The sequence below is a fragment of the Pseudoalteromonas sp. A41-2 genome (genome assembly GCF_015767615.1).
In the GTDB taxonomy this organism is placed as follows: Bacteria; Pseudomonadota; Gammaproteobacteria; order Enterobacterales; family Alteromonadaceae; genus Pseudoalteromonas; species Pseudoalteromonas lipolytica.
This window is the reverse complement of sequence record NZ_CP065231.1, coordinates 2471060-2586402: the sequence shown is the minus strand read 5'-3', so window position 1 is coordinate 2586402 and position 115343 is coordinate 2471060. Positions and strand designations below refer to the sequence as shown.

The 115343-nt window shown below is 41.7% G+C and carries 103 protein-coding genes (2 of these 103 running past the window's edge); 60 read left to right on the top strand and 43 right to left on the bottom strand.

The genetic code is table 11. The features are described from left to right. From IT970_RS11695 to IT970_RS11670, 6 genes are all read left to right on the top strand, one after another. On the top strand, positions 1 to 411 hold the 3' portion of the coding sequence (locus IT970_RS11695; protein WP_075594438.1) for a nuclear transport factor 2 family protein. It extends 57 nt beyond the left edge of the window; only the last 411 of its 468 coding nucleotides appear in the window; the start codon falls outside the window, past its left edge; the stop codon is at positions 409 to 411. Between the two features lie 292 nt (positions 412 to 703). Then, a complete protein-coding gene (betI, locus tag IT970_RS11690) occupies positions 704 to 1294 on the top strand; it encodes a transcriptional regulator BetI (RefSeq protein ID WP_196857359.1) in 591 nt (196 codons plus the stop codon). A 1-nt stretch (position 1295) separates the two neighbouring features. Continuing rightward, positions 1296 to 2759, top strand: coding sequence for a betaine-aldehyde dehydrogenase (gene betB / locus IT970_RS11685; RefSeq protein WP_196857358.1), 1464 nt, complete (start codon positions 1296 to 1298; stop codon positions 2757 to 2759). Continuing rightward, entirely contained in the window at positions 2759 to 4429 is a 1671-nt protein-coding gene (gene betA, locus IT970_RS11680) for a choline dehydrogenase (protein WP_036966546.1), read from the top strand. The genes betB and betA overlap by 1 nt, the downstream gene beginning before the upstream one ends. 130 nt (positions 4430 to 4559) lie before the next feature. Continuing rightward, positions 4560 to 5777, top strand: a complete 1218-nt coding sequence (locus IT970_RS11675; protein WP_036966549.1) for a choline transporter — start codon at positions 4560 to 4562, stop codon at positions 5775 to 5777. Between the two features lie 11 nt (positions 5778 to 5788). Beyond that, positions 5789 to 6496 carry a TorF family putative porin gene (locus IT970_RS11670; RefSeq protein ID WP_036966552.1) on the top strand — a complete coding sequence of 236 codons (708 nt, stop codon included), beginning with the start codon at positions 5789 to 5791 and terminating at the stop codon, positions 6494 to 6496. Between the two features lie 61 nt (positions 6497 to 6557). Here IT970_RS11670 and IT970_RS11665 read toward each other — a convergent pair whose 3' ends face one another. The 3 genes from IT970_RS11665 to IT970_RS11655 are packed head-to-tail and all read right to left on the bottom strand — an operon-like array spanning position 6558 to position 8913. Then, positions 6558 to 6773: a hypothetical protein gene (locus IT970_RS11665; protein ID WP_036966555.1), complete on the bottom strand. Its 216-nt coding sequence runs from the start codon at positions 6771 to 6773 to the stop codon at positions 6558 to 6560. Between the two features lie 49 nt (positions 6774 to 6822). Beyond that, complete coding sequence (locus IT970_RS11660; RefSeq protein ID WP_036966557.1) at positions 6823 to 7713, bottom strand: dienelactone hydrolase family protein; 891 nt, start codon at positions 7711 to 7713, stop codon at positions 6823 to 6825. Between the two features lie 48 nt (positions 7714 to 7761). Continuing rightward, a complete protein-coding gene (locus IT970_RS11655; RefSeq protein WP_051501726.1) occupies positions 7762 to 8913 on the bottom strand; it encodes a hypothetical protein in 1152 nt (383 codons plus the stop codon). A 126-nt stretch (positions 8914 to 9039) separates the two neighbouring features. Between IT970_RS11655 and IT970_RS11650 the strand changes: the two genes are divergently transcribed. Beyond that, complete coding sequence (locus tag IT970_RS11650; RefSeq protein ID WP_036966560.1) at positions 9040 to 9504, top strand: MarR family winged helix-turn-helix transcriptional regulator; 465 nt, start codon at positions 9040 to 9042, stop codon at positions 9502 to 9504. Between the two features lie 86 nt (positions 9505 to 9590). Beyond that, positions 9591 to 10340, top strand: a complete 750-nt coding sequence (locus IT970_RS11645; protein ID WP_036966563.1) for an RIO1 family regulatory kinase/ATPase domain-containing protein — start codon at positions 9591 to 9593, stop codon at positions 10338 to 10340. A gap of 33 nt (positions 10341 to 10373) precedes the next feature. Here the strand turns inward: IT970_RS11645 and IT970_RS11640 are convergent, their stop codons facing one another. The 7 genes from IT970_RS11640 to IT970_RS11610 all read right to left on the bottom strand — a co-directional run bounded on the left by IT970_RS11640 (position 10374) and on the right by IT970_RS11610 (position 16500). Then, complete coding sequence (locus IT970_RS11640; RefSeq protein ID WP_036966567.1) at positions 10374 to 11786, bottom strand: family 43 glycosylhydrolase; 1413 nt, start codon at positions 11784 to 11786, stop codon at positions 10374 to 10376. A 202-nt stretch (positions 11787 to 11988) separates the two neighbouring features. Then, positions 11989 to 12459 (bottom strand): hypothetical protein, encoded by a 471-nt coding sequence (locus IT970_RS11635; protein ID WP_036966570.1) that lies wholly within the window; start codon positions 12457 to 12459, stop codon positions 11989 to 11991. After that, positions 12459 to 13601, bottom strand: coding sequence for a PepSY-associated TM helix domain-containing protein (locus IT970_RS11630; RefSeq protein WP_036966573.1), 1143 nt, complete (start codon positions 13599 to 13601; stop codon positions 12459 to 12461). The genes IT970_RS11635 and IT970_RS11630 overlap by 1 nt, the downstream gene beginning before the upstream one ends. 106 nt (positions 13602 to 13707) lie before the next feature. Next, positions 13708 to 14550: a mechanosensitive ion channel family protein gene (locus IT970_RS11625; protein WP_075593798.1), complete on the bottom strand. Its 843-nt coding sequence runs from the start codon at positions 14548 to 14550 to the stop codon at positions 13708 to 13710. A gap of 33 nt (positions 14551 to 14583) precedes the next feature. Next, positions 14584 to 15294, bottom strand: coding sequence for an LrgB family protein (locus tag IT970_RS11620; protein WP_036966578.1), 711 nt, complete (start codon positions 15292 to 15294; stop codon positions 14584 to 14586). Beyond that, positions 15284 to 15637, bottom strand: a complete 354-nt coding sequence (locus IT970_RS11615; protein ID WP_036966581.1) for a CidA/LrgA family protein — start codon at positions 15635 to 15637, stop codon at positions 15284 to 15286. The genes IT970_RS11620 and IT970_RS11615 overlap by 11 nt, the downstream gene beginning before the upstream one ends. A 71-nt stretch (positions 15638 to 15708) precedes the next feature. Further along, a complete protein-coding gene (locus IT970_RS11610) occupies positions 15709 to 16500 on the bottom strand; it encodes a crotonase/enoyl-CoA hydratase family protein (RefSeq protein ID WP_036966584.1) in 792 nt (263 codons plus the stop codon). Between the two features lie 268 nt (positions 16501 to 16768). On the opposite strand from IT970_RS11610, the gene IT970_RS11605 reads away from it, so the two are divergent. The 5 genes from IT970_RS11605 (at position 16769) to IT970_RS11585 (ending at position 22882) form a co-directional block, all read left to right on the top strand. Further along, a complete protein-coding gene (locus IT970_RS11605) occupies positions 16769 to 17968 on the top strand; it encodes an efflux RND transporter periplasmic adaptor subunit (RefSeq protein WP_230235559.1) in 1200 nt (399 codons plus the stop codon). Between the two features lie 9 nt (positions 17969 to 17977). Beyond that, positions 17978 to 21091, top strand: a complete 3114-nt coding sequence (locus IT970_RS11600; protein ID WP_036966587.1) for an efflux RND transporter permease subunit — start codon at positions 17978 to 17980, stop codon at positions 21089 to 21091. 119 nt (positions 21092 to 21210) lie between these two features. Further along, a complete protein-coding gene (locus IT970_RS11595; RefSeq protein WP_036966590.1) occupies positions 21211 to 21531 on the top strand; it encodes an HI1450 family dsDNA-mimic protein in 321 nt (106 codons plus the stop codon). Between the two features lie 11 nt (positions 21532 to 21542). After that, complete coding sequence (locus IT970_RS11590; RefSeq protein ID WP_118844560.1) at positions 21543 to 22385, top strand: DUF481 domain-containing protein; 843 nt, start codon at positions 21543 to 21545, stop codon at positions 22383 to 22385. A 14-nt stretch (positions 22386 to 22399) separates the two neighbouring features. After that, positions 22400 to 22882 (top strand): hypothetical protein, encoded by a 483-nt coding sequence (locus IT970_RS11585; protein WP_074989039.1) that lies wholly within the window; start codon positions 22400 to 22402, stop codon positions 22880 to 22882. 53 nt (positions 22883 to 22935) lie between these two features. Here the strand turns inward: IT970_RS11585 and IT970_RS11580 are convergent, their stop codons facing one another. Together IT970_RS11580 and ygfZ are read right to left on the bottom strand one after the other, a co-directional pair. Next, entirely contained in the window at positions 22936 to 23421 is a 486-nt protein-coding gene (locus tag IT970_RS11580) for an FKBP-type peptidyl-prolyl cis-trans isomerase (protein ID WP_036966596.1), read from the bottom strand. Between the two features lie 12 nt (positions 23422 to 23433). Further along, positions 23434 to 24345: a tRNA-modifying protein YgfZ gene (gene ygfZ, locus IT970_RS11575; RefSeq protein WP_036966598.1), complete on the bottom strand. Its 912-nt coding sequence runs from the start codon at positions 24343 to 24345 to the stop codon at positions 23434 to 23436. A gap of 120 nt (positions 24346 to 24465) precedes the next feature. Here ygfZ and IT970_RS11570 point away from each other — a divergent pair, with 120 nt between their 5' ends. Then, on the top strand, positions 24466 to 24717 hold the full coding sequence (locus IT970_RS11570; protein ID WP_036966599.1) for an FAD assembly factor SdhE: 252 nt from the start codon (positions 24466 to 24468) through the stop codon (positions 24715 to 24717). Beyond that, positions 24710 to 25123, top strand: coding sequence for a hypothetical protein (locus tag IT970_RS11565; protein ID WP_118844559.1), 414 nt, complete (start codon positions 24710 to 24712; stop codon positions 25121 to 25123). Before IT970_RS11570 ends, IT970_RS11565 begins: the two co-directional genes overlap by 8 nt. Here IT970_RS11565 and nadB read toward each other — a convergent pair. Next, complete coding sequence (nadB, locus tag IT970_RS11560; protein WP_036966601.1) at positions 25092 to 26714, bottom strand: L-aspartate oxidase; 1623 nt, start codon at positions 26712 to 26714, stop codon at positions 25092 to 25094. The two genes, IT970_RS11565 and nadB, sit on opposite strands and share 32 nt — an antisense overlap. A 404-nt stretch (positions 26715 to 27118) precedes the next feature. On the opposite strand from nadB, the gene rpoE reads away from it, so the two are divergent. The 10 genes from rpoE to pdxJ all read left to right on the top strand — a co-directional run bounded on the left by rpoE (position 27119) and on the right by pdxJ (position 35643). Further along, positions 27119 to 27700 (top strand): RNA polymerase sigma factor RpoE, encoded by a 582-nt coding sequence (rpoE, locus tag IT970_RS11555; RefSeq protein ID WP_036969086.1) that lies wholly within the window; start codon positions 27119 to 27121, stop codon positions 27698 to 27700. Position 27701: 1 nt separating this feature from the next. Then, positions 27702 to 28328, top strand: a complete 627-nt coding sequence (locus tag IT970_RS11550) for a sigma-E factor negative regulatory protein (protein WP_036966603.1) — start codon at positions 27702 to 27704, stop codon at positions 28326 to 28328. Positions 28329 to 28332: 4 nt separating this feature from the next. Next, positions 28333 to 29289: a MucB/RseB C-terminal domain-containing protein gene (locus IT970_RS11545; RefSeq protein ID WP_036966604.1), complete on the top strand. Its 957-nt coding sequence runs from the start codon at positions 28333 to 28335 to the stop codon at positions 29287 to 29289. A gap of 3 nt (positions 29290 to 29292) precedes the next feature. Then, positions 29293 to 29742 carry a SoxR reducing system RseC family protein gene (locus tag IT970_RS11540; RefSeq protein WP_036966606.1) on the top strand — a complete coding sequence of 150 codons (450 nt, stop codon included), beginning with the start codon at positions 29293 to 29295 and terminating at the stop codon, positions 29740 to 29742. 70 nt (positions 29743 to 29812) lie between these two features. Beyond that, positions 29813 to 31600: a translation elongation factor 4 gene (lepA, locus tag IT970_RS11535; protein ID WP_036966608.1), complete on the top strand. Its 1788-nt coding sequence runs from the start codon at positions 29813 to 29815 to the stop codon at positions 31598 to 31600. A 26-nt stretch (positions 31601 to 31626) separates the two neighbouring features. Continuing rightward, complete coding sequence (gene lepB / locus IT970_RS11530) at positions 31627 to 32562, top strand: signal peptidase I (RefSeq protein ID WP_036966610.1); 936 nt, start codon at positions 31627 to 31629, stop codon at positions 32560 to 32562. Between the two features lie 2 nt (positions 32563 to 32564). Continuing rightward, complete coding sequence (gene rnc, locus IT970_RS11525) at positions 32565 to 33242, top strand: ribonuclease III (protein WP_036966612.1); 678 nt, start codon at positions 32565 to 32567, stop codon at positions 33240 to 33242. Next, positions 33232 to 34164: a GTPase Era gene (gene era, locus IT970_RS11520; protein ID WP_196857357.1), complete on the top strand. Its 933-nt coding sequence runs from the start codon at positions 33232 to 33234 to the stop codon at positions 34162 to 34164. Before rnc ends, era begins: the two co-directional genes overlap by 11 nt. Before the next feature lie 17 nt (positions 34165 to 34181). Continuing rightward, entirely contained in the window at positions 34182 to 34868 is a 687-nt protein-coding gene (recO, locus tag IT970_RS11515) for a DNA repair protein RecO (RefSeq protein ID WP_036966616.1), read from the top strand. Between the two features lie 43 nt (positions 34869 to 34911). Next, a complete protein-coding gene (gene pdxJ / locus IT970_RS11510; protein WP_036966619.1) occupies positions 34912 to 35643 on the top strand; it encodes a pyridoxine 5'-phosphate synthase in 732 nt (243 codons plus the stop codon). A gap of 71 nt (positions 35644 to 35714) precedes the next feature. Here pdxJ and IT970_RS11505 read toward each other — a convergent pair whose 3' ends face one another. Genes IT970_RS11505 through barA form a run of 3 tightly spaced genes read right to left on the bottom strand, consistent with a single transcriptional unit; the run spans position 35715 to position 39335 of the window. Further along, positions 35715 to 36041: a hypothetical protein gene (locus tag IT970_RS11505; protein ID WP_074989036.1), complete on the bottom strand. Its 327-nt coding sequence runs from the start codon at positions 36039 to 36041 to the stop codon at positions 35715 to 35717. 12 nt (positions 36042 to 36053) lie between these two features. Continuing rightward, positions 36054 to 36530: an energy transducer TonB gene (locus IT970_RS11500; RefSeq protein WP_075593794.1), complete on the bottom strand. Its 477-nt coding sequence runs from the start codon at positions 36528 to 36530 to the stop codon at positions 36054 to 36056. Between the two features lie 36 nt (positions 36531 to 36566). Next, positions 36567 to 39335: a two-component sensor histidine kinase BarA gene (barA, locus tag IT970_RS11495; RefSeq protein WP_036969088.1), complete on the bottom strand. Its 2769-nt coding sequence runs from the start codon at positions 39333 to 39335 to the stop codon at positions 36567 to 36569. 80 nt (positions 39336 to 39415) lie between these two features. Between barA and rlmD the strand changes: the two genes are divergently transcribed. The 5 genes from rlmD (at position 39416) to eno (ending at position 46891) form a co-directional block, all read left to right on the top strand. Next, entirely contained in the window at positions 39416 to 40741 is a 1326-nt protein-coding gene (gene rlmD, locus IT970_RS11490) for a 23S rRNA (uracil(1939)-C(5))-methyltransferase RlmD (RefSeq protein ID WP_118844558.1), read from the top strand. An 8-nt stretch (positions 40742 to 40749) separates the two neighbouring features. Next, complete coding sequence (relA, locus tag IT970_RS11485) at positions 40750 to 42909, top strand: GTP diphosphokinase (RefSeq protein WP_036966631.1); 2160 nt, start codon at positions 40750 to 40752, stop codon at positions 42907 to 42909. Further along, the gene (gene mazG / locus IT970_RS11480; RefSeq protein WP_036966634.1) at positions 42909 to 43709 is read left to right on the top strand and encodes a nucleoside triphosphate pyrophosphohydrolase; all 801 of its coding nucleotides are present in this window, start codon (positions 42909 to 42911) and stop codon (positions 43707 to 43709) included. The genes relA and mazG overlap by 1 nt, the downstream gene beginning before the upstream one ends. Before the next feature lie 146 nt (positions 43710 to 43855). Further along, on the top strand, positions 43856 to 45490 hold the full coding sequence (locus tag IT970_RS11475; protein ID WP_036966637.1) for a CTP synthase: 1635 nt from the start codon (positions 43856 to 43858) through the stop codon (positions 45488 to 45490). Positions 45491 to 45592: 102 nt separating this feature from the next. Beyond that, positions 45593 to 46891: a phosphopyruvate hydratase gene (gene eno, locus IT970_RS11470; RefSeq protein WP_036966640.1), complete on the top strand. Its 1299-nt coding sequence runs from the start codon at positions 45593 to 45595 to the stop codon at positions 46889 to 46891. A gap of 137 nt (positions 46892 to 47028) precedes the next feature. Here eno and IT970_RS11465 read toward each other — a convergent pair whose 3' ends face one another. Continuing rightward, entirely contained in the window at positions 47029 to 49179 is a 2151-nt protein-coding gene (locus IT970_RS11465) for a TonB-dependent receptor family protein (protein WP_118844557.1), read from the bottom strand. A 459-nt stretch (positions 49180 to 49638) separates the two neighbouring features. Further along, a complete protein-coding gene (locus IT970_RS11460; protein WP_065978637.1) occupies positions 49639 to 50484 on the bottom strand; it encodes a LysR family transcriptional regulator in 846 nt (281 codons plus the stop codon). A gap of 124 nt (positions 50485 to 50608) precedes the next feature. On the opposite strand from IT970_RS11460, the gene IT970_RS11455 reads away from it, so the two are divergent. The 4 genes from IT970_RS11455 (at position 50609) to gcvP (ending at position 55999) form a co-directional block, all read left to right on the top strand. After that, positions 50609 to 51208, top strand: a complete 600-nt coding sequence (locus IT970_RS11455; RefSeq protein ID WP_036966649.1) for a hypothetical protein — start codon at positions 50609 to 50611, stop codon at positions 51206 to 51208. 177 nt (positions 51209 to 51385) lie between these two features. Beyond that, positions 51386 to 52468, top strand: coding sequence for a glycine cleavage system aminomethyltransferase GcvT (gene gcvT, locus IT970_RS11450; protein WP_036966652.1), 1083 nt, complete (start codon positions 51386 to 51388; stop codon positions 52466 to 52468). 53 nt (positions 52469 to 52521) lie between these two features. Then, entirely contained in the window at positions 52522 to 52911 is a 390-nt protein-coding gene (gene gcvH / locus IT970_RS11445) for a glycine cleavage system protein GcvH (RefSeq protein ID WP_036966655.1), read from the top strand. Between the two features lie 199 nt (positions 52912 to 53110). Continuing rightward, positions 53111 to 55999 (top strand): aminomethyl-transferring glycine dehydrogenase, encoded by a 2889-nt coding sequence (gene gcvP, locus IT970_RS11440; protein WP_036966657.1) that lies wholly within the window; start codon positions 53111 to 53113, stop codon positions 55997 to 55999. A 461-nt stretch (positions 56000 to 56460) separates the two neighbouring features. Here the strand turns inward: gcvP and IT970_RS11435 are convergent, their stop codons facing one another. After that, positions 56461 to 59214 (bottom strand): ankyrin repeat domain-containing protein, encoded by a 2754-nt coding sequence (locus tag IT970_RS11435; protein WP_196857356.1) that lies wholly within the window; start codon positions 59212 to 59214, stop codon positions 56461 to 56463. Between the two features lie 127 nt (positions 59215 to 59341). Here IT970_RS11435 and IT970_RS11430 point away from each other — a divergent pair, with 127 nt between their 5' ends. The 4 genes from IT970_RS11430 (at position 59342) to IT970_RS11415 (ending at position 64289) form a co-directional block, all read left to right on the top strand. Next, on the top strand, positions 59342 to 60262 hold the full coding sequence (locus tag IT970_RS11430) for a viperin family antiviral radical SAM protein (protein WP_196857355.1): 921 nt from the start codon (positions 59342 to 59344) through the stop codon (positions 60260 to 60262). 9 nt (positions 60263 to 60271) lie between these two features. Continuing rightward, positions 60272 to 60625: a hypothetical protein gene (locus IT970_RS11425; protein WP_196857354.1), complete on the top strand. Its 354-nt coding sequence runs from the start codon at positions 60272 to 60274 to the stop codon at positions 60623 to 60625. Between the two features lie 667 nt (positions 60626 to 61292). Beyond that, the gene (arsB, locus tag IT970_RS11420; protein WP_196857353.1) at positions 61293 to 62315 is read left to right on the top strand and encodes an ACR3 family arsenite efflux transporter; all 1023 of its coding nucleotides are present in this window, start codon (positions 61293 to 61295) and stop codon (positions 62313 to 62315) included. A 384-nt stretch (positions 62316 to 62699) separates the two neighbouring features. Next, entirely contained in the window at positions 62700 to 64289 is a 1590-nt protein-coding gene (locus IT970_RS11415) for a Na/Pi cotransporter family protein (protein WP_196857352.1), read from the top strand. Positions 64290 to 64437: 148 nt separating this feature from the next. On the opposite strand, the gene IT970_RS11410 is transcribed toward IT970_RS11415, so the two are convergent. Beyond that, a complete protein-coding gene (locus IT970_RS11410; RefSeq protein ID WP_196857351.1) occupies positions 64438 to 65127 on the bottom strand; it encodes an alpha/beta fold hydrolase in 690 nt (229 codons plus the stop codon). Between the two features lie 410 nt (positions 65128 to 65537). On the opposite strand from IT970_RS11410, the gene IT970_RS11405 reads away from it, so the two are divergent. The 5 genes from IT970_RS11405 (at position 65538) to IT970_RS11385 (ending at position 71818) form a co-directional block, all read left to right on the top strand. After that, entirely contained in the window at positions 65538 to 66404 is an 867-nt protein-coding gene (locus IT970_RS11405) for a hypothetical protein (RefSeq protein ID WP_036966690.1), read from the top strand. A gap of 10 nt (positions 66405 to 66414) precedes the next feature. Then, a complete protein-coding gene (locus IT970_RS11400) occupies positions 66415 to 67500 on the top strand; it encodes a DUF4785 domain-containing protein (RefSeq protein ID WP_196857350.1) in 1086 nt (361 codons plus the stop codon). 272 nt (positions 67501 to 67772) lie between these two features. Continuing rightward, positions 67773 to 68519, top strand: a complete 747-nt coding sequence (locus IT970_RS11395; protein ID WP_196857349.1) for a CPBP family glutamic-type intramembrane protease — start codon at positions 67773 to 67775, stop codon at positions 68517 to 68519. Between the two features lie 231 nt (positions 68520 to 68750). Next, positions 68751 to 69338: an acyl carrier protein phosphodiesterase gene (locus IT970_RS11390; protein WP_196857348.1), complete on the top strand. Its 588-nt coding sequence runs from the start codon at positions 68751 to 68753 to the stop codon at positions 69336 to 69338. A gap of 371 nt (positions 69339 to 69709) precedes the next feature. Further along, complete coding sequence (locus IT970_RS11385) at positions 69710 to 71818, top strand: TonB-dependent siderophore receptor (protein WP_196857347.1); 2109 nt, start codon at positions 69710 to 69712, stop codon at positions 71816 to 71818. Between the two features lie 147 nt (positions 71819 to 71965). Here IT970_RS11385 and IT970_RS11380 read toward each other — a convergent pair whose 3' ends face one another. Further along, positions 71966 to 72274 carry a hypothetical protein gene (locus tag IT970_RS11380; protein ID WP_036966705.1) on the bottom strand — a complete coding sequence of 103 codons (309 nt, stop codon included), beginning with the start codon at positions 72272 to 72274 and terminating at the stop codon, positions 71966 to 71968. A gap of 313 nt (positions 72275 to 72587) precedes the next feature. On the opposite strand from IT970_RS11380, the gene IT970_RS11375 reads away from it, so the two are divergent. After that, positions 72588 to 73589 (top strand): family 43 glycosylhydrolase, encoded by a 1002-nt coding sequence (locus IT970_RS11375; RefSeq protein ID WP_036966707.1) that lies wholly within the window; start codon positions 72588 to 72590, stop codon positions 73587 to 73589. Positions 73590 to 73644: 55 nt separating this feature from the next. Here the strand turns inward: IT970_RS11375 and IT970_RS11370 are convergent, their stop codons facing one another. Further along, positions 73645 to 74457 (bottom strand): DUF2306 domain-containing protein, encoded by an 813-nt coding sequence (locus IT970_RS11370; RefSeq protein ID WP_196857346.1) that lies wholly within the window; start codon positions 74455 to 74457, stop codon positions 73645 to 73647. Between the two features lie 230 nt (positions 74458 to 74687). Here IT970_RS11370 and IT970_RS11365 point away from each other — a divergent pair, with 230 nt between their 5' ends. The 3 genes from IT970_RS11365 to IT970_RS11355 all read left to right on the top strand — a co-directional run bounded on the left by IT970_RS11365 (position 74688) and on the right by IT970_RS11355 (position 78371). Continuing rightward, positions 74688 to 75818, top strand: a complete 1131-nt coding sequence (locus IT970_RS11365; protein WP_231387278.1) for a helix-turn-helix domain-containing protein — start codon at positions 74688 to 74690, stop codon at positions 75816 to 75818. 487 nt (positions 75819 to 76305) lie between these two features. After that, the gene (locus tag IT970_RS11360; protein ID WP_118844513.1) at positions 76306 to 77913 is read left to right on the top strand and encodes a sensor domain-containing diguanylate cyclase; all 1608 of its coding nucleotides are present in this window, start codon (positions 76306 to 76308) and stop codon (positions 77911 to 77913) included. 92 nt (positions 77914 to 78005) lie between these two features. Then, on the top strand, positions 78006 to 78371 hold the full coding sequence (locus IT970_RS11355) for a pectate lyase family protein (protein WP_075593780.1): 366 nt from the start codon (positions 78006 to 78008) through the stop codon (positions 78369 to 78371). A 57-nt stretch (positions 78372 to 78428) separates the two neighbouring features. Here the strand turns inward: IT970_RS11355 and IT970_RS11350 are convergent, their stop codons facing one another. The 3 genes from IT970_RS11350 to IT970_RS11340 all read right to left on the bottom strand — a co-directional run bounded on the left by IT970_RS11350 (position 78429) and on the right by IT970_RS11340 (position 80913). Then, positions 78429 to 79577 (bottom strand): hypothetical protein, encoded by a 1149-nt coding sequence (locus tag IT970_RS11350; protein ID WP_075593779.1) that lies wholly within the window; start codon positions 79575 to 79577, stop codon positions 78429 to 78431. 126 nt (positions 79578 to 79703) lie between these two features. Continuing rightward, the gene (locus IT970_RS11345; protein WP_196857345.1) at positions 79704 to 80474 is read right to left on the bottom strand and encodes an AraC family transcriptional regulator; all 771 of its coding nucleotides are present in this window, start codon (positions 80472 to 80474) and stop codon (positions 79704 to 79706) included. Further along, positions 80467 to 80913, bottom strand: a complete 447-nt coding sequence (locus IT970_RS11340) for a carboxymuconolactone decarboxylase family protein (RefSeq protein WP_036966718.1) — start codon at positions 80911 to 80913, stop codon at positions 80467 to 80469. The genes IT970_RS11345 and IT970_RS11340 overlap by 8 nt, the downstream gene beginning before the upstream one ends. A gap of 159 nt (positions 80914 to 81072) precedes the next feature. On the opposite strand from IT970_RS11340, the gene IT970_RS11335 reads away from it, so the two are divergent. Both IT970_RS11335 and IT970_RS11330 read left to right on the top strand, forming a co-directional pair. After that, the gene (locus IT970_RS11335) at positions 81073 to 81321 is read left to right on the top strand and encodes a hypothetical protein (RefSeq protein ID WP_036966721.1); all 249 of its coding nucleotides are present in this window, start codon (positions 81073 to 81075) and stop codon (positions 81319 to 81321) included. Positions 81322 to 81416: 95 nt separating this feature from the next. Then, positions 81417 to 81647, top strand: coding sequence for a hypothetical protein (locus IT970_RS11330; protein WP_036966724.1), 231 nt, complete (start codon positions 81417 to 81419; stop codon positions 81645 to 81647). Positions 81648 to 81713: 66 nt separating this feature from the next. On the opposite strand, the gene IT970_RS11325 is transcribed toward IT970_RS11330, so the two are convergent. Then, the gene (locus IT970_RS11325) at positions 81714 to 83984 is read right to left on the bottom strand and encodes a TonB-dependent receptor (protein ID WP_196857344.1); all 2271 of its coding nucleotides are present in this window, start codon (positions 83982 to 83984) and stop codon (positions 81714 to 81716) included. Between the two features lie 380 nt (positions 83985 to 84364). Between IT970_RS11325 and IT970_RS11320 the strand changes: the two genes are divergently transcribed. Beyond that, positions 84365 to 84751: a hypothetical protein gene (locus tag IT970_RS11320; RefSeq protein ID WP_051501730.1), complete on the top strand. Its 387-nt coding sequence runs from the start codon at positions 84365 to 84367 to the stop codon at positions 84749 to 84751. Between the two features lie 293 nt (positions 84752 to 85044). Beyond that, on the top strand, positions 85045 to 86001 hold the full coding sequence (gene corA / locus IT970_RS11315) for a magnesium/cobalt transporter CorA (protein WP_065978620.1): 957 nt from the start codon (positions 85045 to 85047) through the stop codon (positions 85999 to 86001). Between the two features lie 67 nt (positions 86002 to 86068). Here the strand turns inward: corA and dps are convergent, their stop codons facing one another. Further along, entirely contained in the window at positions 86069 to 86587 is a 519-nt protein-coding gene (gene dps, locus IT970_RS11310) for a DNA starvation/stationary phase protection protein Dps (protein ID WP_036966733.1), read from the bottom strand. Positions 86588 to 86835: 248 nt separating this feature from the next. Continuing rightward, positions 86836 to 87255 (bottom strand): CBS domain-containing protein, encoded by a 420-nt coding sequence (locus tag IT970_RS11305; RefSeq protein ID WP_036966736.1) that lies wholly within the window; start codon positions 87253 to 87255, stop codon positions 86836 to 86838. Positions 87256 to 87473: 218 nt separating this feature from the next. Between IT970_RS11305 and IT970_RS11300 the strand changes: the two genes are divergently transcribed. Beyond that, positions 87474 to 88289: a LytR/AlgR family response regulator transcription factor gene (locus IT970_RS11300; protein ID WP_065978619.1), complete on the top strand. Its 816-nt coding sequence runs from the start codon at positions 87474 to 87476 to the stop codon at positions 88287 to 88289. 84 nt (positions 88290 to 88373) lie between these two features. Continuing rightward, positions 88374 to 88895 carry a cytochrome b gene (locus IT970_RS11295; protein WP_196857343.1) on the top strand — a complete coding sequence of 174 codons (522 nt, stop codon included), beginning with the start codon at positions 88374 to 88376 and terminating at the stop codon, positions 88893 to 88895. Here the strand turns inward: IT970_RS11295 and IT970_RS11290 are convergent. The 4 genes from IT970_RS11290 to IT970_RS11275 form a co-directional block, all read right to left on the bottom strand. After that, complete coding sequence (locus IT970_RS11290; RefSeq protein ID WP_065978617.1) at positions 88892 to 90031, bottom strand: GGDEF domain-containing protein; 1140 nt, start codon at positions 90029 to 90031, stop codon at positions 88892 to 88894. The genes IT970_RS11295 and IT970_RS11290 overlap by 4 nt on opposite strands. A gap of 76 nt (positions 90032 to 90107) precedes the next feature. Continuing rightward, the gene (locus IT970_RS11285; protein ID WP_065978616.1) at positions 90108 to 90584 is read right to left on the bottom strand and encodes a CC0125/CC1285 family lipoprotein; all 477 of its coding nucleotides are present in this window, start codon (positions 90582 to 90584) and stop codon (positions 90108 to 90110) included. A gap of 11 nt (positions 90585 to 90595) precedes the next feature. After that, a complete protein-coding gene (locus tag IT970_RS11280) occupies positions 90596 to 91291 on the bottom strand; it encodes a hypothetical protein (RefSeq protein WP_065978615.1) in 696 nt (231 codons plus the stop codon). Then, complete coding sequence (locus IT970_RS11275) at positions 91291 to 91782, bottom strand: RNA polymerase sigma factor (RefSeq protein ID WP_196857342.1); 492 nt, start codon at positions 91780 to 91782, stop codon at positions 91291 to 91293. Before IT970_RS11275 ends, IT970_RS11280 begins: the two co-directional genes overlap by 1 nt. A gap of 174 nt (positions 91783 to 91956) precedes the next feature. Here IT970_RS11275 and IT970_RS11270 point away from each other — a divergent pair, with 174 nt between their 5' ends. Beyond that, complete coding sequence (locus tag IT970_RS11270) at positions 91957 to 93246, top strand: S8 family serine peptidase (protein WP_196857341.1); 1290 nt, start codon at positions 91957 to 91959, stop codon at positions 93244 to 93246. A gap of 3 nt (positions 93247 to 93249) precedes the next feature. On the opposite strand, the gene IT970_RS11265 is transcribed toward IT970_RS11270, so the two are convergent. The 7 genes from IT970_RS11265 to IT970_RS11235 form a co-directional block, all read right to left on the bottom strand. Beyond that, a complete protein-coding gene (locus IT970_RS11265; protein WP_180311015.1) occupies positions 93250 to 94164 on the bottom strand; it encodes a hypothetical protein in 915 nt (304 codons plus the stop codon). A gap of 49 nt (positions 94165 to 94213) precedes the next feature. Then, positions 94214 to 94975 carry a hypothetical protein gene (locus IT970_RS11260; RefSeq protein WP_196857340.1) on the bottom strand — a complete coding sequence of 254 codons (762 nt, stop codon included), beginning with the start codon at positions 94973 to 94975 and terminating at the stop codon, positions 94214 to 94216. A 236-nt stretch (positions 94976 to 95211) separates the two neighbouring features. Then, a complete protein-coding gene (locus IT970_RS11255; RefSeq protein WP_196857339.1) occupies positions 95212 to 97788 on the bottom strand; it encodes a TonB-dependent receptor in 2577 nt (858 codons plus the stop codon). A gap of 109 nt (positions 97789 to 97897) precedes the next feature. After that, entirely contained in the window at positions 97898 to 99496 is a 1599-nt protein-coding gene (locus IT970_RS11250) for a glycoside hydrolase family 3 protein (RefSeq protein WP_196857338.1), read from the bottom strand. A gap of 12 nt (positions 99497 to 99508) precedes the next feature. Next, entirely contained in the window at positions 99509 to 100282 is a 774-nt protein-coding gene (locus tag IT970_RS11245) for an ATP-binding cassette domain-containing protein (RefSeq protein ID WP_074989010.1), read from the bottom strand. Continuing rightward, positions 100275 to 101243, bottom strand: a complete 969-nt coding sequence (locus tag IT970_RS11240; RefSeq protein ID WP_074989009.1) for an ABC transporter permease — start codon at positions 101241 to 101243, stop codon at positions 100275 to 100277. The genes IT970_RS11245 and IT970_RS11240 overlap by 8 nt, the downstream gene beginning before the upstream one ends. Positions 101244 to 101251: 8 nt before the next feature. Next, a complete protein-coding gene (locus IT970_RS11235; protein WP_074989008.1) occupies positions 101252 to 102352 on the bottom strand; it encodes a substrate-binding domain-containing protein in 1101 nt (366 codons plus the stop codon). Between the two features lie 269 nt (positions 102353 to 102621). Here IT970_RS11235 and IT970_RS11230 point away from each other — a divergent pair, with 269 nt between their 5' ends. Together IT970_RS11230 and IT970_RS11225 are read left to right on the top strand one after the other, a co-directional pair. Beyond that, positions 102622 to 103812, top strand: coding sequence for an ROK family transcriptional regulator (locus IT970_RS11230; RefSeq protein ID WP_074989007.1), 1191 nt, complete (start codon positions 102622 to 102624; stop codon positions 103810 to 103812). 33 nt (positions 103813 to 103845) lie between these two features. Then, positions 103846 to 105027: a hypothetical protein gene (locus tag IT970_RS11225; protein WP_196857337.1), complete on the top strand. Its 1182-nt coding sequence runs from the start codon at positions 103846 to 103848 to the stop codon at positions 105025 to 105027. Positions 105028 to 105058: 31 nt separating this feature from the next. Here IT970_RS11225 and IT970_RS11220 read toward each other — a convergent pair whose 3' ends face one another. Further along, the gene (locus IT970_RS11220; protein ID WP_074989061.1) at positions 105059 to 105649 is read right to left on the bottom strand and encodes a LysE family translocator; all 591 of its coding nucleotides are present in this window, start codon (positions 105647 to 105649) and stop codon (positions 105059 to 105061) included. A 99-nt stretch (positions 105650 to 105748) separates the two neighbouring features. Here IT970_RS11220 and IT970_RS11215 point away from each other — a divergent pair, with 99 nt between their 5' ends. The 3 genes from IT970_RS11215 (at position 105749) to IT970_RS11205 (ending at position 109514) form a co-directional block, all read left to right on the top strand. Next, complete coding sequence (locus tag IT970_RS11215) at positions 105749 to 106198, top strand: Lrp/AsnC family transcriptional regulator (protein ID WP_196857336.1); 450 nt, start codon at positions 105749 to 105751, stop codon at positions 106196 to 106198. Positions 106199 to 106702: 504 nt separating this feature from the next. Further along, a complete protein-coding gene (locus IT970_RS11210) occupies positions 106703 to 107821 on the top strand; it encodes a GGDEF domain-containing protein (RefSeq protein ID WP_196857335.1) in 1119 nt (372 codons plus the stop codon). A gap of 325 nt (positions 107822 to 108146) precedes the next feature. Further along, positions 108147 to 109514 carry an alkaline phosphatase PhoX gene (locus IT970_RS11205; RefSeq protein ID WP_065978608.1) on the top strand — a complete coding sequence of 456 codons (1368 nt, stop codon included), beginning with the start codon at positions 108147 to 108149 and terminating at the stop codon, positions 109512 to 109514. Positions 109515 to 109562: 48 nt separating this feature from the next. Here IT970_RS11205 and IT970_RS11200 read toward each other — a convergent pair whose 3' ends face one another. From IT970_RS11200 to IT970_RS11190, 3 genes are all read right to left on the bottom strand, one after another. After that, entirely contained in the window at positions 109563 to 110471 is a 909-nt protein-coding gene (locus IT970_RS11200) for an alpha/beta fold hydrolase (protein ID WP_065978607.1), read from the bottom strand. A 131-nt stretch (positions 110472 to 110602) separates the two neighbouring features. After that, positions 110603 to 112972, bottom strand: coding sequence for a TonB-dependent receptor domain-containing protein (locus tag IT970_RS11195; RefSeq protein WP_118844497.1), 2370 nt, complete (start codon positions 112970 to 112972; stop codon positions 110603 to 110605). A gap of 473 nt (positions 112973 to 113445) precedes the next feature. Beyond that, on the bottom strand, positions 113446 to 114270 hold the full coding sequence (locus IT970_RS11190) for an alpha/beta hydrolase (protein WP_118844496.1): 825 nt from the start codon (positions 114268 to 114270) through the stop codon (positions 113446 to 113448). Between the two features lie 223 nt (positions 114271 to 114493). Between IT970_RS11190 and IT970_RS11185 the strand changes: the two genes are divergently transcribed. Beyond that, positions 114494 to 115343, top strand: the 5' portion of a protein-coding gene (locus IT970_RS11185) for an ImpA family metalloprotease (RefSeq protein WP_162898043.1). 2711 nt of this gene lie beyond the right edge of the window; the window shows 850 of its 3561 coding nt (coding positions 1-850); it begins with the start codon at positions 114494 to 114496; the stop codon falls past the right edge of the window.

Here is a 115343-nt window from a genome sequence, read left to right as displayed (position 1 = left end):
AAGCAAGCTAACCCGGAGCTCGCAGCGCTGGCACAGCAATACTTTAATACCATGGTCGCAACGCAAGCGCCTAACGCCACTAAAAAAGAATTAGAGGCCTTTTTAGCTTTATTAACAGACGATGTAGCAAACCAACATTTACCTTATCAAACTGATGATTCAAGAGAGCCAGATGGTAAAGCGATGATGCGCAAAGGGATGACTTTTTACCTTGGTGCACACACTGAATATCAAGCCAACTTACTAGATACCTTCATTTTTAATGACTCAGCCATTGCGTTGCGTTACACCCATCACGCAAAAGGTATCCACCCGCAAAATCAGCAAGCCATTGAGTACACGCAAACCATCATGGATGTACTCGAAATAGAAAATGGCAAGGTAGCCGTTATTCGAAAATACCATGAATGATCTTAGCTGTACTTTTAACGTATCGTGAGCGCTTGAATAAGCGCTTTTTTAATAAAAACAACCCGCAAAAAATAACCTCCGCTTCCTACTTATTTGCCTAAATTCATACTTTTTAGACTTTATTTTGCATAAATTTAAAACTTTTTTATATCTCGAATAATAAACTGAATAACAGAGGCTTAGCTAAACTTTAGTGGGTCGGTTTTCGGGTGTTTACAATTTGTCAACCTTGAATTGGCAAATTGATTACCTTACCATTTATTTTAATTGAACGTTCAATCAATAAAAAATTATGCCGAAAGTTGGAATGGAACCTGTTCGCCGTCAGCAGTTAATTGACGCCACAATTGAGTCGGTTGCAGAGCTTGGTTTGCAAGGCACCACCATAAATAGCATTAGTAAAAAGGCCGGCTTATCGTCGGGCATTATCAGTCATTATTTTGGTGGTAAGCAGGGCTTGATTGAAGCCACTGTGCGTTATTTATTGTCGAGCTTAAAGAGTGCTTTATTGAATCGAGTAACGCAACAAACCAGCCCTGAGCAACGACTGATGTTTATCGTTGAAGCAAACTTTTCGCGTACTCAGCAGCAAAGCAATAACACCAAAACCTGGTTGAGCTTTTGGGCGCATTCAATGCACGACGCTCAATTGCATCGCTTACAAAACGTTAATAGTAAACGTTTGTTTAGTAATTTATTGAGCTCATTCAAACAGTTAATGAGCGATAGCGATGCTAATTTAGCTGCTGAGTTAAGTGCAGCCATGATCGATGGTTTATGGTTAAGAGCCGTATTAAGTAAGTCAGACCAAGATCAATTTGAACATTGTGAGCAATTAGTAAAAGACTACATTCGTTCACTAATAAAACAGTTTGGAGCCTAAAATGACCACACCTGTTTACGAAAATTTTATAAATGGCCACTTTTTGAAGAATCAAAGTGGCGATACCTTTGCGGTAAAGAACCCAGCGACAGACGAGGTGATTTATCACGTTGAAGTGGCCGATGAGTTTATTCAAAACGCCGCTATTGAAAGTGCGAAGCTAGGCTTTGCTGCTTGGTCTGCAATGACCCCGATTGAGCGTAGTCGCATTTTATTAAAAGCGGTGTCTATTTTGCGTGAACGTAATGATGAACTAGCAAAAGTTGAAGTGCTTGATACGGGCAAACCATGGCAAGAAGCTGAGTGTGTTGATGTAGAAACTGGCGCAGACGTGATTGAGTATTTTGCTGGTCTTGCGCCTGCTCAAGTAGGTCAGCAGCAAATGGTCGGTAATGACTTTTATTACACGCGTAAAGAACCTTTAGGTATTTGTGCGGGCATTGGCGCATGGAACTACCCACTGCAAATTGCGTGTTGGAAATCAGGCCCCGCACTCGCTGCAGGTAATGCGGTGATTTTTAAACCATCAGAAGAAACCCCACTGGGTGCCATTAAACTTGCTGAAATATTTATCGAAGCAGGTGTACCAGCAGGTGTATTCAATGTTGTACAAGGGGCTGGTGAAGTAGGTCAATGGCTAACAGCAAACCCAGACATCGAAAAAGTGTCGTTTACGGGTGAAGTAGGCACAGGTAAAAAAGTGATGGCAAGTGCTGCGGGTTCACTAAAAGACGTGACCATGGAGCTTGGCGGTAAGTCACCGCTGTTAGTGTTTGATGATGCCGATGTTTCACAAGCGGTAAGTGCCGCAATGCTAGGTAACTTTTATACTCAAGGCGAAGTTTGTACTAACTGTACACGAATTTATGTGCACAAAAATGTGTATCAGCAGTTTATTGATGAGCTGAAAACACGCACTGAGCAAAATATTATTGCTGGCGACCCAATGGATCCTGAGGTGAATTTAGGGGCGCTGATCTCTAAAAAACACCAAGAGTTGGTGCTTAGCTATATCGATAAAGGTATTTCAGAAGGGGCGACGTTATTAACCGGTGGTAAGGCTTTATCACCTGCCTCAGCACCGAACGGCTATTTTGTAGAACCGACCATTTTCGTTGATTGTAAAGACGACATGACCATTGTTAAAGAAGAAATCTTTGGTCCGGTAATGAGCGTATTAGTCTTTGATGACGAAGACGATGTGATTCGCCGTGCGAACGATACTCACCTCGGTTTAGCTGCGGGCGTGTTTACGAAAGATATCCAACGTGCCCACCGTGTTATTCACCAATTACAAGCGGGTATTTGTTGGATTAATAGCTATGGTAACTCACCAGCAGAAATGCCTGTAGGCGGTTATAAGCAATCGGGAATTGGTCGCGAAAACGGCATTGAAACACTTGATCACTACACCCAAACAAAATCGATTTACGTGGGTATGAGCAATATAGAGAGTCCATTTTAATGAGTACACAGAACTATGATTACATCATAGTCGGTGCAGGCTCAGCAGGCTGCGTGTTGGCTAACCGACTATCAGCAGACCCTTCAAACAAGGTGTTATTACTTGAAACGGGTGGTAGCGATAAAAGCATCTTTATTAAGATGCCTACAGCGCTGTCAATTCCAATGAATACTGATAAATATGCATGGCAGTTTCACACTGAGCCAGAGCCTTATTTAGATAACCGCCAAATGCACTGTCCTCGCGGGAAAGTACTAGGTGGTTCGTCATCTATTAACGGCATGGTGTATGTCCGAGGCCATGCAAAAGATTTTGATGAGTGGCAGCAGCATGGCGCTGAAGGTTGGGATTACCAAGCCTGTTTGCCTTACTTTAAACGCGCTGAATCGTTTTATTTAGGGGGAGATAGTTACCGTGGTGATAACGGCCCATTAGGGGTTAATAACGGTAATGAAATGGCGAACCCTTTATACAAAGCGTTTATCAAAGCGGGCCAACAAGCAGGGTATGCTCACACCGATGATTATAACGGTGCACAGCAAGAAGGTTTTGGGCCAATGCACATGACTGTGAAAAATGGTGTGCGCAGTTCGGCAAGTCGTGAGTATTTAGACCCCGTTAAGTCACGTAAAAACTTAACCGTGGTAACCGGCGCATTAGCTGAAAAAGTATTGCTTGAAGGTAAAAAAGCAACCGGTGTTGAATTTTCTTTATCGGGTACTAAACAGCAAGCGTTTGCCACAAAAGACGTTATTTTAAGTGCCGGTCCAATTGGCTCGCCGCATATTCTTCAGTTGTCTGGCATTGGCGATAAAGAGGCACTCGCTAAAGCGGGTGTAGAGGTTAAACACCACTTACCAGGTGTGGGCAAAAACTTACAAGATCATTTGGAGTTTTACTTTCAATATAAGTGTAAGCAGCCAATTACTTTAAATGGCAAGTTAGGGCTTATTTCGAAAGGACTCATTGGTGCGCGTTGGTTATTAAACCGCTCAGGTTTAGGGGCGACGAACCACTTTGAATCGTGTGCGTTTATTCGCTCAAAACCCGGTGTCGAATGGCCAGATATTCAATATCACTTTTTACCAGCAGCGATTCGCTACGATGGTAAAAGTGCCTTTGATGGGCATGGCTTCCAAGTGCATGTTGGTCATAACAAACCTAAAAGCCGTGGTGAGGTGACGATTAAGTCGGCTGATCCTAGGGTTGCACCTAAAATACAATTTAATTATTTACAACACAAAGATGACATTGAAGGCTTTAGAGCTTGTGTTCGATTAACCCGTGAAATCATTGAACAAAACGCTTTTGATGCGTATCGCGATGATGAAATTCAACCGGGTAAAAATGTGCAAAGCGACGAAGAAATCGATGCATTTGTCCGTCAAGCGGTCGAAAGTGCTTATCATCCTTCGTGTTCGTGCAAGATGGGTGAAGACGAGATGGCAGTCGTTAACTCGCAAACTCAAGTACACGGCATTGAAGGTTTAAGGGTTGTAGATTCGTCTATCTTCCCAACCGTTCCAAACGGAAATTTAAATGCGCCTACCATTATGGTGGCAGAAAAAGCGGCAGATCTAATTTTAGGTAAGCCTTTATTAACGGCATCAAGCGCAGATGTTGCTATGGAAAAACAATGGCAATCAACGCAGCGTAGTTCGGAGATTTAATAAGGCCACCCGCAGTGTCGGCTGTGGGGCTTGCAGTGGCGCGCATCATAAGTTGTTTGTGATGCGTTAATGCGAGGGAAAAAAATGGGAGAAACAATGAAGTATTATTACTTATTTTGGGGGGGTAACTATGACCTTATGGCTTAGTGCTGGCATCATTTTTACCCTATTAGCAATTGCGGTTATTTTATTTAAATGGGGTACTGTAAGGTGTGTAGGTGTCACACCGGTGAGAACATTTACGTTCATAGCAATTTTATTTACATCAGGCCTAGACGTTGGCTTGATTATGTTTCCACTGACAGAGTTTGCAGGTTATGCAGACATAAAAGCAAGCCCAGAGTATGCGTTTGCCAATCCATTAGCCATTGAGTTTGGTTTTTGGGGCTTCTTGATCTGGGGATTTTATTTCCTTACGTGCTTTTATTTCTGTGTAATAGAACCCAAAGTGAAGTTTTTTGAAATCGCTTGGGTAAAACTAATTAATAACATCGTTATTATTGGTACATGCGCATTTACTGCATTTTTACTACTGTCGAACTTACCGTGGTATTTACCTTCATTAGGTGATGGTGAGTCAATTATTCCGACTTTCTACTTACTGGTGTTTGCAGCAATCTGTTTTGCGGTGTACTCAAGTACTGACATTAAATATGTCCGCTTTTTAAGTATTTCTACAACGTGGTTATTTATCGCATTAATTGCGTTTATGTGGGTCGGTGCATTTGTTGGCTCAGAAGCGCAAACATCTGCGTTTGTCGATAACTTAACCCTCATAGGTGGCTATTTTGGCAACATCGATGAGTTTGTATTACCTCTGAACGATTACCATGCTTTTTATCTATTTTGGTGGTTTGCGTGGAGCATAATGATTGGTCAATTTACGTCGCGTTTTGTGGGCGGGTTAAAAACTTATCACGTGCTGGCAGCCATGTTAATTTTTCCGTCTATTCCTATTGCTATTTGGTTTAGTGTTTTATACCAGTACCACGAAGCGGGTATTGCCACTGCGGGCCTTAAAAACATAGCGATGGTATTTGTTGGTGTGGTGTTTGTGATTAACTCACTCGATTCTTTGATCCGTTTATACACAGATAATCTAAACTTAACGGTGAAGCGATTAGGCAAACTTAATTATATTGCCTTAAATGTGGTTGCGCTTTCATTACTGACTCTGCTGTTTAAGTTCGACTTTTTACAGATCCAATGGGTTGGTGCGTTAGTTATCGCGTTATTTTTCGGCTGCGCCGTGTTTATTGGCTATAGCAAATATAAAACCGTGAAAAACATCGAAGGCTCGCCAAAAGACAACAAATTAGATTTTACAAAAATAGAAACAGTTAGCTAAGGGAAACCAACATGACAACAAGACAAACAGTATTAGCAACAGCGTTGCCATTGGCACTACTTTCGACATCAGCGATGGCTGACTTATCTACCACCGTTACACTTGCATCTGACTATACCTTCAACGGTGTTAGTCAAACGATGAACGACCCTGCCATTCAGGGCAGCCTAGATTATGCCTTTGCAGATTCAGGCATGTATGTCGGTACGTGGGCCTCAAATGTTGATTTTGGTGAAGGCACCGACATTGAATGGGATGCTTACTTAGGTCATTTTGTTGAGCTCAATGAGGCCCTCAGTGTTGATTATGGTATTGCATATTACTCGTACCACGGTGAAGATTATTCTAGCGATGGTAACTACTTTGAAACCTACGCTAAATTTGGTTATACCAACAGCTTAGGTTTCACAGAGTTGAACTTTTGGTATGCATGGGATTATTTTGGTACCGATGCAGGCCATGTGATTTCTATGATTGCCCACACGGTTGAAATTGCGCCGAATCATGCGATACGCGCAAGCTTTGATATTTCTAACTCGTTAGATGGTAATAAATTTGCGTGGGATGGCAACGATAAATCTTATAACCATTATCGTTTGGCGTACCAAACTAGTTTTGCAGGTTTTGACTTTGAGCTTGCAGGTGAAAACACCAGTCTAGACTGGGATACTGCCGATGAGCGTATCGTCGCGTCTATTTCGCGCAGTTTTGATCTGTAAAAAGAAACCCTCTATTTATCAAAACGGCTAACCTAGGTTAGCCGTTTTTTAATGCTGAAAATTAAAACTCTATGCCTTCGTGTTGCATGGCCAAGTCATCAAGCTCGGCTAAGGTATAATCAAACCCTGAGTTATCCGCTTCATAGCGAATCTTCACGCCAAAACCGCCTTGGCATAGGCTGGCTTTAACATTAGCCACAGACCAGTGTCTGAGTTTATTTAAAAAGCGGTTAGCGGTTTGTTGAGAGTCAAAGCGATAACGAACCTCTGATTCCATGTACTTATTAGCCTTTAAATTTTTTCGAGAGTGTATGTAATTGCTCCGCTTAAATCAATTGCTCGTTAAAAAATGCGAGTGTGCGTTGCCAAGAAAGCTCTGCCTGCTTTTCATCATAGCGTGATGTTGAATCGTTATGAAAACCATGGTTTGCCTTCTCGTACATATGCATCGTGTAGGGGACTTGGTGAGCTTTTAAATCAGCCTCATAATCTGGCCAAGTCTCATTCACACGTGTATCGAATTCAGCTAAATGTACCAATAACGGTGCTTTGATGTTTTTTCTAAGCTCTTTAACCGCGGGAGTACCATAGTAAGGCACGCCTGCATTAATTAACGTGCTATCGACGGCGGCTAAGTAATTCACCATATAACCCCCAAAGCAAAAGCCCACAGCGCCAAGTTTGCCATTGCTGTTTGGGTGTTGTTTTAAGTACTCTGCTGCGGCGACAAAGTCTTGCTGAATTTTTTCTTTATCCATTGAACGCTGCATTGCGCGGCCTTCATCATCGTTACCAGGGTAGCCACCTAACGGGTGCAACGCATCTGGGGCAAACGCAATAAATCCTGCTTTGGCAAGGCGGCGAGCGACATCTTTAATATAAGGATTAAGCCCACGATTTTCGTGAATAACGAGTACAATAGGGCGCTTAGAGGTTAAATTTGTCGGTTCGACTAAATAGCCTTTACCCTCGCCATGCCCTTTAAAGGAGTCGAAGGTTTTATAGCTGGCTTTTATGTCTGGGTCGTTAAAGGATACTTGCTCTGCTAAGGCGTAATTAGGCAGTAGAGCACTACTTAATACTGCCATCGAATAACCAAGAGCAACAAGACCACCGAGTTTTTTCATAAAAGTACGACGGTCTATCAAGCCATGGGCATATTCGTCGTACCAATCGAAGGCTTCTTGGGGAATGTGGTTGTGGCGTTGCTCAGTCATAGTTATATCCTTTAAAAATGAATTCAGTTTATAACTTTAGACTAATTATCAGTGATTAAAAGCCTGTTCTTTTGTTTGCTTTATGACATCGATAAAACGGCGCTGCCAAATAGCGTTGAATGCTTTATTGAACAAGTATAAGAATATTAAAGGCATTAATAGCAGCTTTAAAATAAGCAACGACAAAATATTTAAAAAGTCGATAAACAAGTCTTCAACGGTGGCCACCATATTACTAATGCCCGAGGTGACGGTGTCGATAATTTTACTCACTTGTGATGATGAATCGTGGTTAAGCGACGCATTCAGGGTATCAAGTTGCTCGTTTAAGGCGTCTTTTTCTTGATTAAGCGCCATTTGTTGTTCAAGCACAGCATTAAACTTGCCGGTGAGTTGCTGCTTTTGATCGAGTAATGGTTTTGCTTTGGCTAGTTCTTTAAAAGTGATTACCTCAGATAAACTGCGAGTGGCTTGAATCGCTTCTATTTTTTTGTCGAGTTCAGCCATTTGTAGTTTGAGCTCGGTCGCTTGCTGGTGGTTTTTAATTTGTTGATCATTAAGTAACGATAGCTTGTCGAAAAGGGTCTGTTTTTGACTGTCTACTTCGGCTTTTAGCTTTGCTGACAGTGCCGACGTTGTGCTGGCATTATTATTTACGGTAGCCACTTTTTCGCTGACTTGTTCACTTTGTTGGTTTATTTGCTCGTCTAAAAATACTTGGCTTACCAACCCCGTCGTTAGCACCACCGCAGGAACTAAAAAGCGAATAAGGATCAGGCTCGCCATTAATTTATGGCGAAGCGTTGGGTAAAAATCACGCCACTCACAAATAAGGTATGCAATTACTGATACTGTAAAAACACTGCTAAATATGACGCCGGATGAAATCGTGTATAAAATTCGCTGTAAAAATAGTGAGCCAATGGCAAGACGCATCGCATCCGACATGTACTCCGCTAAATCGTTGACGGGGTCAAGTAGCTGAGCTGGTTGAATACTGGCTATACCAATACCGACTTCGGCGGATTGTAATAAAGAAATTGCTGCATTGACGGTACGTGAAGACGCATACACAAGAGTCGATTGCAGCAGGGCGCTGTCAATAAAGCTCATAATATACTGTTGAAACTGTTCTAACCAACACAGTAGTAACAGTACTATGAGGCTTAAATACTTGATAATATGTTGTTTACTTAGCATAACGCCCTCTGAAATTTGTACGCTTACCTACGCTACACTAATCATAGGCGTTGAAGCAATGAACTCAGATTGAATTATTTTAGTGGTTAACGGTCTATGAATGACGATTAACTGCGGTGAGGAACTATGAAAGAACCTGTATCTATTGGGCAATGCCGTATTGAAGACTTAGATCCCGTTCAAGATCTCGGGCGATTGGTGTCGTATTTGCGCTCTAATTTAGTGACTCACCTAGACTGTGCTCTAAAAAGTAAAGAACTGACTTCGGCACAATACATTGTGGTGGTACTGCTTGCTCGAGGAAAAGTAACAACGTTGGCTGAACTGTGCGAGCACATGGTGTATGACCGTGGTGCCATGAGTCGCCTATTAAGCCGTTTAGAAGATAAAGGGTTAGTAGCTAAACAGCAGTCAATAGAAGATCGCCGTTCAACCATTTTATGCCTTACAGAAAAGGGCAAACAGCTTTATCCTGAGATACTGCCCACCGTTAATGATATTTACCGTGAGGCACTAGCGGGCTTTTCTGAGGATGAGAAAAACCAACTTGCCAGCTTACTCTTTAGAGCGATTCATAATTTAAAAGCATAAATTTCTCTAAGCGGTACATTGTCGCTGCCGTGTCGTTTTGATAATATAGTTGCCTAGGCATTTAATTTAATAAATACTGGGTTGTTATGTTTGAATCATCGTTACTCGCTCAGCTTCAAGCTCAGTTTCCATCACATCAATTTAGTCGTGAAGGCTTGTCTGTATTGCACACAGGGCGCTTTGCCAATGCAATTGTGTATCGTTATAAAGACGCACAACACGATTTAATCATTAAAGATTTTCAGCATAGCCCGTGGTGGGTTAGAAAAACCATTGCTCCACTGTTTATAAATCAAGAGTACAAGGGATTGTCACGGCTTAAAGGTGTTGACGGTGTGGTAGACCACTTTTGTCGTTTATCGCCTATTGCCATTGCCTATGATTTTATTGAAGGTACACCACTAAGGGAGCTTGCATTGCAACAGCAGCAATTACCGCGCGACTTTTTTAAAGAGTTTGAGCGTTTAGTCGCAAAAATGCATCGCCACGGTGTGGTGCACTTAGACCTGCGTAATCTGGGTAATGTGATTTGTTCACAAGATGGTAAGCCTTATATCATTGATTTTCAGTCGGCAATTCGGTTTGCTCGTTTTCCGCGTTGGTTGCAGCGCTTTATGCGAGGGGCTGATATGAGTGGGGTTTATAAAGCATGGCAAAAACTAGCAAACGACTCATTACCGCAAGCAAAAGCGGCGTATTTGCATGACTTTAATCATGTTCGTAAACGCTGGATTTTTAAAGGATACCCGCTACAGCGAGCATATGTGTGGGGCAGTGGCGTTGTCACACAAATTTTAAACTCTGACTTTATTCGCAGTATTTTTGAAAGGTTCTAAAAAGCGCGTTTGCACGCGCTTCATGAAAGAAAACTAGTATTTAGGCCACCCATTCGCATCCCAATTAAGTGTGCTAATAAGCAGCTTTGGTCTGCCATTGTCACCCGCATCATATGCATGGCGCACAATCACATCGGTATTAAGGATATCTTGTCCACCTGGACCGACCCACTGGCTGTTACCTGCATCAAGGATACTACCGCCCCCTGATAGCATGTTGTTGCCATTTTTATCAAGGTAAGGGCCACGGATATCAGTTGAACGACCGTATGCAATTCGATAGGTACTGTTAGTGCCTTCACAACACTTACCCATAGAAACGAATAAGTAGTAGTAACCTTGGCGATAGATAATAGTAGGGGCTTCAATACCACCAGAGCGACTCGCTAATGAGTAAATTTCGCCAAAGGGTTTCATGGTCATTGGGTTAATGCGCGTAAGCTTGATCCCTGAATTCCATGAGCCAAATGTAAGCCAAGGCGCACCATCTTTAGCCACGATTAAATCGGGATCAATCGCGTTGTAATTATTGCTATTTGTGGTGTTGATCACTAAGCCATCATCACGCCAATTGCCTGCGGCCACGCTACTGGCTGATGCTAAACCGATGGCACTGACTCGTGAACCAAATGTCGAAATAGCGTAGTATAACCAGCTGCGATTATTGTAACGTTTTAATTCAGGCGCCCACACATCTATTCCATCATGATCAGGTACATAGTTGCCCCACCAAGCAAGTCCGTTTGGAAAAACAGGTAAAGCATCATTCCAATCTACGCCATCACTTGAGTATTTGCCGTAAATACCGGGACCTGTTTGAAAAATCCACCATGTGCCATTTTCGTAACCAATCGTCGGATCATGGGTCACTAAACTGCCTGTTAATGGCCAGTGATTGGCTGCACCATTGGTGGTCGATGGGTCAAAAGGAGTGGATTCTACATTGGCGAGTTTAGTAAGCTGCCATTGCTGAGCATCACTGCCGTTGTAACTCCACTGACTAATATTCGCGCCATCATTCCCATTAAATTCATATAAGTCGAGTGCTTTACCGCTGTGATCATTGATAAAGCTATAATAGCCACTGCCTTCTTCATTGATTTGCCAGTGCTGACTGGCAATGTTTGCATACTCATATTGTACAACGTTGCCTCCATCGTCAGTCGAGAAATCAAATACTTCGAGAGCTTTACCACTGTTCAAGTTAATGACCGAATAATTACTGCCGCCAATGTTGGTAATTAGCCAGCGCTGTGTATCGTGGTTCGTATTCCCCCATTGACTCACGTTTGCGCCATCATTGGTTTGGGCGTTAGCAACTTCGACAAGTTTTTCACTGTATTTCGATTTAATCGTATAAACGCCGTTATCAATGGCATAGGCACTCGGTAACAGCAAACTGGCGGCTAATCCGATAACGCCGACTGTATTTTTAGAAAGTATCATTGTGTCTCCAAATCATTGTTTTTGAGCTTTCCTTGGTGTGTTCTGATCCTTGGATTAGTTTGAAGAAATCAAACTATTTATAATACTTTATTATATTATTATTTTTGTAAAGGTTTTGGTGAAGTAAATTAACAAATAATTTACTTGGTGGCGGTTAGAGAGAGAAGTTATAAAAAAGCCACTCAGTGAGTGGCTTTAAAAATTATTGACTAATAAACTGATTAGGAATGTCCCATTGCAGGGTGTGTAATTGACCCTGCCATGTCTGAATTGTGACCCACAATTTGTCATCGGCCGAAATAGCTTTCGGGGCTATTGCATGTGCGTGTTGACCATGTGCCGTTCCATGCATAAGGCCTTCTTCATCTTTTGCAAATTCAGTGAGTGGCAGCGGCGCTTCACCTATATTTAAATAGGCTTGACGTATATTGCTAATATCACCTTGATTAAAGGCGATAAAGAAATCTTTTACATACTCGTTATGATGCGAATAGGGGGCATCTTCATTAAGTGGCATTGGTGCAATTTTAAACTCACCAGCTTGTTGCTCTTGCCAAAGAGCAGGGAATTGTGGGTTGAGCGATTGGTAAATAAACCACACCGGTAAGGCGAGCACAATTGCATGTAACAGGTACTTTTTACGTTGCCACCACGTTGCGTTTAAACGTGCCATTAGTTTGCCTCCTGAATGTTATTAACGGGCGCAGCTTGGCGTGCTTTTTCAGGTTTATTTTTTACCAATTTAGAGGTGTACATCATAAACCCTGTGACCGACATACCACTTAAAATTAAGCCAAAGATAAACCAGATAACTTTGGTCCAAAGGCCACCAATATTACCGTAATGAAGGGGGTCGGTAATGTGCGATAGAGTTTGTAATCCTGTCATTGTTTCTGGACTTTTGCTGGCTGCTATCTCACCGGTCCATGGATTAACAGAGGTTGAGTACGCATAGTTATCATAAAAAATCGTATCACCACTGCCCATAATGTTGAACATACCGCGATTATGCTCAGGTAGCATCACATAGCTCGGTTTAAAGTCGGGATACTTTGCTTTTGTAGCTGCTAATGCGGCTTTTAAATCAGTTGGTGGTGTTTGTTTTGTGGCGGGCAATGTCGACACCGCCACTAACGGGGCGTGCTCTTCAATATCAATTTCGTTGTGCCACATAAAGGCTTGTACAAAATACCATAAGCCAGTCAACGCCATGATTGCCATAAACCAAATTGACCATACTCCGCTGAGTGTATGTAAGTCCTTGAGGAAGGTTTTACGGCCTTGATTAAAGCGCAATTTTGGTTGCGTGAATGCACGCCAGAAATTCTTATAAATTACTAAGCCAGTGATTAGAGCACCCAGAATAACAAATGCCATTGCGCTTACTAAGTAATAACCAATGCTGTAGCCTTCTTGCCAAGGGAAAAATAACCAACCATGCAGGGTACGCATAAACTCAATAAACGAAATGGTGCTGTTTACAGCTTGCACTTCGCCAGTGTATTGATTGACGTAAGCAACAGCATAAGGTTTGTCTGTGTCGGTAAAAATGACTGCGTTTACAAGGTAAGGCTCATAAGTAAGTACACTCATAACATCGGCACTTGGGTAAGCACTTTCTACGCTTTCAATAACCTGATCAACAGGCATCGCCGGTAAATTGTTTGGGTTAGTTGCGCGTGCTTCGCTGTTGGTTAACCACGTCAGTTCATGGCTTATTACTGAAATTGTGCCCGTAACACAGATAAAGCAGAATAACACCCAGATAGGCAGCGAAAACCAACCGTGTAGCTGGAACCAAAGACGTTTACTCATGAAAAATAGCCCGACATTTAATTGATGATAGTAATTGTTATCATTCAAATTGTACTACAAAGCTTTAATGAAACACAATCTCTGTCGTTGCGAGGTAAAAAAGGTGCTATTCAGCACCTTTCTCATGTGTATGATTAAGTGTAACGATCCGCTGTGGGAAGGGAATGTCGATATCTGCACCCTGAATAGCGCTGAATACTTTGCGGTTAACCGAGAGCTTGGTTTCAATAATTTTGGTCGTCGGCACCCAATAACGATAACTTAATGTCACGCCGCTGTCTGCAAAGCGCTCAATACCGACTTGTGAATGAGGCTCGTCGGCAACTAATTCGTGCTCTTTTAATACTGTTTCGATGAGTTCAATTGCTAAGTCTGCGTTGGCATCGTAGGCAATATCAATTTCACCTTTTACCAGTGAATAACTAAACGAATTATGTAAAATTTCACCAACAATGTGTTTGTTTGGGATAGTGATTTCGACTTTTTCTTCGTTAATCAAAATAGTATACCCAAGTTCAATAGTTTTAACTTGTCCGCTAACGCCCTTTACTTCAATCGTGTCGCCAACAACAAAAGGGCGCGTGGCAATGATTGCAAGACCAGCCCCATAATTTGACAGCATACCTTGCAGTGCTAAACCAGCCCCTAACGATGCAGCACCGATTGCTGCAACAAATGGTGTAACACTGATGCCTATTTTACCCAGTGCGATAACCAAAAACATAATAATAAGCAGTACTTTAACAACGTTACTGACAAAGTTAGTTAAGGTTATGTCAATGTTGTGCCGTTGCATTAATCCAGCAATCATTTTTGATACTTTTTGTGCGACCCATAAACCAAAGAACAGGATTAAGATGGCACCAAAAATTTGCATGCTGTAGGTAACGAGGTATTCGGTAATCAAGTGGTAGTATTTTTCAACTTGTTGTAATTCAGAATCGATCATGTGTTTTCCTAACAAGGTTACTGCTTGCCCTGACTATACCAGAGCATGTTGTAAAACAGGATAGAGTAAGGGCACTATTATAGCGCTTAAAAGCGCACTCAGTGCCATTGCGACCGATGCAAATGCGCCGGCTTTTGCCTCTTCAGTAATAAGTGAGGCGGTGCCAATAGCATGACACGCGGTGCCGATGGCAACACCTTTAGCTTGTGCATTACGGATGTTTAATAGCGAAAAAATTAAATTGCCAAAAATCCCACCCAGTACACCAATAAAAATAACCATTGCAGCAGCAAGAGAAGGAATACCGCCCAGTGCATCCGTGACAATTAACGTGATGGGCGTTGTAACAGAAAGGCTGGCAAGCGATGCACTAAGCTCAGCGGGGGCAGCAAAAAAATAGCAAATGAGTGAGGCAACAACTGTGGCGTTAATCACCCCTAAGCTACAGCTAATCACGATGAGTAATAGGTTTCTTCTTACGTGCACAAACTGCTGATACAGCGGCAAAGCGAGGGCGACTATCGCCGGTTCTAATAACCAGCTGAGTATTTTGCTGTGCTCAGCAAACGGCGCATAAGGTAAGTCGAGTGTTACAAGTAACGCGGCAATAATCAAAATAGCCCAGCAAACAGGGTTGCTAAGTGCTTTTGAAACACCGTGAGTTGTTTTGTTGTTGAGGACTCTTAGTAACAAAAAAAGGCAAATAATGACTGGAACGCTTAACCACCATAAATTAGTCGTCATTTTCACGCCCCTTAAAATAGGCGATAACGCCACCAATGAGCAATACGCTGCTCAAAGGCACAATAATAAATACAGTGAGCAGAAGCGACCAATGTTGACCAATTAAACCAAGGTGCTCAACGATGCCAACGCCCGCTGGAATAAAAAATAATGGCATGTAATTTAACAGAGGGCTGGCTGTCGGTTTTAGCTGATGCTCTTTAACAACCCCCGTTAATAGCAGTAAAAGTAACATGACCATAGCGAGCAATGGCGCAGGAAAAGAGCTGTTAAGTAACAGGCTTAAATACTTAGCGACCGCTAAGCACGCAAGAATAATGGCACTACTGAACAGGTATTTCATGATAGATGGAAAATGGCTTGTGAAAGTTCAACTACATCATACCCTTGTCAGTAGTACTATGCGACTTTAGCTTACCATGACTTGGCGTTGTTAAACTCAATATCATCTGCTCCTTTTGCTTTAGCAATGGCTTTTTTGGTATTTGGGTTCATTAATAAGCGAATTTGGCTCCAGGTTTCTTTTGCTAAGATTTTACGTTGCTGCGAGCGATAGCTCTGTTGAGTAAGCCGCTTAATTGCTGCCAATGTATCTGGTGAACGCGCCATGAGGGTTTCGAGCATTGCCGCGGTGTGTTTATCAACATCATCTGTAAGCTGGGTAACAAGCCCATAGTCTTTAGCGTCCTCAGCAGATACGGGACCGGCATGACTTGCCAGCCAGAGTGCTTGGTCACGTTTCATTAATCCTGCAAGCACCACATTTGCTCCCATATCGGGGCATAACCCCCAGCGTGCTTCCATAATGGCCAGTTTGGCGTGTTTATCTACAATTCGGTAATCGGCACCGAGTGCTATTTGCATTCCTCCGCCAAAGCAATGCCCCGAAATTTTTGCGATTACAGGAATACTTAAATCTTGCCAGCCTAAGACCACTTTTTGCGCAAGGTTCTGATTGCCCGGCAGCCACTTAAAAAGCAGTTTCATGATGTTACTGGGCTTTTTCATAACGGCTGCGACATCGAGCCCAGAACAAAAATGTTCACCTTCACCACTAATCACCACAGCGCGTAAGCGAGGGTCACGTTTAATTTTTTTGATGACGCGTGACAGCTCGACAAACATATCAAAACTAAGCGCATTTTGCTTTTCTGGACGAGCAAGGTAAACCCAAGCGACGTGTTGTTTTATTTCTAGCTTTATCATGGCAACTCCTCTGACCTGTGTGTTAGAGCTTACGAGCTAATGACAAGTATGTAAAGAAATGCTGATGTGTCGCAAAGAAACGTTAATTTTTTCAAAAAACGGTAACTCTGTCATATGCTTGATTACAAATTGATGTATATTTTTAAAACAAAGAAGCAGGTTTTCAACTAGCTCAATTTTGCTATCGGTAAGATACTGGCTCAAACTTTCGCAAAATACCACGACACGACTAGACTTAGCGTTAAGTCGCGCTACAAGGAGTATACATATGCTGATGCGCAAAACAGCTCGCATAAAGAATCAATCATCATCTTTTATAACAACCGCCTTATTTACCGTGGCTTTTAGCTCGGCTTTAGTAGGCTGTTCCGATGATAAATCAACGAAACAGGCTACGCCGCCACCGGCGGTATCTGTTTTTAATGTTGTTACCCAAGAAGTCGGAGATTATCGAGAGTTTGTCGCCCGCACTGAAGCGTTTCAAGAAGTTAAAATTAGAGCCCGTGTTGAGGGGGAGCTCATTGAGCGTCACTTTGACGAAGGATCTGCGGTTGAAAAAGATCAGTTATTATTGCGCATAGACCCGTCTGAATACCGCTCCACGGTGGCCGAGGTTGAAGCCGATCTTAAAAGTAAAAAGGCTGCTGCAAGTGCTGCTCAAAGAGACTTAAAACGGGGTCGAGATGTTGCCTCTCAAGGGTTTATTTCGCAGTCCGATTTAGACAAGTTATTAACTAACTTTGAACAAGCGACAGCCGCGGTGAAAGCGGCCGAAGCTGAGCTTGAAAAGGCAAAGTTGAATTTAAGCTACACTGAAATTCGAGCCCCATTCGCGGGTCGTATAGGTAAAGTGAACTACGATGTGGGCAACATTATTGGGCCCTCATCGAATGAACTGGCAGAGCTGACTGATGTAGACCCCATTTATGTGAGCTTTCAAGTTGAAGAGGCTGACTACATAAGCTACCGACAGCAACATCAAACCCCAGATCGCGACCCACGTGATGTACCTATTGATTTAAGTTTACGATTACCAAATAACTCCGTTTTTCCAGGCAAGGGAGTCCTTGATTTTGCGGATACTAAAATAAATCGAAACACGGGGACCGTTGAATTAAGGGCTTCGTTCGACAACCCCGACGGCATGGTTATGCCTGGCTTGTTTGTTACATTAATAGTCGAGAGCACCAACAAAAAAGAATTAGCCTTGATTCCACAAGTTGCAGTACAAGAAAATCAACAAGGTAAGTTTGTACTTGTTGTTAATGATGAAAACACAGTATCGATGCGCGTTGTGAAACTTGGTCGTCGTATTAACGCGATGTGGGTGGTTGAATCAGGCCTTGAAGCAGGCGAAAAGGTGATTATTGAAGGCTTACAAAAAGTCCGCCAAGGTGCAGAAGTCAAAGCCGTTGAAAAAAATGTTGATGCAACAACGGGCACTATTACTAGCAAAGCCAACTCTTAGGGGGCAGAGATGATTAGTAAAACGTTTATATCTCGCCCTAAATTTGCGCTGGTAATATCGATAGTCATTACGATTGCGGGTTTAATCTCAATGACATTATTGCCGGTGAATATGTACCCGCAGATCACGCCACCGCAAGTACAAATTTCGACAAGTTACCCCGGAGCCAGTGCTCAAATAGTGGAAGAGTCGGTGATCAGGCCCATTGAAGAGCAAGTCAATGGGGTTGAAGACATGATGTACATAGAATCGACTTCGACAAATAACGGCACGGCAAATATTACTGTTTATTTTAAGGTTGGTACTGACACAGACATAGCACAAGTGAACGTGCAAAACCGTGTTGCGCTCGCTGAAGCGGGATTACCTGAGGAAGTAAAGCGTCAAGGGGTATCGGTTAAGAAAAAGTCGAGCTCTATGTTGTTAGGGATTAACCTTTACTCGAGTAAAGATAATATCGACGCTATTTTTCTAAGTAACTATGCAACAAACTATTTAACGGAGCCACTTGGTCGTATAAATGGGGTTGCCTCTGCGGAGGTGATGGGTGAGCAAACCTATTCGATGCGTTTATGGCTTCGCCCAGATCGAATGGCATCATTAGGCTTAACGGTGGCCGATGTTCGAAGCGCATTGCAAGAGCAAAATACCATTGTTGCAGCAGGTAAGTTAGGCGCGGCTCCTACGGGGCCCAGTCAGCAATTTGAATATTCGATTCAAGCAAAAGGGCGCTTAAAAACCCCAGAGGAATTTGGCCAAACCATTATTCGTTCGAGTAAAGACGGTAACTTTGTTCGTTTACATGATATTGCCCGTATCGAAATGGGGGCGGCAAGCTACAGCACCTCCGCTAAATTGAATCAGCAAGATACAGCATTTATCGTTATTTATCAGTTAACAGAAGCCAATGCCACGCAGGTTGCAGAGGATGTTAAAGCCCGTATGGCTGAGCTGGCAAAGCAGTTACCCGATGGCATCGAGTATTCTATTCCTTACGATACAACCGAATTCATTAACCGTTCTATTGAAGAAGTCGTGGTAACCCTTTTACAAGCGGTTGGTTTGGTTATTTTAGTGGTATTTTTGTTTTTACAAAATTGGCGCGCAACCCTGATTCCCACCGTTGCTATTCCGGTGTCTTTAGTGGGGACGTTTGCTTTTATGATGATGATGGATTACTCCATTAACTTAATCACTTTATTTGGTTTAGTACTGGCAATCGGTATTGTGGTGGATGATGCGATTATCGTTATAGAAAATGTTGAGCGTATTTTAAAAGAAGAGAAACTACCAATAAAAGAAGCCGTTACTAAAGCAATGGAACAAGTGTCTGGGCCTATTGTTGCAACCACACTGGTGTTGCTAGCGGTGTTTGTACCGGTTGGATTTATGCCTGGCATTACCGGAGAGTTATATAAACAGTTCTCGGTGACAATTTCATTTGCAGTGCTAATTTCTTCGGTGAATGCATTAACCTTGAGTCCGGCGCTTTGTACGCTATTACTCAATGAAAAAGCGATGAAACCGATTAAGTGGCTAGCCCCATTTGAAAATATTATTACGCGCTCGACCAGTGGCTACAGTAAAGTCGTTAACTTTATTCTAAAGCGTAGCGCACGAATGGCGCTGTTTGCGGTTATCATTTTTGCGGCCGCGGGATGGTTAGTTAAAGCTGTCCCCACCGGATTCGTGCCAGCCGAAGACCAAGGTTTTCTATTTGTTGATGTGCAACTGCCAGATGCTGCGGCAAGTAACCGCACCAAAGAAGTCATGCATAAATTGGGTGATATTATTAAAAATGAACCCGCAGCAACTGATTTTATCGCCGTTTCAGGTTTTTCATTATTAGGCGGTGCAGGTTCAAATAATGCCTTGGGTATTGTGGTACTAAAAGATTGGGAAGAGCGCACAGACGCTAATTTAGGTCTGCGAGCGGTGTTAGGTCGTTTGATGGGGCAGTTTTGGGCGATGCCAGACGCACAGATAATGGCATTTAACCCGCCATCAATACCGGGGCTTGGCACCAGTGCCGGTTTTGAATTTAGACTGCAAGACAGTGAAGGGCGTGAACCCGCTGCGCTTTCTCAGGTGCTTAACGGCTTAGTATACGAGGCTAATCAACGGCCTGAACTGTCAAATGTGTACAGTACATTCAGAGCAAATGTTCCGCAGTACTTTTTAGAAATTGACCGTAATAAAGCCAAAGCACAAGGTGTGGCGTTGAGTGATATCTTCTTAACGCTGCAAGCACAGCTAGGTTCTTTGTACGTTAATGACTTTAATCAATTTAGCCGAACGTATCGGGTCATAATGCAAGCCGAAAGTCAGTATCGTCAAAACCCCGCAGACTTACAGTACTATTACGTGCGTAACGACGAAGGGGTAATGGTTCCTTTAACAACACTGGCCAAACTTGAACCGATTCTTGGCCCGACAAGTTTAACGCACTTTAATTTGTACCGAAGTGCCAGTATCAGTGGCCAGCCAGCGCAAGGGTATTCAAGTGGGGATGCGATTGCTGTTATGCAAGAATTGGCCGCTAAGCTACCCTCTGGGTACGTGTATGAGTGGGCAGGGCAATCTAAGCAAGAAATTGAAGCGGGCAACGTCGCGCCAATTTTATTTGGTTTAGCGGTCGTATTTGTTTATTTGTTCTTAGTTGCGCAGTACGAAAGCTGGACGATTCCATTTTCAGTTATTGCAGCTGTTCCTTTAGCTTTGTTTGGTGCCATGCTTGCACTGTACGTGATTGGGATGGAAAACAATATTTATGCGCAAGTTGGTTTAGTGTTGCTGATAGGTCTGTCGACGAAAACGGCCATATTAATTGTTGAATTTGCGATGGAAGAGCGTGCCGCCGGAAAAGGCATCGTTGAGGCAGCACTCAACGCAGCAAAATTGCGTTTTAGAGCGGTATTAATGACGGCCTTGTCATTTGTGCTTGGCGTATTACCGCTTGTGTTTGCGAGTGGGGCAGGGGCAGGCAGCCGAATATCATTAGGTGTGACTGTGCTCTTTGGTATGCTAGCGGCCACTATTTTTGGCACGTTGCTTGTTCCGCTATTTTATACATTAGTGCAAGCTATGCGTGAAAAAGTGAAAGGCCAAAGGGTCGAAAACTAAAAAAGAGACACTAACGATAAAAAAGTCAGGGTAACCTGGCTTTTTTTTTGGCAAAACAGAAAAGAGGTTTGTTATCATACCTAAAATAACGCAGTTTGCATGTGCAGAGGGTTTAAGGAATGGCTGGTCCACGCTTATATAGTGAAGAAGAAGTAACACATCAGGCGTATGATATCTTTTTAGAGTTAGCACCCGATAACTTAAGCGAACAAGATATTAATGATTTTAACGAGCACAGAGAAGAGTTAGGTTTTATCGAAGAAAGTGAGCCTGACGATCAATGGCAAGATTTTGTTGCATTAGAAATTGAACCTGAGCTGTTTGTACAAGTCTTAGTAGGGCTTGAGTTTGATAACCAAGATATTTTATTTGCCAAGATTTTAATTAGCCGAGATAAAGATGCACCGTTTTGCCACATTCTCTGGAAAGATAGCGAATAACTCTCCAGCCGATGTTTGACTCTACTTTTTGTTGTCTTAGTACAATTAAACGTGTTTTTTTAGCCGCCTTACTGCTTAGCAGTTGGCAGGCTATTGCTGTTGATCCATTTGAAGATTTTCATGAATACGGGCAGTTGTCAGAAGAAGAAATCCATAAAATCCATAAAGGCGAAATGCTGTATGGTGATATGGAGTTCGGTTTTATGGTAAGTAGAGGCAATACCAATTCAACGAGTTTCAAGTTCAAAGGTAACCTTTATCAAGACTTTGAAAAGTGGCGTAATCAATTCAAAATAGACACGCTTTACAAACGCGATCGCAATGAAGAAACCGGCGATGAAGAAGTATCAGCAGATCGTATTTTTGTCTCGGGGCAAGGAAACTATAAGCTGAACGTGAAAAATGAGTCTTTTTTCATTTACGGAGATTACGAAGAAGATAAATTTAGTGGTCTTGAGTTTAAGAGTACGGTTGCAACAGGGTATGGCAATCGTATTTATCAAGGCAGTAAAAATAAAGTCGATATAGACGTTGGACCGGGCCTTTATCGTTCAGTTGCCGATCAAGAAATTGCAACGGAAGAAGACGAAACAAAAACCGGTTATCTGCTTCGTTTAGCGTTGCAATGGGAGCGCACCGTTTCTGAGCGCACACGCTTTAATCAAGATGTGAGTTACGAGCAATCTTTGTCAGGTCTTAACTCGCGATTAAAGTCAGAAACATCATTGATCAGTAAGATTATGGGCGATGTGTCACTTAAATTTACCTATATGTATCGCTACAACTCAAAACCAGAGGAAGACAAGCTTAAGTATGACTCAGAGCTAAGTGCGACCTTTGTTTATAGCTTCTAATTAGAGAATTCTTTATGTATCAACATAAGCAATACGCAGTGTTTATTTTTGTTGTTTTGGGCTGGATAGGTGGTTTTCTTGCCTTGGCGTGGAACTTAATCGGCGCAGATGTGCCATTAATGGGGTTTTGCGCTATTTTAGTGTTAGTGGCTTTTTTATTTCATAGCTTAACTATTAAAGTAACCGATAAAACAGTGAGCTGGGCATTTGGGCCGGGTGTATTTGGTAAAACGGTGAGCTTTGACGACATTGAATCAGTCAGAGCGGTCAGTAATTCATTTCGCCATGGAATTGGTTTACGAATAACTCACGATGGCTGGGTTTACAGTGTATCAGGGTTTAAAGCTGTAGAATTAGCAATGAAAGATGGCACTCACTATCGTTTAGGCACCAACGACCAAGAAGGCTTGCTAGCGGCATTGCAGGCACACATAACTGAACCTGAATCTAAGCCAGAGCCGGAACATAAACCAGAACCAGAGCAAGTGGATGATTAATTAAGCGAATTGGTATAAAAAAAGCGCCTCAGGCGCTTTTTTATACTGCGAGTTTAGTGGCTGTGACCACAACCGCCTTCACCGTGCACATGACCATGTGCTAACTCTTCTTCTGTTGCATCACGTACTTCAAGTACTTCAACATCAAAGTGTAAAGTAATCCCTGATAATGGGTGATTACCATCAACAATCACTTCTTCATCTTGGATATCGATGATCATCACTGATTGATCGCCTGCATCGGTTGTTGCACGAAACTGCATACCCACTTCAATGTCCATCCCTTCAAACATTGACTTAGGTACAGCTTGCATTAAGTCGTCGTGACGCTCGCCATAGCCTTGGTCTGGTTCAACGGTAACACTGAAAGTATCGCCAGCTTCTTTACCTAGTAGTGCGTTTTCTAGGCCTGGGATCAAGTAACCTGTGCCAACGATAAACACCAGTGGTTCACCATCAAACGAGTTGTCGATGGTGTTTTTGTTATTATCCAATACTGAATAATGCATTTTTACCACTTTGTTTTCTGCTGCGATCATAGTCATTCCTATTTATTCATCTTCGAGAGAGTAAGGCAGAGCTTGAATCGATAGCTCAACCTGAGGGAGGTGTTTAGCACGTAATAATTGGCCTGTTTCATTGTCATTCGGTAACACAACGAGTCCCATTAAAGTGCGCGTTTCTTGATTATAACTTTGACTGATAAGCTTGCCAGCGCGACGCCAGTTTTCACCCATTTGTGTTTCGAGTTCAAGCTCATCGAGTAAACCATCTGCTTCACCCGCAACGATATACATGGCGCGCTTGTTTTTGCCAAGATACTTCATACGGGCAACGGTTTCTTGGCCTGTGTAACAGCCTTTTCTAAAGCTGATACCACCAATCGCGTGTAGGTTAACCATTTGTGGCACATATTCGCCAATGGCCTCACTGTTAAGTGAAGGCTCACCCGCGGCAATCGCTGCTTGTTGCCATTGGGCATCGTTATCGAGTGCAATAACGTTTTCGGGTAAACTAAAGTCACTATTGACCATGAGTAACACGCGGTTTTCTGCAAGCTTAAGGGCTTTACCGTCGGCAAAATCGACAGCCGTTTGCTCATCATTAAATTGAATATTAAGTGCCTCTAGCACCTCTGAGAGGTCATCACCCATCAAACCAATTAATGGCTTTTCACAGGGGTCTATTTCAACAGCAGAAAAGACCGCATATTTTTTTAACTCAACCAGAGACTGCTCAACTTCGGCTTTAGAACCAACAAGGTAGTAACTGTCTTGGTAGGTAAACAAGCGAAAAACGCCCCAAAGCTTACCTTTGGCATTACAGTGGCCCGCCCACAAGAACGTATCATTAGTGAGCTTATTGATATCCTGTGTAATTTGTCCGTGAAGGTAAGACAACTTATCTTTACCTGTTAGGCTGATAAGCGTATGAGATAATGGACTTGCGTAAACAGTCGACATAAAAACCTTCTTTACGATATAAATGAGTGCTAATGATAACTTAGTTAGGGTGGCAATTTAAATAGCTGTTTATTCGATAGCAATTTGTTAAACTGCTGACAAATAAGTACGAGGTTTAAAATGACTGAAATTCACAGTAAAGAACGTATTCGTTGGGCATGCCGTCGTGGCATGTTAGAACTTGATGTTTTATTTATGCCATTCGTTGAAGAAGCGTTTGACTCGTTAAGCAAAGAGCAACATGCCACATTTCAACGCTTACTAGAATGCGATGATCCAGACTTGTTTGCATGGTTCATGGGTCACGAAACGTGTAAAGATCCCGAGCTTAATAGCATGGTCTCATTAATTTTAGACCGAGTTCGTGTATAGATTTAGCGTTAAACAGAACACACCAGACCACAAACCCTTTGTGGTCTTTTTTTGCTTTGTAGCCATCATACTTAGCTTTGCGTATCAGCAACTCTTTTCTCAATGTCTTGTTTTCGTCTCAAGCTTTATTATTGGGGTGATTAGCTATAAAAAAGTAACGCAATTACAGCCAGCACATGGCGCTATTATTTTAGAACAGTCACAGCTTCGTTTTTTAAATAATCGTGTGCAAATGCAAGGTGCGATAAGCCCCAAGAGTAAGATCTTTTCGAATTTTGTGGTTATAAAACTAGCGGGATTTTATAAATCACACTGGCTGATTATAACGGCAGCCAGTGTTGATGAGGTAAGCTTTTCACGCTTAAAACGGGCAATTATTGCTGTGCAGCAACCGACTTCGGTGTAAGTACCGTAGGCGTTGGGTTTTCATTTTGCGCTGGGTAATCAATGGTGTAATGCAAGCCTCGGCTTTCTTTACGTTCCAGCGCACTGCGGATAATCAGTTCAGCGACTTGCACTAAGTTACGTAGCTCTAATAAGTTGTTAGAAACTCTAAAGTTAGCGTAGTAGTCGTGAATTTCCTGTTGCAGTAATTCAACACGATGCAATGCACGTTCTAAACGTTTAGTTGAACGCACGATGCCAACGTAATCCCACATAAATAACCGTAGTTCATGCCAGTTATGCGTGATAACAATTTCTTCGTCAGAGTTCGTAACGCGGCTTTCATCCCACAGCGGTAGTGTTTCAAGTGCAGGACTTGCATCAATTTTACTCAGAATATCCTGTGCTGCTGCGTGGGCAAAAACAATGCATTCGAGCAATGAGTTGCTTGCCATTCGGTTTGCACCATGCAGACCTGTATAAGCAACTTCACCAACCGCATACAAGTTATCTAAATCAGTACGTCCATTAAAGTCAGTCATGACACCCCCACAGGTATAATGGGCTGCAGGGACGACAGGAATAGCTTCTTTGGTGATATCTAAACCAACACTTAAGCATTTTGCGTAAATTGTCGGGAAATGCTCAATAATAAAATCTTTATCTTTGTGGCTAATATCTAAATAAACACAATTAGCGCCTAAGCGTTTCATTTCAAAATCAATCGCGCGTGCAACAATATCGCGGGGAGCCAGTTCTTCACGTTCATCAAAGTCTTTCATAAAGCGTGTGCCATCGGGGCGTTTTAAGTACGCACCTTCACCACGCATTGCTTCGGTAATTAAAAAGTTTTGCAGCTCAGGGTGGTACAAGCTCGTAGGGTGGAATTGGTTAAATTCCATATTGGCAACACGGCAGCCCGCTCGCCATGCCATGGCAATACCATCGCCACTCGATACATCGGGGTTAGAGGTATATAAATACACTTTACTCGCACCGCCTGTCGCCAGCGCAACAAACTTGGCTGCAATTGTTTCTACTTTTTTGTCTTCACAATTCCACACATACAGACCGTGGATGTGTTTACCTTTTCGACCTAAGCTTTTATCACCAATTAAATCAATGGCATTGTAGTTTTCTAATAAAGTGATATTTGGGTGGGCTTGCACTTGGCTGATAAGCGTAGTTTGAACGGCGCGACCTGTCGCATCGGCAGCATGCAAAATGCGGCGATGACTGTGACCACCTTCGCGCGTTAAATGAAAACGTTCTTTACCTTTTGAATCAAACTCCATATCAAAAGGCACACCTTGCTCAATTAACCATTTTAAACATTTTTTGGCATTACTGGCAGTGTAGTGCACAGCGTCGCGGTCACATAAACCACCGCCAGCATCGAGCGTATCTTGAACATGTGACTCAATACTGTCATTTTTTTTATCAAAAACCGCGGCAATACCACCTTGTGCATATAAAGTAGAGCCTTCAGTTAATGCGCCTTTGCTAAGCACGGTGACGTTACAGTGATTAGCAAGTGATAAAGCAAGCGAGAGGCCAGCGGCGCCGCTGCCGATAATAGCGACATCAGTAATGTGATGTTTATTTTGGTTCATGTCTGTGGTCTTTGCAGTTACAATGCTCTGGAAATAGTGCTAAAAGTATGAGCAAAAAAAATTGTATATGATATACGTATATGTACCATATTTGCCGTAACACTATTAGTCATTTTAATACGTTATACCAATATTATTAGGTTTATCGTCACTTAAACAGCGAATTTTTAACTGTTTAGCATTGTGAATCAAACTGACTATGAATAGAGATAACCGTTGAATTATCAGCAGTTACTAGGATTGTCGAGTAATAAGATTGGTATAACTCACATTATTTGCGTGCTATTTTATAAAAAAATTATTTTAAACTGAACTTTTATATTCATGGTGCAGTCATAGTTTGTGTAAACAATGGCGAGTATATGAATAGCAAGCAAGAATCAAACAGAGGAGTACCGGCTCGAATGAGCGAGCAGGATTTGGATTTAGCGCTAGTAAAAAGGGTCCAGCAAGGAGATAAAAACGCCTTCAACCTATTAGTTAGAAAATATCAGAATAAAATTGCAGGTTTGATCTCACGTTATGTTTCAAACCAAGGTGATGTTGCTGATGTCGCACAAGAAGCCTTTATTAAAGCTTATCGTGCTTTGCCTAACTTTAGAGGTGATAGCGCCTTTTATACTTGGTTGTACCGTATCGCCGTAAATTGTGCTAAAAATTACTTAGTTGCTCAGGGGCGTAAGCCGCCAGCTAACGATGTTGATGCCGAAGAAGCAGAATTTTATGACAGTGCAGACGCAATGCGTTCAAACGCATCGCCAGAAAACCTGTTATTAAGTGACGAAGTACGTGCTGTAATTTTTAATACGATTGATAGTTTGCCTGAAGATCTTAAAACTGCGATTACCCTTCGTGAAATCGAAGGTATGAGCTATGAAGAAATAGCCGTGGTTATGGATTGCCCCGTGGGGACGGTACGTTCGCGTATTTTCCGTGCCCGTGAAGCGATTGACAATAAATTAAATCCATTAATAGGTGAGTCTTAGTATGACAAAAGCAGACGTTAACAAGTTGGATAATGAGCAGTTATCCGCATTACTTGACGGCGAGCAGCAGTTAACTGATGAAGCGATTACAAACGACGATGTAACAACATTTGGTCGTTATGCAATGATCGGTGACGTAATGCGTGCTGAGGCAAATAACAGCGCCTTCAATTTTGACATTGCTGATGCAGTGGCAGATGCACTCGAACATGAACCTGTGTACGCAGATTTCGCGAATAAAACAACGGCACCAAAAAGCGAAGAAATCGTGGCGGCAACAGGCACCGACAATGTCGTTGCATTTAATTGGCGTCGACCCTTTGCCCAAGTAGCGATTGCTGCAAGTGTGGCTATGTTTGCGATTGTTGGTGTACAAACACTGCCGCAAAACAGCGAATCACCGCAGAGCGAAATTCCTTTATTACAAACAACACCACTAACCGGTGTGGCATCACCTGTCAGTTACTCATCTGAGCAACCTGCACTTGAAAATGCCCAACAAGGTTTACGCGAATTACAACAGCAACGTATTGGTGCGCTTGTACTTGAACACCAACGTCAAGCACGTGTTGCATATTCGCTTGAAAAGTCACAAACTGCGGCTAACGCAGATGAGGAAAAAAACTAATTAAATGAAAGTGTTTACTTTTATTTTGTCGCTGGTGTTAATAGCTCCCGCTTTTGCCAGCGACGAAAACCCCGCCAAAGCATTATTACTCGATATGGCTGAAGCCGTTCATACCCGCAATTTCGACGCATCGTTTGTCGTCGTTAAAGGCCAAGCAATGGAACCTTATCGCTGGCTGCATGCCAAGCAAGGTAATGTAGAGCTTGAACATTTAAGTTTACTGAATGGCGCAGGGCTTGAAATGGCTCGCGTAAACGATCAAGTGACTTATTTTGAGCCCCATTCAGAGCCATATTCTGTGCAAACTGATTCAATTGCAGGGCCTATTCCTGAAGTACTTTTTAAAGATATAGAGCGTTTAAGTGCGCAGTACGATTTTGTACTAGGCGGAAAAGGTCGTATAGCAGGGCGCTCAGCGCAGCTTGTGCGTATTGAGTCAAAAGATGAGTACAAATTCAATTATTGGATATGGTTAGATTTAGAATCATCACTGTTATTGAAATCAGCGTATGTGAACCACAAAGGTGAAATGCTTGAGCAATTACAGTTGACCCACATTAGTGTAACAGAGCAACCTGCACAGATGCTGTTAGAAATGCAAAATCGTGATTTTCCTCCTCCGCTTCCGGTCAGTGAAATTGATAACGAAAGCACAGGCAGTGCGGTTAATAATTGGAAAATTGGCTGGTTGCCAGCAGGCTTTAAATTATTAAAGTCAGACCGTCACAAGTTAGATTTAAATAACGAACTAACCGATTACTACTTGTACTCTGATGGTTTTGTTGAGGTTTCTGTGTTCGTACAAAGACCACTGCCTGGTAAACGACCCAGTGGGGCGCTGTCATCGGGTGCGACAACCGTGTATGTTCACAATGGTGGTAGCTTTGACGTGTCGGTTGTTGGTAATATCCCCGCTATGACAGCCAAAGCCATTGCAGAGTCGGTAGCGCGACCTCTTTAAATAATGATAGAACAAACACTCACTGTCGTGTCGGTAAAAGGCACGACAGCCGATTTAGAAGCCGAGCAAAAACAAGCCTGCGCAGGATGCAATGGCCGTTGTGGCTCGCAAATCTTTGCCAAGTTATTTGGTACTGCCAAAAAAACATTCCCATACACTTTCGACAGTGAGCTAAAAGTCGGACAAAAAGTCACCTTAGCACTAGACGATAGCCACCTTGTAAAACACGCAATGGCCGTGTACATGTTGCCGTTATTATTTAGTTTAGGGTTTGCTTTGGCTGCTTTTTCAGTGTTTTCGCTTGCTGAAGGCTGGCAAATTTTAGCTGCTGTATTAGGGGGCTTAACTGGCTATGCGATAGCTAAATCAAGGGTTAAGAGCCTAAAACATGATATTAAAGTAATAAAAATTCACCCAATTACTATTCCTTTCACTCAAATAGATGGTGATTAAAGCCAATTAAATGTAAAATTGCCGCTTTATACACTTAGTCCATTTTATATAGAAGTTTAGAATCCAGTTTATGAAGCATATCCGTAATTTTTCGATCATCGCCCATATCGACCATGGTAAATCGACTCTCTCTGACCGTCTTATCCAAGTTTGTGGTGGTTTAACAGACCGTGAAATGCAGCAGCAGGTGTTAGACTCAATGGACATCGAGCGTGAGCGTGGTATTACCATCAAAGCGCAAAGTGTAACACTTAATTATACAGCCAAAGATGGCGAGACCTACCAATTAAACTTTATCGACACACCAGGACACGTTGACTTCACTTACGAAGTATCACGTTCGCTTGCTGCCTGTGAAGGTGCGCTTTTAGTTGTTGATGCTGGTCAAGGTGTAGAAGCGCAAACACTTGCTAACTGCTACACAGCAATTGAAATGGATTTAGAAGTTATTCCAGTACTGAATAAAATCGACTTACCGCAAGCGGACCCACTTCGTGTTGCAGAAGAAATCGAAGACATTATTGGTATTGATGCGCTTGAAGCCGTGCGTTGTAGTGCAAAAACAGGCGTGGGTATTGAAGACGTACTCGAAGTTATTGTTAAAGATATTCCGCCACCAGTTGGCGACAAAGATAAGCCATTACAAGCGCTTATTATTGATTCATGGTTTGACCCATACCAAGGCGTTGTGTCACTTGTGCGTATTAAACACGGTGAATTACGCGCGGGCGATAAAATTAAGATCATGTCGAACGAACAAGTTCATATTGCAGATAAAGTGGGTATTTTTACTCCAAAACAAACTAACACAGGTTTATTAAAAACCGGTGAAGTAGGCTTTGTTATTGCTGGTATTAAAGAGATTCATGGTGCACCTGTTGGCGATACAATTACGTTACAGCGCAACTCTGCACCAGAGCGTCTACCGGGTTTCCAACGCATTAAACCACAGGTTTACGCGGGTATGTTCCCAATTTCATCGGATGATTATGAATCATTCCGTGATGCGCTAGATAAACTTAGCTTGAACGATGCATCGTTATTCTTCGAACCAGAAAACTCAACTGCACTTGGTTTTGGTTTCCGTTGTGGCTTCTTAGGTATGCTACACATGGAGATTATTCAAGAGCGTCTTGAGCGTGAATACGACATTGATCTTATTACTACGGCACCTACGGTAATCTACGAAGTAGAAACCAAAGAGGGCGTTAAACAGATTGATAATCCATCTGATCTTCCGCCGGTAAACAACATTCTTGAAATCCGTGAGCCAATTGTTGAAGCTAACATATTAGTTCCGCAAGAGTTTTTAGGTAACGTTATTACGCTTTGTGTTGAAAAGCGTGGTGTACAAACTAAAATGAACTATCACGGCAAGCAAGTTGCGGTAACGTATGAATTACCGATGGCTGAAGTGGTTATGGATTTCTTTGATAAGTTAAAATCAACAAGCCGCGGTTTTGCTTCGCTTGATTATAACTTTAAGCATTTCCAAGCATCAGACATGGTACGTGTTGACGTACTTATTAATGGTGAACGTGTAGATGCATTAGCTATTATTGTACACCGTGATATTGCACAATCGCGTGGTCGTCAGTTAGCTGAAGCGCTTAGAGAGCTAATTCCGCGTCAACAATTTGATATTGCAATTCAAGCGGCAATTGGTCAGCATGTTATAGCGCGTACAACGGTTAAACAATTACGTAAAAACGTAATTGCAAAATGTTACGGTGGTGACGTGAGCCGTAAGAAAAAGCTTCTTCAGAAGCAAAAAGAAGGTAAAAAGCGAATGAAGCAACTAGGTAACGTTGAAGTACCGCAAGATGCATTCTTAGCTATCCTCAAAGTTGGTAAATAATTAGAAGTAAATAAAGGAATTAATGCATGGCGGGTTACTTTTCGATTTTTTTAGTGTTGTTAACACTAGGCTCAGGCTTAATTTGGTTAATTGACCACTTTATGTTTGCGCCTAAACGTCAACAGCGTATCGCCCTTGCTCAAAACGCGGCGGGTGGTGAATTAGACGAAGAAACCGCTGCATTAATTGCACCAGAGCCAAGTATTACTGAAACGGCTAAATCAATCTTTCCGATGATTGCGGCTATTACTATTTTCCGTTCATTTATTTTTGAACCGTTTCAAATTCCATCAGGCTCAATGATGCCAACATTACTTGTTGGTGACTTTATTTTGGTACAAAAGTACTCATACGGCATTAAAGACCCAATTTGGCGCACCCAACTAGTGGATGTGGATGAGCCAGAACGCGGTGATATTGTGGTATTTAAATACCCATTAGATGAGCGTATTGATTACATTAAACGTGCCATTGGTTTACCTGGCGATAAAATTGTTTATCGCAATAAACACCTTTATATTCAGCCAAAATGTGAAGAAGGTGTCGAACAGCAAGGTGATTTGCTGTGTAATGAATACAATAAAATAGATATGGAAATTCTCAATAGTGACGAGTTCAAGCAAGGGTCAATGAATTTAGTGCGTTTAGAAGAAAACCTAAGCCCATTGAATCACAACATTTTGATTAACCCAGAGGCGCTTGAAATGAAAGGCCGTTATTATCAACAACCGGGTACACGCTCTGACGAGTGGGTTGTTCCTGCCGATCATTATTTTATGATGGGTGATAACCGTGATAACAGCCAAGACAGTCGCTTTTGGGGCTTTGTGCCAAAAGAAAACTTGGTAGGTAAAGCCGTCTTTATATGGATGAGTTTTGAATTTGAAAATGGCCCAGATGACTTTTTACCAGGCTGGGTTCCAACTGGTGTTCGTTTTGAACGCCTAGGTAATATTCAGTAACGATGAAAAAAAACGTAACAGAGTTATACAACAAAATAGGTTATACATTTACTGATCAAGCTTTGCTTGAACAGGCAATGACGCACCGCAGCCACAAAGGTCAACATAACGAGCGTTTAGAGTTTTTAGGCGATTCGATTTTGAGCTTCGTGATTGCGAATGCGCTTTATACTAAATTTCCAAAAGCACGTGAAGGCGACTTAAGCCGCATGCGCTCAACCTTAGTACGTGGTCAAACACTGGCTGAGTTTGGCCTTGAATTTGGTCTGGGCGATTACTTACGCTTAGGGCCTGGCGAGCTGAAAAGTGGTGGCTTCCGTCGTGAATCGACTCTTGCCGATGCAGTAGAAGCCATTATTGGTGCCGTGTTCCTAGACTCAAGCATTGAACAATGTGGTGAGTTAATCTTAAATTGGTATGAATCACGCCTTGATGCAATTTCTCCTGGCTTAAACCAAAAAGATCCAAAAACATTACTTCAAGAGTACTTACAAGCGCGCAAATTATCGTTACCGGGCTACACTGTCATTGATACAAAAGGCCAAGCGCACAATCAAACATTCACGGTTGAATGTATTGTTGAAGGGATGGATAGCATTATCTCAGTAGGGAGCTCGCGTCGTAAAGCCGAGCAAAAAGCTGCTGAAAAAGCCTTAAAGATACTTAAAAATGAATCTTGATGATTTAATTAGCAAAGAACCTGCAGAGCTTGATACGCACTGTGGGATGGTGGCCATTGTTGGTCGTCCAAATGTGGGTAAATCGACCTTACTTAACTACATTGTTGAGCAAAAGGTGAGTATTACCTCGCGCAAACCACAGACCACGCGTCACCGTATTATGGGTATTCATACTGAAGGTAAATACCAAGCAGTCTACGTTGATACACCGGGTCTACATGTTGAAGAAAAGCGTGCCATTAACCGTTTAATGAACCGTGCTGCATCCAGTTCGATTGGTGATGTAGAGCTGATTATTTTTGTGGTTGAAGGCACTCACTGGAATGAAGATGACGAGATGGTACTGAATAAAGTCCGTCAAAGTGGTCGTCCAGTGTTATTGGTTATGAATAAAATTGACCAAGTAAAAGACCGCGACTTAGTGCTTCCGCACATGCAGTTTTTAGGCAATAAATTTGATTTTGTTGGCATTATTCCTGTCTCAGCAAAACAGGGTAAAAACATTGAGCTTATAAAAGCAGAAGTAACCAAGCGTCTTCCGCTGTGTGAGTTTTACTTCCCTGAAGATTATGTGACAGACCGTTCGATGCGTTTTTTGTCGGCAGAGGTTATCCGTGAAAAGCTAATGCGTTTTATGGGTGATGAATTACCGTATTCTGTTACCGTTGAAATAGAGCAGTTTAAATGGCTCGATAACGGCGTGTGGCAAATTAATGGCCTGATCTTAGTTGAGCGTGAAACGCAAAAACGCATGGTTATTGGCAATAAAGGCGAAAAGCTAAAAGTTATTGGCCGTGAAGCACGTAAAGACCTTGAAGAGATGCTTGATAACAAAGTATTTTTAGAACTTTGGGTTAAAGTGAAGTCTGGCTGGGCTGATGATGAGCGTGCGCTACGCAGCTTAGGCTATGGTGAAGATTAAGCTTAGCTTGAGACGCCATGGATAGCGATTTCTACACAGCATACTTGTTGCACCGACGTCCATTTAGTGACTCACAAGTAATGCTTGATATGCTGGTAGAAGGCGTGGGTCAGCTTAGAATGCTGGCCCGAATTAGTGGTCGCCAGGCCACTAAACATAAAGCACAACTGCAACCTTTCCAATCACTGCTGGTACAATACAGCGGTAAATCAGATTTAAAATACATTAATCGTTTTGAACCCCATGGCACGCAAACCATGCTCACGGGGAATGAGTTGTATTGTGGATTTTATTTAAACGAATTAACCAATCGTATCGTACCTATCAATGAACCCATGGAAAGTGTTTACCATTTGTATAAACAGCACTTGAGTGATTTATCGGGTACTCAACACTTGCAAGCAGTGTTACGTTCGTATGAATTTCAGTTACTCGAATTGCTCGGTTATGGGGTTGATTTTAGTGTCGACGCGCACGGTGATGAGATCATTGGCAGTGCCAGTTACCAGTACTTTGCTGAATATGGCTTTTTGCTGCATGACGACCCGCACAGTGGTTTTTCAGGTGCGCAATTAAATGCCATTGCTGCCCATGACTTCAGCGCGCCTGATGTGTTATATATGGCAAAGCAGTTAAGTCGTTACTTACTCAAGCCTTTACTCGGTAAAAAGCCATTAAAAAGTCGTGAGTTATTTATTAAGTAGGCTGAATAGCAGCCGTTAATCGTTGTTTTAAACAGGTAAAAAAATGAAAGATATTCTTCTTGGTGTAAACGTTGATCATATTGCCACTTTACGCCAAGCGCGTGGCACAAGTTACCCAGATCCTGCTCATGCAGCCAGTGTTGCAGAGCATGCCGGTGCAGATGGTATCACCATTCATTTGCGTGAAGACCGTCGTCATATTCAAGACCGTGACGTGTATGTAATGGCTAAAACCATTCAAACGCGTATGAATCTTGAGGTTGCCGTGACTGATGAAATGATTGATATTGCGCTTGAAGTAAAACCCGCTTATGTGTGTTTAGTGCCTGAAAAACGCGAAGAGCTAACAACAGAAGGCGGCCTAGACGTAGTGGGTAACTTTGAAAAAGTAAAAGCGGCGACTGAAAAATTAACGGCAGCGGGTATTAAAGTATCGTTATTCATTGATGCTGATAACGCGCAACTTGATGCTGCTAAAGCCTGTAACGCACCGTATGTAGAAATTCATACTGGCGCGTATGCAGATGCAGAAAACGACGAAGAGCTACATACAGAGCTTGAGCGTATTCGCAGCGGTGTACAATACGCCCACGGTCTTGGTTTAATTGTAAATGCTGGTCATGGCCTGCACTACCACAACGTAAAACCAATTGCTGCAATGCCAGAAATTTACGAGTTAAACATTGGTCATGCGATTATTGCGCGTGCCGCGATTGATGGTCTAGACAAAGCAGTACGTGATATGAAACGCCTGATGATTGAGGCGCGTTTGTAAGTATAAGCTTCAAGCACTTTTAAGCAAGTATTGAATTGAGAGCGCGGTGGATGTTGTATCCAGCGCGCTTTTTATTTCATCAAATACGCAATAAATTGTGCAAGCAATGATGATAACAAAGGTGAAATACAGAGTAGAGTGACTATGTACTGATGCTTTTTCTTAAAGCTTTTTAAAACACCATCATTAATGGCCGACAATTCGCCTTGTTTAATTGAATGAAACACAATTGAGTTGGGTGTTGCTCTCATTAAGCGGGCTTTACTTTCGTATGTTTGCCACTGCTCAGCGTAATTGATTTTTACGTAGTTATTAGCTTCTTTACTTAGTTTTTTATAGCGAAGGAAAAACCACGTGAGTGAAATAGCGCTAAAGAGAATAAGTAAGATAAAATACAAAGCAGGCTCCCTTTAATACTTCACAATTCGTGTACCCGTAGAATAAATAATATCGCGACTAGGGCATGAATAATTAGGTTTTAGTGTTCTACAAGATTGCTCGGGTGTGTCAAAACAAAAATCAAAACGAGTTTGGGTTTTCACCGCTTTATCAGTAATATTTTGCGGCAGCTCATTCCAGTGCCAATGCGTGATTACTTCTTTTGCTGCATCGGCAAATACAGGGTGAGTAGAGGCAACTACCTGAATATCTTTAATCTCATTGTGTGGCGTAATAACATACTCAATGGTCGCGCACCCTTCTGTTGCTTGGATAACTGCTTTTTTTGGGTATCTGGCAGGAAAGCGCTCAAGTTGCTGCCATTTTGGTGTTTTCAATTCATCATAGCTAACTGATAAATCCGCATACTCTAGTGTCATCGGTTTATCTGCAGTTGAAGCACAGCCAAAGGCAAGTAAACTGCCCGCTAAAATTAAATAACTTTTCATTTATATATTCCTTTATATCGTTTTATTGAGCGGCTTTTATCGTTGCTGCTCTACCATGCCTGCATCACTTAACAAATTATTCAGCTCGTCAATAAGCTCAAATAATTCAGGTTCAATATAATTTAAATCACAATCGCCTTTTAGTGACGTTTCAAGGGTTTCGGCAAGCGATTTTAGCTTTGGTACGCCGGTGTAACAACATGCGCCATGGAACTTATGCACGATGCTAAGTACATGCTCGCAATCTTCATTTTCTATTGCTTCATTGAGTAGACGCAAGGTCTCAGGCACGCTGAGTAACAGCATATTGAGCATTTCAAGAGCGAGTTCTTCTTTGCCGCCTGCGCGCTGTAGCGCAAGCTGCCAATCTAGGCGTGTGCTCTCAAATGGAGGTTCAGATTGAACGGCAACTGTTTTGCTTCGCTCTCGGTTAATAGGGGATTGTGGGCTATGATCACTAATGATCTGCTTTAGCATATCTTCGTCAATCGGTTTGGTTAAATAACCTTTAAAGCCATCTTTTAGCAGCTGCTCTTTTTCACCAGCCAACGCATGCGCTGTTACCGCAATAATTGGGGTGTCTTCATTAAGTGATGACTCACGAATAAGCTTACACGCTGTAATGCCATCCATAATAGGCATTTGAATATCCATAAATATTAAGTCGTATTTATGGCTTTTACTTAAGCTATAGGCTTGTGAACCATTATGGGCGGTATCAATGAGCTCAATTTGTTCATCTAATAGTGTACAAATAAGTTTTAGATTTGCGTCATTATCATCAACAACCAGCACTTTTAATGGCAGTAGTTTTTCATCGCCTTGCTCAATATTGTGTACCGGATGGTCAAGGCGATACGGGGCTGCTAATACTTCACATAATTTACGATGATTAAGTGGTTTACTTAAACAGGCATCAGCACCACTACCCACAAAGGCTTCACGCATATTATGCGACACCGTATTGAGCATAATGTATAAATAGTCAGTGACAGGTCTTACCGCTTTAACGTAGCCTTTAAGCTGCTGCATATCATCGATTGTTGCGGTGTGACCGATAATACAAATATCGTAACTAAAGTCTTTGTTTATCTCGTTTAAGAAACTTTCTTCATCGGTACAGGCGGTAACTTGTGTTTGCCACTCATTCAACAATGACAAGGTTGCTTGGTGCGTATGTTCGTGCGGTTCTAAGTATAGAATGCGTTTATTAATCAGTGATTGAGTTGGTAAGTCACTAGTGATTGAATTAGACGGCGTTCTAAACACCGCATTAAACGTAAAGCAGGTGCCATTACCGGGGGCTGAGTTTAAGGTAATGCGGCCGTTCATGGCTTCAACAATATGCTTGGTAATAATTAACCCTAAGCCTGTGCCGCCAAATTTGCGGGTAATACTTGAATCGGCTTGGCCAAATGGTGTGAATAAAGCATCTTGCTTATCCATAGGAATACCCACACCGGTATCGGTTACCGACACCAAAATAGAGGCTCGCTCTTCATCAAGCAAACGATAACCGACATCGACTTTAATAGACCCTTTTTCGGTGAACTTTATCGCATTACTGAGTAAGTTAATTAAAATTTGCTTAAAGCGAGTCGGGTCGCCAGTTAAGTTATCGGGCACTTGCGGGTGAATAAATATAGATAGCTCGAGTTGTTTTTCGTGGGCGCTAGGAGCAAGCAATGTTAATACTTCATTGATGGTATCGCGCAGTTGAAACTGCATCGATTCGAGTTCCATCGCACCGGCTTCTAATTTCGAGAAATCTAAAATATCGCTGATAATGGTCATTAAGCTGTTAGCAGACAACTCAATCGTATCGAGGTAATCCTTTTGGTGTTTATTCAGAGGCGTTTTATATAGCTGACGCGTAAAGCCAATAACCCCATTTAAAGGAGTACGTAATTCGTGACTCATTTTCGCTAAGAAATCTGATTTAACACGGTTGGCATCTTGAGCATCTTTTTTTGCAATACTCAGCTGAATATTTTGTGTTTCGTACTGTTCGAGTGTTTCTCGGTAATCTGCAGTGGCTTGGTCAATGTGCTTTTGCATTTCATCGCGTTGCATCACCATGGTGTCTGAAATCGTATTAAGTCCTTCACGAAGGAGCTCAAATTCGCCAAACATTTTTTGATCAAGGCCTGTATCGACTTTACCCTCATTAAGTTTATCTGTAGCAAGTACTAACTTATTAAGAGGTTGAATAAACATACGCGATAATCTAAACGCCAGCACGGTTGCTAAAACAAGCGCCAGTAAAATAACTACACCACTCACTAATAACGCACGTTGTTGACCAATGATGGCTTGCTGCTTATTGAGCATGATCACCACAGTGCCTAAAGAAGCCTGATAACTATGGTGATTCCATATCATGTCTTGGCGGCTATGATTAATAATAGCCGTTGAAAAGGTTAAATAATGTTCTGAGCTTTGCATATGAACACCGTCTAATATCGGTTTGTTCGTGTTCATCAGCTCTCTAAATTCACTTTGGTATTTACTGAAAATAACCAGCTCGTTATTTTCATCAAAAATAGCAATAGATTGAATAGCAGGCGAGTGTTTGTTGTGAGTATGACTAACTAAACGAGTTAACAGCGCTTTATTTCGTTTAAGTAAAGGTTGCTCTACAGCAATAGCAAGCGGCTCAATGATGGTCTCGCCTTGTTGATACAAAATTTCATCGAGCTCAATGTAACGATTTATTGTAAAATAACCGCCCAGCAACAAGCCTATGATCACAGTCGGTATAAGTGTGAGGGTTAAGACTGAGTCACGTAAGCCAAATTTAGTCATAAAAGATGTTGTTATCATTATTATCGTAGTTTAAGAGTATATACTTACTCCCGCTTTATCAATAATTAAGGTGTTGCCCGATGGCACAGATTTTCAAAGCTAAAAAGAAATCCGTCTCACAAAAAATGCTCACACTCACCGTTTCGGCCATGGATCACCAAGGACGAGGTGTTGCAAAGCAAGGCAGTAAAGTGTGCTTTGTGAACGGTGCGCTGCCCGGCGAGGAAGTTAAAGCACAGCTCATTGACGATAAGGCACGTTTTGCCAGTGCTGATTGCAAAAAAGTATTGCGCGCGTCAGCGCATCGAGTAACGCCTTTTTGTCAGCATTATCAAGTATGTGGTGGTTGTCAGTTACAACACCTCGATGCATCGCAGCAATTAGTTGAAAAGCAAGCAGCTGTGAGCCAGCTATTCAGTAAATTTGCCAAAGCAGAGAATTTAAATTGGCAAGCGCCGCTTGTTAGTGAAGCGCGTCATTACAGACGGTCGGCACGTGTTGCCGTAATGCATGATAAAGCCGCGAAAAAAATGCGCGTTGGTTATCGTGCTCAAGGGTCAAAGCAGCTCGTGAGTATTGAGCGTTGTGATGTGCTTTCAACTAAATTTAGCGCGTTATTTACGGTCTTTGATGAACTGATAAATAACCACGCAGGGCTAACCTGTATTAGTCACTTACAACTGTGCGAGGCAGACAATGCCGCTTATGTTGTCATTCGCCATACAAAACCAATTAGCAATACGCTTAAAACGGTTGTTGAGAAAGCCTGTGATGAGTATCAATGGTGCCTAGTATGGCAATCACACAGCGGTGAGATTGATCACACTCATCATCCAATGCCGTACTACACTATACCAGAGTACGACTTAACCTTTGAGTTTGGCTTAGAGAACTTTGTGCAAGTAAATCCGCATGTTAATCAAGCCATGTTACATCAAGCAAAAGAGTGGCTTGATTTACAGGGTCATGAACAGGTATTGGATTTATTTTGTGGTATTGGTAATTTTTCATTATTGATTGCAAAGTATGCAAAACACGTTATTGGTGTCGAAGGAGTGGATTCTGCGGTTGCATTAGCGAAACAAAATGCGCAAACTAACTCATTATCGAATACCGATTTTTATTGCTTTGATTTAACTCAATCAATGCAATCAGCTGCGTGGTTCAGCAAAGACATTGATGTATTGGTGCTTGACCCGTCACGAACTGGCGCTATGGCTATTTTAGAGCAGTTACCACTTACTCAGTTTAAAACGATTTTATATGTCTCTTGTGATCCTGTTACTTTAGCCCGTGACAGTGCAATTATTTTACAAGCAGGCTTCAGCATTGAAAAAATTGGGCTTATGAATATGTTCCCGCATACAGGGCATATTGAAACGATGGCGTTATTTCACAGGAGGTAAAGCGCACTATGGTAGCCACTAGACAGTCACATCAGCTTACTAAGCCGAGTGATTTTACCAGCCGTATAGAGCTGTTAGCGCTAACAGAAGATAAATCTACCTTATTAGAACAGGCGCATCAATTGTGCCTGCATTGCGATGATGTTAAACGCCAGAATATGGCCATTGAAATGGTGGAGATTTTAGCTGAGCTAAATTTAGATGCTGATTCATTGGCAACCGCCTTTTTAACGCCGTATTTTTTAGCTGAAAAAATTTCTATCGACACAGTAACAGATAAGCTTGGTAACCACGTTGCCTTGCTGCTTACTGGTGTGAGCCAAATGGCAACCATCAGCACCTTAGCACATCAAGGTAAAGGCACCGTTCAAATTGATAATATTCGCCGTATGCTTTTGGCAATGGTTGAAGATGTGCGTGCGGTGGTTATTAAACTGGCTGAACAAGTGTGTTACCTACGCGAAGTGAAAAATGGCAGTGAAGAAGAGCGCGTAATAGCAGCAAAAGAAACGCGCGATATTTTTGCGCCACTCGCCAATCGTTTAGGGATAGGTCAGCTTAAGTGGGAGCTAGAAGACTTATCTTTTCGTTATTTGCACCCAGACACCTACAAAAATATTGCCAAGCAATTAGACGATAAACGGCTTGCCCGCGAAGCCTACATGGAAAATATGGTGGCACTGGTTAAAGCACGCCTCCAAGAAGCGGGCATTGCTGGCGAGGTGTATGGTCGCCCGAAACATATTTTCAGCATTTATAAAAAAATGGCGCAGAAGAACTACGAGTTCGATCAATTATTTGATATTCGTGCCATGCGTATTGTGGTTGAGCGTTTGCAAGATTGCTACGCGGCCTTGGGGATTGTTCACACAAACTGGCGTCATTTAAATAAAGAGTTTGATGACTACATTGCAACGCCAAAACAAAATGGTTATCAATCGATTCATACCGTGGTGTTTGGTCCTGAAGGTAAAACTGTCGAAATTCAAATTCGTACCAGCGAGATGCACCAAGATGCCGAGCTCGGTGTCGCGGCTCACTGGATGTACAAAGAAGGCGCATTACCGGGGCGTGGCTCAGGTTATGAGCAAAAAATTAGCTGGTTGCGTAAGTTACTGCAATGGCAAGAAGAAGTTGTTGATGGCAGCGACTTAGCCGAAGAGCTTAAAAATCAGGTGGTGGAAGACCGTGTTTACGTGTTTACCCCGAAAGGCGATATTTTTGATTTACCACTCGGTGCGACGCCGCTCGATTTTGCCTACTACATCCACTCTAATGTAGGGCACCGGTGTATTGGCGCAAAAGTATTTGGCAAAATTGTGCCTTTTACGTACCAACTAAGTACGGGCGATCAGGTTGAGATTTTAACGCAAAAGCAAGCGAACCCGAGCCGAGATTGGTTAAATCCGTCGTTAGGCTATATTAAATCGTCGCGAGCACGTTCGAAAATTCATCATTGGTTTAAGCAGCTCGACCGCGATAAAAACTTAAGTGCCGGTAAAGAAATTCTAGAAACAGAACTACACAAGCTCGATCTTACAACCAAAGATCTTACCCCCGCGATAGAGCGCTTTAACTTGCGGGGTCTTGAAGATTTAATGGTTGCTGTTGGCGCAGGTGATGTGCGTCTTAATCAGTTGCTTAACTTTATTAGCGACCGTGATGACGACGAGCCACAAATCAGGTTTAAAAAACCAAAAAGTGTCAACGGTGATAAAAATGGCATTGTAGTTGATGGCGTCGGCAGTTTATTGAGCCACGTGGCTAAATGTTGTCGCCCTGTTCCCGGCGATGAAATTATTGGGTATATCACGCAAGGGCGGGGGATTGCCGTTCACCGTGAAGACTGTGATTCATTTGAAAAACTGCGAGAAAAGCACCCAGAGCGTGTGATCTCAGTAAGTTGGTCAGACGATGTAAATGGCTCTTACACGCTAACCATTAAAGTAGAGGCAACCGATAGATCAGGGCTTATTCGTGATATTAGCTCTGTACTTGCCAATGAAAAAGTAAATGTGCTGAACATGAACGTCAACACAGTCGAAGACAAGCAATTAGCACTTTTCTCAATGCAGGTAGAAGTTCACGACTTATCAAGCACAAACCGCTTGTTGTCTAAACTTCACCAAATTGAAGGGGTCCATGAAGCAAAACGTGGGCATGCGTAATGACAGATAAACACAGTATTGATGACTCATTAGCGATCATGGAAAAACTACGGGACCCAGATACTGGGTGCCCGTGGGATTTAAAACAAAATTTTAAATCGATAGTGCCTCATACCATTGAAGAGGCTTACGAAGTTGCTGACTGCATTGAAAAGGGCGAGTTGAGTGAGCTTAAAAGTGAACTGGGTGACTTACTCTTTCAGGTTGTGTTTTACGCGCAGCTTGCAAAAGAGCAGGGGCTATTTGATTTTAATGACGTTGTCAGCACATTAAACGAAAAACTAGTGCGCAGGCACCCTCATGTGTTCGCTGAAAAAACAACACTCACAGAGGCTGAATTATCACAGCAGTGGCAAGCAATAAAAGCACAAGAGCGGGCGCAAAAAGCACCCACACAGCAACTGAGTTTATGGCAAGACATTCCCGATGCGATGCCAGGGCTTACTAAGGCGAAAAAGATTCAGCAGCGGGTGGCAAGTCTTGGCTTCGATTGGCCAAGCTATCAGGGGGCACTTGATAAAGTGGCCGAAGAAGTCGGGGAAGTGAAAGAAGCGCTTGCGCATGATCCGTACTCAGAACACAGCGCAGAAGAGCTGGGCGATTTGTTATTTGCAACGGTCAATGTGGCCCGTCATATTAAGCGCGACCCTGAGCAATTATTACGCAGTGCTAACGCTAAGTTTATGGCACGCTTTGAAAAAGTGGCCGCTTATTTAAGTGAGCGCGGGCAATGTTTAGAGACCGCCAGTTTAGAAGAGATGGACAGCGCGTGGGAAGCCATTAAAAAGCACCCACAATGACACAGCATAGGGACAGGAATGCCGCGCTCGTTTTTTGTGCACTTATTTGCTAATTTTATCTGGATTGATAGCAGTGCCTTTGCTATAATATCGCCCCGTCTTGATTCTATATTATTCCTTTTAATTCCTGATATTCTAGGGTTCGCATGAGTACAAAATTTATCTTCGTTACTGGCGGGGTTGTTTCTTCGTTGGGTAAAGGTATTGCAGCAGCGTCGTTAGCCGCAATTTTAGAAGCACGTGGTTTAAACGTGACTATTTTAAAGCTGGATCCTTACATCAACGTTGACCCAGGCACTATGAGCCCAATTCAGCACGGTGAAGTATATGTTACTGAAGACGGTGCAGAAACTGACCTTGATTTAGGTCACTATGAGCGTTTCATCCGTACTAAGATGAGTAGCCGCAACAACTTCACACAAGGCCGTGTTTATGAAGATGTTTTACGACGTGAGCGTCGCGGTGAATACCTTGGTGCAACAATTCAGGTTATTCCACATATCACAAACGACATTAAGCAACGTGTATACGACGGTGCCGAAGGTCGCGATGTAGCCATCGTTGAAATTGGTGGTACAGTGGGTGACATTGAGTCACAACCGTTCTTAGAAGCAATTCGTCAGCTTGGCACAGAAATCGGCCGTGAGCGCGCATTGTTTATTCACCTAACGCTAGTGCCATTCTTAGGCCCTGCAGGTGAAGTTAAAACGAAACCAACACAACATTCAGTAAAAGAATTACGTTCGATTGGTATCCAACCAGATATCTTAATTTGTCGTTCTGATCGTAAATTACCTAATAACGAGCGCGCGAAAATCGCACTTTTCACTAACGTGGAAGAAAAAGCCGTTATTTCATTACCAGACGTAGAAAGCATCTACAAGATCCCTGCGTTACTTAAGTCACAAGAACTTGATAACTTTGTGTGTCGTCGTTTTTACCTTGAGTGCCCAGAAGCAGATTTATCTGAGTGGGAGCAAGTATTATATCAAGAGTCTAACCCAACGGGTGAAGTGACAATTGGTATGGTAGGTAAGTACATTGAACTACCAGACGCTTACAAGTCAGTAAACGAAGCATTAAAGCATGCGGGTCTTAAAAACCGTTTAACAGTGAACATCGAATACGTTGATTCACAAGACTTAGAAAGCAAAGGCACTGAGATGCTTTCTCACCTTGACGCTATTTTAGTACCAGGTGGTTTTGGTGGTCGTGGTGTTGAAGGTAAGATTTTAGCGGCTAAATACGCACGTGAAAACAAAGTACCTTACCTAGGCATTTGTTTAGGTATGCAAGTGGCACTTATTGAGTATGCGCGTAACGTTGCAGGCCTTGCAGATGCAAACTCAACGGAATTCAATGCAAAATCAGCACACCCAGTGGTTGGCTTAATCACCGAGTGGCAAGATGCCGACGGTAACGTTGAAGTACGTGATGAGCAGTCTGACCTTGGTGGCACAATGCGTTTAGGCGCACAAAAATGTCACTTAACGCCAGGCTCTAAAGTAAGTGAAGTATACGGTAGTGACGAAATTGTTGAACGTCACCGTCATCGCTACGAAGTAAATAACCACTACGTAGAACAGCTTGAAAAAGCAGGTTTAAGTTTCACTGGTTTATCTGAAGATAAGAAACTAGTCGAAATTATCGAAAATAAAGATCACCCTTGGTTTATTGCCGCGCAATTCCACCCGGAATTCACGTCAACACCACGTGATGGTCATCCGCTATTTGAAGGGTTTGTTGCAGCTGCACACACTCACCAAAAAGCGTCATCGTAATTTAAATAGGCCGTGCTATATGCACGGCTTATTTGTTTTAAAAAGCCAACGAATTAACAAAGTTGGCATAAACTCACCATTTTCGGGAAAAGAGGAATCAAGATGTCAGAAATCGTAAAAGTGATTGGTCGCGAAATCATGGACTCGCGTGGTAACCCAACTGTTGAAGCTGATGTACATTTAGCTGATGGTTCATGGGGCCGTGCTGCAGCACCTTCTGGTGCATCAACAGGTACTCGCGAAGCGCTTGAATTACGTGATGGTGATAAAGCACGTTACTTAGGTAAAGGTGTTTTAAAAGCGGTAGGTTATATCAATAACGAAATCGCAGCGGCTCTTAAAGGCCAAAGCGCACTTGATCAACAAGCTGTTGACCAAGTAATGCTAGATTTAGACGGCACTGAAAATAAAGAAAAATTAGGTGCTAACGCAATCTTAGCGGTATCTTTAGCAACAGCGAAAGCAGCTGCAAACTCTAAAGGTGTTGAGCTTTATGAGCACATCGCTGACTTAAATGGTACGCCGGGCGTTTACTCTATGCCATTACCAATGATGAACATCATCAACGGTGGTGAGCACGCAGATAACTCTGTTGATATCCAAGAGTTCATGATCCAGCCAGTTGGCGCTGCAAACTTCCGTGAAGCACTGCGCATGGGCGCAGAAGTATTCCACAGTCTTGCAAAAGTACTTAAAGCAGACGGTCACTCTACATCAGTAGGTGATGAAGGTGGTTTTGCACCAAACCTTGAATCAAATGAAGCGGCACTTGCTGCAATTAAAGTGGCTGTTGCAAATGCAGGTTACGAGCTAGGTAAAGACATTACTTTAGCGCTAGACTGTGCTGCATCTGAGTTCTACGACAAAGAAGCAAACATCTACGACCTGAAAGGCGAAGGTAAAAAATTCACGTCAGAAGAATTTAACTATTTCCTTAAAGACCTAACAGAGCAGTACCCAATTGTTTCAATTGAAGACGGCCTAGATGAGTCTGATTGGGACGGTTTCGCACACCAAACAAAACTAATTGGCGATAAAGTTCAATTAGTAGGTGACGACCTTTTCGTAACAAACACGAAAATCTTAAAGCGTGGTATTGATAACGGTATTGCTAACTCAATCCTAATCAAGTTCAACCAAATCGGTTCATTAACTGAAACGCTTGCTGCGATTAAAATGGCAAAAGATGCTGGTTTCACTGCTGTTATCTCTCACCGTTCAGGTGAAACAGAAGATGCAACAATTGCAGATCTTGCTGTTGGTACAGCGGCTGGTCAAATTAAAACAGGTTCATTAAGCCGTTCTGACCGTGTTGCTAAATACAACCAACTTCTTCGTATTGAAGAAGCGTTAGGTGAAAAAGCACCTTTCAATGGTCTTAAAGAAGTGAAAGGTCAATAATAAACACACCGTTTATTTAGACTGATAAAACCTCCTGCGGGAGGTTTTTTTATGTGTGAAAAGTTATGCTTGAAAAAAGCAAAATAAAAAGCCGCGTGACTTTCATCACGCGGCTTTCTTATTAATACGCTTGGGTATTAAAAAGAGTAGCTGTAACCTACTTGAAGGGTACGTGGCTTACCAGGTTGAATACCTCCGTTTGCACGGTTTGCAACGTAGGTCTTGTCAAACAGGTTGTCGACCGTTAGGTATACTTTTTGTTTGTCGTCGATAAGGTATTTAGCGGCTAAATCCCACACTACACGGCTGTCAATTGCGTTACGACCTGAAGTTGATAAGTCAGCGTGTGCATCAGACACATAACGCATTTGCGTATCAAACACAAAGCTTGAGAACTCGGCACCAAACGAAAGCGCTAGCTGGTTTTCTGGCACATATGGCATAGCATCACCACTTTTAACGCTGCCCCAAAGATCTGATTCAAAGTCATTTTCAAACTCAGAGTTTGTGTAAGTATACGTTAAACGCACAGGGAATGAGGCTGTATCTGTTGCAAACACTTTACCGGCGCTCACTTCAAAACCAGACACCGACACTTCACCGTAGTTGTACTGGTCGCCAATATTATTGTCGTTACAGCCTACAGCAGCAGTACAGTTACCGTGCATGTTCGTGTAGTCAGAGTTAAAGTAAATCACTTCACCATTAAAGCCTGCATAGTCGTAACGACCCCCAAGCTCAATGTTAACACTCTCTTCTTCTTCTTGAACCGCATTACCTGGTGCTGCTGGCGCATACCCTTTTTGAATACCGGCAAGTAGCGTTAAGCTATCGCTAACAGTGTATGTTGCGCCCAGTGACGGCACTAAAATTTCAGTGTCGTTGCTGATATTTTTAGTTAAACCGTTTGCACGTGTTGGATCTGATTTTGCCCATTCTTCACGTTTAATCGTGATATCTTCATAACGCAGACCCGCGCTAATTACTAATGCGTCTAATGACCACTCATCTTGAATGAATAGCGTTGTTGCTTCAGCGCTATCTACACGGTTGCTATCTGAACCTGGTACGCCTTTTTCAGTTAGCGTCATTGAAAGGTCTTGATTAAGCGTGTATTTGTCTTGCCATTGGAAGCGATCCATTTCGTCTTCGTGGTAACGCGCACCCACTGTAATGTAGTGGTTACCCGCAGGAATATGGAACTCTGTTTGTAAACCTTTCGCTTGGTAGTCACGGTTATTTGCTTTAACAGCAACCCCTTCGATACCTTCGCTGGTTGGGTTTGCTTCAAATTCGCTGTACTGTTCAAGGTAGCTTGAGCTTACTTTGCTCGCTTTATACCAGTTACGGTGGAAGTCATTTAAGTAAGCAGTTGCAAGTAACTCGTAACCTTTACCAAAGCGATATGCATAGTTAACTTGGTATGCATTGTGTTGTGTGTTCATTTCATCATTTTGCGAGGCTGCATAACGACGATATGGGTTTTCTTGGTAGTCTGCATCGGTTAAGCCCATGTAAGTTTCATCAGAGCGCTCGTCTGAGTATTTAACTTTCATTTCAAGGCTGTGAGCTTCGTTATCACCAAAATCAAAACCAAACTTTAATAAGAAGTCGTTCTTTTCAAAACCAGAGTTATCGCTACCAACCGGTAATTCTTTAAAGCCATCTGCGCCGTAAGTGAATACTTCAACTAAGCCTGCTGCATTGTTTTTCTTTTTACCGAAGTATGCGTGGCCTTTGTAAAAACCATCGCTACCTAGTTCAGCGTTTAATAAACCTTTAGAACCTTCGGTCGGTAAGCTGCGTGATACTAAGTTTAAAACACCGCCCGTTGTACGTGGACCATATTTAACCGATGCAGCACCTTTAAGTACTTCGATAGACTCCATGCGGCCCATAGTAGGGAAGTAGTAAGCCGATGGTGCAGAGTAAGGAGCAGGAGCAACAAGAACGCCGTCTTCCATTACAGAGATTTTATCGTTACGGCCAGTACCTGTACCACGCATACCAATGTTAGGGCGTAGACCATAGCCATCTTCTTCTTGAACGTATACACCGGGTACCGCACTTAAAACACGTGAGATGTCGGTGTATTCAAACTTTTCAAGATCTTGCTCGCTGATGAAAGTAGCAGAACCCGGAATATCGTTAATAGCAGATGCAGAGCCAATGACAGTAATTTGCTCGAAGTTCTTTTCTTCTTTAGTTACATCTTTAGCAAAAGCATTAGCGCTAAGTGATAACGCTATGGCAGTAGAAAGAGTTGAAACAATAAACGTAGGTTTCATTGTGCGTCCTGTGTATGTTTAGATTTTTTTAACCGGCGCAATTTAAACATGTAAAGTAATACGAATCAATCCTATTTGTAATAAAATTGATATAAAGCATAAGTTCATGAATTAGAATGAAAATAATAAATACAGTAGTATTGTAGTATTATTTATGTGCGAGACCTCGTTAAGTAATACTTAACGATGTGCTAATTGGGTGAGTATGATGCAAAGGTAATATGTGTTGCTGCATAACACGCTAACCCCTTGCAGGTTATAAGTTTAAACCTGCACGGCGAAAACCGTGCCCACAAGTAGGGTATTGCAGGGGGGATTAGGTGTCGGCGTGCAATTTATTTTGCGAGAAACGACTCAATACGAAACATAGAAGGCGTTTTAATGCCGAAAAAAGACTTTAAAGGTGAAATAAAACAACACTCATCGAAATACTCAATCAATGAATTAATCGCCACTCGCTTACGTTAGACGCAGCGCAATAAACTCGGCAAGTTTATCAACCGCATTGCCCGGTTCATCAGCCCGCTTAATTAAACTAATCCCTATTTGGCCTAATTCAGGCAGATCCTTGGTGTGTAGTTGATAGTTTAGCTCATTCGGTACGGTGCTTTTTGCTAAAACAGTAATGCCTAACCCTTCTTTTAATGCCGCAGTAAGGCCTGTTAAATCGGCATTACTGTACGCAATACGGTATTTAATCCCTGCGTGCTGCAATGCATCAATCGCGCGGCGACGATAAATACAGCCCTCGGGAGCGGTAACAAGGGTAACTACATCGTTTTGTGCTAGGTTTAAATCGCCTACCCACACCAGTTGATCTTGCATAAAAATAGGGAACTTGGCCGACTCGAGTTCTTCGTTTAGAGCAAGCACCAGATCAAACTGATCTTGGCGCGATACCGACAATAAATGTTTACTTAAGCGCGAGCGAACCTCTAGCGATACATCAGGGTAGAGCGCCACAAAGTCGCCAATAATAGAAGGCAAGATACGCGCAGCAAATTCGCTGGGAATACCTAAGCGCACTTTACCGGTTACGTTTTCGCTGGTGAACTGCTGCAAAATGGCATCGTTTTGTTGCAACATTTGTTTTGCCAAAGGCAGCAATAACTCACCGTATTGATTGAGTACTTGGCGTTGCCCCTGCTTTTTAAATAGCTTGTGGCCAAGCATATCTTCAAGCCGTTTTATTTGCAGACTAACCGCCGGTTGCGACAGCCCTAATAGCTCGCCAGCTTTGGCAAAACCACCTACTTCAACAACCGCAACGAGGGTGCGTAAACTATCGGTAGAAATATTTTTCATTTAAAAATTCTATTTATAGGGCTGCATATATAAGTATTATTTATCAATTGATAAATAATTACAATTTGTTGTTGCAAGCACGGGGCAATATACTTCAAGCATTAAAGATTGATAGGTGTCATATATGACTTTTACGCCAATAATGTTTGCTCGTCACAGCCAAGCTAATACGCCAGCAAACAACGTGCTACAAGCAAATAGCGATACTGCCATTATGGATTTTAGTGGCACTGAAGCAATCCCATTTTTAACGACTATTTTAGGTCTTGATATTAATAAGCTAACCGCCAGCGGTTTAGGCTTACGCAGCTCATTAGACGATGACCTAACAAGCAGCTACGCTTATGCGTTGTATTACTTTAACGAAACCGCTTTTCGTTTTGTACTCGCCAAAGACGCCAGCGTGCAGCTACAGTCGCTAATAAACGAGCAACAACTGCGTTACGATATTGATTATGTTATGCGTAACGACTTAAGCGCGTTAACCTTAAGTGGTGAGCAAGCGTTTGATGCCTTGGTAGATAACTTTAAGCTAACACCAGGCCTGCGTTTATCTGACATGCGCAGCTGTTATGGTGCACAAAGCGGTGAGGTATTTATTACCGCGATTGATAACCAAGATCAGCAGCAGTTTCAACTGGTAGCGCGCCAAGCAGAGCTTGATAAATGGCAAGCGCACTTACAGCAGCTCGGGTTTGATTTAACCTTAGCGGATGTTGCTTAAAGTATAAATTTTAAAAACAGCTACACACTTGGGTGTTTAGCTGTTTTTTGTAGTTACAAATCGCAATTTGGGTGTGACAACTGTGCAACTAATGTATAATCGCCGCCCATGTTATTCCCCCTCATTAAATTGAGGCCACGCCCACTCAGTGGGTTAATTTAAAAGTGAAGGAATATTATGACTTCTAAAACAGTTTTACATGCTAAGCACCTTGAAGCTGGCGCAAAAATGGTTGATTTTCACGGCTGGGAAATGCCAATCAACTACGGCTCACAAATCGAAGAGCATAATGCGGTTCGCACAGATGCAGGTATGTTTGACGTATCGCACATGACAATTGTTGATGTGCAAGGCGAACAAGCACAAGCGTTCTTACGTAAGCTAGTAGCAAACGACGTTGCTAAGTTAACGGTACCGGGTAAAGCACTTTACACAGGTATGCTTAACGAAGAAGGCGGCGTAATCGACGACCTTATCATCTACTTTTTCTCAGAAACTGACTATCGTTTAGTTGTTAACTCAGCAACCCGTGAAAAAGATTTAGCGCATTTAGCTAAAGTTTCGGCTGATTTCGCCGTAACGGTTACTGAGCGTCCTGAATTTGCAATGATTGCCGTTCAAGGCCCTAATGCACGTGCTAAAACGGCCACTGTACTTACTGCAGAGCAACAAGCTGCTGTTGAAGGTATGAAGCCGTTTTTTGGTGTGCAAGCTGGTGATTTATTTATTGCAACAACAGGCTATACTGGCGAAGATGGTTATGAGATCGTAGTACCTAATGATCAAGCTGCTGATTTGTGGCAACAACTTCTAGATGCAGGCGTAGCGCCAGCGGGTCTAGGAGCACGTGACACACTTCGTCTAGAAGCAGGTATGAACCTTTACGGCCTAGATATGGACGAAAGCGTATCACCACTTGCTGCTAACATGGCGTGGACGATTGCGTGGGAGCCAGAAGATCGTAAGTTTATCGGTCGTGAAGTATTAGAACAGCAACGCGCTGACAAAAGCACAGACAAACTAGTTGGTTTAGTGCTTGAAGAAAAAGGCGTATTGCGTAGCGGTTTAAAAGTCATCGTTGAAGGTGGTGAAGGGGTGATTACCTCTGGTACATTCTCACCAACACTTGGTCACAGTGTCGCTCTTGCACGCGTTCCGCGTTCAACTGGCGAAACAGCTCAAGTAGAGATGCGTAAAAAACTGGTTAACGTTAAGGTTGTTAAACCTTGCTTTGTACGTAACGGTAAATCAGTTATCTAAGTAATATAAAAAATTTGGTGTTATCACCCAATATAAACCAAAGGAACAAAAAAATGAGCAATATCCCAAGCGAATTAAAATATGCTACTTCACACGAGTGGGTTCGCGACGAAGGTGACGGTACGTTTACTGTAGGTATCACTGAGCACGCACAAGAACTTCTTGGCGACATGGTATTCGTAGAATTACCAGAAGTTGGTGATGAAGTTGACGCGGGTGAAGACTGCGCAGTAGCAGAGTCTGTTAAAGCAGCATCTGACATCTACGCACCAATCAGCGGTGAAATCGTTGCAATCAACGAAGATCTTGAAGATTCGCCTGAAACAGTAAATAACGACCCGTACATCGACGGTTGGTTATTCCGTATCAAAGCATCTGACACATCAGAGCTTGATAACCTGTTAGACGCTGAAGGCTACGCTAACACGATCGACGAAGACTAATTAATTAGTCACGCCGACTAAAAGCCCCGTCTAGATCCCCAGCTAATTAAATGCGTAGCTTGGGTTTCACAGGGGCTTTTATGATTTTATAGCTTACCTTTCCATACGCTGTAAGTTATTGAATCACCCTGTTTTTAAGTTATTGCCAGTTACCCATTGGCAGTAACCACTTTTTTTTGGATCATAGGAATCTGGACAAATGTCAAACGCCAAATCTCTTGAACAATTAGAGCAGAAGCAAGATTTTATTCGCCGTCACATTGGGCCAAGCCCAGCGCAAGTAAGCGACATGCTGAGCGCTCTTGGAGTATCGAGTGTTGAAGAGCTGATCGGTCAAACGGTACCTGCAAGCATTCGCTTAGAGCAAGGTTTATCAATTGGTGAAAGCCGCACTGAAGTTGAAACACTAAGCTACTTAAAATCTGTAGCAAGCAAAAATAAAGTGTTCAAATCTTACATTGGTCAAGGCTACCACCCAACTCACGTACCTCACGTAATTTTACGTAACGTACTAGAGAACCCAGGCTGGTACACGGCGTATACACCATACCAACCAGAGATTGCACAAGGTCGTTTAGAATCATTATTAAACTTCCAGACTATGACCCTAGACCTAACTGGTCTTGACCTTGCAAGCGCATCGTTACTTGACGAATCTACAGCTGCGGCTGAAGCAATGGGCCTTGCAAAGCGTGTTGCTAAATCAAAATCAAATGCATTCTTCATCGCTGATGACGTACACACACAAACAATCGACGTTGTTGCGACACGTGCAGAGCAGTTCGGTTTTGACGTTATCGTAGGTAAAGCGGCAGAAGCGCTAGACCACGACATTTTTGGTGCGTTATTCCAATACCCATCAACAACGGGTGAAATTACAGACGTAACCGATTTAATCGCTGGTGTTCAAAGCAAAAAAGCAATTGCCTGTGTTGCCGCAGACATCATGAGCTTATTACTACTTAAAGCACCGGGTAAACTTGGCGCAGACGTAGTACTTGGTTCAGCACAGCGTTTTGGTGTACCTATGGGTTACGGTGGTCCACACGCTGCATTCTTTGCAACACGCGACAAGTACAAGCGTTCATTACCGGGTCGTATTATCGGTGTATCTAAAGACCGTTTAGGTAACGACGCACTACGTATGGCAATGCAAACACGTGAACAACACATTCGTCGTGAAAAAGCCAACTCAAACATTTGTACAGCGCAAGTATTACTCGCGAACATGGCTGCGTTCTACGCGGTTTACCATGGTCCAGAAGGCCTTAAAACAATCGCTCAGCGTATTCACCGTTTTGCTGATATTTTAGCGACTGGCTTAAAAGCGAAAGGCGTAAACCTTAAGCACGACACATGGTTCGACACCATTACCGTTGTTGCAGACAACAAAGACGACGTTGTTGCACGCGCAGTAGCAAATGGCGTTAACTTTGCGTCAAACCGTGCGGGTGAATACTCAATTTCTGTATCAGAAACAACAACGCGTGCAGACGTAGCAGAGCTATTCGACATCATTTTAGGTGACGACCACGGCCTAAGCGTTGACGCACTTGCGAACGAAATCGAAGTAAACGGCAGCAACTCAATTCCTGCAAGCCTTGTACGCGATGACGAAATTCTAACGCACCCTAACTTCAACTCGTACCACAGCGAGACTGAAATGTTGCGTTATATCAAGCGTCTAGAAAACAAAGATTTAGCGCTTAACCACTCAATGATCTCATTAGGTTCATGTACCATGAAACTTAATGCGACAGCAGAGATGATCCCAATCACTTGGCCTGAGTTTGCAAACCTACACCCATTCTGCCCACTTGATCAGGCAGCGGGTTACCAAATCATGATGACTGAGTTACATGATTGGTTAGTAAACATCACAGGTTACGATGCCGTTTCACTGCAACCTAACTCAGGTGCACAAGGTGAATACGCAGGCTTAATCGCTATTCGTAAATACCACGAGTCACGCGGTGAAGGTCACCGTAACGTATGTTTGATCCCAAGTTCAGCGCACGGTACAAACCCAGCGTCTGCACAAATGGCAAGCATGAAAATCGTGGTTGTTGACTGTGATAAAAACGGTAACGTTGATATGGCAGACCTTAAAGCGAAAGCCGAAGAGGTATCTGAAAACCTATCGTGTATCATGATCACATACCCATCTACACACGGCGTTTACGAAGAAACAATTCGTGAAATCTGTGACATCGTGCATCAGCACGGCGGTCAAGTGTACATGGACGGCGCAAACATGAACGCGCAAGTAGGTGTTACAAGCCCAGGTTCAATCGGTTCTGACGTATCGCACCTTAACCTACACAAAACATTCTGTATTCCACACGGTGGTGGTGGTCCAGGTGTTGGCCCAATCGGTGTTAAATCTCACCTAGCGCCATTTATGCCTAACCACAGCGTAATTAACGTTGCTGGCACAAACATTGGTAACGGCGCGGTTTCTGCAGCACCTTACGGCTCAGCAGCAATTTTACCAATCTCGTGGGCATACATTGCCATGATGGGCTCTGAAGGCTTAAAACAAGCAACAGAAATGGCTATCGTGAACGCTAACTACTTATCTGAGAAGCTAAGCGAGCACTACCCAATTTTATACCGTGGCCGTAACAACCGCGTTGCGCACGAGTGTATTGTTGACTTACGCCCACTTAAAGAGCAAACAGGCGTGACAGAAATGGACGTAGCTAAACGTCTTCAAGACTACGGCTTCCATTCACCAACTATGTCATTCCCAGTAGCTGGCACACTGATGATTGAGCCAACTGAGTCTGAGTCTAAAGTTGAAATTGACCGTTTCATCGAAGCCATGGTGTCAATCAAGTCAGAAATCGACCGTATCGCATCTGGCGAATGGTCAATTGAAAACAACCCGCTAGTGTTTGCACCGCACACACAAGCAGACGTACTAGGCAATGAGTGGGACCGTGCATACGACCGTTTCTACGCAGCATTCCCAGTACCAAGCGTAGCAAAAGACAAATTCTGGCCTACAGTAACGCGTATCGATGACGTATACGGCGACCGTAACCTAGTTTGTTCATGCCCAGCGGTTGAGACATACCGTGACTAAGGTTTGATTAAATTCAAATGCCAAAAAGCCGTTGCAGCAATGCAACGGCTTTTTTGTTGGAGAAAGTTAGCGAGTTGCGAGGTGAAAGTTACGAGGAACGAGTTTCGAGATGTGAGTTGTAGGAGGCGTTTTAACGCCGAAAAAGAGTTATTAGATATCAGTCGTCAGAAGTCAGATTAAGAATACAAGTTAGCGAGGGGAAAGCGTAAAGAAGCTAGTTTGTGCCTACACATAGCTAAGGCTAAACACGCTACCGTAGGCGTGAAATTTATTTCGCGCGAAGTTTTTTGATCGCAGAGAATTATGGTAAGTCGAGTAAAGTCAAAAAGAAAGACCTGACCCCAAACATTCTTTTGACCCCAAACATTCTTTTGCGAACTCGTAAATTTCGTTGTTGTTCTTATTGAAGTGGTCAAGCAATATTGGCCACTTCAGTTCTACGTGCCTAGCTACGTTGAGCTCTAACTTAATTCATGCCCATTTACTTGTGAATTAGAAAGTAAATGGGCAAATAATCTTTTATAGTTAACATGACTAACTACCTGCCTTTGCTCAGCTTGCAACTGCATAGATAAAAAATTGTAATAATCTATATTGTTAGCTAGTTCTTCCGCAAGCATTAATGGAGTTCTATAGTTAAATTCTTTTTCATCTAGTAAATGCGGGAAGTTATTCATAAGTAACTCAGCTATTTTTATTTCCCCCATTCTTACAGCAGTATGAAACGCTGTGGCACCTTCAATGGAAGTAATACGCTCATTAATTTTGTATTTGATTAGTAATTCCACACATTCCAATGTACGGCTTGCGCAGGCTGAGTGTAGCGCGGTTCTGCCTTTAATATCTTGTAAGTTAGGGTTCGCTCCTGCCTTTAATAATGCTTCAGCTGTCTCATAATCTTTGTTATGTACAGCTATCATTAGTGGTGTTTGCTGCTTGAAGTCAGAAAGGTCAACAATTTGGGGCCATTCAAGAATGACCTCCCTTAACCTTGAAAGTTGATTGTGGCATATAGACTTCATTTCATTAATTGACTCTGAGTAATATGGTGAGCCATTCAATACTGAACTTTTTGCTAACATATTATATGAAATTTTGAGTAATAATAAGATAATGCTATCGGATTGCGGTGTCTTTAGTTGCTTGTTTTTTAAGTTATTGTGTTTATTAAGCACATGTTTAATTGATTCATTTTTTTGTATGCAAGGCATAAAGTCCTTTATGAATGCCTCATACTCTTTTTGAAATTCAGAATATAGAGGCTCATAAGCAGGGTACTCTCTGTATAAGCTAGTCCAAAAGTACTCGTGAAGTTGACGGGATACATCGAAGATATTTGTAGAACTAAAGTCTCCTTCATGCTCCCAACCACCAAAAAACATAATATCTCTAAAGTAAGTTTCATGATTGGTAGGTATGAGTTTTTGATTAGAAATGGCTAATGCAAAAGCATCACGAGCTAACTTTCCACGTAAAGACCCAAAGCTTCGACCCTTACACTCTTCGATAGCCTTTTTTAGTAGCTTTTCAGCTTCCTTTAGCTTGTTTTGACCTATGCAATGATAAGCGTTCAATTTAAGCATTAATGGCAACCAATAATGATGTTCTGGGTTACTCCAAGCTAGCTTTAAAAGTTCTTCTACTTGCCTTTCTGTTTTTCTATCAAACTTATCTTGGTTTAATAACCAGTTTAGTTCGAGTATTGCACTTTTAATTTTGTCATCATTTGATTTTTCTAACTCTTTCAATCTTGCAAAAACTAGTTGAGTGACCTTGGGGTTAGGGTAGTCACCTTTAGCTAACTCGTAGACTAATTTAAAATCATTAATGCATTTTAATAGCTTAAATGGGGCTTTATTCTGCTTTAGCTTTGTGCCGTAACTTTCAATGTTTTCATTTAAGGTTTGAGTGTACTGAATATAATTAATAAAGTTTTTGCTAATTTTTTCCACACTTTCTTTGTTAATAGGAAATATATCATCAAGAAAAGTTTCTCTTTCAGCTTCTGAAAATATATCAGTTAAGCGAGGCGCAACCATATCAACAGTATTAAATTTTTCTGTAGCTACACAAAGTAATAGATCGAATCTTAGGAAGGCAGGGAGGCTTTCGGTAAATAGTTTATTTTCATGTTGTTCACGAAGTTTTCTATCTCTAGTTAACTCACTGATTTTTGAACACGCTAGATGAGCTTGCATTGTATGGTTATATGTAGCCTCATAAATCCTCACTAGTTGCATTACTTTATTCTGTTCTAAGTCGGTACAAAATTTTTCAGTATTAGGAGTTAAAAACTTTACTAATTGCTCATATCCGTCTTGGATGGCTCTTGCAACAATAAGCCGTTGCCGAATTGTCTTTGTACTAGGTTGCTGGTAACGCTCGACTATTTTATTAACAAATTCTACTTTCTGTTTCTGGCTACAATTACCACTTAATATCGTCACTAAGTCTTGATAACTAATGTTGATTTCATGTTGTAAAGTGTGAGCAGTATGGCCTTTATTATTTATGAAGATTAAAGACTGTTCAAATGCGCAACTATTCTCGCTTGGCTGAAAACAACCTTTAAACTTAATTAATACATCATCTGGGAACGTTGTTTTAATGCTCGATATTTCAGGCGTAACTTTACCCGATTGCCAGTTATATAAGTTTTTCAAAATAGTGCCCGACTCTTCATAAATGCGAAGTTCAGACTCTAAATTATTTGCAATATTACTTTTGGGTTCCTCAATTAGGTCTAGTAACCAGCTCAAAACTTGTTGAAGAGGTAGCTCTATTTGTGCAGATTGTTTCTCGGGGTTTAAAAATGGTAAATACCAGAATCGACCTCCAGGCATGCCTGCATCAATTTTAGATTCAATCTGCCAGAATACAGTATGTCTTGCTAAAGCAGGGATAAGAACTCTGGCTAAATACTGCCAAATGATTTTCTGGGCGGATGCTTTAAAAGTGAACACATTTGTTTCAATTGCTTTATGAATATAGTAATCATGTTCAATATTAGCTACTAGATCATCTCGTTCAGCTTTATCCAGTTCTAATGCATCAAAAATACCATCTAATACTTTTTTCCATGTGTCGAACATATTATCAATGTTCATTTCAGTATTTTTGAATTTGGTTTTTGATTTTGAAGTCAGCTTTTTTGAAGCCCCTACAGCATTTGATATTTTAATTAATACTGATTCGAACGTTGGAAAAGCAGCCATTGTAATTCCTTTTAAATGGACGTGATTTAAATAAATTTATTAAATTCTTTAGGGGGGGACATCTCTTTTCATTTTTTAAATTATCGATAATTTTGATACTAGCAGCCTTTAACAGAGGAGCTAAAAAATGAAAAATGATACTACCAATAAACCTTACATAAATGAACTAGTAATTAATTGGCACATTACAGAGGCGTGCAATTACAACTGCGCATATTGTTTTGCAAAGTGGGGGAAACCAAATGAGCTGCATCGGTCACTTGAGGAAATTGAAAAGCTGCTTGATAACTTAGCTTTATATTTTATTAATGGCCAATCACGGTTAAAGAGTGAACTTGGTTACGAAACTGTTCGCCTTAATTTAGCCGGTGGAGAACCGATGATGCTTGGCAGTACATTTTTTATCATACTGATGCTGGCGAAACAAAAGGGCTTTAAGACCTCAATTATTACTAATGGGCATTACCTAGTAAATAGCCGATTAGATTTTCCTAAAAATCTGCTGGATATGGTTGGTATTAGCTTTGATAGCCAAGATTTGATCACACGAAAAAAAATCGGTCGAGTTGACCGTAAAGGCAATTCGCTCAGCTTTGAGGATTTAAAAGTCGCGTTAGAGGGTTTAATTGAAACTCAAAAAGGCATCAAAACCAAGATCAATACTGTTGTTAATAGCTTAAATTATGAGGAGGACTTTTCATCACTGATTGGCGAGTTAAAACCTTATAAATGGAAAGTCTTACAAGTGATGCCATATGGTGCCGATGACTTACTGATCTCGAATGACAAGTTTAACCAGTTTGTTGAACGTCATAGTGGCTTAGGACTCCCAATATTTGCTGAGTCAAATTCAACGATGACCGAGTCATATTTGATGATCGATCCATTAGGCCGTTTTTATCAAAACTCTGTAAATGCTTGTGGTTACAAGTACAGTGACAGCATTAATCAGTGTGGTGTAGAACGTGCGCTTTCACAGATAGCCTTTAACCCAAAAACATTTTTTTCAAGATATTGTCAAATTGATATCGATGTTCTCGAGTCTTAGGAGGCTAATATGAAAAGTGAAACCTGTTTTGGCAAAGTCTCTGGTAAACCATTAACACAATATTATGACGAAGTAGAGGCGCAAGGGGCCGCTGATTACTCCAAAGAGCATTATGGTAATGATTTGATTCCGTACCAATGTGTTAAATGCGATTTATGGCACTTATCACCTAAGAGCAGACAAACTCCAAGCCAAAAATGTAATCGTTGCACTGGGGGCTATGGTGTTGAGAAAGAATCATATCGCTCTAAAATTGAGGCTCGTAAAAGAGCCAACATTATCTACGACGAACAAGGAATAAGCTTGCGAGTCTATAAGTGTAAATATGGTAATGATTGGCATTTGACCAAGAGTTGGCTTTAAAATGACCAATAAAGTGAAGCTTAGAATATGTACCTAGTTGTAAGAAGCTATTCACAAACTTAATTGTATGTAACCAATTAAATTCAAATGCCAAAAAGCCGTTGCAGCAATGCAACGGCTTTTTTGTTGGAGAAAGTTAGCGAGTTGCGAGGGGAAAGTTACGAGGAACGAGTTTCGAGATGTGAGTTGTAGGAGGCGTTTTAACGCCGAAAAAAGAGTTATTAGATATCAGTCGTCAGAAGTCAGATTAAGAATACAAGTTAGCGAGGGAGCAAGGGGAAAGCGTAAAGAAGCTAGTTTGTGCCTACACATCGCCAAGGCTAAACCGCTACCGTAGGCGTGAAATTTATTTCGCGAGTAAATTAGAGTAAAGTCAAAAAGCAAGACCTGACCCCATTTCTTTCCCCAGAGTAAAGCGCAACACAGCTGGCTATTCAGTATTTTGTTTTAAGTTATAAAAACGATTAAATATCAAAATACTAGGTAGACAAATGAGGATAGATGTCTAACATCAATTTAAAGTGAAGATAGGGAAGTTCTAAAACACACTGTTTTTATGCGGTAGTGAATAAACCGACCTTCAATGAACATGAGTTAGCTTTATAAAATATGCTGCGTAAAATGCCATAACTCGAATGGCGAGCTACTGTGACTAGGGAGTGTAAGTATGGGAATCTTTGAGCGCTATTTATCTGTATGGGTCGCGATATCTATTGCCGCTGGGGTTGCGTTAGGCATTGTTTATCCGCCTTTGTTTGAAGCGATTGCAAAGCTCGAAGTTGCGCACGTCAACGTGGTAGTTGCTGTTTTTATTTGGGTGATGATTTACCCAATGATGGTGCAGGTCGATTTTTCAACCATTAAAGAGGTCGGTAAAAACCCGCAAGGCCTAGTATTAACCTTAGTGATTAATTGGCTTATTAAGCCGTTCTCTATGGCTGCATTAGGGTGGCTATTTTTCGAAGGATTGTTTGCCGACTTTGTTTCACCAGAAACGGCTCAAGAATATATTGCGGGTATGATTTTACTGGGAGTAGCCCCTTGTACGGCGATGGTGTTTGTGTGGTCGCAATTAACAAAGGGCGATGCTAATTACACCTTAGTGCAAGTGTCGGTAAACGATATCATCATGATTTTTGCTTTTGCTCCTATTGCTGGTTTATTGCTCGGTGTGACAGATATTTATGTACCGTGGGGCACCTTGTTTATATCTGTCGTGTTGTACGTATTATTGCCTTTAATCGCGGGTGTACTTACACGAAAAAGTATTAATCGTTCTGGGCGAGACGAAGCGTCTATTGCTGGCTTGTTGGATAAGTTAAAGCCGTTTTCTGTTATTGGTTTGTTGGCAACCGTGGTTCTTTTATTTGGTTTTCAGGCGAATACAATTATTGAGCAACCATTAAATATTGTATTAATTGCCATTCCATTAATTCTTCAAACCTACGGCATTTTCATTATTGCTTACTTTATTGCGGTAAAACTTAAGCTTAAACACAACATTGCAGCGCCTGCTTGTTTAATTGGCACCTCAAATTTCTTTGAGTTGGCGGTAGCCGTAGCAATTTCTCTTTTTGGCTTACATTCTGGTGCGGCATTAGCAACGGTGGTTGGCGTGCTTGTTGAAGTACCCGTTATGCTTTCGCTTGTAGCTATTGTGAATAAAACTAAACATTGGTTTACCGAATAATGGCGGGCACCTCAACTAGAGTCTGGGTTTAGTTTAAACGCGAAACTTATTTTGCGCGGAGGAGCTTTCTATATGATTATCAGGTCCTTCTTTTTGCCAAACCCCTTTACCAATCTATAACCTACACTATGCACCGTAGGCGTGAAATTTATTTCGCGCGATGTCTACTTTATCGGGGTCAGATCATTCATCTGACTTCTAACGACTGATATCTAATATCTCCTTTTTTGTTCGGCGTTAAAACGCCTCCTACCCTCGAATCTCGTTCCTTGCAACTCGCCCCTAAAACCAGTTAGTTTGTTTTCGATCATTGCGCTATAAGGTACTCAAATCTATACTTTTTTGTATCGATGTTGATTAATAATATCAGTACGTTATAAGCGAATGGAAAATCTTACTATAGCCATGGCTGGGCTTACCGCCATTATTCTTTTTATTTTTGGTCTCGAGAACTTTTCTCGGGAGATCGAGAATATATCTGGCGAGCACTTTCGTAAGTCGTTAAGTCGCGCAACGAATATTCCCATTTTAGGGGTGTTAATTGGTGCGGTGGTGACGGCTTTTATTCAATCGAGCTCTGCAACTTCGGTGATCACTATTAGCCTGGTAAATGCCGGGGTGTTAACGTTTAAAAACAGTGTTGGTATTATCTTCGGTTCGAACGTGGGCACCACCATCACGGCTCAGCTGGTGGCTTTTAAGCTAACTGTGTTTGCCCCTGTGATCATTATTATTGGCTTTTTTCTATCGCTGACTCGTAACCGTTTTTCAATATTTGGAAAGGCTATTTTCTATTTCGGCTTTGTGTTTTTTAGCCTTAATCTGATTTCTTCGTCACTTGCGCCGCTGCAAAATAACCCCGCATTAATTGAAATTTTAACGCAGCCGCAAAATCCGCTTATCGCGATTTTAGTGGGCTGTGTATTTACTGCTATGGTGCAGTCGAGCTCGGTAACAACGGGGTTGGCAATCGTATTTACACAACAAGGTATTTTGGGGCTTGAGAATGCCGTGCCACTTATTATGGGCGCGAACATTGGCACCACGGCTACAGCCATGATTGCGGTGTTTGGCATGGATATCGCCGCGAAAAAAGCCGCGCTTAGTCACTTTTTGTTTAATGTGGGTGGGGTGCTGTTGTTTCTGCCTTTCATTTTACTGTTTGGTAATAAGTTAAGTGAAATCACCATGGAGCCAGCAATTGCGTTGGCGAATATTCATTTTATTTTTAATGTGGTTGCCAGCTTGGTTTTTATTCTTTTTCTTAATCCTTTTACGCGATTTGTGGATTTTCTGCTTGGCGAAGGCAAAATGGATTTTGAACGTCTTGAGTTACCTACCTACCAAGAAGATGAAGAGTTTCAGCACGTTGTTGATAAACTGGAGTCGGGGAACCAACAACTGCTTAACTTTTTGAAAGAGAATTACAACCAAGTCACGCTTAGCCTAGAAACAAACTTTAAGGGTATTCAAGACACCGCGCAAAAGCGCTTGGAATATGCCAGTTTTGTTGAAAAGGAATACATTACTTATTTCACGACTATTGTTAGTAAAATCAATGATGAAGAGCAGTCACGAGAATTAATGCTGCAAATTAATCGCTTTGATTATTTGTTTCAAATTCACGACTCCATCATCGATCTGTTTGAAAGCAAACGCATTATGAATGAGCAATTTATTGAGCTAAAAAGCGATATATTGATTTTGATCCGCGAACTTTCGAGCGATACGCTTACCCTGTTTACCCATACGAGTGAGCACCTTGAACAACCTAAAAATGATGAAATAGAAAAAGCAGCGAAGTCACTGCAATTGCACCTTAATCAAGCGCAGCGAAAGTTGTTAATGCTGCTTGCCGATACCAATAGAAAAGACGCTGGCGCGCTGACAAATTTTGTGACTTACTCGCAACGACTTAAAGATAAACTATTGAACTTACATAAAATGTATTCACATAAAAATGCCGAATTATAGTGTAAACATGACTCAAGCTGTGTTGAGTGAATTGATAAATGACATATGTTTGGGTATGTATTAACTGCTTTAGGTGTTTTGATTAGTAAGCTGACAGTGCGGGTATTCAAGCGTACGGAGCACATATTCTGTACGCTTGAATCTGGCTTTATTGAATTAAGCTTACTTGTTTTACATAGGTGTCGGTTTGCAAACCAAAATGCCCTAAAACATAAGTGTAAGTGGCGTTTTCATTCCATAAACGGCTGCTGTGTATACCGTACACATAACATGTGCCCGTTGAGCATACGATTTGATCAGAGTAACTCTTTATAGAATACACTTTGTCGCCCAATGCCTCGCCATAAATACTGTTGAGTAAGGGGCTACCCACCGACAAACCATAGTAACCACATGTACTATTCCACACGTTGTACGGGTAAACGCCGCAGCTTAATAAGCCGCGAGCTGCACCGGCTACACCAACGAAGGTATCAACATATGCTGCCATGCCTAATTTATAAATTTGTTGTGCGGCCAGTGTGACCCCCATTGAATGGCCAATAATATCAATCTGACCTGTGCATGATTGGTTAATAGCCGTAAGAATGGCGTTGCGTACTGGTGTTTCTTCACTGCCATTTTGATCATTGCAACTAGCGCAAGATTTTGAGCCCCAATCTGGGGTGAAAATTTCACTACTAGCATACCCTTTTCGTTTTAATTCATTGATGGTGTTGTTCCAGCTAGAGGGGGATGCAGTGTTGCCATGCACCAGTACCACATTATCTCGACATGCTGCAAAAGCAGTTGTACACATACCCAAGCAGAGGGTAAATAAAGTGAGTAGGCGTTTCATTGAGTGTTCTCCTGTTTAACAATTATTTTACAACGTATGAAATTTAAACAGGGCTGGATATAGTACTTTCGTGCAGCAGCACTATTTCATAATATGCAATGCATGATTTTTTATTTTGCTAACCGCTAACCGCTAACCTCTAACCTCTAACCTCTAACCTCTAACCTCTAACCTCTAACCTCTAACCTCTAACCTCTAACCTCTAACCTCTAACCTCTAACCTCTAACCTCTAACCTCTAACCTCTAACCTCTAACCTCCCTCCCAAAACCTAATAATTTGTACTTAAAAACAACACTAAAGTTAAATAATTGTAAATATTTTCTTGCAATCGTACCTGTTTAGTCTATTTTCTGATCGGAGGTCACTCCTCCAACCTGATAGATATAATTACAATCAACAGGAACACACATGAAAATAAAAACACTCTCACTAGTGCCGGCATTAGTACTGGCCGCGGGTATGAGCCACAGCGCGTTTGCGGCGCAAGGGGTTGCATTTGTTCATGGCACAGGCCAGCAAACAGATGCATATAACGACTATTGGACAGGCAGTTTTGTTAATACGGTACGCCAAGGTTTACCAAACACCAGTAACTACACGGTGATCAATTGTGACTTTGAGCAGTATATGTGGGCCGATGGAGCCGCGGGCTGTTTAGCTGGGCAGCTAACCACATTTATAAATAATAAAAATATTACTGACTTAACACTGATCACTCATTCTAACGGCGGCAATGTGGTGCGTTGGATTTTATCGAACCCGACATGGGACAGCCGTTTTCCAAATATTATAAATAAAGTAACGCGCACTATTGCACTGGCTCCATCAAGTGGTGGTACGCCGTTGGCTGATGCGGTTGTTGCGGGCAACTCGTTTGAGCAAAGCTTAGGCTGGTTACTGGGCTATGGCAACGATGCAGTAAAACAACAACAAGTATCGTGGATGGCATCGTATAACGCTCAGTGGTTGTACGGCACACCAAACCGCCCAAGTTTACCATCTCGTTTTGAAACGGTTGTCGGCAGTGATGTTGATTCGGCTGTGTGGGATAGCGATAGTTATTGCGGCGGATACCAAAATCAAGTGGCACTTGAAGTGACACAAAATTGGTTAGACAGCTGTTCAGATGGTTTTTTAAATTGCAGCTCTCAGTCGCTAGCGGGGGTGGTGTGGTTTACAGATAAATCACGCACGAAAGGCAGTGAGCCTTTAAGCCACCAGCAAAGTCGTCGCAATTGTTTTGGCTTGCCAGACATGATTAAAAATCGAATTTAGGAGCCAGACAATGATCAATAATTTAAGCAAAATATGTGCTGCAATACTGCTTGTGAGCTCTGCGGCAAATGCAAATGAGCAAACCGTTTATCAATTTCCTGAGGTTCAATCGGCGTCTGTAGCGCAGTTACAAATGCTTGAAAAAGACAGCGTAGAGTATTGGCAACGCGTGTCAGGCAAAGAGCTAAAGCGCGGTGTACCGGTGTTTGTGAACCAAGCGGAACATTTTATTCGTATCGCCCCTAAAGCGCGTTTTGAGAGCGGTGAAGTGTTTAAACCTCGCGGCTTGCAGCTCGATAAGTTTTCAGTGAGTGATGCCAATGCGCAACAGCTGCCAATGCACGCTATTGCGGCGCGTGAGCAAATGCAAAATGCCGGTTTTACTGATGGCAGTGTTGGCCTTAAGCTTGGCCAAGTTAACGCTAAGGCAATGTTAAAAACAAGCCAAGCGCTTAACGACAACGACACCTACTTAGTACATGTTATTGAAAAAGGCTCGCGTAACGCCTTACATGCCAAAACGCAATTTAAAGTAAACGACCAGCAGCAGCGCGTAGGCATGCAGTTGAGTATGGGGCAAAAGCGCGTTAAAGATAACGAGGTGCAACTTAGCTTATACAGCCCTGAAGGCGAGCAACTTGATGTACGCTATGAAAATGGTGAGGCAGTTTTCACATACCCGCTTGAAACCCTCGGTGCAGCAAATGGCTATTATGAGCTTGAGGCGAATGTCGAAACAAAAGTAAATGGGCAAACTGTAAAACGCTCTATAAAAATGCCGTTTGTGAACAGTTCGCAAACCATTACTATGGATAAGGCTAAAGTTACGGCACTTGGCAACAACCAGTACCAAGCATGGGTGCCTGTGCAAGTTACTGACTCTGGACGTTACGCTATTCGTGCCACTTTAACCGGTAAAGGCGATAAGGGCGAACGCGTAAAACTAGCAACAGTAGAAGTGGCTAAGCAAATAGACAATTATGATCAATTTTTGATGCCATTTTCTGTTTCAAAAGCTGCTAAAGCCCCGTTTGAGCTGGTGGATATTGAACTTACCGACCAAACGCGAATGTTAAAGTTTGCACAGGGGCAATAAACACAACTAACCAATTTGTAAGCCGGTGCATAAACCGGCTTTTTTGTGCCTTAAGGCTGAGCTATAAAGCAAATGACCCCCCTAAGTAAGTTGATTACACCTCTTAATCACTAAAGCCATTTCAGCTGTATCAAAGTGTTTTAAGTTATTTGAAGCCGTGAAATTTATTTCGCACTAAAGGGCTAAATATCTGTTTAATAATGCGCCTTTTATGTTTAAGATAAAATTTGGACATAAAAATGTGGGACTGACAATTTTACTAAGGAAAGGGAATGCCAGGTATTTATTTAGCAGTATTGGCCAATATTGGCTTTATAGCTTTCATTGTTTTGCTCTTAACGTTACTTAAAAAAGTGACCATTAGCCCTCGTTGGTTATGCATATCATTAGTCATTTTTATCTGTTATTGCTTCGCCTTATTTAATGGTAAAGCGATTATTCCACTCGACGTATTGTTCTCAGATCTTAGGTGGAATTGGTCAGGAAAAATAACCGCCATTATCCTATGGGGGTGTGTATTACTTGCTTTAATTCGCTTTAAAAAAGACTTTAAAATTAAAGAGGCTGGTTTTACCTTTAAGCAAAATGAAGGCTCTATTGAACCTGCGTTTATGATGATGGGTTTGTTTATCATTTTGCAGGTAGTTATCACCCTGATTTTAGGAAGCGATCCTAACTATGATCTTGAAACATTACTGTATCAAGCTGTCATCCCCGGATTTGATGAAGAGCCTATGTTTAGAGGGGTATTATTGTTTTGTTTTTCTTTAGCAGTCATATCAACGCGTTTTAACTTGCTGGGTGCGCCAATAAATGTTGCTGGTTTACTGTTGGTTTTACTATTTGGTTTAGCGCATGGGGTCATGTATAGCGAGGGAGAATGGTTTTTTTCTACCTTTAGAATCGCATTAACGAGCACCTATGGTTTTATTTTACTGTGGTTAAGAGAGCGTACAGGCAGCCTTGTATTTCCTATTTTGGCGCATAATTCGGTGAACTTAGTTGGGCAGTTAGTGTAGCCGCAACGAGATTACTGTGTTTATAGGCGCTGGGCGCGTTACTTTAACCATTCACGGTTAAGCCCCTTTTAGGGTTAACCGTGATTTAGGATGCTTTTTGTAGCCGTGAAATTTATTTAGCGCCAAAGAGTCTTAATCCGCATTTTGTGACTTTAGCGTTTAGCCTTCACCCTAGATTCTACAGCCAGTTATCTTTTAAACTGTCACAAACACATTATCTTAGAGAATACGTTGAATTACTTGGCTCATCTATATTTAGCAAAACCAACGGCTGATTCGCATTTTGGCAATCTGCTGGGAGATTTTGGTGGGCGTAGGCATTTGGCGCAGTTACCTAAGCCCGTTAAGTTTGGCCTTGAAAATCACTACCTCGTTGATAAATTTACTGATACGCATCCACTCGTTAAAGAGGCCAAACAGTACTTTTCACCTGCACGTAAACGCTTTGCCAGTGTTGCAATTGATGTGGCGTTTGATCATTTTTTAATTCAACATTGGTCGCGTTTTAATAGCCAACCATTGCATGACTTTAAACACATGAGTTATTCGCTTTTAAATGCGCGACGCACCATGATGCCTTTGCGTATGCAGCATGTTGTAAAAAGCATGACTGAAAACGACTGGTTTAAGGAATACGAAACTCTCGATGGAGTAGGTCTTGCGCTCGATAACATTGCACGACGCATTCGCTTTGCTAATAACTTTGCGGGTGCAGCTGAAGACATTGCCCGTCATTACCATGATTTAGACGCCGTGTTTTTAGCTTTCTTCCCTGAATTGGTTGAACATGTGAAACAGCAGGCGATTGAAAAGCTGTAAGCAACTATAAATACCGAATTACAACCCCCACGACGAAAGCCAGTTATGCCAAGATTACAATGGCCTGCTGCTTAATCGTCGCTTTAAAATTGCGATGTGCGCAAGGTTTTTAAAAATTCACTCGTTAGTCCTCACAGCCCCCCTTAATTTAGTCATTCAATACTTTTGTAATATTTATATGGAAGGGGGTGGCGCTTTTTATTATGTTTAGTTATCATCTATCTAAATGATAATGGTTGTTGTTTTCATACTCATAAGCGTGCCTTTACCTGTAAGTTTACCTTCACTCAACGCAGTATCTTATGGGTTCTATTGACACTATTTGAGTGAGAACTTAACCGATTAAGCTGTATTTATACCCAAGAGATAGAATGACTATAATTAACCGATACCACTTGTCAGCCCTTACAATTGCTATTAGCACTCTTTTAACTCCTACTGTTTATGCAACAACAGCGTCACCGAATATAGAGAAAATATCTGTATCGGGCGTTAGGCAAGCGTTCCGTGGGGATATTCCTCTGAACGAGCAACCACAAAGTGTTGAATTTATTTCTACTGAAAGTCTTGATGATGCGGGTGTTAACACGCTCACCGATATCTTTGATTTAACCCCAAGTATTGCTGAGCAAAATGATTTTGGCGGTTTATGGGAAAGCTTTGCTATTCGTGGATTAGTCGGTGATGAGAGTATTCCGTCAGGCTTTTTAATTAATGGTTATTCATCTGGGAGAAGCTTCAGCGGTACGCGTGATACGAGCAATATTGATTACGTAGAAGTAATGAAAGGACCGGGGTCTGCGCTTTATGGTCGTTCTGAGCCTGGCGGTACAATTAATATTATTACTAAAAAGCCACAGTTTGCACAGCAGGGTTATGTAAAAGTAACGGGGGGAAGCTGGCAAAATTACCGTGCAGAAGCCGACTATACTAACGCGATTTCAGAGCACGTTGCTTTTAGAATAAATGGGGCTGTCGAAGATGGTGAAAGTTTCCGAGACTACCATGAGTCAAGTAAAAGAGTGGTTACTCCTTCAATATTATGGTTAATTTCAGACACATCAAAGTTAAATTATGAACTTGAGTATGTCGATCAAAGCACAACCTTTGACCGCGGTATTGTTGCCATTGATGGAAAAATTGATTCATTACCCATTGAGACTTTTTTAGGTGAACCCAGTGACAAGCCAACAGAGGTCGATGCTATTTCTCATCAACTTACTTTTGAACACCAAATTGGACAATGGTCTCTTTTGAATGGCTTTAGTTACAGTGATTCGAAATTTTTAAGTGAATCAAGTGATGCCGAACTGGCACCCAGTAGACAAGTTTATTTTAAAGATGGCGAAACATTAAGTCGGCAGCATAATCAGCGCGACTTTCAAACAGCGTATCTTTCTGCGCGAACAGAGCTTAGCGGGAGTGTTGAGCTCGCTGGTTTTACACACCATTTATTAATTGGCGCAGATGCCAGCAAGTTCGACTTTGATAAACTGTGGTATCGATACCGTCCTACACTGGAAGATACCCGTTATGCCATTAACATGTACAACCCTGTGTATGGAAAAACAGCGCCAGAAGGGTCACTTTTATATAACAGCACTGAAGTACAGCATAGCTATGGGGTTTATATTCAAGATCAAATAGATGTCAGTGAGCAATGGAAAGTACAAGTAGGTGGTCGTTTTGATTGGTTTGATCAGCAAATAGATAATCATATTAATCTAAAGCAGTCTAAAAGTGATCAAAGTACATTTAGCCCGCGTGTAGGTTTAGTGTATGCCCACTCAGACAACCTGCAGTACTACACGAGTTATTCTGAAGGCTTCAGACCCAACAGTGGTTACGATAGTAACGGCGATGCATTTGAGCCTGAAGAAACCGCTTCTTTCGAGGCCGGTATCAAGTTTAATACCGATAGTGTCAGTGGTAGTTTTACAGTATTTAGTGCTGAAAAAAGCAACATGTTAACAACAGACTTGCAAGCAGGTGTATCAACGGCGTTAGGTGAAGTGACAAGTGATGGCATTGAGCTTGATTTACATGGTGACATGACAGACAGTATGTCATTCGATTTTGCCTATACCTACACAGATGCCAAAACAGCAAATGACACTGTTAATCCTGATTGGTGGGTAAAACTGCCAAAGGGGAGTCCGTTACTTAATATTCCTAAACACAGTGCTAATGCTCAAATAAAAAGAGATTTAAACGACCTAGTCGATTTAAATGCAACGGTTGGACTCGCTGTACAATATGTTGGTGAAAGGCTAGGTGAAACCATTGATCCTACTTATTATTTACCTTCTTACACTTTAGTAAATATGTTTGCAAAATATCATGTGAACAATGATGTAAGCATACAATTTAATGTAAATAACTTATTGGATAAAAAATATTACGCCAACTCTTATTCTGCTATTTGGACTCAGCCAGGCGAGCCAATAAATTATAAATTAAGCTTAAAATATACCTTTTAACGAGGTTGGCGCTAAGCTAAGCCCTTTACGGCTAAAGTTACGCCTACGATTATTGCAACACGTTGCTATTTAATCGTAGGCGTGAATTTACTCTGCTTACAAGGACTAATAGGCTTGCCCCTTGTAACCGGTATTATATTTTAACGATTAATCATCAGGCCCTTTTAGGGTAAATACTAAGTGCCTGCGCATGTCTTTTAAAATCACGCCTTTTTTTAGCATTGCGCCACTTAGGCGCTTTTGCCACGTTAATAATTCTGGGGTTGCAGCATCGAGTGTTTGTTGGTTTTCGAACTGAAAACAAAGCAATAATGAGCCAGGAAATAAGTGATATTCAACATCAAACCAGCATTGCACCATACCTTCAAGCTCTGCGCGGCCTTGAATTTCAAGGGCATCGGCAACGTTTAATACAAGCGCTTGTTGTTTTTGTTGTACTTTAGAAAGCTTTTTCATTTAAAAACCAAAATTCAGTCGAAAAAGAGATTATACCTAAGCTTTAACGAGGCCAACAATATTTTGCAGGATTAATTCGTTTTCAGAATAAGTGCGACTAATGGTTTGTTACTTATTCAGCAAAGAAGTTACTATGCTATTTATGTCGTTTAAGGTGGGCGCAGAGTCGAGAGTCGGTCATGCTTGTATCATTTATGAGGTCGGTCGCTTATCGACAATTCTTTTCACTGTTTGTTAAAAATGATGTTATATTTGTTTTCTTACTTAAAAGTAATAAAATAATACAAATTAAATTTAACGATCAGGTTTCAAGATGACATTAAAAACAAATAGCCCGTTAGTCGAGCAGCGTGCCGACCCGTTTGTACATAAGCACAATGATGGTTTTTATTATTTTACTGGCTCTGTACCAACCTACGACCGTATTGAACTTAGAAAATCACAGACTCTTGAAGGGTTAAAAGACGCAGAAACGTTTGATATTTGGTTCAAGCACGACAGCGGCCCTATGAGCCGTCATATTTGGGCACCTGAAATCCATTATCTTGATGGTAAATGGTATATCTATTTTGCAGCCAGCCAAGAAGACGATATTTGGGCATTACGTCCTTATGTTCTTGAATGTAAAGGCCAAGATCCATTAAATGATGAATGGGTTGAGCTAGGTATGATGCAAGCAGCCGATGGCGACGATAAGTCATTTACCGATTTTTCATTAGATGCCACAATTTTTGAAAACAACGGCAAGCGTTATTTTTGTTGGGCAGAAAAAACGGGTGGTCAATTTGCTGCATCAAACTTGTATTTAGCGGAAATGGAATCGCCAATAAAACTAAAAACAACACAGTTTATGCTGACCACGCCTGACTATGATTGGGAGCGTGTTGATTTTTGGGTTAACGAAGGTCCTGCCGTACTTAAAAATAACGGTAAAATCTTCATTGCTTTTTCTGCAAGTGCAACAGGTGCATGCTACTGCATGGGTTACATGGAAGCCGATGAAAACAGCGATCTGTTAGACCGCAATTCATGGACAAAAACGCGTATGCCGGTGCTTGAGACAAGTGTTGAAAAGAGAATATTTGGTCCGGGTCATAACTGTTTTACGGTGGCCGAAGACGATAAAACACCTCTGTGTATTTACCATGCTCGTGATTACGAACACGCAGTGGGTGAACCAAGTGTTGTGCCAAAAACCGACACGCGTCCGCTTGAAGAGATTGTTAAAGATCCACTCTATGATCCAAATCGACATGCGCGTGTTATGGAAGTTAACTATGACGAAAATGGCAGACCGTTATTTGCGTTGTATTAATGAGCATTACGCTAAATTCAAAGCCACCTAATTAGGTGGCTTTGTTGTATTTATATTAAGCAACGATAGCGGGATACCAGCTTGCAAGGACTACGCCGAATAAACCGGTCAAAAATATCGCAGATATCAGTAACATTAAGCAGGCACAAGTGAGTGTTATTAATGTATGTGAGGTTTTTTTAGCTGCATATCTCACTAACTCGGCAATTAAAATAGGGAACACGTAGGAGCATAAACTAATAAAGATGACCGTCGGTCCGGTGAAAGTGGCGGTATCTATTCCCAGTGAACCAAATACGATAAACCATGCAAAAATCATCAGCCTAAAAAATAACACGCCATTAGCAGCAAGGTATAAACGAATAGCCCATATTTGATGAGCATGGATATTACGCGCTCTAGCCGTTTTTACTGCAAATATGCTCGATACAATGACCAATAAGCCTCCAAACATGGTGAGCGCATGCATCAGTGTATTACCAACAGTTCCCCTTACTATAATTAAGTACAATCCTGCGAGTGAAATACAACATGCCAATATAACAAACACATAGCCATTATAGCGGTGAAATGTTTTATATTTTGCTCTTAATGTGGGGATTAATTGCAAGCTCCCGCCGATGATCATAATAACAGCCAGTAAAACATGAGCAGCGTACATGACGTTACCGGTCATATCATTTGCTATGTACGCTGTATTATTCAGGCGAGTCCACTGTGATAAACCATGAATAATACCTGTTACTGCATAACCGAGGATCAGGTAAGTCACAAAGCAGACTTGTGCAAGGAGTAAGCAAATAAACCAGAGCTTTTTACTTGTTTCGAGTAGGTTAATAGGTGTGTGTGTTGTTGTATGGGGAGCCATGTCTCTTTCCATTTCACTTTTATAAGGCCTCAAATATAAAGGGCTGCAGCTTAATTTCTTCTCAAATTCGAAATTTGAGCAATGAAATCGTGTTAATTTTTGCCTGTGTGTTGAATTAATTAGACACATTCACTAACAAAGTCTTTTTGCTAAGATGAAAGTTAGTTTGTAAGATACGTGTAACGCTCGATAATTGAATAAGCACACTCTTTATAAAGGCATAAACGGCTATGCAAAATAATTCCTCCAATTACTTCCTTGTGATTGTTTGTATGGTGCTCATGCTGGTTAATGCATTAAAAAGCGATAAGCAGCTTATTCATTATTTATTTGCAATATTTTGCGGCTCGCTGTGTATGGTGGGGGTGCAAAAGCTCAGCGCTCCTACGATTGGCGTCTATCACTATTTAATTGGATTATTTACGTGTGCAACGTGTAATGTTTCTTGGCTAGTATCACGAACATTATTTCGTAAAAGTAAGCCTATATCAGGTGTTCATATTGCAGTTGCAGTGTCTATTGCAGGGCTGATTATGTTCAACCAAACGTGGCATTACTTAGTCAGTATCGACGCTTTACCTTTCCCCGATAGCCAGCAAATGTGGCGTTTAAAGCAAGGCATGAATGAAATAACAGTTTTACTGTCATCCAGTATTCTTGTGCTGTCATTTTGGGAAGCATTGAGGGGCTATAAACAAAAAAATGAAAGCCAAAAATTACAGGCAATTATTTTTGCTAGTAGTTACGCTTTTGCGGTTTTTAATGCCAGCATTCTGCCTAAATTCCTGTTTAGTGAAGCCGATATCCAAGCATACGAGCCGTTTATCATTACTTCTTCTGCCTTATTAATTGTGTTAGCAATGCAGGTTGTCATGGTTTTACAAAGTAGAGATAAAACGCATTGCAGTAATCAAATTGAAAGCGAAACAAGCGATGAAGTGAATCGTGCTAAAGTTGATGAGCCATTTGAGCAAATGGATATATCACCAAAGCTCATTAAAGGGATAAACCAATTGATTAATGAGCAGCAATTATACCTACAAAGTAACTTAAAAATTTCAGATCTTGCGCAAGCCCTTTCAGTGCCAGAGTACAAAATAAGTCGCGCAATTCGACATTATTACAAAGTAGCTAACTTTAATTTATTTATAAATCAGTATCGGGTTAAGCATGCTCAGGCCTTATTACTAAAAGATGAAGTACGGCACTGGAGCATTTTGAGTATTGCATTGGAAAGTGGTTTTTCTTCTTTGGCTACGTTTAATCGTGTGTTCAAAAGCATCGTGGGCGTGATCCCAAACGAGTTTAGAAAACAAAATGATAAGGTGCAAAATTCAAGTTTACCTGAGCTTGCTGAGTAGATGAGTGAGTTTTTCCTCCTTTTATTTTTGTTGATTTTTTTGCAATTATTTAATGCAAACGTGTGTATTCATTAAAAAATACCCCCCAAGAGTTCACCCAAATGGCACTCATACAAGGCACTCATACAAGTTACTCATACAAGGTACTCATACAAGTTACTCATACAAGGTACTCATACAAGGTACTCATACAAGGTACTCATACAGGGCTTTTTAGTGCATTTAACGACGCCTTTTTCAGTGCATTTAACTACGTCTATTGCCGTGTATTAACAGCTTTTCGACGATTGTTTTTGTATGTTTAAGGCCAAAAAACTCCACGATTGATTACCTAGTTTCAATTGTTACGTTCCCTTTTTAAGGTCAAACCTTGATGGTTTGAACTCGTTTAATTTACTGATTTATTGCAACTTGATAAGCAAACACATGAAACAGCGTTATACTTTTTAATACTAATTTCGTTTTTTACAATTTGGCATACTATTTTATGGTGATAGGCACAAAACTCAGAAAGCAATTATTACTGGCTTTTACAGCAGCCTGCATCGCTATTCTTAGTGCGCAAACGATTATTCGGCATTTTTGGATATTGCCTACCTTTGAAACGATGGCTAAACAAAATGATCGGATAGACATCCAGCGAGTTGAATCTCAGCTTCAACAGCAAATAGATGCGTTATCGAAAATGGTATTCGATAGTGCAGCATGGGATAGCATGTACGATGCAGCCAAAAACCGCCGTACAGCGTGGTTCAACAATGATTATGTAATAGCGGATGCACTTGAGCGTTTAGACGTTAATGGCTGGTATCTTTACGACACCAACGCGACGATCATTGGCGGAGGAAGCTTTGATAATAATTATCAACCTTACTCACCAGACATACTCGAAGTACCCCAGCACCTTTTAGACAATGATTTAATTATTTTACCTGAAGAGATCATCGCAGATTCAAAAGCCATGACCTCTAAAATTCACTTTTTAAAAATTAATGAGTTACCTGCAGTGACGGTTGCTTATAACGTGACTAAATCAGATGGAACAGGTTCTCCTGTTGGTACGCTATTATTGTGGAGCTTTATTGATAAAGAATTTATTGAAAACCTCACCCCTGGCTTAGCTGACGATATTACGTATTACCAAGGTGAAAAAGCACAGGCTTTAAATGCGTACATCACGTCGTTTTTTGGCCATGAAAATACCGTTAATACGCCGATAGAGCATGACAAAAAGCTTTATATAGGAGTGCAAGATAAACACGCTAACTTGCTATTTGTTTTGTCTATTCCAATGCGTGAACGCACCTATGATAGAAGTTTATTTGACAGTTCTTTGATCACGGGGCTGCTTATATCGGGCTCGGTATTTATGTTGTTTTATTTATATATTAATCAGCAGTTACTGCGGCCATTGTCAGAAATGTTTGTGTCGGTGAGCAGTGCGCTTAATCATAAAGATTTCACTGTGCGCGCAGAATATAAAGGCGACAATGAGCTTCATCAGTTAGGTCGGGGGATGAATGAGCTATTTATGCTAATTGAAACTCAGCGAGCAGAAATTATAGAGCGACACGAAAAGTTAAGGCATATAAGCAACACCGATGCGATGACAAGCTTGGCAAATCGTCGTGCGCTGGATACTCACTTAGAAACGCTTGCGAATGACCCTGAGAATATAAACGAAAACGTGTCGTTGATCGTTGCTGATATCGATCACTTTAAACTTTATAATGATTATTACGGCCATGACCAAGGTGATAAAGCGCTTTGTAAAGTGGCTCAAGTTCTAAAAGCATTTACAAAACGAGGAACTGACTTTGTTGCACGTTATGGCGGCGAAGAGTTTGTTATTGTGCTTAGTAACACTGATGCGCAAGCAGCACTCGCTGTCGCTGAAACACTTCGTAAAGCAATAGAGTCTGCTGCCATTGTGCATGAGGGGCGAAAGGACGTTAAATGTGTAACATTATCGATTGGCATTGCTAGTAAACCTGTATCACAGCAGTTTGACTCAAATACACTGTTTAAGCAGGCTGATGAAGCGCTATACCAGGCAAAAGCCCAAGGCCGAAATTGTTGTGTGTTAAGTCGCTAATTTTATAATATTTATTGCTGTAATATAATTATAAAAACACCCAAGTTTGCGCTAATCAGCATTGGTACACTCATTTATTCAGAAACTCTCAGGTGACTGCTCATCACAATTTTTGGGATACAGCAGCAGGGCGAAACCCTAAAATAGATGGCTATAATTCACGCGTTCATATGTTTAATAATTACTGGAAAAACATTACTTATTTTGCAATAAGTGCGAGTGATGGCGCCGAAGTACTTGTTGAGAACAATTATTTTGAAAACTCAGCAAAGCCTCATTGGAATCAAGGTTCTGGATATTTTAGTGCCTCAGGAAACATTTACACAGGACGTTCAGCAACAGATCAATATCGTGATAGTGGTGCAACGGTCTTTAGTGATGTGCAGCTTTACCCATATCGATTAGACAGTGCAAATACTTTGGGTAGCCAAGTAGATGGAGGAACGGGCCCTCAATAGATTAAGAGCCCGTTTTATTGCTCAGCGAATGTTTTTAACATGCGTTGAGCAAGTTTATTACAGTGCGACTAAGCTCTGTTCAAGCATGGCTTTTATTTGTGCAACGATTTTGGCTTCTGTTTCGGGCTCAAATTGTGCAATACGTGGCGTATGAATATGACCCGTTGGAATGTCTGAATTAAGCTCATCGCGTAGGCGAATACTCCGGTACGAAATTTCGTTTGATAGGTAGCCACCACCGCCACCTTTAACCGCAATTGCACCTTCAAGCTCTTTCAGTGATTGTGGTTCAAATGCTTTTTCAAGAGTGACCACTTTATGATTGTCGTTGATTGTGAATGGGCCTTTCGCTTTTTGCATATGCTCTACAGGTAGGCTGAAAGTCACAAATTCATTACCCGGCAATGGGCGGTCGTGAAGGCGTGATATTTTTGGTGCAGTTGCAGTACCGCCATACACTATATTCGCATTGTCTGGCGCAGTGACGCTACGGCGTTTACCCGGAAAGCGTTCAAGATCAAAATCTTTACTGCCCATGCTGATCGTAGCAATCATATCAACATTATTCAGCGCATAATACGGCGCAAGTAATGATTCAATAATACCTTGATCAAAGTCTTCATAGCGTACCGGCACCATTACCGTGTTTATTTCGGCACTAATACCTTGATAGCTAATTACTTGACCATCTAACAAAAGCGCTGCCACACCCGATGGGTTACTTTGGTTAATGTTTTTATCAAGTAAAAAGGGATCAAAGCCGGTAATTAAGATCTTTTTGTCGGTTTTTTTGCTGTAATCAAGATCGGTGCGACCACGGCTGCCATTTTCAAGCATGATTAATAATGCGGTTTGTTCGCTGTCTGTGATGGCAAACTGTGGTTTGCTGGTACGCATCACTTTGCTTGAAAGGAGGCGTGCCCAATATAGTTCGCGGTCATCAAAGCTATTTGTTTTGCTGATACGTGCTTTTGCATTGCGCCAAAGTTGTTTTGAATAATCATCGATAAGATCACTTGCTTGCTGGTAGCTCGACACCGCCTGCCAGTCTTTTTCAAATTGCGCGACCTCTTTTGAAAAAGCAGCTAACACTGTTGGCATGGCTTTTGTCGCTTTTTCGATACGAACCTCTTCAACAGTTAGCTCTGCTGCAAACGCAGTAAATGATGAGGCAATAAGGCTGGTAGCAAGTAAAACGTTTTTCATAGTTATCCTGTTAAGTTACAGCAAGTTTTTAGACTAAGTTAACTATCCTATGGATAAAAGCCCAGCGCAAATAAAATCGTTCAGTGTCGCTATTGCCTACATTCAGACAAAAAAGCGTGTGTGCCACTATCTTAGGATCAGTTTTGTTTGTTTACTCTGTGAGTCTGAAAGCAGCCTTCGGTACTTAGCAGGTGTAATGTGCATAATTGCTTTGAACTCTTTAATAAAATGCGGCTGATCGGTAAAGCCATACGCTTGCGCTATCTCGGCAAAACTCATAGAAGGCTGATCTTTTATGGCTTGTTTGGCCATTTTTACGCGATAAATGCGTTCAAAATACTTAGGTGTTACTCCGCACTGGTTTTTAACTTGTCGTTCAAGTTGTCTTTGACTGAGTGGTGCTCGCTGATAGGCGGTTTCGAGTGGGGTTAAATTAATTAGGTTACGAATTAAGTGCTTAGAGTGCTCAGTTCCGCGATTAATCACTTTGGGTAGGGTTAAGTACTCGCTTAAAAGAGCCACAAAAGCACTAAGGCTTGCGTCTTTTTTAAGGCCTGTTGCTATTGTATTGAGTGACTCAACGTTAACTAAAGAATGTGTTGTGGCGTGCAGCTGCGGCAGTACTGTGGGATTAAAACGTATGCCGCAAAATCGTGCCTCTTTTGAAAAACTCAATTTTGATGCATGTGTCGATGTTTGCTGAAAAGCATAGGGTGGGGCGACTGGCTGATCATCAAGAAAAAGCTCACCAGCCACAGGAAAAATAACCCCAGTTGCCCCATCGCACGCGAGCCATTGTTCACCCTCTGAATGCGCCGAAGCACACCAGATAGCTTGAATAATTTCGGCTATGTCACCTTGTGGCGTCATTAGCTCAAGTGTTAAATGATTATTCATTAAACTCGACATCAGGTTTAAATGTTTTCACTATACGATTCCAGCTATTAATTGCATTAATGGCAACCGTTAATGCAACAAGCCCTTGCGCTGAAAATGCGTCAGTCAGTGTTTGATAGAAAGTATCATCAATTGGTTGTGCTTGTGTCAATTTTTCGCACAGTTTTAACGCAAGGCGCTCATGCTCAGTATAAAGCGGCATGTCTTGCCAAGCACTTAAACCAATAATGCGATTAGGTAATTCGCCATACTCGCGTGCTTGTTTAGTATGCATTGCAATACAAAAAGCACATTGATTAAGCTGCGATACCCTCAGTTTTATTAGCTCCCATATTGTTAAGCCGAAAGTCGCTTCGGCAGCATTTTTAATTAATGATTCTTGGTTAATAAGGTGCTTTATAAGCACGGGGCATGAAGAAAGATAATTAGCACGTTTCATAACGGTTCCTTAAATAACAATTTAGGGCCAGTTTAGAAAACGCATAGATTTAAATATTGCAAAAAAACGACATGTTTGAATGTTATTTGTCTACAGTCATTCGCACCCGATTTTTAATCCTGTTATGCTAGCTTTATTAGCAATCACTGAGTGTTTAAGATGATTAATGATAATGATGTAATCGAAACATTAGATGAATTAGAGACATTTTTACGTCTTGTCGAAAATGGTGGCTTAGGCCTTGAAAATGTAGCAGGGGTCGCCTTGGCTACAAATAACAGTGATGGTCGCCCATTTGTCGCTGTTCTTGATGATAATCATCAACTATTACTGGGTCGGTATGTTAGTCATGACGTATACGAGAATGGTAAAGATATGGTGCGATATGGCGTGAAAAAACCGCATTAAAAACGGGTTTTGTACCTATAATGTTGTGCTTTTATGCCTGTAGTATAATAATATGTTCTTATCGAGCGCTAAATTAATTAAAAAAAGGGAAGTATATGAAGTTTTTAAGTGTTGCTCTTTTAGCCGTGTTAATGACCGGTTGTGCGAGTTCAAGTGATGAACAAGCAAGTAATGATGGTTTAATTTGTAAAATGGAAAAGCCAACGGGTAGCAATATACCTAAGCGTGTTTGTCGTACTCCAGAACAAATTGCAGCAATGGAAAAAGAAGGCCGAGATGGCATTCGTGATATTCAACGAAATAGCACAAATACAGTGAGACTATAATCGCTGAATAGATTGTTTCTGAATCGAATTTATAAGGGCCACGTGTAAATACGTGGCCCTTTTTTGTTATAGTGCGGTGCGTATACCGAGGGCAATACTGCGACCTGGCTGCGGGGCTAAATATCGTAAATAGCTTTGATGTGGGCGTATTTCTTGGTTTGTTAGGTTGTCTATAGTTATAAACAGCTCATTATCAAATCCCAAAAGTGAATTTGCGTAACGCATGTTCATGCCCATACTGTAGTAGCTTGGTGATGCGTGTTCAAACTTTGCAAGCTGCTCTTGCGCTTTGCTGTGTTGGTAATCAATCGTGGTTTTTATATTTTCAAATTGCCAATGAATTGCTGCGCCATAGCTGTCGGCAGGCGTGCGAGGAATGCTATCTCCTTCGAGTCGACGGCGAAAATACTCTGCCTCTTGGGCTTCATCAGGGTTAAAAAAAGCCTCTGGTGTAAATGGGTCATAGCTTCCGTCAAATTGATATACCGGTGTGTTTTTTGTTTCGTCAGCATACGCAGTAAAGGTGAAATCGCCTAAATTTTGCGTGTTGAGTGTATAGTTGAGCTCAACTTCGAAGCCTTTATTTAAGGTATCTGCTTGACGCCATTCTTTAACATACACACCTCCTCTGTATACTCCTGTGCTGCCTAGGTAAATATAATTATCGTAGTTATTTTTGTACCAACTCGCAGTCAGGCTTAGGTTGTCGAAGTGAAAACCTGTGCCAATTTCGTGCGCTTTATTCACTTCTTTTTCGAGGCTTGAATTACCTTGCTCTTCAATTAACAGTGCATAATGTGGGTTACTTGCATACAGTTCATTGATACCGGGGGCGCGCTCGGCATGGGTCGTACTTGCATCGACATACCAAAACGAAGAAATATCCCAATTTGCAGACAATGAATGATTAAACAGCTCAAACTCATTATCTTTTATGGCTGCTCCTTGACCTCGTCCGGGCTGATAGTGGTCGTTAATAGTTGGCGTGTAATTGACTTTTTCGTAGCGTGCTCCAATTTGCAACGAAACAGGCCCAATTGCTGCATCTTGCAGTATGTATGCACCTTGGCGTTTAGCGTTAATGTCGGGTAGGTAATTGTTTTTGCCACTGCCTTGTTTTTCACTTCTATCGACAACGAGTCCGAATGTACCAGCGAATTGTTCTGTAAATTGATAATTTAACGTTGGACTAAGTTGCCAGTTTTTTAAAACGAATGTGTTCACGCTGCTCTCGTCGAGATTTTCGTCGTCTAGCTGTTTTGAGTACACCGCTTTTATATTGAACTCATTTAAGTATGGATTAGCTGAAAAATGTTTTTGGTAAAGTGCATCAATACGATATTGAGATGAGTAAATACGAATATTTCCCGACTGTTCAGTCTGTTGTGCATCGTGTGAATGCACTGCTGGACGGGCTATGTGAACAAACCCCGGTATTGCCCTATTTGCGGAGTTGTAATTCACAGACATACCAAATAACTGCTCATCGTCAAATCGCTGACTGCCACCAAAAGTTAAGTTTGTTTGGTAATAACTTGAATTGACTACTTTATTTTTAGAGTTAGCGAGTTGATGAGTAATTATTTGCTGCTCAATAGGGGTGACATCAACAAACTGAGTGCCATCATGCTCCCATGTTGGTCTTGCCAAAGAAACTTGGCATTGGCTTACCTGTTGGCTATTTAAAACCAACGAGTCCCAATTTGAGCAGTCTGCTGCTTTGCTAGTATGAGGAACTTTATAATCACTCTGCTCGCGATAAAGAAGGTTAACGTTATACGCAAAGTCGTGTTCTTGACCGCTTGCGGTGCCAAGCACAGAGGACGGGGCATTGTAGCCCGTTTGAATTTCAAGTTTGTCTTCTTTTTCAATACCTTGTTGTAAGGGAATACGGCCATCATTTATATCAACAATCCCAGCCATGGCTTCACCACTAAAAGGAATTGTTGCACGAGCGCCTTTAAGTACCGTGATCGATTCTGCAAAAAAAGGCTCAATAGGTATGAGTTGATCGTCGCTCACCGCTGACATATCACGAATAGGCATGCCATTACTGGTGATCAGTACTCGTTGGCCTCCTTGCCCACGAATTTGTGGCCGACTTGCCGAAGAGCCGAAAAAACTGGCACTAACACTGGGTATTTGTGAAAGCGTATCACCCAATGTTGTTGCTTTTTGTTGCTCTAAAAGATCACCAGACAATACAGACTTACCTACAGCAACCTGGTTTATGGGGGAATAGTCTTTTATGTCGCTTTTTATCTCTATGTGTTCGATTTCATTTGCGTGCATAGATGAAGAGATACCTAAGCATAAAAGGGAGATTTTAAATTTCATTACTTTCTCTTTGTTATGTTACATCATAACAATTGTATTCTGTATCTAAATACGGTTCAAACAATTACGTTCATTATTAACTTAATTTTTAAGTGGGCTTAAGTAGGGGCGGTTAGAGTGCTCCACTTACTAGGGAGCACTGCGACGCTGAAAAACCTTGCTAAGAAACTGTTGATGGATATTTTCTACGAGCTTTTTTCAAGGCACGATTGATTCGCCAATGCTTCTAAGTAAAGCACAGAGAATCAGATAAATGGTACAAAACACACCACGTCGCTATTAATTTAAGTCGACTTTTGCTTGCTTAAAATATCATCATTACTATAAATTAAAGTGCCGATTAGTTTTACTATAAGTTGTCTTAAAATAAGGATAATCATATGACAGATAATTACACACCACCTGAAGCAAGCCTTGAAATTCCCACAGAGAATAACTCAGGACAAGGTAAGGTGGGCGAGTTACCAGAAGGCGTAAAGGGGTTTAGTTGGGGAGCGTTCTTTTTAAGCTGGATTTGGGCAATTGGCAACAGTACGTGGATAGGCCTATTAGCTTTAGTTCCTTATATTGGTTTTATTGTGTCTATTTACTTGGGCTTTAAAGGCCGAGAGATGGCGTGGCAAAACAAACGATGGGACAGTGTTGAGCATTTCCAACGTGTGCAAAAACAATGGTCATTTTGGGGTGTACTGATTGTTGGTGGCTTATTTATACTGGGTATCGTGGCAGCTATTTTACTTCCTGCGATGCAATCAAGTAGCTATTAAGCTTTATACTGACAAGTTTTGTTAATGCCAGCTTTTACTGGCTCAATATACCATTAGGATATTCGCTTTTTATAAAATAACACAGTGAACGGCGTCGATAATATTGAAGACTTTGTCAGTGCAAATAAAAATGAAGTAGAACAAATGCAACAGCTCGGTGCATAGCAATACTGCCATTATAAAGTTTAAAGCCCCTTTGTTGGGGCTTTTTTTTAGCCTTAACAAATTGAGCATTGTTCATTATGACGAACAACTATAGTATTTCAGTAATTTGATTAATTAGGGCAGGGCGTATGTTACGATTTTTTTCTATTAACCAAGGTGTGATCACCGAAACTGAGCCAGCCCCCGATACACCTTTAGCAACCGCTATTAAAAATGCGCATTGGATAGACACCATTAATCCAAGTGAAGAAGAGCGCCAAGCACTTGCAAGCACATTAAATATTACGCTTCCTGCGGCGGATGATGTAGACGAAATTGAAGCATCATCGCGGTGTTTTATCGACCACGAAGGCTTGCATGTGCATGCATTGTTTATGTCGCCTAACGAAGGGCGTTTTAATACGGTGACGGTCGCATGTTTACTGCAAGATAACTGCTTACTAACGATTCGCGATGATGAATTAGCCGATTTTCGTTTATTGCGTTTACGTGCTCGCAAAGGGCAAGTTGCGTGCGATAACCCAAAGCAATTACTCGTGACTTTATTCGATCAAAAGGTCGAAAACCATGCAGATATGCTTGAAGATATGCATCATCAACTCGAAAAACTCAGTGCGTATGTGCTCGAAGAGGATGACTCAGATCTTGAGGAAGCAGTGAGCCGAATTTCTCGCCTTGAGGACAACAACGGTAAAGTACGTTTATGTTTAATGGATACGCGTCGCAACATTTCTTTTTTACTGCGTAATTTGGGAGCGCCCAGCGAAGACCGCGAGTCTCTGCGCGAAATTGTCCTCGATATCGATACCTTGATGTCTCACTGCACCTTTTTGTTTGATAAGGTGAACTTTTTAATGGATTCGACTCAGGGCTTTATTAATATCGAGCAAAACCAAATAATTAAGACTTTCTCAATCGCCTCAGTGGTGTTTTTACCTCCCACCGTGGTTGCCAGTATTTATGGTATGAACTTTAACTCTATGCCTGAGCTTAACTGGGCATGGGGATACCCGTTCGCGATTGGCGTGATGTTGTTGTCGGGTTTTGCCCCTTATTTATTTTTTAAACACAAAGGCTGGTTATAACGTTGTTTTAAAAAATAAAAAAGCCCAGCAGATGCTGGGCAAGGGGTCTTCGGATAGAAGGGAGGGTTTAACTTTTCAGTTCGCCCGTTGACGATTCGATGTGCGCACGAACAAACCACTGAAATTGCTCTAAGTCTGCTAATTGACCTGTGATCATATCTTCAGAAACTGGGTCAAGCTCGGCTAACTTTTCAATGGCTTGGCGGTGATCTTTATTCACCCCGTTATACACTTTATCAAGGGCTGACAAGTGGTCGGTTACGAGCCCTTTGCCAATTGAATAATCTTTCCAATTACGACGGTCGACAATCGATTGCGGTGTGCCTACGGGCACGCCACCCATAGTTGCAATACGCTCTGCGATAGTGTCGGTCATTTCTTGTACGGCACTTACTTGTGGATCAAGCATTTCGTGCACACCAATAAAGTTAGGGCCGACTACATTCCAATGAATGTGTTTTAAAGTGAGGTGTAAATCGATTAAAGCGACCATACGTTGGTCTAAAATAGCAATCGTGTCAGCGGCTGATTGGTTATTAACACCGGGTGCTGTGAATTCTGCGACTTTCGATGATGTGTTACTCATTACTCCTCCGAGTTTCTTTAAAAAGTTGTTCCATGATGCTTTCTGTAATGACCAGAAAGCGAAGTTATTTAAAGAGGAGCAAGCGTTGTACCAAAATTAATGATGTTTATAAGTTGTTGTTTTTATTTGTTTGTTTTTTATTTTGATGTGTGCCGTGAGGTATGTGGGTTTAGCTTATTATGAAAACTCTGCACACTGAATGTAAAAAATTCAGTGTGCAGTGGAAGAAATAATTACTCGTTTATATATCAAGATAACAATGCAGCTGCTAAACGAACAAAGTCAGACGAGGTTAAAATACCTACTAGGTTATTGTCTTCGTCGACAACGGGCATACAACCATGACGATTCTCGACAAAGAATTTAGCCACCTCATGCAGTGGCTGCTTTGCAGAAATACTGGTGAAATCGGTTGCCATGATATCGGCTACTTTGGTTTGCTTTTCTTTTCGCTCGAGTGCGCTGGCGCTAAAGTTGGCCATAATGTTCATTACTTGGGCAATCATTATTTTCTGCGTGAGCATGCCTACTAAGCCACCGTGCTCGTTAATAACGGGAATGTGGCGGATGTTTTTTTCTTTCATTAAATTGTGGGCATCATGCAAGGTGTTGTGCGCACTAATCGCAAATGGGTCTGGAGTCATTAAGTCGGCGACGAGGTGTGTCATGGTTTATTCCCTACAAAGTAATTAATAAGGTATAAGTTTAGCTTTAATTGGGCTGAATACACTTTGTTCAGATCAAAGTTTTATTGATTGATGAAATTTTTTAGATCAGCAGTGACAGCCTGCCATTGTTACTTTCATTGCTTTTTAAATATAACTAAAAGTACTTTTTAACACGGCTGTATATTTGCTACTTTCTTAGAGCTTAAAAGGAGAAAGTTATGGCAATAAATAAATTATGGCGGCATCTCACTGAGCCTTGGCAGCGCGCAGCAGGTGCGTGGTTTGCTTTTTTTCTGTTATTCAATGCCTATTGCTTTTTTTGGCGTCACTATATTGGTGGCGGTCATTACCAATTTTTTGATTCACAATTATTTTGGTTAAAAGAGTGGGGAAGCTTATGTGTGCTTAGCATAGGGGTTGTTGCATTTTTTAATTTAAAAGCGCGCGTTAAAAGTAGAATTTACTTTTATCCTACGATGTTATTGATGAGCATCTCATTGATCATTAGCTTACGTATTTTAATAGATTTTGATTTTTATGGTTATGCGCTCGCAGCCTCGGTTACTCAGCTTTTTCCAAAATACTTCATTGCGAGCACTCTAGTATTAATACTGTGGCATGTTTTCACTGTACAAGCAGAGTCAACACCTGCGACGGTCCTACCTGAACACTCTGAGCATCTTGAAAAGACTGATTATATTGAAGTGAACCATAAAGGGGTCGCTAAAAAGCTGCCGTTAGCGTCAGTGGTTTTTATAAAGTCAGCAGGTAATTACTTAGAGATACAGACCGTTGAGAATCGTTACTTAAAGCGAGATACCATTAAACACCTATATTCTGAACTACCGCCTGACACATTTTGCCAAGTACACCGTAGTTATATTGTTAATGTTGCCCAGATTGCTGATTTTAATCTAGCGCTCAATAAGCGAAAATTGACGATGGCTGCAGGTTTTAGTGTGCCAGTGAGTAAGTCGTTTAAAGCCCGTGTATCTGATTTGCTCAGTGTCGAAGATTCATTCATCACAAAATAGGTGATTTCGTCACAGTTCTATATAAATCATAAGGTTAATCATTATTCTTGAACACATGAAAATCATTGTTTAAGGATTAATTAAATGAAAAACACCAAGCAAACTACGCATAAGTTCTTGCACTGGTTGAGTGCGCTATTGGTTTTGACTGTGATTGTAATGGGTTACTACATGACCTGGGTTACCGATTTCAGCTTATACCACTGGCATAAGTCGATAGCGGTTATGATTGCGATGCTATGGGTAGCCAGAATTATCTATCGAATACGAAATCCGTTTCAATCAGCTGTGCAAAATCACCTTACCAAATGGTTGCATGTTTATCATTGGGGGCTGTTAACTTTATTAGCTATCATGCTTGTTTCTGGCGCATTTTATAGTGGGTTTGGCGGCTTTGGTATTGGCTTGTTTTCGTGGCAACTCATTGCTAGTAACTACAATGAGGCAGGCGAGGCGGTTGCCTCTATTGCTTGGTTAAGTGAGGCAGGATGGCAAGTTCACATTTTGTGTGGTTATTTATTATCAGCCGCGCTGTCGTTACATATCTTAGCGGCACTTAAGCATCACTTTATTGATAAAGATATGACTTTAAAAGCCATGCTTTAAAGGTTTATTTCAACCCGGTTTCTGCCCTTATTTTTAGCCGAGTAGAGCGCTTTATCTGCTCGGTTAATTAGGTTATCGAATGTGTCATCTTGTTGCCAACGGGTTAGTCCAAAACTGGCAGTGAGTGTGATGTTATTTTCATGAAAAACAATTTCGCTGGTTTCAACAATAGTCCGAAGCGTCTCTAGCTTTTGTTGGGCTGCATTTTCGCTGGGCTCAAAACTCAAAATGAGGAATTCCTCTCCGCCCAAACGACAACATAAGTCTTGTTTGGCTAAATGGTGATTTAACAGTTCAGAGAATACTTCAAGTACGAGATCTCCCCCTTCATGGCCATAACTATCATTGATACGTTTAAAGTAGTCTATATCTACCACACTGGCATACAGTTTTGAGTTGTGTTTTGAGGTTAATAAACGCTGTTGTTCAAGTATAAACTGTAACCCTCGGCGGTTGTATAAATTGGTGAGGGGATCTTTTAAAGAAAGGTCTAAGTAACGTTTTTTCTCGTCGATAAGTAACGTTGTTATGAGGCCTAGTCCTATCATCACAAACACAGTGGCATGCCCAACAACCGTTAGCGAATAAAGCACCGCAACAGTTAGGTTCCCAGAGACTACAATGGCTAATTGGCTTATTGCGATGATCAATAAAATACACAGGGCAGTGGCGAGTACCCCATTGCCTATATTACTTTTTAGTATGGCGCGTTTGAAACTGACATAAATAAGAACGGGCAGAGTTATAAATGTATAACTTAGCTGCGCGATAGCTAATTGGTTTATGGTTTTCATAAAAAATATAAACACGGCGCATACGAGACTAAAGGCTATTACTTGCAGGTTGAAGCGAGACTTTTCGTCGTAATTAAAAATAGCTAACTGAAGCAACATAATAGAGAGCACGTACATGGCGACACCTGAGCGAAAGTCAGGTGTGAGCTCAAAAATATTCTGTATCCATAACCACGAAAAGCCCGCCATTCCTAAATAGAAATACAGGTTAAATAGTGAGATTGATCGACTGTTAAACCCACTGGTCATTAATTTTGTGGCAATAACCGAGCAGGTAATAACGGTGATCATTAAGAAAATATAGAACCCGTGATAAAAATAGTTCTCGATGCTACCAGTCATGAGTCACACTGAAATGCGCTGTATTAGTAAAGAGTAGCACAGAAAGTCTCCCTGCGAGAAAGAGGTATATCCCTTATTATTCAGGGTGATGAATATGTGAATAAGCATCTATTGCATCAATACTGGGTTTGATCCCCTTTCCCAAAACAATGATTAACTGTGTTGTAATTTCACGCTTTGCAATGTGGGGTGGCGACTCACTAGGGTAAGGTGAAGCTTGCCTTGAACAGGTAAGTAAACCACAGCGTGTTGTATAAGTTGCAGTTTGTCTGTGCGAGTTAAGCGCAGAATTGCTGTGCGATATGTGTGTATCTTGCGTGGTGACAACGAACCAGTCGTAACCTTGTTTTAGAGTTAGTTTGGCGGCGTGATGCAAACTAGCATCAAGCACGCCTTGCTTTGATAGCCTATTACTTTTATAGCGAAGCACAAATTGGTTTTCTGCGAGCGGCTTAATTGTCAGTCCAACACGATTATCAATGTCATTATGTTGATTTGTGCTGCTGCAGCCACTGAGAATAAGGGTTATTAATAGTGTGATTAAAAACTTCATGGTTATTTTACCTATTGCCACTTATTCTCGCGTGCTTGCTGTTCTAGAGTGCGGTCGAGCGGCTGTCCCTTAATTGTATTATCGATAAAGGTGTCGAGCGCTGACGTGTTACTCGCGAGGCTATATGTTTGTCGATCATAGGGCTTTTGCTCAGTAGAGACTTTAAGTTGCCAAGTACCGTGTTCTTTACAGGCAATATGAGACTGCTGTGTTTGTTGTTGGTAAAGGGTGTACTGTCGACAAAAGTCCCCCGTCGAATTAATAAAACTTAATTGTGCTGTAAGTGAGCGTGCACTATCTATATTTGTTTTGTCACCGCTTAGTTGCTGCTCTAATGCATTTGCTATGGGCTGTTCAATATTTAATTGCTTTTGTTGCGTTAAACTGGCAACGCCCACAGTAAATAGCACAGCAATACCTGCTGCGACAGCGAGTTGCTTACGGCTGGCTTGTTTTATTTTTTGCCACTTCGACAGTGAAACAACCGTGTCGTTTGTTTGCTTGCCAAGGGTTTTTTCTAGCGATTTAGACAGTGGCATTGCATCAATTTGCTCAGCATGTTGCTTCACTAATAAATCAACTTCGCTTAATTCGGCAAGGCGCATGGCAAGGTCTTCATTTTGCGCTATGGCGCTGCGAACTCGCTCCATTTCTTGCGCTGATAATTCATTGTCTAAAAAGGCACTGAGAGTTTGGTCGTCAATCATTAGGCGTTTTCCTTAGTGAAGTCAGGCTTTATTAATTGATACAAGGCACTTCGAGCTCGCGATAACTTACTCATAACGGTTCCAACAGGAATATCTAGCGTGTGTGCAACGTCTTTATAAGCCATGCCTTGTACTGCAACTAACGAGATGATTGCACGCTGCTCATCGGGCAGGGTAGTTAAAGCGTGGTTGACGCGTTTAAGAGTTTGCGAGGTCGCCAGGTGTTGCTGCCCATCATCGCATGTGGGTTCTTGTAAATCGGTATTTTGAACCGTTTTTAACCTTACTTTTTGCGAGCGATATTCATCAATCCATACATTACGGCATACTTTAAACGCCCACTTTAGTGGCTCAATATCGTCAGGAATTCCTTTTACCAACAGCTTTTCGATGGTAATTTGCACAACGTCATCTGCATCAGCTTGGTTGCCAGTTAGCGAAAATGCAAAACGCCTAAGTGCAGGTAATAAACTGGTTAGTGTATTAGTCATGTTTTCCCTTATTTGTTAGGGCGTGTGGCCTTATAAATTAAGTGACTCATGAATGATTCAGCCTACACGCACTACTATAACGAGTAGAAACTGTTTTTATTCCCTAAATATGCAATTTATTTTTATTTCAAACGTTATACCTTTAACCTTAGTCAAAAGAGAAGTGACTGTAACATGAAAATAAAAGATGTTGCCTTTGGCACGTTATTGCTCATGTCGAGTAATTTATATGCCGCGGTTATAAAACCGATCAGCCCTATTATAGAGCAGATAGACCCAGCTATTGAACGTATTGAAGATAGGCTCGATATTCCACGTCGCGCATTGCCTAGCATTGATTCTATTCAACAACTTGCGACTGATATAAGCGCATTACCCAGCCGGTTGGCCATTTTGAATACGGTAGGAAAACCAGCATTCATAGAAATCGAAACAGAGCAGGGTTTTAGAGCCGTCGAACGGCAATGGATTTTGTTAGCCAATGAGCAGCATAGAGCGAAGCTAGAGCACATTGGTGCACAGATAGTCAGTCGTCAATCATACGATGCTTTGGGAATGGTTTTATTACGATTTGTGGTGCCTGAACAGTTTGATTCAAAAGCTCAATTACAACGTCTTTTGTCGATAGATGATGCGGCCTTATTAGGACGCAATCACATTTATCAAGCGCAGCAAGGTCCTTTGCAAGGTGTTAACACACATAAAAACCGGCCCGTTTGCGACTTGCCTGTGCGGGTAGGCATGATCGACAGCGCACTTAACTTGGCGCACCCTGGTTTTGTGGGGAGCACCATTGAGACTCGGTCATTTCTGCCCAATTCCGTGGCATCACCTGACTTACATGGCACTGCGGTCGCCGGTGTTATGATTGGTAAAACGGCCAAGTTATCGCCATTATTAAACCAAGCAACGTTATACAGCGCGGCGGTTTTTTATCGTCAATCAGACTTGTCACAGGGTGCCACATTGGCTGCTATTGTTGATGCCTTAAATTGGCTGGTGGCTGCGCAAGTTCCAGTGATTAACCTGAGTTTTACTGGGCCAGATAATGCTATTTTAGCGGCAGCAATTAAGGCGACAATTGCGCAGCAAGTGACTCTTGTTGCAGCAGCCGGTAATGATGGCCCCGCTGCATTGCCGCTTTATCCCGCGGCGTATGAAAATGTTATTGCAGTGAGTGCGGTTGATAAAAATGGGCAAATATACCGTTGGTCAAATAAAGGTGACTACATTGATTTTGCAGCCTTAGGTGTCAACGTATTAACACTAAACTCGGGCGGTGGTGTAGGGGTTGAATCAGGGACTTCAATGGCGGCGCCGCAGGTGACTGCGGCTGCGGCATGTTTGGCGGCGAACCCCGATTACACACCCCATTCTATCTATAATAAGTTAGTTGAGCGTGCAGTCGATAAAGGAAAACCCGGAAAAGATAGCGTGTTTGGGCATGGCTCAATCACTTATTAAGGCTTAAAATTCAGCACGCAAAGAAATGGATGCAATGCTTTGTGTGTATGTATTTGCCTCTAATTGAGATTGATAATCCCCATACTCAGCCTCGGTAATTAAACTTAACGAATCAAGCAGCGATAGTTGCCAATGCGCGGTTAAGACATGGCGGCTTTCATCACGTGATGGAGTTGGCTCAGTGAGCATATCGTTTGGATTCTCTTGATAGTCTTTATCTTGATATCGCCAACCAATGCTCGCTTTATTTGTGTTGCCGAAAGCGGTGAACGTGTGTGAAACGCGCGTGTTTAAAGTCCAGCCAGAAAAGTCATATTGTTGCTCAGTTGCCTCTTCTTTGTCGAGACTCGCACCCAGTAGCAACATGGTATTACCTTGATTTATAAAATAAAAAAGACTGGTGTCAAGGCCAAGGCTTTGTGCATCACGAGCAGGTTGAGTGGTAAATTGTTTTTCACCCGCTTTCAATGCTGCTCTTAAATATGTGGTGTTATTGACAAAGTGACCTATGTAAAGACTTCCTTGGTCGAGCGTTAAAAATGTTTTGTTTGCCACTTGGGCTGTTGCACCATCATAACGAAAGCCAATGTCAGTGTGTGTTAGCTTATAATTTGTGTCTAACCCGTATTGATGGAGCGATAAGTCGTATTGATCCAAGGTATGGTAATTGGTGTTTTCATAACGATAACTGGGTGTGAACTTGAGTGCATCGGTTGCTTTAAATTCTGCACTTAGACCCGCAGACAGCAAGGTGCCAGTGTCACTTTGCGATGAAATGACATCGAGCTCTTTTATTGCTAAATCTGAGTTGCTCGTTAAACCAATCTGAGCATGTGTATTAAACGTTGCATCGGCTGCGGTTGCATGAATGCTTAACGTCATTGCACTCATTACAGCAAGTGTTGTTAGTGTACGCATAGCGACCTCCTTAAAAGTGCGCCGGGTAATAACCCGGCACAACACGACTTTAAAGGCCTAAATTAAGGCTATTTTGGATACTGTTAACCACTTCTGTTGTTGTGGTCGCGGTGACTTGGTCAGCAACTTGTTGGCTGACACTATTACTCACAGTAGAAGTTACCGTTTGCTCAACACTACTTTGCACAGAGTCGATAGCGGCTTGTTGCACATTCCCTGACAGGCTTGATTGTAGGTTGTTGCTAATGGCAGATACTTGGTTCACATCAAGCAGTGGGAGCTCGGTTATGTTCGCTTGAGTTAATGAACTTGTTTGCTGATCTAGCTGGTTTTGCAAGGTCAGTGCAGTAGGGTTAATTGCATTACTTGTGGTCATTGCATTAACCATCGATACGCTGTTATCAATAGTTGCACCTGCTTGGTTTGATATCGCTGTTACACTCACTGAGTTGGCAGACTCATTAATGCTATTAAGTGAGCTTGCGGTAGTTGCAGTAGGCGTTTGTTCAGCATTTTGAGCCGTGTTTGTTGTGTTTGTTTCAGTACTGGTTTGTGCACTGTTGCTCGTAGTCGTGTTTGTTTCTGTGGCTGAGTTTTGAGTTGTCGCAGAGCCTGAAACTTGGCTATTTTGCATCAATGATGTCGTGCTTGTTTGGCTTGCATTAGCCGGTGCAAGAGATGTTTGCATATTACTTGAAGCTTGTTGGTCGGTTGATACCGATAATTGCACATCTGCTGCGTAGCTCGCCGTTGTTAAACCTGCTGAAGTTACTACACACATTGCGATTAAAGTTTGTTTAATGTGAGTCATTGTCTCGTCCTCTTTTTTACGAATTGACATAGAGGTAACGAACAGACGAGATATTTATTCCCAATTTTTTTATAAGCAGGTGTGAAAGTAAGGCAAGCTGGGCAACTTGCCTTATGGTAGAGCATGGAGCTCTGTGTTAGCTAAAAGAGCTAGATAAGGAAAAACGTAAGCCTTACCTGTTGTGCAAGCAGCCGATGGCTGCTTACAATTATGCAAAAATATGCATAATTAGGTGTCTAGAATCGTATACTTGCACCAACAAAGTAACGGGTGCCAAATTCATCTACGCTGTGCACAATGTTGCCTGCTTTTGGTTGGCGTAAGACGAGGGCTTCGTTCAATAAGTTAGCTGCCTCAAGGGTGATATCTAGATAATCAGTCGCATGCCAAACAATCGATGCATCTAATTGATCATACGGGTCGTTCATGCTGTCTAAACTACTTCCGTTATACTGGCGAACCCAGTCATCGCGGTAGTTATAGGCTAGTCGTGCACTGAAAATTTCATTTTCATAGTAACCAGATAGGTTAAATGAGTTTTGTGATACTTCTTCAATAGGAACTTCTTCGCCCGCTGAATTTGTGCGGCTGCTGTCTGTATAGGTGTAGTTTGCTTGAATACCAAAGCCATTATCAAAGTCTTGTTGGTATTGTAATTCAAGGCCTCGTACATCGGCTGTACCAACGTTTCTTGAACGTGTTACAAGACATTCAGGACCGCAACCAGGGTAATTTTCTTTAACGGTGGTTTGCTCAATGTAGTCGCTAATGTTCTTAATAAAGAATGTAGCACCGATAATAGATGATGGGCTGAAATACCACTCTATACCCATGTCATATTGATCTGACTTATAGGGGTCAAGCTCGGGGCTGCCGACATTGGCTGTTTGAAAGCTTTCTGAGATGATATCTGCCACTTTCATATCGTCATAATCAGGGCGTGAAATTGCAGAACCTGCGGCGAAACGAAAAATCATCTCTTCAGATAAATCAACAGCTAAGTTAAAGCTTGGTAAGTAGTTACTGTAACTTTTGTTGATTTTATCTGGCTCGCCATTAATGCTGCCGGTTGAGAGAATATCAGTGTCGACATAGCGTAAGCCGATGTTACCTCTAAAGCCTTCACCCGAAAAATTACTTTTCACGTAGGCAGCAGTGATATCTTCTTCAATCGAAAAAGCATCTTTTACGGTGATTTCAGAAGGCTTATTTTTGTGTGCGTAATCCCATATTGCGGTGCTTGCAACAGGGAATGCTGACAAACTGCCTGCACGACCTTCAGCACTGTGTAAGCCTGATACAAAGCCACCATTGAAATCGGCGAGGGTTAAGTTATCTGCTTGAGCTGCCGCGACATCTAAATCTTGGAAATCACCTTGTGATGAAAAAACTTGCTCTTGCACTTTCAAGCCTGCTTGTATCGATGTAAACAAGCCTGACTCGAGCTGGAAAGTAAAATCAGCTTGGGCGTAATCAATCGTATTATCGCGTTTGTAGTTAATATATGTGAACTCTTGAAATAGCGCAAAGTTACTGTGATCGCTCATATAATCAGGGTTTGTTGGAATTAACTCCAAAGGTCCTGCAACGTCAAAACTAAAGCTTGAGTTTGCAGTGTCGGTAATATCACCCCACCACGTACTTGACTGTAAAGTACGGCCTTCGGCATTAGAGCGACCAACTATAAAGTCTGCTGACCATGTGTCTGCATTGTAATTAACCGAAAAATTCAGTGCATCGGTTTGCATTTTGGGTGTTCGTAATACGGTATTATTGAAAAGGGGAGCAAGCCCAGGACCCGACGCAAGTGATGTTGCAGCTGTGACAATACCTTGATCATTGACAACTACAGAGTCACCTTGCATTTGCCCAAAGCCGACAATCGCAAATTGTGCTGAGTTTACATGGCTATTTTCAAGTTCAAATAAGTTGTAGTTCAAATCCATGCTTAAGGCGTCGCTAGGTGCGTATTGTAGCGTGATTTGTGAGCTGCTTCGCTCTCTGTCTTCATCAAATAAAATGGATGACATTGCACCATATGATTGGCGCTCTACACCATTTGTATCGACAAATGTGGTGTTACCAGCGGGACCAAAGTTTGATAGCGTTTCGCGGTATACTTTTGACTCTTCATTAGAGTAGGCAACTAAAACACCAAAGTTTTCATCGTCGTTTTTCCAACTTACAAGGCCTGAGTAAGCGGGTGACCATGTTTTAGCATTGGCGTGATAGCTGTTTTCAACAGAAGCGTAAACGGTGCCACTTTCTAAGTTAAGTGGTTTTCTTGTTCTGAGGTTAACTGTGCCTCCCATTGCGCCTTCGTTGATATCGGCCTCGGCTGATTTGTATAAATCCATTCCAGAAATTTGTTCTGCTGCCAGCATTTCAAAATTAAAACTTCGATTCATTCCACCTAAATCAAACCAACCGACACTGGCAACGTTTTGGCCATTCAGTAATACCATGCTTTGTTCTGGTGCTGTGCCACGTACGGTTACACCCGCTACTTCGCCAAATGTACGTACGACAGTCACACCAGGAATACGTTGCATGGCATCACCGATATTTTTGTCTGGGAATTTGCCAATATCTTCAGCTGAAATAGAATCAACAACAGAATCTGCAAAGCGCTTAGTGTTTAATGCTTCGGTCAGGCTGCGACGAATACCACGAACTTCAATGGTCTCCATTTCCTTGTTTTCTTGTGCCTGTGATTCACTTTGCTGAGCATAAGTTGGCAGCGATACGCTTGATAGCGCTGTCATTATGCATAGCGATAAATAATGGGTTTTTAAAGCAGCGGTTGTTTTCATTAGGTTATCCTTTTTTGTTATCGTTATAATTAATAAAATTGATTTACTAATTATTTATTAAATCATTTTGACTAATTGTTAAGTTTAATTTGGTTGTTTTATGAACGCTCTATAACAGCTTTGCTATAACTTCTGCACTAATCGCTCTGCTTGAGTAGGCGCAAATATACGTTTTTAACTGCGGGTGGTTTTCGAGTTCGTAGTCAGAGCGCATGGCAATAACGATAAGCTGATCGGGCCATTTATCGATTGCCTTTTTGAGTATTTTTTGTTGCTCAGAAACATCAAATGACTCACCGGGCAAAGGGTAATCTTCGGTTACTAGCACAAGGGGGCTGTTGAGTTCGAAGTCGTCGCTGTTCAGAGCCGCTAACAGTTGCTGATAGCTAAGCAGTGTGTGGGGCGTATTGCGTTGTTGCAGCGTACTTACAATGACATGTTGAGCCGATAAAGGATCATTGGGGCCTATGCCTCTATCGTTAGTTATTTTTTCGTAACCTTTCGGGTTTGCAGCAAATGCTAAGATAAATGGACGAGTGTTGAGTGGCCAAAGTCCTTGTTCATTTCTCAATACTTTTATGGCTTTCTCTGCTGCAAGTTTTGCAATGTCAGAGGCTTTATTAAGCAGACTGTTCGTTGGCGTCGGCGAATCTGCAAAGTGCCTATATTTGAACACGAGTACCTGTTGAAGCCGGTCATTAATGACTTTTTCATCCAGAACGTTATTTTTTACAGCGTCGATAACCCCTAGAATAGTCGCCGCTTGAATTTCTTTGTAGGGGGTTGTGCTGTTTTCGTAATGCTCCTCACTTAACATGACAATATGGGCACCTGCTTCAAGCGCTTTAATAGCGGCTTCGGCAGGCTCATAATTATGCCTCATTGACCACATATTCATGCTGTCGGTAATAATTAGCCCTTTAAAACCTAATTGTTTTTGTAAAATGTCCTGCAATATGATCTTCGATAGAGTTGCGGGGTTTTTAGGGTCTATTTGCGGATAGCAAATGTGGCTTGTCATAATAAGCCCTACGCCTTGCTCAATAGCGGCTTTAAACGGAACTAAATCTTGTTGCATGAGTGCGGTAAAAGATTTATCTACAATGGGGAGGGTTTGATGTGAATCACTCTGTGTATCACCATGACCAGGAAAATGTTTTGCACAACACAGGTTTCCCGACTTATTTGCTCCCTCGACTGCAGCACTGACATGATGGGCAACTCCAACCGTTTCTTCACCAAAAGCACGTAAGCCAATAATCGGGTTATTAGGGTTTGCGTTGACATCAGCACAAGGCGAAAGCAGGGTGTTGTAACCAATTTTCTGCATTTGCTCACCATAAACTTGGTACATGTCTGCGGTAAGTGCGCGATCATTTGCTTGGCCCAGCGCCAGATTACCGGGACCTAAATCGGTATGGTGTGTGAGTATTCCCCAAGCGCCTTCTTGATCTACTGCGAGTAATAAAGGGACATCACATGCTCTTAAAGCGGCTTCCTGTTGTAGCATAGTCGCCAAATTCGTTGCCTCTTTAGGATTGGCAGCGTTGTCATCTGTGATATAAAAACCACCCACATGGTAGTATTTGACTAATGCTTTTGCGTATTCGTAATCATTACCTGCAAAAGCGAGTAAGAACAGTTGACCCACTTTTTCGGCTAAGGGCAAGGTGTCGATTAATTGGGCTACTTTTTTTTCTATGCTCATGATTATACTTCCTTATGCTGCTGTTTTAGCGCCTGTGATGAGGCTAACTAAGTCTTCTTTGCTTACCTCGGATACAGCAACATCGGCAACCGATCTACCTTGGTAAAGTACAACCGCTCTGTCGCATGTTTCTACGACATGCTGCATATTATGGCTGATCAATAATACGGCAACGCCTTGAGAGCTGATAAGGTTGATTAGCTCATTGACTTGGGCGCTTTGCTCAACACCTAAAGCGGCTGTTGGTTCGTCCATAATAACGATATCAGCTCCCCAGTTTACAGCGCGGGCAATGGCCACAGCTTGGCGCTGTCCGCCCGATAAACGGTAAATCTGTTCTTCAAAACTAGGAATACGGCTGTTAAGTCGGTTTAATGCTTTTTTGGCTTTTTTCTCCATGGCTTTTTTATCAAGCCAGCCTAGTCGACGAAGAATAGGGTTTTTGTGTTTTATTTCACGGTTCAGAAATAAATTTTCTGTAATGTTGAACTCTGGCACCATGGCGAGGTCTTGAAAAACTGTTTCGATCCCAACATTGCGTGCATCTAAAGGGGAGTCAATATTGACCACTTGACCATTCACGATTATTTCGCCTTCGTCTGGGCTATGAATGCCTGAAACACAGCGAACTAAGGTTGATTTCCCAGCGCCATTGTCGCCGAGTAAGCCAACAACTTCGCCTTTGTTAATGGTAAAGTTAACCCCTTGAAGTGCGTGAACACCGCCAAAACTTTTTTGTATATTTCGGACTTCTAAGGCCACTTGGTCGAGTGCTGTTCTAACCATTTTTTAACTCCTTGACGCCAATAGCAACGGCAATCACTAAAATTACACCGCGCGCAATCATTTGTTCATTGGTGGAAAAACCAGAAAGGATTAACCCGTTATTGATCATACCCATTAACCACGAGCCTAAAATTGCGCCAATAATGCAAGCGCGACCACCAAAAAGACTGGTTCCACCAATGGCAACAGCCGCAATCACAGTTAATAAGTCTGCTTCGCCGAGTGTGTAGCGTGCACCATGTAAACGACCGGCATACAACAAGCCTGCAAGCGCCGCTGCTAAAGAAGAAATAACCAATGCATAAAGTCTAATGCGTGTCACTTTAATGCCCATGGCGAGGGCTGCTTTTGGACTGCCTCCCACGGCGAGTAAATGACGGCCAAAAGAAAGCTTTGTTAGAACAATGTAGGCAATTGCTGCTACCACAACAGTCCAAATAAGTAAGGAAGGCACACCAAAAAGCTCGCCCGCTCCAAATAAAGCAGTGAAAGTTTGGTCGATAATTGGCACAGATTCTAAATTAGTAATTTGTCGTGCAACGCCTGTAATTACGCCCATTGTACCTAAGGTGATAAGCAATGAAGACACTTGCAAGCGCTCGATTAGTAAGCCGTTAATAAGGCCCACAATGAGTCCCACGCTCAAGGCGCCAACAACAGCAAGAGGAATGCCTACATGCTGTAGCAAAATCGCGCCGACTAACGCCGAAAGTGCAACAACGGCACCAATTGACAAGTCAATATGCCCAACGGCTAATGCAAACGTAAGTCCAATAGCCATAATAGTGACGGGCGCTGTTTGTCTTACGATATTCATGAAATTGGTGAGGCTAAAGAAGCCACTGTCATGGAGCGTAATGGTAAATAGCAGCATCACGGTCAGAAAAATATAGTAAATAAAGAACTCTCGCTTCAACGCGAGACCCTTTATTTGGTTTAGTGTTAGTTGATTTATGCTCATGTCGTTCCTTATTGTTTTAATGCTAAATCAAGTAATTTAGGCAGCGGTGCTTTAAATGCTTTTTGCCAAATAGGGGCAATATTTTCGTGGGTCACTGAGTCGAAAGGGACCAGTGTAAATTCAGGTGCTTGAATACCTATTTCAGCCCCAGCTGCAATGCGAGCCATGGTTTTACCAATGTCGTAGGGTCTGTCTGAAATGGTGCCGTATACATTGCCATTCATCGCCATATCAAGCAGGTTATTTACCCCTAAATCATGGGTAATAACTTTTATATCTTTACGGCCAATCGAGCGTAGCGTTTCAATAACGCCTTCTGCTGCAGCATCCCATGATACATAAAGAGTATCTATTTCAGGGTGTTGTAAGAGCATTGCTGCAGCGATATTGCTTGTTTCATGTTCTTTTACGAAGCCTTTTTCGCTGATCACTTTAATATTGCTGTAGCGCGCTAAGGCCTTTCGAAAAGCCTGATCGCGATTATTGGTAATAAAATAGTTAGCGTCATGGAAAATAAGCCCTACTTTGCCCGCATTATTTGATGCTTGCGCGACTAATTCTGCGGCTGCTTCTCCCATACCAAACATGTCATCAGTCACAATACCGACATAGTCTTGGTTATGTTTAAATCCTGGAATCGGGTTACTTAATAAAACCAGTCTGGCGCCGACGGCAAGTATTTTTTGATAGCTTAATTTAGTGCTTATGCCATCAATGCTCAGAGATAAAACGAGGTCGGGTTCTAGAGTTGAAATATTCTCTAAATCAGCCACTTGTTTTGCAGGGTCGTATTGCGCATCGGTTTGTGCAATCACTTTGATACCAAGCTTTTTAAACTCATCTTCTGCTCCGCGGCTAACGGCATTGATCCACGGGCTTGCGCCATGCCAAGCGAGTGCTGCGGTAAGGTGTTTATTTTTTATAGTCTTTATTTGTTCTGAAGAGAGCGCTATGTCGCTGGCATTCGCTGCTTTTGACCAGTCTATTGTTTGGCTATCTTGTGCCGATAAAGCAAAGCTGTAAAAGCATAACGAGCATAATACGTGTAAAAAGTAGCGGTTTGCTGATTTGAGTATGCTTTGCTTGCTGTTTTTTTTAGTCGATGACATGTTAAACAATCCTGTTTAATGCACGTACTTTGACTTAATTATCATAGCCTACTGTAACTAATTGTAATTTATAGGTAAGCTTGTTTTGTAATGTGAAATTAAAGTAAAAGTAACGTTTCTAAGTTGTTTTATTTATAATCATATTTATGCATGAGTATAAATATGTCAAATGTTTTTACTAATTAATTTTTGTTCGGTTTCCTGTTACGATAGCTTAAACTGCGTAAGACGTTGTAAACGAAGAAAGATGTAAAAAAGGTGGGCTTACAGTGAAAGGATCTAACGCAAAGCAAAATAAAGCGATAAATTTGCGTCTTGTACTCTCGCAAATTGTTACTCAAGGCCCTGTTTCGCGTGTGGAAATTGCGCGAAATACTCAGCTTACAAAGCAAACAATCACCAATATGGTTGAAGAGCTGCTAGCGGCAAAACTAGTAGAAGAAGTTGGGATTAAAAAAGCAGAAGGTGCAGGAAAACCGTCTAAAATGCTCGTGTTAAATAAGAAAGCAGCCTATAGCATTGCGATAAGAGTGTTGAATAACGAACTAGAAGTGGGACTTTTCTACTTAAATGGTGAGCAAATAAACCGACTGCATACCTTGGTTGAACCTGATGCACTGTTAGATAAAGCGGCGTATTTAGTCGACACGCTAGTGCAAATCGATAATATTGATAAGTCATTAATTTTAGGCGTTGGGTTATCACTCGAAGTCAGTGATGATACGGCGATTAATCGTTTTACATTTAACAAGCAATGGCAGCAACGTTTAGCCAATAAGTTGCAATTACCCGTGGCGCTTGAAACCTCAGCTTCGGCGTGTGCTGCTTTTCAAATGTTATTTGGAGAGGCACAGCAACTTCACAACTTTATTTTTGTACACTTAGGCTCAAGAGTTGAATCAGCGGTGGTGTATGATAGGCAAATTTTGCTTGGTCAAAATGGCCTAACAGGCGCGTTAGGTGATATTTTTGTAACACCAGAAACAGATGAAAGCACAGCCGAATTAGGACGGTTAAACGACTTTGCATCGATAACATCCTTAAAAGCGATGCTTAATTTAAATGATTTAACGCAAGAAGAAGTCATTACCCAATCAGCTGTAAGTAAACATTTAGATAGGTGGGTAGACCAAGCCGCCGAGCCTCTGCGCATTGCTATTCATACGCTTGAGTCTCTTTTGAATACGCAAACAATCATCATTGGTGGTGATGTCAGTGATATTTTATTAGAGAAACTAATTAAGCAATTACGGCCTTTTATACCTTCTATCTCTCAATATGGTGACAGAGAGGTTGTTAGGTTAATTAAAACCCCTGATGTTGCCAACATCACCATTAAGGGGCTAGCCACTTTACCACTTCATGCCGCATTGAGTCGTAAGAATATGCAAACGCTTTACATGCCACTTGAGCTTCAATGCTCCCAAATTCAACACTTAGTGTATGCTTCGGAAAGCTAAAATAATAATTAAAATAGTTAGTTAGGTTTAAAAATGAGAATAATAGCAAGCTTTTTTGCCATCATTATGTTGGCTTCATCACTTGTTGGCTGTGTAGCAACATACAACCCGATCCCTAAAAACTACCAAGGCAACACGGCTAAACTTGATGATACTTACAAGGTGGGGAGCACGAGTTCTGGGCAGTTTTTTTATTTAAGCAAAGTTGATGGAAAGCAGGTTAATAATTCTATTCGGGCTACGCATCAGGCATCATATGGGCAAGGAATGCTACTTACTCCGGTTGGATTTAGCCGTGAAGTACCGACAGAGCCAATGACATTAACTTTAGTTGCACAAGTACACCATGCCGCCCCCATCAATTATATGTTCAATGCGGGAAGCAATTTTATCGTGTCTGGTGATGTGTCTTTTACACCCGAAGCTAATCAACATTATGTTGTCAAAGGGTATTTAAGCCCCGATTTTTCATCTGTATGGATTGAAAATATGTCAGGAAAGCAAGTTTCAGATGCCATTGTACTTGAAGGTGACCCTGACGAAAGTAAAACAAAAATTGCGATGTTATCTGATGGGGAAGTCAAATTACCAGAGCCTGAAAAAAATCAAGCTGCACCTAAAAAGTCAATCTTAATTACCAATCAACCATTTGATAACCCATTATTTTTTCTAGAGAGAGGGTTGAGTGTCGATGCTGTAGTTACAAAGTTAGGAAAGCCTGATCATATCCGTGTAATTGAAAAAGGCTTTTTTAATAATAGCCCCGAAATACAGTTATATCATTATAAAGATATTGGGGCTGTTGAAATGGTTAAGTCACAGACAGACCAGCAGTTTTACTCTAGACGTACTCATAACGTAAGTAGTCAAGAGCATTATCAGTTTATTGATGTGGTTAACCAAGCCGATGGAATAGATACGCAACGTATTGGTCGGAAATATGACAGGATAGGTGTCTATGATGAGCAATATTTAGATGCTTTAGCCAGTAAACTATGGCTCAATAAGCAAACTACAGATGGTAATATGCTCGATGGTATCGCTTACTATTGTAAAATTTTTGCCAATGCTCAAACTGCACGATATCAATCACTGCTTAAAAGCATTATTGACAATAAAGATGTGCCATCTAAGTTACGTCGCCATTGTAAAAACGCTAAAAAAGAAATTGAAAAGTTAAAACTTACACAAGTAGAACAGTTTCAATTTCTGTAATCTTGGTCTCATTTTTAAATAAGGCCCGTTACTAAAGCAAACTAAACAAGACCGACACGACTAAAAGTAGTGCCATTAAGTAGTTAAATAGTTTTAAACGAGTGGGGCTTGAAAGCCAGTGTTGTAGTTTTTCGCCTACTAAGGTCCACGAGCTCACGCAAGGTAAATTAATTAAACCAAATACGGCACTGACGATTAATACCGCTGATACGTTTTTGTTTGGAGCGTATAAGCTTATCGCACTAAGCGCCATTGCCCATGCTTTAGGGTTCACCCATTGGAAAAGGGCCGCTTGAATAAAAGTAAAAGGCTTACCTTTATTTTGTGTGTGTTGTTGTCCGTTGCTGGTGGCTATTTTATAAGCGAGATATAACAAATAAACAACACAAAACACTTTTAGAATGAGGTAGCTTAGCGGAAATAAGTCAAACAGCTGCATAATGCCGAGGCCAACTAAAAAGAGCATCAACATAAAGCCTAACGTTACCCCAAACATATGCGGTGTGGTCCTTTTAAAACCAAAATTGGCACCTGAGCTCATCAACATTAAGTTATTGGGCCCAGGGGTAATTGACGAAACGAGGGCGAATAACGCCAGTGCTGTCATCATCTCAAAACTCATCATAGTCTCTCCCTGTTTGTTAAGTTGCAATTATAAATTGAAATTCGCGCAATTATCGCGCTTAATGTTGTTTTTGGTAGTTTGAAATCACAATTTAAAATGAAGAAAGATAGAATTAACGACAGAATATTGCATGAGTTAAGGCGTGATGGCCGTTTAGCAAATACTGAGCTGGCAGATAAAGTGGGGTTGTCGCCATCGGCATGCCTAAGAAGGGTTCAAGAACTTGAGCGGCTCGGGGTAATTTCGGGGTACCGCGCAGTGATTAATCATCACGCTGTTGGTTTAGGTTTTATCGCTTATGTAGGCGTGGGTTTAAACGACCACTCAACAAGCTCGCAGCTCGCATTTGAGCAAGCACTCGCGTTTATTGATGAAGTTAAAGAGTGTCATAACGTGACCGGTGCGTTTGAATATTTACTGCGGGTAGAAACGGCAGATTTAAAATCATATAAAGCATTTCATGCTGATGTGCTCGGTTCAATTCCTCAGGTAAGAACCATTACGTCACATGTGGTGATGGGGTCTCCTAAAGATGAGCGAGCATAATAGGAGAGATTAAAAGAGTGATAAATGACTCTTAAGCATTTTAATAATCATGTTAATCACTCTATGAATACAGCAGACTGCTCATACGTTTAATCAATACGTTGAGAATGTACCTGTTAAATAAGGTTACTTATAAAGTCCAGAAATCCCCTGTTTTGTTAGGCATTGTTTAGCCGGTACAGCATGGCGTTGCTTTCTAAACTCATTTTTTTTCAACGTGTTAAATGTAAAGTTGCTGTTTTTATAGAGGCGGTTTTTATGAGAGGGCTTTTGTCTCTAGATAAAAATAACAAGTTATTTTTAAGTTATGGAAAAATATATTCAATTTTATATCTTTACGCTATAGAACAAATAATAGTCAATTCGAGGATTATATTCTAAGTTTGGCTATTGAACTTGCCTTAATTGTTGGTTTATTATCCACCCCCTAATTCTAATTAAGGGATAATAATAAGAATGGATCTCCACACATTGCTCGTTTGTACGGCACTGGTTAGCTTTATAATGATGTTAACAATGGCTGCTTTGTACATTGCGAGTCGTAACGAAAGTTATTTAATTGATTGGCTGGTGTGTGGTGCATTATTTTTCGCTTCCAATTTATCGGGTATTCTCGCGACTAATGTCGATTTTCCTTCGTTTTTCCATCCTGCTTTTGCGAATGCTTGCTATTTAGCTGGGCATGCAGCGCTTTTCAGTGGCGTATCTAAATGCTTATATAATCGTTCGATGTGGGGGGTTGTGCTGATCGTTTTTGTTGGCATTTTTGTTATGCATTTTGTGCCAGCAATGAATGAGTCAATTGAACTGCGTATTGTTGTTTTGTATCCGATGATTGCTGCACTTGATATTTCGGCGATGCTAGCACTTTGGAAGCACCGAAAAGAAGAGGCGGGCAAAGCGTATTACTTGCTCATTATTTTGTTGTTTATTTTCTCGGCGCAACAGTTATTTAGAGGCTATTTGTTACTGACAGGTATTGAAAATACGCCATGGATTGAAAAGCATCAACTTTTAAACATAGGTAGTTTAGCGGTTATCGCTTTTTACTTTTTACTGACGATAGCATTTTCTGTTGTGGTGACTTGGCGAAAAGAACTCGCGTTAAGAGAGTATTCTTTAACGGATCATTTAACAGGATGGTATAACCGTAAAGCGCTTGAGGTATTTGCTAATAAAGAGCTAAAGCGATGTATACGCAATGACGCCCAGTTAGCCTTTATAGTGTTTGATATTGACCACTTTAAATCAGTGAACGATCAGTTTGGACATATACTTGGCGATAAAGCTATCGCACATGTAACCGCAATTGCTAAACAGCAACTCAGGGAATATGACCAATATTTTCGCTTAGGAGGCGAAGAGTTTGCTGTGTTAGTGAGCCACATAAGCGGCCAAGACGTTGAGTTATTGGCACAGCGTATTCGAAAATCAGTTGCAAAAACACCGCTTATTTTAGACGATGAAACTGTGTATCTGACAGTAAGTGTCGGAGTTGCAATGTTGAACCCACAAGAAACAAGTTGGCAAACAGTACTAAAACGTGCAGATGATGCGTTGTATCGTTCAAAGCATCAAGGTCGTAATCAAGTAACGAGTTGTGGCGACTTAGCAAAAATATAAGCATCTCGAAAATAATTGCTTATTCCGAGTTTGAAACACTCCACTAGAGAGAACATTAACTTTTCACAATACTGTGATGATGACTTTTAAGCGCATTCATAAAATGGCTAGTCTGGCTATGTGAATGGTTAGTTTTGCCGTTTGGAATATCACCGTTATTTAATTTTATTGTGCCTAATCAACAACTCGTAGTGATTAAAGCGTCGTTATTAGGTGCTTTATGACATTTTCGTGAAGATTGTGATACTGTAACTTTTTATGATTTCTTTGCTTTATAATGCTCTTTTTATTTGTATGATAAAGCTGGTTTCAGCTTGGAGTTAGCATGGTTTCACGTCGAGAATTTTTGGTAGGGGCGGGTACGTTAGCCTTTTTAGGGTTATCAAAAAGTGCCATTGGCAAAGTGTCGCTTAATGATTTGCAAACAACGATCAAAGGGTTTGGTCCTTTATTGCCTGACCCTGATGCGCTATTAGATTTACCCGCAGGTTTTAGTTATCAGATTATTTCGAGCTTAGGTGAGAAAATGTCAGATGGCTTCACTGTTCCCGACAAAGCCGATGGTATGGGCTGTCTTGCCCTTGGCAATGACCGTGTTGCTTTGGTGCGTAACCACGAATTAAAACCAACAGATTTAACTAAAGCCGAAGCCAGTATCGCACAGCATAAAACACCATTCGCCTTCGATACTAACCGCGAAGGTGTCGCACTTCCTGGTGGCACCAGCCACATTATTTATAATTTAAAAACCCATCAAAAAGAGCAAGAGTATCTTTCGTTAGTGGGCACTATTCGTAACTGTTCTGGTGGTATTACGCCTTGGGGCTCGTGGCTGACTTGTGAAGAAACAACCGACACCAAAGCCGATGGATTCAATCAAGATCATGGTTATATTTTTGAGGTGCCTGCCAATAGTAAAGGCCTCATTAAACCTGAGCCATTGAAAGCCATGGGACGCTTTAATCATGAAGCGGCCGCTGTCGACCCTCGCACTGGTATTGTGTATTTAACCGAAGATAAGGGTGACAGCGTTTTTTACCGTTTCATTCCTAACGAATATGGCAAGCTGCACAAAGGCGGCCAATTACAAGCAATGGTCGTTAAAGGGAAACCACAGTTCGATAGCCGTAACTGGCATAGTAAGACCATGCCACTGCATCAAGAGTTGGATGTTGAGTGGATTGACTTAGATAACCCAGAAAGCCCGAAAGATGACTTACGCTTACGTGGCTTTAAGCAAGGCGCTGCTTTATTTGCGCGAGGTGAAGGCATTCACTGGGGTGATAAAGAGCTTTATTTTTGTTGTACTAATGGCGGTAAAAAGCAACTTGGTCAGGTAATGAAATACCAGCCATCAGAATTTGAAGGCACTAATAAAGAAGCTGAGCAACCTGGCAAGATATCGTTGTTTGTTGAGAGTACCAGCAAAACACTCTATAACTTTGGCGATAACTTAACAGTGTCACCAAATGGCCATTTAATTGTTTGTGAAGATCAATACACCGATGTGGTTGATAATCACTTACGTGGTGTGACTCCTGAAGGACAGGTTTATAATTTTGCGCGTTTGGTTGCGCAAACAGAACTTGCTGGAGCCTGTTTTTCGCCCGATGGCAGTACCTTGTTTGTAAATGTTTACTCACCAGCAAAAACACTCGCCATAACAGGTCCTTGGCATCAGTTTAGTGGTTGATTAAATCGCTGCTCATAACGTTTTTCATTCGTAATGAGTATGCGTTATTTAACGGAGCTTTTTTGATGCTCTACGGGCATGCTTTGCTATCCATTTAGTCATCTTTTTCATTAAAGCGGGTGGAAAATCATGCCCCATGCCGGGCACCACTTTTAATTTACTGCGTTTGATTATAAGTGCGGTATTAATGCCAGCTTCAAGAGGGATGACAGGGTCGGCACTGCCGTGAATAATCAAGGTCGGGGCTTTAATTTTTTTCAATAGTTTTTCGCGATAAGGGGTTGCTGCAATGGCTGCTAGTTGGCGTTTGAAACCCTGTTGATTATGAGCGGCACGCTTACTATAACGGTTTGCGTTTTCATACAAAGCGCATTCATCTTGCGGGTAAGCAGGGCTGCCAATTAATTGATTAAGGCGTACGTTGTATTTTATTTCGGCTTCTTTAGTTCGGTTTCGTGGCTGTATCTTAGCTAGTTTTATGAGTAAATTAATGTTCGAACCTGAAAACGACCAAGGTGAACTACTCGACATAATGGTGGTTAAACTGAGTACGCGCTTTTTGTACTTTGCAGCAGCTATTTGTGCAATCATGCCCCCCATTGATGCCCCCACTAAATGCGCTTGTTTGATAGAAAGTGCATTCATCAACTCTTTTACATCACGGGCCATGTCATCTAATGAGTAGGGGAGGTGGGTGCGTAGCGGTAAACGGCGGCTCAGCCAATGTTTAATAAGGCTTGGTTTGCCTAATTCATCGAGCGATGATGACAGCCCTGCATCGCGATTATCAAAGCGAATTACTCTAAACCCTTTTTCTACTAAACCACTATACAAGGCCTCTGGCCACACGGTAAATTGTGCGCCTAAGCCAATAATTAATATGATCACAGGTGCATCAAGGTCACCTTTATCTTGGTAACTAATAGATATACCGCTGGCTGTGAGAATATTTTCCATTCTTTAACTAACAGGCTTACGCAGGTTAATGAAGTATAAATGGCATTGTTGGCAGTTTAGTGACAGTCGGATGACCTGCTCGAAGTAGGCAGCACAACAGTGAGTGCTGCCTATATTCAGGGAGAAAAATATTAGAAGTAAGCGGTAACGCCAATCCAGAAATTACGGCTTTTATCTTTTACGTTGTAGTCATCAGTGAAAGTGACTTCACTCACTACGCCACGACCTGTTAGGTACTCGTACTCACCATCCCCATTTAAGTCGGTATAGCTCGTACTATAAGAGGTGAAATCTTCGTCGAGTAGGTTGTTTACGCGGGCATTAATTTGCACGTACTCATTAACATAGAACTGTGCACCTAGATTAAGTAGGTTATAGTTTTTGTAATACAGCGCTTTATCGTGCACGTTATCCCAGCCACGGTAACGATCTGAGCGATACACACCTTGTAAATAAAGGTTGATTGAGTCGGTGGCTTCCCAGTTTAGCGTTAAGTTGGCCATGTGCTCAGCACTGTTAGTTAATGGTTTGCCTTGTTCTGGTCCGCTCTTTTGTTCGCTGTCAGTCCATGTGTAGTTACCATTGATTGACACCGTGTTGGTTAGTGTATATTGGCCTGCAATTTCAACACCTTGTAGATCAACTTCATCAATATTAATTTTTTGGCTGTAGCTGTCATAGCCCAGTTGATCGTATTGGCCTAAGTTAACACACGGGCGCACACCATTGGTTTGCTCACAGCTTAAAATGGTGTCGCCGCGGGCTATTTTATCTTCGAACTTGGTGTTGTAATAAGTGACATTGATGTTGTGATCACCTTCAAGTGATGTCCAATAAAGCGCGATTTCTGAGTTAACACTGGTTTCTGGTTCTAAGTCTGGGTTACCAGCAAATGGGCTGGTGCCTTGACCACCAAAACCAGTAATACCGTCGTATAGGTCGGTTGTTTGTGGGGTTTTATAACCTGTGCTAACACCGCCTTTTAAAGTCCAAGTGTCGGATAAGTTGTACACAGCGTACACGCGGGGTGATACTTGGCTGCCAAATACATCATGGTCGTCGTAACGGGCACCCAAAGTGAAAGTAAAGTTATCGGTTGCCATCCAGTTATCTTCGGCAAACACCGAGTACATGTTTTGTTCTTGAACTTGACCGGCTTGGTCACTTTCAAGACCAAATACACCATCTTTTAACTCACCATCAATTAACTGACCACCAATCGCTAAATTGTGGCTGCCAAAACCGCCAGTGATTGGAATATCAAAGCGTAAATCATACGTGTACTGACTGCTTTCGAGTGGGCGAGCTGGGCGGGGTAAGAATGTTTCTTCGGCTAAATCTTTACGTGCTTGCTCATCCATACCTTCATATTCGCCAGTGCCATCGTACATAGCTTGCAGCTCTATACGCTCACTAACACTTAGAGGCAAAGTGCGGCCGTTATTTTGCGTATCAACATACGATACCGACGCTTTAATAGTGGCCCATTCAAGCTCACCATCATAACTAAATGACCACCACTCACGGTCAAACTCTTGATCGGCGGCATAACCTGCACGTGGATTAACCTGACCGCGGCTGTCTTGCCAAATAGATTCAATATTATCTTTAGTGCCTAAAGGGTAAGTAATAGTGCCTGATTCAATATCGTAGCTTGGCGTGTTGTCATACACTTGGCTTGAGTTGTCATAATCAAACCGTAAATGATGAGAATCAAAAGGTGTGTAAGTTAAAGTAAAGCCGTATTGTTCGTTGGTATTATCAACAGTACGACCACCACTACCAAAGCCAAGTGAGCGAGTATGCACGACACCATTAGGATCGACCGCAGGTTCAAATGTTGGCGAGGAGGCTTGTTGCTCATAAATACTGCCGCGCACACCTAAGCTTAAAACATCTTTGATAAGCGGACCCATCACGCTAAAGTCGGTGGTTATGTCATCACCAAAGTCGTCGTTTTGCTGTAATGAACGGCTAAATGACACTGCACCGCTCCAGTTATCAGTGTGCTTTTTAGTGATGATATTAATAACACCACCAAGTGCGTCTGCTCCATAAAGTGTCGATGCAGGGCCGCGAATAACCTCAACACGTTCAATAGCGTCAACCGGCGGCACGTGATTAAAGGCGTTACCACCAAAGTTATTAGGGTATATATCACCGTGGTTGTTTTGACGTTTACCATCGATCAATAGCAGGGTGTATTCACCTGTTAAACCACGCATACTCACACTGCCTTGGCCTGTTTTGTCGCGGGTTGTACCAATGTCGATGCCTTCTAAATACTGCACTGCATCGAGCACCGAAGTAAAGGCGTGAGATTTAATATCTTCATTTGTGATAATTGAAATACTTGCAGGTGCTTCAGTTACTTTTTGCTCAAAACCAGTGGCGGTAATAACTAAATGTTCCATGTCTTGCTTAGGCTTTGCATCATCTGCTATTGCTGAAAATTGTGCGGTAATTGCCAGAGTTAATAAGCTAAGTCTTATTGATTTCATTGTTGATCCCAATTTTTTTTGTTAGTCCATATAAGATGGCGGTTATAGTATATAAAACACAAATAAGATCAAGAATAATTCGCATTTGAGTGCTTGTTTTAAAGCCAGCTTTCCACGGCGCTTATTTAAAAAGGGCTGATAGCGGGTAATTAGCTATCATTACTTTTATTGCAGAAAAGTAATGGCAGAAAAGTAATTGAAAATATGAAGTGGGGGAGTAAGCTTACGAAACGCTGTTTAAACGTTTAAATTTTAATGAGTTATAAATTCCTTTATAAATTCCTTTATAAATTGTTTTATAAAAACATGAGATGCCAAAGCCTGCCAAAAACATACTGAACTCGGCATGTACTTGCGCTTACACGAACAACCGATAGCCATATTTGCACGGTAATGCTTTTAGCCGCTTTGTTTTAAGTGGCTTAAATTATAAGTTCAAATGGTCAGGTATTATTGCTGATTATAGCGATGACTCAACGCGCGTAGTCGATGTCTTTGAAGGCATCATAAACCGCTAAATGCAATGTGTCGCCGTGCTCATGTTCGGAGAAAAACTGGAATTTCACTTGGCTTTTGTCTTTAAGTGAATGAGCAAGTTGTTTGTATAATTCTTTCGCAACTCGCTCCATTACATGGCCTTCTTTGCCAACTGCAATGTACACCGATTTAGGAGGATGATTTGGTTTAAATTGGCTTTTTAATAACGCCTCATCGTCCCACCACAAGCTTGGGCTTATGATTAGGTAATGATCGAATAACGCACTGTGATTATACAATATTTCAGTTGCAAGCAAGCCCCCTAAAGATTGACCTATTAGGGTCTCTGTGCCGTTAGTACGGTACTCTTTGGCGATTAATGGTTTTAATTCATGTTGTAAAAAATGGATAAATTGTTCAGCTCCCCCATGGCTTGGAAGTTCTTGCTGGTCAAAGTGGTTGTTACTTTTTGTGGTGAAGTCGTGCTTTCTATCAATATTACTTATCCCGACAACAATGGTGTCGGGGATCATTTTGATCCATGAAAAATTCGCAAATTGCACCAGGCCCGCTATATGAATAAAGTCTTCATTTTTAGAACCATCTAATAAGTAAATGACCGGGTAATGTTTGTCTGTATTTTTTTCATAGTTTTGCGGCAAATACACATTTATAGAGCGAACTTGATGCAACACTTCAGAGTTAAAGCTTAGGGTTGTGGCAAAGTCAAAAGGGGTGGCGTTTATAGCAATGTCAGCTTTTGTGGGATAGCTGGTTATTAAAAAGAATAAAGTGATACATATAACGCTAATAGATTTCATGGTTTTCCAAATTCAAATTGCTCGTTTATTCCTTCATTAATACTAGCCCTAGTAAGGTTATTTTAATACATGACGCACACTCAGAAAATTCAGAACTTACTTGAGTCGGCTATTTTTTGAAAATGTTTTGATAGCGTTGTCAATTTACGTCTTTCGTGCGAGTTAATAGTGTGGCTCATCCGCTTATAATGTTAAAAAAATGTATACATCGAATATAAGATTAATGAGCAAACCTTTTTCTTCATACCAGCATGCGCTTTTAAGCACAGCAATACTCGCTTTAGTAACGGCGTGTGGCGGTGGTTCAGAGCCACAAGAAACGCCCGTTACACCTCCGGTCACTGAAACACCGCAAAATCAAGCACCTCAAATCAGTGGGCAGTCACAAACGTTAAAGGTCGGCGATACGCTAAACTTTAACCCACAAGTGTCTGATCCAGATAATGATCCACTCACAATTTCGGTGAGCAACTTACCTAATTGGGTCAATTTTGATAAAGCAACGGGGGCGATAAGCGGTATACCTGAGCAGGCAGGCGTGTTCTCAAACATAGAGTTTAATGTATCGGATGGGCAGTTATCAGCACAGCTGTTGATTGATATTACGGTGGAGAAAGCGCGGGAAGAAAACACATCGCCAACGCTTACTTCAACGCCAGCTAATGCGAATGAAGGCCAAGCCTACGCTTATCAGCTCACATTTAGCGACGCACAAAACGATACGATTATAGTGAGTGACGTTGCACAGCCTGATTGGTTAATTTTTGATAATAACACTCAGCGCTTTTCGGGAACGCCTGCATTTACTGACCGTGGCGAGCAGCTCATTCGTTTTCGTTATTCAGATGGCGAAGTATCGCAGCTTGCTGAGCAAATATTTACTGTGACCCCTCGCGCTAATTCATTGCCTAGCATCAGACCACTCGCTGCAGAGGCGCGTGCAGAAAACGCATTTAGTTTAACGCTTACCCATAATGACACTGACAATGATGAGGTAAGCCTAACGGTGGCAGGTTTACCGGCATGGCTTAGCTTTAATGCGCAAACAAATACCTTATCGGGCACGCCTAGCG

Coding starts and splice junctions, on each gene's coding strand:
- mazG (WP_036966634.1), top strand. CDS start 42,909: ATGACAGATAAACACAGTATTGATGACTCATTAGCGATCATGGAAAAA.
- IT970_RS11670 (WP_036966552.1), top strand. CDS start 5,789: ATGACAACAAGACAAACAGTATTAGCAACAGCGTTGCCATTGGCACTA.
- relA (WP_036966631.1), top strand. CDS start 40,750: ATGGTAGCCACTAGACAGTCACATCAGCTTACTAAGCCGAGTGATTTT.
- IT970_RS11610 (WP_036966584.1), bottom strand. CDS start 16,500: ATGATAAAGCTAGAAATAAAACAACACGTCGCTTGGGTTTACCTTGCT.
- IT970_RS11675 (WP_036966549.1), top strand. CDS start 4,560: ATGACCTTATGGCTTAGTGCTGGCATCATTTTTACCCTATTAGCAATT.
- IT970_RS11635 (WP_036966570.1), bottom strand. CDS start 12,459: ATGGCACGTTTAAACGCAACGTGGTGGCAACGTAAAAAGTACCTGTTA.
- ygfZ (WP_036966598.1), bottom strand. CDS start 24,345: ATGTCGACTGTTTACGCAAGTCCATTATCTCATACGCTTATCAGCCTA.
- IT970_RS11500 (WP_075593794.1), bottom strand. CDS start 36,530: ATGAAAAGTTATTTAATTTTAGCGGGCAGTTTACTTGCCTTTGGCTGT.
- IT970_RS11615 (WP_036966581.1), bottom strand. CDS start 15,637: ATGAAATACCTGTTCAGTAGTGCCATTATTCTTGCGTGCTTAGCGGTC.
- IT970_RS11280 (WP_065978615.1), bottom strand. CDS start 91,291: ATGATTGACGACCAAACTCTCAGTGCCTTTTTAGACAATGAATTATCA.
- nadB (WP_036966601.1), bottom strand. CDS start 26,714: ATGAACCAAAATAAACATCACATTACTGATGTCGCTATTATCGGCAGC.
- IT970_RS11375 (WP_036966707.1), top strand. CDS start 72,588: ATGACATTAAAAACAAATAGCCCGTTAGTCGAGCAGCGTGCCGACCCG.
- IT970_RS11585 (WP_074989039.1), top strand. CDS start 22,400: ATGTATCAACATAAGCAATACGCAGTGTTTATTTTTGTTGTTTTGGGC.
- IT970_RS11205 (WP_065978608.1), top strand. CDS start 108,147: ATGGTTTCACGTCGAGAATTTTTGGTAGGGGCGGGTACGTTAGCCTTT.
- IT970_RS11265 (WP_180311015.1), bottom strand. CDS start 94,164: ATGCGTACACTAACAACACTTGCTGTAATGAGTGCAATGACGTTAAGC.
- IT970_RS11255 (WP_196857339.1), bottom strand. CDS start 97,788: ATGAAAACAACCGCTGCTTTAAAAACCCATTATTTATCGCTATGCATA.
- gcvP (WP_036966657.1), top strand. CDS start 53,111: ATGTCAAACGCCAAATCTCTTGAACAATTAGAGCAGAAGCAAGATTTT.
- IT970_RS11435 (WP_196857356.1), bottom strand. CDS start 59,214: ATGGCTGCTTTTCCAACGTTCGAATCAGTATTAATTAAAATATCAAAT.
- barA (WP_036969088.1), bottom strand. CDS start 39,335: ATGACTAAATTTGGCTTACGTGACTCAGTCTTAACCCTCACACTTATA.
- IT970_RS11270 (WP_196857341.1), top strand. CDS start 91,957: ATGAAAATAAAAGATGTTGCCTTTGGCACGTTATTGCTCATGTCGAGT.
- dps (WP_036966733.1), bottom strand. CDS start 86,587: ATGAGTAACACATCATCGAAAGTCGCAGAATTCACAGCACCCGGTGTT.
- IT970_RS11590 (WP_118844560.1), top strand. CDS start 21,543: ATGTTTGACTCTACTTTTTGTTGTCTTAGTACAATTAAACGTGTTTTT.
- era (WP_196857357.1), top strand. CDS start 33,232: ATGAATCTTGATGATTTAATTAGCAAAGAACCTGCAGAGCTTGATACG.
- IT970_RS11190 (WP_118844496.1), bottom strand. CDS start 114,270: ATGAAATCTATTAGCGTTATATGTATCACTTTATTCTTTTTAATAACC.
- IT970_RS11220 (WP_074989061.1), bottom strand. CDS start 105,649: ATGAGTTTTGAGATGATGACAGCACTGGCGTTATTCGCCCTCGTTTCG.
- IT970_RS11225 (WP_196857337.1), top strand. CDS start 103,846: ATGAGAATAATAGCAAGCTTTTTTGCCATCATTATGTTGGCTTCATCA.
- IT970_RS11545 (WP_036966604.1), top strand. CDS start 28,333: ATGAAAGTGTTTACTTTTATTTTGTCGCTGGTGTTAATAGCTCCCGCT.
- IT970_RS11570 (WP_036966599.1), top strand. CDS start 24,466: ATGACTGAAATTCACAGTAAAGAACGTATTCGTTGGGCATGCCGTCGT.
- IT970_RS11395 (WP_196857349.1), top strand. CDS start 67,773: ATGCCAGGTATTTATTTAGCAGTATTGGCCAATATTGGCTTTATAGCT.
- IT970_RS11340 (WP_036966718.1), bottom strand. CDS start 80,913: ATGAAACGTGCTAATTATCTTTCTTCATGCCCCGTGCTTATAAAGCAC.
- IT970_RS11415 (WP_196857352.1), top strand. CDS start 62,700: ATGGAAAATCTTACTATAGCCATGGCTGGGCTTACCGCCATTATTCTT.
- IT970_RS11245 (WP_074989010.1), bottom strand. CDS start 100,282: ATGGTTAGAACAGCACTCGACCAAGTGGCCTTAGAAGTCCGAAATATA.
- IT970_RS11335 (WP_036966721.1), top strand. CDS start 81,073: ATGATTAATGATAATGATGTAATCGAAACATTAGATGAATTAGAGACA.
- IT970_RS11365 (WP_231387278.1), top strand. CDS start 74,688: ATGCAAAATAATTCCTCCAATTACTTCCTTGTGATTGTTTGTATGGTG.
- IT970_RS11410 (WP_196857351.1), bottom strand. CDS start 65,127: ATGAAACGCCTACTCACTTTATTTACCCTCTGCTTGGGTATGTGTACA.
- IT970_RS11640 (WP_036966567.1), bottom strand. CDS start 11,786: ATGATACTTTCTAAAAATACAGTCGGCGTTATCGGATTAGCCGCCAGT.
- IT970_RS11620 (WP_036966578.1), bottom strand. CDS start 15,294: ATGACGACTAATTTATGGTGGTTAAGCGTTCCAGTCATTATTTGCCTT.
- IT970_RS11295 (WP_196857343.1), top strand. CDS start 88,374: ATGAAAAACACCAAGCAAACTACGCATAAGTTCTTGCACTGGTTGAGT.
- IT970_RS11655 (WP_051501726.1), bottom strand. CDS start 8,913: ATGCTAAGTAAACAACATATTATCAAGTATTTAAGCCTCATAGTACTG.
- IT970_RS11250 (WP_196857338.1), bottom strand. CDS start 99,496: ATGAGCATAGAAAAAAAAGTAGCCCAATTAATCGACACCTTGCCCTTA.
- IT970_RS11630 (WP_036966573.1), bottom strand. CDS start 13,601: ATGAGTAAACGTCTTTGGTTCCAGCTACACGGTTGGTTTTCGCTGCCT.
- IT970_RS11665 (WP_036966555.1), bottom strand. CDS start 6,773: ATGGAATCAGAGGTTCGTTATCGCTTTGACTCTCAACAAACCGCTAAC.
- corA (WP_065978620.1), top strand. CDS start 85,045: ATGTTACGATTTTTTTCTATTAACCAAGGTGTGATCACCGAAACTGAG.
- IT970_RS11605 (WP_230235559.1), top strand. CDS start 16,769: ATGCTGATGCGCAAAACAGCTCGCATAAAGAATCAATCATCATCTTTT.
- IT970_RS11215 (WP_196857336.1), top strand. CDS start 105,749: ATGAAGAAAGATAGAATTAACGACAGAATATTGCATGAGTTAAGGCGT.
- IT970_RS11235 (WP_074989008.1), bottom strand. CDS start 102,352: ATGTCATCGACTAAAAAAAACAGCAAGCAAAGCATACTCAAATCAGCA.
- IT970_RS11430 (WP_196857355.1), top strand. CDS start 59,342: ATGAAAAATGATACTACCAATAAACCTTACATAAATGAACTAGTAATT.
- gcvH (WP_036966655.1), top strand. CDS start 52,522: ATGAGCAATATCCCAAGCGAATTAAAATATGCTACTTCACACGAGTGG.
- IT970_RS11550 (WP_036966603.1), top strand. CDS start 27,702: ATGACAAAAGCAGACGTTAACAAGTTGGATAATGAGCAGTTATCCGCA.
- lepA (WP_036966608.1), top strand. CDS start 29,813: ATGAAGCATATCCGTAATTTTTCGATCATCGCCCATATCGACCATGGT.
- IT970_RS11400 (WP_196857350.1), top strand. CDS start 66,415: ATGATCAATAATTTAAGCAAAATATGTGCTGCAATACTGCTTGTGAGC.
- recO (WP_036966616.1), top strand. CDS start 34,182: ATGGATAGCGATTTCTACACAGCATACTTGTTGCACCGACGTCCATTT.
- IT970_RS11625 (WP_075593798.1), bottom strand. CDS start 14,550: ATGATCGATTCTGAATTACAACAAGTTGAAAAATACTACCACTTGATT.
- IT970_RS11290 (WP_065978617.1), bottom strand. CDS start 90,031: ATGACTGGTAGCATCGAGAACTATTTTTATCACGGGTTCTATATTTTC.
- IT970_RS11455 (WP_036966649.1), top strand. CDS start 50,609: ATGACTTTTACGCCAATAATGTTTGCTCGTCACAGCCAAGCTAATACG.
- IT970_RS11465 (WP_118844557.1), bottom strand. CDS start 49,179: ATGAAACCTACGTTTATTGTTTCAACTCTTTCTACTGCCATAGCGTTA.
- IT970_RS11330 (WP_036966724.1), top strand. CDS start 81,417: ATGAAGTTTTTAAGTGTTGCTCTTTTAGCCGTGTTAATGACCGGTTGT.
- betB (WP_196857358.1), top strand. CDS start 1,296: ATGACCACACCTGTTTACGAAAATTTTATAAATGGCCACTTTTTGAAG.
- IT970_RS11645 (WP_036966563.1), top strand. CDS start 9,591: ATGTTTGAATCATCGTTACTCGCTCAGCTTCAAGCTCAGTTTCCATCA.
- IT970_RS11325 (WP_196857344.1), bottom strand. CDS start 83,984: ATGAAATTTAAAATCTCCCTTTTATGCTTAGGTATCTCTTCATCTATG.
- IT970_RS11660 (WP_036966557.1), bottom strand. CDS start 7,713: ATGACTGAGCAACGCCACAACCACATTCCCCAAGAAGCCTTCGATTGG.
- IT970_RS11305 (WP_036966736.1), bottom strand. CDS start 87,255: ATGACACACCTCGTCGCCGACTTAATGACTCCAGACCCATTTGCGATT.
- betI (WP_196857359.1), top strand. CDS start 704: ATGCCGAAAGTTGGAATGGAACCTGTTCGCCGTCAGCAGTTAATTGAC.
- IT970_RS11345 (WP_196857345.1), bottom strand. CDS start 80,474: ATGAATAATCATTTAACACTTGAGCTAATGACGCCACAAGGTGACATA.
- lepB (WP_036966610.1), top strand. CDS start 31,627: ATGGCGGGTTACTTTTCGATTTTTTTAGTGTTGTTAACACTAGGCTCA.
- IT970_RS11285 (WP_065978616.1), bottom strand. CDS start 90,584: ATGAAGTTTTTAATCACACTATTAATAACCCTTATTCTCAGTGGCTGC.
- rnc (WP_036966612.1), top strand. CDS start 32,565: ATGAAAAAAAACGTAACAGAGTTATACAACAAAATAGGTTATACATTT.
- IT970_RS11405 (WP_036966690.1), top strand. CDS start 65,538: ATGAAAATAAAAACACTCTCACTAGTGCCGGCATTAGTACTGGCCGCG.
- IT970_RS11210 (WP_196857335.1), top strand. CDS start 106,703: ATGATGTTAACAATGGCTGCTTTGTACATTGCGAGTCGTAACGAAAGT.
- IT970_RS11350 (WP_075593779.1), bottom strand. CDS start 79,577: ATGAAAAACGTTTTACTTGCTACCAGCCTTATTGCCTCATCATTTACT.
- rlmD (WP_118844558.1), top strand. CDS start 39,416: ATGGCACAGATTTTCAAAGCTAAAAAGAAATCCGTCTCACAAAAAATG.
- IT970_RS11240 (WP_074989009.1), bottom strand. CDS start 101,243: ATGAGCATAAATCAACTAACACTAAACCAAATAAAGGGTCTCGCGTTG.
- IT970_RS11580 (WP_036966596.1), bottom strand. CDS start 23,421: ATGATCGCAGCAGAAAACAAAGTGGTAAAAATGCATTATTCAGTATTG.
- IT970_RS11475 (WP_036966637.1), top strand. CDS start 43,856: ATGAGTACAAAATTTATCTTCGTTACTGGCGGGGTTGTTTCTTCGTTG.
- eno (WP_036966640.1), top strand. CDS start 45,593: ATGTCAGAAATCGTAAAAGTGATTGGTCGCGAAATCATGGACTCGCGT.
- IT970_RS11600 (WP_036966587.1), top strand. CDS start 17,978: ATGATTAGTAAAACGTTTATATCTCGCCCTAAATTTGCGCTGGTAATA.
- IT970_RS11380 (WP_036966705.1), bottom strand. CDS start 72,274: ATGAAAAAGCTTTCTAAAGTACAACAAAAACAACAAGCGCTTGTATTA.
- IT970_RS11320 (WP_051501730.1), top strand. CDS start 84,365: ATGACAGATAATTACACACCACCTGAAGCAAGCCTTGAAATTCCCACA.
- IT970_RS11200 (WP_065978607.1), bottom strand. CDS start 110,471: ATGGAAAATATTCTCACAGCCAGCGGTATATCTATTAGTTACCAAGAT.
- pdxJ (WP_036966619.1), top strand. CDS start 34,912: ATGAAAGATATTCTTCTTGGTGTAAACGTTGATCATATTGCCACTTTA.
- IT970_RS11275 (WP_196857342.1), bottom strand. CDS start 91,782: ATGACTAATACACTAACCAGTTTATTACCTGCACTTAGGCGTTTTGCA.
- rpoE (WP_036969086.1), top strand. CDS start 27,119: ATGAGCGAGCAGGATTTGGATTTAGCGCTAGTAAAAAGGGTCCAGCAA.
- IT970_RS11195 (WP_118844497.1), bottom strand. CDS start 112,972: ATGAAATCAATAAGACTTAGCTTATTAACTCTGGCAATTACCGCACAA.
- IT970_RS11370 (WP_196857346.1), bottom strand. CDS start 74,457: ATGGCTCCCCATACAACAACACACACACCTATTAACCTACTCGAAACA.
- IT970_RS11260 (WP_196857340.1), bottom strand. CDS start 94,975: ATGACTCACATTAAACAAACTTTAATCGCAATGTGTGTAGTAACTTCA.
- arsB (WP_196857353.1), top strand. CDS start 61,293: ATGGGAATCTTTGAGCGCTATTTATCTGTATGGGTCGCGATATCTATT.
- IT970_RS11650 (WP_036966560.1), top strand. CDS start 9,040: ATGAAAGAACCTGTATCTATTGGGCAATGCCGTATTGAAGACTTAGAT.
- IT970_RS11425 (WP_196857354.1), top strand. CDS start 60,272: ATGAAAAGTGAAACCTGTTTTGGCAAAGTCTCTGGTAAACCATTAACA.
- betA (WP_036966546.1), top strand. CDS start 2,759: ATGAGTACACAGAACTATGATTACATCATAGTCGGTGCAGGCTCAGCA.
- IT970_RS11460 (WP_065978637.1), bottom strand. CDS start 50,484: ATGAAAAATATTTCTACCGATAGTTTACGCACCCTCGTTGCGGTTGTT.
- IT970_RS11540 (WP_036966606.1), top strand. CDS start 29,293: ATGATAGAACAAACACTCACTGTCGTGTCGGTAAAAGGCACGACAGCC.
- IT970_RS11385 (WP_196857347.1), top strand. CDS start 69,710: ATGACTATAATTAACCGATACCACTTGTCAGCCCTTACAATTGCTATT.
- IT970_RS11300 (WP_065978619.1), top strand. CDS start 87,474: ATGGCAATAAATAAATTATGGCGGCATCTCACTGAGCCTTGGCAGCGC.
- IT970_RS11360 (WP_118844513.1), top strand. CDS start 76,306: ATGGTGATAGGCACAAAACTCAGAAAGCAATTATTACTGGCTTTTACA.
- gcvT (WP_036966652.1), top strand. CDS start 51,386: ATGACTTCTAAAACAGTTTTACATGCTAAGCACCTTGAAGCTGGCGCA.
- IT970_RS11595 (WP_036966590.1), top strand. CDS start 21,211: ATGGCTGGTCCACGCTTATATAGTGAAGAAGAAGTAACACATCAGGCG.